Origin of the sequence: Flavobacterium sufflavum (assembly GCF_004016525.1) — a bacterium.
In the GTDB taxonomy this organism is placed as follows: Bacteria; Bacteroidota; Bacteroidia; order Flavobacteriales; family Flavobacteriaceae; genus Flavobacterium; species Flavobacterium sufflavum.
This window is the reverse complement of record NZ_SACJ01000003.1, coordinates 115344-230686: the sequence shown is the minus strand read 5'-3', so window position 1 is coordinate 230686 and position 115343 is coordinate 115344. Positions and strand designations below refer to the sequence as shown.

Here is a 115343-nt window from a genome sequence, read left to right as displayed (position 1 = left end):
GGTTATTCCTTCAGGATTAGATGAAAATAAACTAAAACAAGAAGCAATTGAAGCAGCTTCAAAAGCAGATATGGTGTTGTTTTTTGGCGGGTTAAATAAAAACCATCTTCAAGATTGTGAAGGTTCGGATAGAAAAGAGTATAAGTTGCCATTTGGACAAGATGAATTATTAAATGAGATTTTAAAAGTTAATCCAAATACAGGAGTTGTATTAATAAGTGGAAATGCTGTTGAAATGCCCTGGATCTCTAAGGTCAAAGCCTTAATGCAGGCTTGGTATCTGGGTAGTGTTGCCGGTGATGCGATTGCCGATGTGATTAGTGGAGATGTAAATCCTTCAGGAAAACTGCCTTTTTCATTTCCTAAAAAATTAAGTGACAATGCGGCACATTCTTTTGGAGAATTGAGCTATCCCGGAGACAGTATCAATCAATATTACAAAGAAGATATTTTGGTAGGTTACAGATGGTTTGACACCAAGAAAATCAAGCCCTTATTTGCTTTTGGAGAAGGAAAGTCTTACACAACCTTTGAACTTTCTAAATTGGATACAGACAAGAAAGAATATGCAAAAAACGAAGCGATTTTAATTTCAGGAAATGTTTCTAATACAGGAAACAGGGATGGTTCAGAAGTAGTACAAGTATATATTGGAAAACTCAATTCTAAAGTTAAAAGAGCTGAAAAAGAGTTGAAAGGTTTCCAAAAGATTGCAGTTAAAAAAGGTTCAACCGCTGCTGTTTCAATTTCGATTGATGTAAATAGTTTGAGTTTTTATGATGAATCCATTTCAAATTGGAATCTGGAAAAAGGTGATTATTTAATTTATGTAGGGAATTCATCAAATACTATTTCGAAAAAAATAAAAATAACAATCAAATAATTAAAGATAGCATATTGAATACTTATTTATTCCTTATGAATTTTTAAAAAGGGTAGCATGAATCACAGGCAAAATGCAAAACATTATGTGACGGTACATTAAAAATAAAATATAATATGAAAGCAACAATTTCCGTGCTGATTTTACTAGTTTCATTTAGTATATATTCTCAGCAGAAAGGCAAAATACAATCGAAGCCCTTTTCAACAAAAGACAAAACAGTTAGCGTTTATACTACGGCAGATAACACAAAATTAAGATTGACGCTCACAGATAAGTTAGTTCTCACAGCATCTAAGCAACCTTTAGAATACGAAGTCTCTGTTTTTGTTGAGCCTAAAAAAACCTTCCAAACCCTTTTGGGTATTGGAGGTGCAATCACCGATGCCAGTGCTGAGGTTTTTGCAAAATTGCCCAAAGACAAGCAACAAGAACTTTTGAATGCTTATTATGATAAAGAAAAAGGAATTGGTTATTCATTGTTAAGAACAACTATTCACAGTTCTGATTTTAGTAGCGAAAGCTATACTTATATCAAAGAGGGTGATGCTGCTTTGAAGACTTTCAATATTGATCATGACAGACAATATCGTGTTCCAATGATTAAAGAAGCCATAAGAACTGCTGACGAAAAATTAACAATTTATGCATCACCATGGAGTCCACCGGCTTTTATGAAAAGCAATAATAATATGCTAAAAGGAGGGACATTACTACCAGAGTATTACCAGTCCTGGGCAAATTATTATACAAAATTTATCAAAGCGTATGAAAAAGAAGGAATCCCAATTTGGGGGCTTACAGTTCAAAATGAACCTATGGCAGTTCAAACTTGGGAATCTTGTGTGTATACCGCTGAAGCTGAAAGAGATTTTCTGAAAAATTTTCTTGGACCAACAATGAATAAAGAAGGTTTGGCAGACAAGAAAATTATAGTTTGGGATCACAATCGTGATTTAATGAATCAGCGGGCAAATGTTATTTTTTCAGATCCGGAAGCTTCAAAATATGCTTGGGGAATGGGATTTCATTGGTATGAATCTTGGACAGGTGGAGCACCAATGTTTGAGAATGTTCGTAAAGTTAAGGAGGCTTATCCAACTAAAAATTTATTGTTCACTGAGGGGTGTGTTGAAAGTTTTGATGCCAAGAAATATCAATTTTGGGCAAACGGTGAACGATATGGTACTTCTATTATTAACGATTTCAATAATGGAACAGTAGGCTGGACCGATTGGAATATTCTTTTAGACCAAAACGGAGGGCCTAACCATGTGGGTAATTTTTGTTTTGCGCCAATTCATGCTGATTTGAATTCAGGAGAATTAATTTATACGCCTTCGTATTATTATATAGGTCATTTTTCGAAATTTATTCGTCCTGATGCCAAAAGAGTCAGTACAGCTGTGAGCAGAAGCAGTTTGTTAAGTACTTCATTCCTGAATACAGACGGAAAAATGGTTACTGTGGTAATGAATCAATCTGATAAAGAGATTACGTATAATTTGATTATAGCTTCAGAAAAAACAGTGGTCGTAATTCCTGCTCATGGGATTCAAACATTAGTTTATTAATTAATTTAGGGTTTCTTTGGTCGGGGATTAGTTTTGATGAAAAATAAAAACACAAATAAATTTGTTTTTTAAGCAGTTCTTTTGACTTGTAGTATATAATTTGGTGAAATAAACTAAATTAAAAGTGTTTAAAAATGCTAAATATAAATGGATATGTTTTTTTTAATGCTGCCGCTCCGACCAAAATTCTTTCTGTAAAAACAGAAGAGATTTTTTTATTGTAACATAGTAAAAACTGATTGTTGAAAATCAATAAATCCGCATTGTCATTTCTGTTACTGATTTTATGAAAAAATAAAGTGGTAAAAGATTTGACGCTGTTTGTAAATACCATTATAATATGATGAAAATTAATTTAAAAAATCCTAATAATCTAAGAACTGCTAAATTGATAGCTTTTAGCTTAATCATCAATCTTTGCGCTTTTACAGGTTTTGGACAGCCTTATGCCAATACATATGTAAAAAATAACTTAGTTGAGCAGAATCTTTATATAGGGATGACTAGCGACACCTCTTTACCTCCCGACTTTGTTGAAGCAAAGGAACGATTGCCGGAGCCTTTTTGGAGTGTTAGACCTGATGTAATAAAATGCTATTGGAGAACATGGAAAATAGCTTTTTCAAATCTTAAACAGGTCAATAAAAATAGTGGTTTTGTTTCACCCTTTATTGATCCTGCTTTTAATGGGAATATTTTTATGTGGGACTGTAGTTTTATGACCATGTATGGCAAATACGCCAAGCCTGTATTTAACTTCCAAAATACATTAAATAACTTTTATGCAAAGCAACATAGTGATGGATTTATATGTCGTGAAATAAGAGAGAGTGATGGTAGCGATTGTTTTGAACGATTTGACCCTTCCAGCACCGGTCCTAATATTATGCCATGGTCGGAATGGGAGTATTTTTTAAATTATAATGATACCAATAGATTAAAAAAAGTTTTTCCCGTACTCCTGGCTTATTATGAGTGGTTTCATACCTATCGTTCCTGGCCTGATGGAACCTATTATTCAAGTGGATGGGGTTGTGGAATGGATAACCAACACCGAATGGACAAAAACTTTAACGCAGCATGGAGTCACGGATTTTTGTCATGGATTGACACTTCATTTCAAGAAGTTTATTCGGCAAAAATACTTATCGAAATGGCCAAGGTACTGGGGCGTGAGAACGATGTTATTGAGATTAAAAATCAAACTGACAAACTCTCCAATCAAATAAATAATTATATGTGGGATGAAAAAGATAGATATTATTTTGACAGATTTAAAAATGGAGAGTTAAGTAAAACTAAAAGTATAGCATCATATTGGGGATTATTAGCGGGTGCAGTTCCGGAAAATAGAATTAATGATTTTGTTAAACATCTTCAGGATACTTCAATGTTTGCACGTAAGCATATGATTCCAACCCTATCAGCCGACGACGCAAATTTTGATCCCAGCGGAGGGTATTGGAATGGAGCCGTTTGGGCTCCTACCAATTATATGGTATTACGTGGTCTCACTAAATACGGCTTCGATTCATTGGCCTACCAGATAGCGATTAATCACCTGAATAATGTTGTGGAAGTATTTGATAAGACAGATACTCTTTGGGAAAATTATGCCCCAGACAAAGTGCAAGGGAATGACCATTCAAATTTTGTTGGCTGGACTGGTTTAGTCCCAATCAATGTATTATTTGAATACGTATTTGGCATACGTCCTAATGTACCAAATAATGAATTAATAATTGATGTGAACTTAACTGATGAATATGGGGTTAAGCATTATCCTTATGGTGAAAATGGAAACATTGACATACAATGCAAAAAACGAAAAAATACACTGGAGAAACCATCTATGATAATTACTTCAAATGTGCCACTTAAATTAATTGTAAAATGGTCGGGAGGGAAATTTGTTAAAGATATTAATGTGGGAAAAACAATTCTTAAATAATCTACAAACAAGTATCAGGGCATAATTACAGCACATAAAGCATCTCTGGTGTAACATTAATATTTATAACCAAATCAAAAAAAGCTTTCTCTCAAATAAGCTTTATTATTAACTTATAATAATCCAAATAAACTATGACATCCGAAAATTCACAAACCAAATGGGGACAATTTATTCCCTTGGCAACCGTATTCTTCTTTTGGGGATTTGTTGCTGCCAGTAACGATATTTTAATTCCCGTATTTAAAAAAGCATTTGATTTAACTCAGGGTCAAAGCCAGTTTGTATCCATCGCTTTTTATATTTCTTATACTGTAGGTTCTTTAATTTATATGGGGGTTTCTTTATTGATGAAACAAGATTTAGTTAACAAAATTGGCTATAAAAATGGACTGGCATTGGGGTTGGTAATTTCTGCTTTTGGAACATTGTTGTTTTATCCGGCTGCCAATATTGGTTCTTATCCTTTGATGCTTGCGGGTTTATTTACTGTTGGTTTGGGATTTTCTTTGCAACAGACAGTTGCTAATCCATTAGCTATTGCTTTAGGGCCTATAAAAACAGGTTCGCAGCGATTGACATTGGCAGGAGGTATCAATAATTTCGGAACCACCATTGGTCCCCTAATAGTAAGTTTTGCCATTTTTGGTTCTGCTGTATCCGGAAATACTGAATTGAGTGTAGAGAGTATTAGGATACCTTACTTAATATTGGGAATAGCTTTCCTGATAGTGGCAGTTTTGTTGAAATTTTCATCCTTGCCGGAACACCCGGAAACAATAGAAGAAGTGGTTGATGAAACTGTTTCCTCTAAAAAATCAGCTTTAAATTACCCACAACTGCTTTTAGGAATGCTAGGGATATTTTTATATGTTGGTGTTGAGGTATCTACAGCCAGTAATTTACCATCTTATATGGAGAGTAAATTGGGATTTGAAATAGGAGCTATTGCCCCTTACATTTCTTTGTATTGGGCGAGTTTAATGATAGGCCGTTGGACTGGAGCTGTAGAAGCTTTTACTGATGATATTAGTATTCAAAAAATTCTGCGGTTTGTTGCCCCCTATTTGGCGTTTGCAGTTTTCTTAGTCGTAAATGCGATTGCCAATCATGATTTAACTCCTTTCTACATTTACGGATTAATTATCCTTGTTTTGATTGCTGCCGATATGACTAGCAAAGGAAATCCTGCCCGAATGTTACTTATTTTTTCTGGTTTAGGAATTGTCGCTCTATTAACTGGAATGACAATAACTGGAATAGTAAGTGTGTATGCTTTCACGAGCGTAGGTTTATTTTGTAGTACCCTTTGGCCTTGCATTTTTACCTTGGCAGTAAGTGGATTAGGAAAACACACCAGTCAAGGAAGTAGTTTTCTTATTATGATGATTTGTGGTGGCGGAATTATTAGCTGGCTGCAAGGTTTTGTATCTGAAAATATTGGGATTCAAAATAGCTATATTGTTGGTGTTTTATGTTTCTCTTATTTGATTTTTTATGCATGGAAAGTAAGTGGCATTTTAAAGTGTCAAGGCATCGACTTTGACACCAAAATCAGTGGAGGTCATTAAGAATACTTCTTCGTTGTACTAAAAAAAACAGGCTAAAAAAAGCCTGTTTTTTATTTAGGATATTTGTCCCGTCTTGAAATAAAGATACACAAAAAAGAAATCTCTAAAAATCCATTTCAATTATATTAAACGCAATTGATTACAAAAAAGCTTGTAACGCTAACTTCGTTAATGATTAGAAATATTTATGCTAAGACTTATCAAGAAAAAAAAATCGCTTCTTTTATTGAAGAATCTAATTTGAATTTTGTGTGTCAAATTGATAAAATGAATTTTAAAAAACAGAAATAGTAAAATTAAACCAAGGCTCGGGTTTTGTATTTCTTATATTATCAGAGTTATAGTCTACTGTGTTTTGAAAAAATCCTCACTTGAGTTCCTCACTTAGTGAGGAATTAGTTGAATTTGATTTTCAATAAAAAACCCTTAAACAATTGATGTTTAAGGGTTTGTTTTTGTAGCGAAGACGGGAGTTGAACCCGTGACCTCAGGGTTATGAATCCTGCGCTCTAACCAACTGAGCTACCTCGCCAAATTTCAGGTTAATACTGTTCCTGATTGCGGGTGCAAAGATAGAAATAAAATTAAAAGTTGCAAGCATAAAATGAAGAAAAAAAATATTTTTAAAAACGTTTTTTTTTAGACATTATATTCTATATATTCGAAAAAAAATAAATCTGCCTCTATGGATGTTAAAGTACGTTACGAAATTGAGTTTCCTATAAATTCTTCGCCACAATTATTATATCAATATATTTCTACTCCCTCTGGTTTATCTGAATGGTTTGCTGATGATGTGAACTCAAGAGGAGAATTTTTTACTTTTATTTGGAATGATTCCGAGGAAAAAGCAAGATTAGCTTCTAAAAAATCTGGTGAAAAAGTAAAGTTTAAATGGATTGATACAGCGGGTAAGGATACTGATTATTTTTTTGAATTACATATATTAGAAGATGAGTTGACTAAAGATGTGTCTTTGATGATAATTGATTTTGCGGATGAAGACGAAGTTGATGAAGCAAAACAATTATGGGAAAATCAAATTTCCGATTTAAAACATCTGTTAGGTTCTGTATAGAAAATTCTATTTTTATGACTTATATTTGCCCTGAACAAAATTCAGGGCTTTTTTTATGGTTAATTTCAACGGAACTTTAGTAACACAAGATTCAAATATATTAGTACAAAATCGTGGTTTTTTATATGGAGATGCTGTTTTTGAAACAGTTAAAATTGTAAATTCTAAAGTGCTTTATTTAGAAGATCATTATTTTAGATTAATGGCTTCAATGCGTGTGGTGCGAATGGAGATTCCGATGAATTTTACCATGGAATATTTTGAGGAACAATTACTGACTCTAACCGATAAATTGTCTATTTCTGATTCAGCAAGAGCCAGGATTACTGTTTTTAGGAATGATGGTGGCTATTATTTGCCAATAGATAATACGGTTTCTTTTTTAGTTCATGCTTCGGCTATTGAAGTTGCATCTTATGTTTTTGGGGAGAAAGAATATGAAGTAGACTTGTTTAAGGATTTTTATATTACAAAACAGTTATTGTCTTCTATTAAAACTACAAATAGAATTTTAAATGTTACCGCAAGTATTTTTGCAAATGAGAATGCTTTGGATAATTGTTTATTGTTGAATGACAGCAAAAATGTTGTCGAAGCAATTCAGGGGAATTTCTTTATGCTGGTAGGGAATAAATTGATTACTCCCCCGGTTTCTGAGGGTTGCTTGAATGGGGTGATGCGTAAACAAATTTTGAAATTAGCTAAAACTATCTCAGAAATTGAAGTAGTGGAAGAGGTGATTTCTCCTTTTGAGCTTCAAAAAGCTGATGAATTGTTTATTACAAATGTTATAAAAGGGGTTCAGCCTATTACTAAGTATCGAAAAAAGACCTTTGGCGTGAATTTCTCTCAGCAAATAATTGAGAAATTAAATGAATTAGTCTTAGTTGCTTAATTCAGATACGGATTTTCGGGTGCATTAGACCAAATTAGGTAGTCTCCGCCTAATTCGATAATTTGTTGTTTCCAAAAATGAGCAGACGATTTTCCTATAATTTTGTTTTTATAGGTATTGGATACAATAATCCAGGAATTTGCATCCATCTCCGATTGTAGTTGACTTTCTGACCAGCCGGTGTAACCTAGAAAAAAGCGGATATTATTTTTATTTATTTGTCCGCTATTAAGAAGTTCTTTGGTAGATTCAAAATCACCGCCCCAGTAGATTCCGTTAGAGATTTCTATGCTATTAGGGATTAAATTTGGAACGTTGTGGATAAAATATAAATTGTCTTGTTCAACAGGACCGCCATTGTAAATTTTTAAACGGGAATTGATTTCAGGAATTAAATCATGTATAGTGTATTTCAAAGGTTTGTTGATGATAAAACCAACTGATCCGTCTTTGTCATGATCGGCTAATAAAATCACAGATCTATTAAATGATGAATCTCCAATGATAGAAGGCTCAGCAATAAGTAATTGTCCTTTTATTAATTTTTCTGAAATCATGATTGTTCAAGTTTTTATTAAATTTAAGAAAAAAAAATAAAAAACTCCAAACTTAATCGTTAAAAAGCATAAAAAAACCCTCAAATGAGGGTTTTTTATATTGATGGATTTTGAAACTTATTTCTTAGTTTACAGCTCCTTCTAATTCAGCTCCAGCTTTGAATTTTACAACATTTTTAGCCGCGATTTGAATTGTTTTTCCAGTTTGAGGATTTCTTCCGTCTCTAGCAGCTCTTGGAGAAACTGACCATGAACCGAAACCTACAAGAGATACTTTTCCTCCTTTTTTCAAGGTACCACCTACATTTCCTAAAAATGACTCTAAAGCTAATTTTGCAGCAGCTTTAGTAATTCCTGCGTCAGCAGCGATAGCATCGATTAATTCTGATTTGTTCATAATGATAGTTATTAATTGTTGGTTAAAAATAAATTGTCGATACACAAATTTAGCAGTAAATACAGACCTTGCAAGTGTTTTTGTTGATTTTACTGTCTTTTGTTAATAACTTGTGTTTTTTGTTCATAACACTATTGTTTTTTTGCTTGTTTTTGCTCTTACACCCTAATTTTATTGGGGTTATACAGCTTTTGCTCCTTCTGAAAATGAAATTCCATTGAGTAATTCGGCTGTAGCCATTTTCTTTTTACCTGGAAATTGTAAATTTAGTACTTGTATGAAGCCATCTTTTGTTGCGATTTTTAATTCTTTTTTGGTGCTAATAATTGTTCCAATATTAAAATTATGGCTTTCAGTGATTATTTTAGATTCGTAAATTTTTACATTCCATTCCTGGTCTTTATCGGTAAAGAGACACCATGAGGCAGGATAAGGACTTAAACCTCTGATAAGGTTGTTGATTTCTAATGAAGATTTGCTCCAGTCAATCTTGCAGTTTTCCTTATTGAGTTTATAGGCTGTTTTAATATCGTCATCTTCTGTTTGGATAGTAGTGGTGACATTGCCATTTTCTATTAAGTTCAAGGTTTTAATAACAGTGCTGCTTCCTAAGCTCATTAAACGATCGTGAAGTTGTCCTGCATTTTCATTTGGATCAATTTCAGTTTCTGAGCTCAGAATCATTGCGCCAGTATCTATTTTATCATCAATAAAGAATGTGGTAACTCCAGTTTTAGTTTCTCCGTTTATAATAGCCCAATTAATAGGAGCTGCGCCACGATAATTAGGAAGGAGTGAAGCATGAAGATTAAATGTTCCTAAACTAGGCATTTCCCAGACTACTTTTGGTAACATTCTAAAAGCAACTACAATTTGTAAATTAGCGTTAAGTGATTTTAATTCGGCTAAAAAGGATTCGTCTTTTAGGTTAGTTGGCTGTAATAAGTTTAAATTATTTGCCAAAGCATATTCTTTTACGGCTGAATACTTTATTTTCTGTCCGCGTCCTGCTGGTTTGTCGGCAGCGGTTATGACTCCTACAATGTCGTAATTGTTCTTTAATATTGTATCAAGGATTCCTACGGCAAAGTCAGGAGTACCCATAAATACGATTCGTAATTTTTCCATTATTATTTTAAGCTATATTTATTGTTTGATTTTATCAGAATGCTTTTGTTTTCTAATAATTCTTGAAGTGCAAAGATAACATCGTCTGAAGGATTATTTAGCTTGATTTGAATTTCTCTCGAATTTAAATCAGCCGTTTTTAGTAAACTTAGTATTTCGGCTGAAAGTGAAAGTTTGGTTTCTTTTTTCTTTTTTTGTGTAAGACAGTAGGAACAGATACCACAATTAGTGTCTTTTTTTTCGCCAAAATATTCCAATAACAATTTGCTTTTACAGACTTTATCTTTTTTTACATAATTCAAAACCGCTTCAAATTGTTCCTTTTTTAATTGGTTTTGGTTTTCCAGATATTTAGCAATTCGATTAATGGTTTTGTCGTCTTCTCTGATTTCGTTAAAAATTAAAGTAGTATCATTGTTTTTCGAATGATAATCGATAATGGCTTTTTCTTTTAGTTTTTCTAAAACCGTTTGAACCTCTGCTTCTGAATGATTCGATTTTCGTGCAATTAGCGGAAGGTTGAAGTTGGTTTGGATATCATAAATTCCGGGATAAGTACGCAGGATGGCCAGAATAATTTCTTCGTCATTAGGATTCAAACTCGTGTAACGAATGACTTCTTTAGAAGGGATAATAAATTGCAAACTTATTTTTTCTGAGAATTCCTGCGATAAACTAATGACTCCCTGTCTGTCTAAAAACTGAATGGCATTGTAGGTTTTTAAAACAGGGAATTTATATCGGGTGCAAAACTGATTTAGGTTGAAAGAATATTGTTCGTTAATACCTTCGCCATAGGCAATTTGAAAATAGTTACACATTTTGATGAAAACTTCTTTCAGGAAGTGTTTATCAGGAAATGTATAGATAAACTGATTTTCGGTTTGGGCAACATCCGATGGATTGGTTAGTAAAACTGCAAAGGCTTTTTCTTCATTTCTACCGGCACGACCAGCTTCCTGGTAATAATTTTCAAGATTTTCGGGCAGTTGAATATGGATTACTGTTTTTACATTGGCCTTGTCAATTCCCATTCCAAAAGCATTGGTAGCAACCATGACCAAAACTTCTTCATTCATCCAAAGTTGCATGTTTTTATTTTTGTCTTTGGTTGAAAGTCCGCCGTGATAATAGGTGGCTTTAAAACCTAAAGAGTTAAGTTGGGCGGCAGTATCAATACAGGCTCTTCTGTTTCTTACATATATAATAGAAGGTTGCGGGTTTTTACTTAGAATTTGTTTTATTCTAAAGAGCTTGTCTTCGATTTCAAAAACCATGTAAGCAATGTTTTTTCTTTCGAAAGATTTTTCAAAATATTTTGGATTTTCCAGGCCTAATTCCTTGAAGATGTCTTCTTTGACTTTTGGAGTTGCTGTTGCAGTCAAAGCAAGAAAAGGGATTTTAGGGAAAAGTGTTTTTAGCTTCGAAATTTTTAAATAGGCGGGACGAAAATCGTGTCCCCATTGCGAAACACAGTGGGCTTCGTCTATGGCTATTAGATTGATAGGGAGATTTTTTATTCTCTCTAAAATCCAATCCGATTGTAAACGTTCGGGAGATAAATAAAGGAATTTGTAATTTCCGTATTGACAATTGTCTAATAAGTCAATTATTTCGTCTGATTTGATGCCGCCGGTAAGAGCAATGGCTTTGATGTCACGCTTTTGTAAGTTGGCAACCTGATCTTTCATCAGGGCTACTAAAGGTGAAATCACCAAACAAATTCCTTTTTGCATCAATGCCGGGATTTGAAAACATACTGATTTTCCGCCTCCTGTGGGCATAAGAGCAAAGGTATCATGGCCGTTTAAAACCGCATCGATAATTTCTTCCTGAGGCAATCTAAAACTGTCGTGGTTCCAGTATTTTTTTAGAATTTGTAAAGTTTCAGACATGAAATTTAGAAAAAAGTTAATTCGTTTTTTATAATCAAAACGGCTGTTTTTGGTGTTAATTTTCTTTTTTTATCAGAAAAAAAAGCAGCATCAGCAACAAACTTACTCAAACTAATTTAGATTTTGAAAAATACAGGGAATCAAAATGACGATTTTACTAAAAATCATATTATAGAATTCATATTTTAGAATTGAAACTGTATATTTGCTTTTATTTTTAAAGACAAAATGGATAAGAAAACTGAGGAATTTTTCGATAGATTAAAAGCCGAATTAGAAAAAAGTAATACCTGGCCAGCGATATATTTATTTAAATTTATTGTGCCTACAGATGATGAAAAAATCAAACAAGTAGAGCAAGCCTTTAATTGTTTAGGTGCGGTTATAAAAACTACTCAGTCTAAAACAGGAAAGTTTACGAGTGTTTCGGTTGATGTTCAAATGGCAAGTCCTCAGGCTGTTATTGATAAGTATATCGAGGTTTCTACTATAGAAGGAATCATTTCATTGTAGTTTTTGCAAAAAGAGAAAAAGAAACAATCCAGTTGCGTTTTTTTGCAATAAAGCGCTAAATAAATCAAATATGAATCAGAAATATATTAAAGAAAATGCGAATGATGTAGTACATCATTTAGAATATAATGCCGAAAGATCGCATTTGATTATTCCTGAGTATGGACGCCATTTGCAAAAATTAATAGATCAGGCTACCGTTATTGAAGATGCTGAAACCAGAAATAAAGCTGCGAAATACATTATTCAGGTTATGGGAAGCCTGAATCCGCATTTAAGAGATGTACCTGATTTTCAACATAAATTATGGGATCAGCTTTTTATAATGTCTGATTTTAAATTAGATGTACAATCTCCTTATCCTATCCCTTCCAGAGAAGTATTGCAATTAAAGCCGGATGTTTTAAAATACCCTCAAAATTTTCCAAAATACCGTTATTATGGTAACAATATCAAATACATGATTGATGTTGCTAATAAATGGGAAGAGGGTGAAATGAAAAGTGCATTGGTAAAAGTAATTGCCAATCACATGAAAAAATCGTATTTGAGCTGGAACAAAGACACTGTAAAGGATGACGTGATTTTTGAACACCTTTATGAATTATCCGGAGGAAAATTGAATTTGTTACAAAGTTCTGAAGAGTTGATTAATACGACTGATTTATTGAGAACCAATAAAAGAATGTCCAATAAAACGTCTTCTTCAGGCCAACCTAAAATTCAAAGCAATAAAAACAATAAAGGGCAGGGAAAACAAAAGCCTTTTCAAAAAAATAATAATCAAAAATAGAAGTTGCTAAGTATTTAAGTGACTAAGTCTTTTTAAAGAAAAACTTAGAGCCTTAGAATCTCAGTAACTCAGAACCTTAAAAAAAGAATATGGGAATTTTTAAAATTGAAGGAGGAATCCGTTTAAAAGGAGAAATAACTCCACAAGGCGCAAAAAATGAAGCATTACAGATTTTATGTGCTGTACTTTTAACTTCTGAAAAAGTAACAATCAACAATATTCCCGATATTATTGATATTAATAAATTGATTACACTTTTAGGTAATCTAGGTGTGAAAATTGAAAAAACAGGATCAGGTTCTTATACTTTTCAGTCTGATGAAGTAAATGTAGATTATTTAGAAACTGAAGCTTTTAAGAAAGAAGGTGGTGCTTTAAGAGGTTCTATTATGATTGTTGGGCCGCTCTTGGCACGTTTTGGAAAAGGATATATTCCAAAACCTGGAGGGGATAAAATTGGAAGAAGAAGATTAGATACGCACTTTGAAGGATTCATCAATTTAGGAGCTAAATTCCGTTACAACAGAGAAGACCATTTTTATGGTGTAGAAGCTAAAGACGGTTTAACAGGAACTGATATGCTTCTTGATGAAGCTTCGGTTACCGGTACGGCTAATATTGTTATGGCTGCTGTTTTGGCTAAAGGAACTACAACTGTTTATAATGCTGCTTGTGAGCCATATTTGCAACAACTTTGTAAGATGTTGAACTCGATGGGGGCTAAAATTACTGGTGTTGGTTCAAATTTATTGACTATTGAAGGAGTTGAGCGTTTAGGTGGTTGTGAACACCGAATTCTTCCTGATATGATTGAAATTGGTAGCTGGATTGGTCTTGCTGCAATGACAAGAAGTGAAATTACAATAAAAAATGTAAGTTGGGACAATTTAGGATTGATTCCTAATACATTTAGAAAATTAGGAATTACTTTAGAACGTAGAGGAGATGATATTTATATTCCAACTCACGAAAATGGATACGAGGTAAAAACTGATATTGATGGTTCTATTTTGACTATTGCCGATGCACCTTGGCCAGGATTTACACCTGACTTGTTGAGTATTGTTTTAGTTGTGGCAACACAGGCAAAAGGAGATGTATTGATTCATCAAAAAATGTTCGAAAGTAGATTGTTCTTCGTGGATAAATTAATCGATATGGGGGCAAAAATTATGTTGTGTGATCCGCATAGAGCTGTGGTTATAGGACATGATTTTAAATCTACTTTAAAAGCAACTACAATGTCTTCGCCAGATATTCGTGCGGGAATCTCTTTATTGATTGCTGCGCTTTCTGCAAAAGGAACGAGTACTATTCAAAATATAGAACAAATTGATCGCGGATATGAGCGTATTGACGAAAGATTGAGAGCTATTGGAGCTAAGATAGTTCGTGTTGAATAAAAAAATATGAGTAAAGAACAGCAAGCCGTTCAGGCAACTTACTTTAGCATAATTGGAAATACCTGCTTAGCAATTATAAAAGGCTTAGCAGGTTTTTTTGGCAATTCTTATGCCCTGATTGCTGATGGAATAGAATCGACCACAGATATTTTTTCTTCTCTGTTAGTACTGTTTGGGATCAAATATTCGAATAGACCGGCAGATGAAAATCATCCTTATGGGCACGGCCGTGCAGAGCCTTTAATTACTTTTTTAGTGGTTGGTTTTTTGATTACTTCGGCTACTATTATTGCTTATGAAAGTATTGGGAACATACAAAAACCTCATGATTTACCTAAATTATGGACTTTATTTGTGTTGGCTCCTTTGATTATTTGGAAAGAATATTCTTTTCAACTGGTAATGAAAAGAAGTATAGAAACTAATAGTTCTTCTTTAAAAGCAGATGCCTGGCACCATCGAAGTGATGCGATTACATCTGTTGCGGCATTTATTGGAATTACAATTGCCTTAGTTTTAGGAAAAGGATACGAAGCGGCCGATGATTGGGCTGCGCTTTTTGCGTCCTGTTTTATATTTTATAATAGTTATTTGATTTTTAGACCTGCTCTTGGTGAAATCATGGACGAACATTTGTACGACGATTTAATTGAGCATATTAGAGTAGTTGCTTCTGAAGTTGAAGGAATTATCGATACCGAAAAATGTTTTATAAGAAAATCAGGAATGAAATACCATGTCGATTTGCATGCTATCGTAAGTGCCGAGATTTCGGTAAAAGAGGGGCATCAATTGGCTCATATTTTAAAAGATACTTTGCGAAAAGAGATTCCTGAATTAGGACATGTTTTGATACATATTGAACCTGATGATGAATGTTTATAACCTAATCAGATAAAAAAAAACGAGTCAAATTAATAAAATTGACTCATTTTTTTATGCTCTTAATCTACAGCTTATAGAAAAGATTGTATGGCTAAATCGTAGCTTTTTAGACCAAAGCCTAAAACAACTCCTTTTGCATTTCCTGAAATATAAGATTGGTGTCTGAAGCTTTCTCTCGAAAAAGTATTCGATATATGTACTTCAACTACCGGAGTGGTGATTCCTTTAACGGCATCTCCGATACCTACAGAGGTATGCGTGTATGCACCGGCATTAAGGATGATTCCATCATAAGAGAAACCAAATTCCTGGATTTTATCGATTAATTCACCTTCAATATTGCTTTGGTAGTAGTTGAATTCTATAGTTGGAAATTTTTTTTGAAGCTCTTCAAAATATTCTTCGAAGGTTAGACTTCCATAAATTTCAGGTTCGCGTTTTCCTAATAAGTTTAGGTTAGGACCGTTTATAATGCTAATTTTCATTTTTTATCTTTTTGTAAAAATAAAAAACCGTCCTGAATTATCGGGACGGTTTTTATTATATTTTCTAAGTTTTTTTAGAACATGATACCAGCTGACAACTGAATAGTTGAGTTTTTAATGTCGGCATCTTTAGAAGCTTCTGTTAATCCAAGTCCGTATCGAGCCTGAACAAATATGCTTTTTGTGATATTTAAACCAAGTCCTCCTACTACACCAAATTCAAAAGTTTCAGCGTCTTCAAGATTTACATTTTTTCTGTCACTCAATAAGAATGAAGCCTGAGGACCTAATTCCAGACTTAAACTTTTGCTTAAACCTATTTTTGCTACAACTGGAATAGAAAGATAGCCTAATTCGTTTTTAAATTCCTCAACGGCATTTTTATAAGTTGCTCCCTGTGTAGAATATAAAAGTTCTGGCTGGATGGCAAAACCGTCAAACAGTTTGACTTCAGCTACTAAACCAGCGTGATAGCTTGTGATTGATTCTTTACTTTCGAAAGCAGGGGGAGTATCACCATTTTGATTAGCAAAATTTGCTCCTGCTTTAATACCAAAACGTATTGATTGTGCTTGTAATGCTGTTGTAATGCTAAAAAGCATAACTGCAATTAAAATCGATTTTTTCATAATAATTTTTTTAGTTAAGATTTGAGACTGTAAATATAAAACAGTTTAGGGAATGATTTTATTGTATTCTTTAACAAATAGCCAATGTTTTTTTAATTTAGTTGATTTTTATGAAAGAAAAATCTTGTTTTTATATAAAAAGGGTGAGGTTTTTAAAAATCACGGAATTTGGTGAGGTGTTTGTTTTTGTGTTCTGTAAATGAGTTGCTTATGGTTTTGTTTTTAGTTGGATTTACTGCTTTTTAATTTTGGTTTTAACAAAACATTTGGTTTTTATGTAGTAAATGTTTTAGGTTTGTATTCGAATTTTAACATATATCAATAATGAAAAAAGTTATTTTATCAGTCTTGGCTGTATTTGCATTTGGATTTGCTAATGCTCAATTAAGAGAAAAAGGGGAAATTGAAATTGTTCCACAAATAGGAGTTATTTCAGCTAACTATTACGGTGGAGAATCTGGAGACGGAAACTCTGCAATAACATCTGCAAGTTTTGGTGTTGGGGCTAATTATTTTTTTAATGACAGATGGAGTTTACTTTCTGGTTTGATTTATCAACCAATGGGAACTGAATTTTCAGGATTTAAAGATGAATTAAAATATGTAACAATTCCTGTAAATGCAAGCTGGCATTTTGGAAGTACGAGAAAATGGAATTTGAATTTTGGTCCGAGTATTGGTTTTTTGACATCTGCAAAAACTAGTGATGGAGATGATTTTAAAGATGAGATGAATTCTACTCAAATTGGTTTAAATGTGGGTATTGGTTATAAAATTGAAATATCAGATAATTTTAGTCTTTTAATAGATTATCAAAGTTTAACTGGTTTAACTGATGCTGCAAAAGATTTTTCATTTAAAAATACAGCAGGAACATTTAATTTAGGAGCTGTTATAAAATTATAATTTTATATATTTTCTTTAAAAAGACTATTCGAAAGAATGGTCTTTTTTTTGCCAAAAACTATTCTTGTTAAAGAATTGTTAATAGTGTTGTTAATAAGTTTTTAGTAAGACTAAGCTTTTGTTTTTAATGATTCGATAATTTTATGTTAATAAATTACTAATTTAACAATGTAAAACCATGAAAAAAATCATTTTAACAGCAGCGGTGCTATTTGCTTTTGGATTTGCAAATGCGCAAAGTGGAGCTTTCAAACTTGGGGCTCATGTAGGTTTGCCTACAGGTGATATTAAAGATTTTAGTTCTGTGAACTTAGGAGCTGATGTGGCTTATACCTGGAGTGTAGCCGAAGGTTTTGATGCAGGAATAACGACTGGTTATACTAGTTATTTAGGGAAAGATGGAGCTGACGCAGTAGGTTTTATTCCTGTGGCTGCTACAGCACAATTTACTCTAACAAATAATTGGTTTATTGGTGCTGATTTAGGTTATGCGATTGGTGCTAGTACGGATAATGATGGAGGGTTTTTATACCAACCAAAGTTTGGTTATCAAATGGAAAAAACAGGTGTTTATGTAGCTTACAAAGGAATTTCTAAGGATGGAGCTACTGTTTCATCGGTTAATTTGGGTGTGAGTTTTAAATTATAAAAAAAAAGAATTTTTTTACAAGAACCTCTTCCGAAAGGAAGAGGTTTTTTTATGTTTATAAAAGTCGTTTATTTGTAATATGAACTGGAATTCCTATATAAAAAGTTATCAATCCTATCTTAAAATAGAACGCGGTTTGTCAAAGAATACTGTTGCTAATTATTCTTTTGATATTGAGCGTTTGTGTTTGTTTCTTGCTGAACACAAAATGGAAATTTCTCCATTGAAAATTGGAGAGGAAACCATTCAGCAGTTTATATATGCTATTTCCAGTCAGGTAAATGCGCGTTCTCAGGCGCGAATTATTTCGGGATTAAAAAGCTTTTTTAGTTATTTGATTTTTGAAGATTATCGGGTTGATAATCCGATGGAATTGATTGAAGCTCCTAAAACGGGCAGAAAATTACCGGATACCTTAGCGGTTGAAGAAATAGATGCTTTAATCGCTGCTATCGATTTGTCTTCGAATGAAGGCGAACGCAATCGAGCCATGTTGGAGACTTTGTACGGTTGTGGTCTTCGGGTTTCGGAGTTAGTATCGCTTAAAATATCCGATTTGTTTTTTGATGAGGGCTTTATTAAAATTACCGGAAAAGGAAATAAAGAACGCTTTGTGCCTATTGCTAATTCGACAAAAAGATATATTCTTATTTATAAGGATAATGTAAGGGGATCTGTTCCGGTAAAAAAAGAGTTTAGTGATACCTTGTTTTTAAATCGAAGAGGAGGGCAGTTATCCCGTGCTATGGTTTTTACCATTATAAGTAATTTAGCTTCTAAGATTGGTTTGACAAAAAAAATAAGTCCGCATACTTTTAGACATTCTTTTGCAACGCATCTTCTTGAAAATGGTGCCGATTTGCGGTCGATTCAATTAATGCTGGGGCATGAATCGATAACGACTACTGAGGTTTATTTACATTTAGATAGGAAATTTTTAACAGAAGTGCTTGAGAATTGCCATCCTCGAAAAAACATGTAATTAAATTCCAAATTCCAATGTTAGGAGATTAAATAAAAAATTCCAAATTCCAATTAATAATTATTGGAATTTGGAGTTTAATCCCGATAGCTATCGGGATTGGGATTTATAGTTTTATTTAGCAATATTTACTGCTCTTGTTTCTCTAATTACGGTAACTTTCACCTGACCAGGATAAGTCATTTCAGTTTGTATTTTTTGCGAAATTTCGAAAGATAAAGTCGCAGCATTATCATCAGAAACTTTTTCACTTTCAACAATTACACGTAATTCTCTACCGGCTTGAATTGCATAAGCATTTTTAACTCCGTTGAATCCGTAAGCAACTTCTTCAAGGTCTTTTAAACGTTGAATATAAGAATCTAGTACTTGTCTTCTTGCTCCAGGTCTAGCTCCGGAAATAGCATCGCAAACCTGAATAATAGGAGATAATAAAGATTTCATTTCAATCTCATCGTGGTGAGCTCCAATTGCGTTGCAAACTTCTTCTTTTTCACCATATTTCTCAGCCCATTGCATTCCTAATAATGCGTGAGGTAAATCACTTTCAGTATCCGGTACTTTTCCAATATCGTGTAATAAACCGGCTCTTTTAGCTAACTTAACGTTTAGTCCTAATTCGGCAGCCATCAAACCACAAAGTTTAGAAACTTCGCGAGAGTGTTGCAATAAGTTTTGTCCGTAAGAAGAACGGTATTTCATTCTACCTACAACTTTAATTAATTCAGGGTGTAAACCGTGAATTCCTAGGTCAATAACGGTACGTTTTCCAACTTCGACAATTTCATCGTCAATTTGTTTAGCTGTTTTAGCAACCACTTCTTCGATACGTGCAGGGTGAATACGTCCGTCAGTTACTAATTTGTGTAAAGACAAACGGGCAATTTCTCTTCTAACAGGATCAAAACAAGAAAGAATAATAGCTTCCGGTGTGTCATCAACAATAATTTCTACTCCTGTAGCAGCTTCTAAAGCTCTGATGTTTCTACCTTCACGACCAATGATTCTACCTTTTACATCATCGGATTCGATGTTAAATACAGAAACACAGTTCTCCACTGCTTCTTCAGTTCCAACACGTTGAATAGTGTTGATGATGATTTTTTTAGCTTCTTGTTGTGCTGTTAATTTAGCCTCTTCAATAGTGTCCTGGATATGAGACATCGCCTTAGTTTTGGCTTCAGCTTTTAAGCCTTCTACTAATTGTTCTTTAGCTTCTTCAGCAGATAAACCAGAAATTAATTCTAATTGTTGTAATTGGCTTTTGTGTAGTTTGTCTACTTCAGCTTGTTTTTTGTCTAAAACTTCAATTTTAGCTTCAAATTCGGCAGTTTTTTTCTCAAAATCATCGTTAACTTTTTTAGCTTTAGATAATTCGTTAGAAACTTGAGATTCTTTGTCTCTGATTCTTTTTTCTACTTCAGCGACTTTTTTATCACGAGCCAAAATGACTTGTTCGTGCTCTGATTTTAATTCGATAAACTTCTCTTTAGCTTGAAGAATTTTGTCTTTTTTTATGTTTTCAGCCTCAAAATTAGCATCTTTCAAGATTGAAGCTGCCTCTTTTTTTGCATTTTTGATAAGGTTAGAGATGTTGCTTTTTTCTATGAATTTAGCAATACCAAATCCAGCTGCAACACCTATGATTCCCGAAATAATAATCGTTAATATGTCCATGTTTGTTTTAAAATTAATATATAAAAAAAAAGCCTACATTAAGTTGTTTGTATAAACTCGAAAAGACAAGTTTTGAGCTAACTCGTTGTTCAAGCTTCCAAACTGAATTGGCTTGCTATAGTAACGATGATTTGCTCATTCTAAATTGTTAGTGTTGAGTTTATCAAATATGAACTAATGTAGGCAGTATCTTAGTTGTTTAAAAGAACGTCGTTTTTTTAAAGATTTTCGTCTAAAATGGCATTAATTTTTTGAATTCTATCGATGGTTTCGTCTCCATTAATAGCATTGTCAATCTGTTTTTGCTCTACCTGCGATGCAAATTGCAAGGCACACATGGCTAAAACGTCTTGTTTATCGCGAACAGCATAGTTTTCTTCAAATTGCTTTATCATACTATCAATTTTTTTAGAAGCACTTCTAAGTCCTTCTTCCTGAGATGGATCCACGGTTAGCGGATATACCCGGTCAGCAATTGATATTTTAATTTTAAGCTTTTCGTCCATTGTTTATACTAATCTGACAACTGTGCTATACAGTAATCAATTTCACGAATTAATGAATTTATTTTAAGCTTTGTATCTCTTTTGTTTTCGTCACTGCCTAATAATGAATTGGCAATTTTAAGTGTCTCATACTGCGCTTTTAAAGCTTCAATCTCTTGAGATTGATTTTGTATGATTTGGGCAGATTTCTTTAATTCGATAGTTAAATCTTGATTGTTTTTTTCTAAATTTTTTAGTTTTAGAATAAGCTTTCCAACTTTATTTTCAAGAGTATCAATTATTTCTGCAATTACACTCATTATAAATCCTATTCATTACTTAATATTACAAATTTAGTATTACTTTTTAGTATTGCAATATTTTATTGGTTTTTTTATTATAAAATAGTCAAAATGTTGTACTGTAATTGGTTACAAAAAAACTTTTTTTATAAAGCATTCCGAATTAGTTTTTTTATCTTAGCAAAAATGATACGCATGAGATTTTTCCTTTTTTTTCTATTGATTTCTAGAGCTGTTATCGCTCAAACCACTTATCCAAAAGATTATTTCCAGGCTCCTTTAGACATTCCGATGCAATTGGCAGGGAATTTTGGCGAATTAAGACCGAATCATTTTCATGCGGGTTTTGATTTTAAAACCTTACAAAAAGAAGGCTTAGAAGTGCATGCTGCTGCCGATGGTTATGTTTCGCGTATTAAAATTTCTCCTTTTGGAAACGGAAAAGCCATTTATATTAATCATCCTAACGGATTTACAACGGTTTATTGTCATTTACAAACAGCAACCGCTGCTATTGAAGAATATATCAAAAAAACGCATTATAAAGAGCAGGCTTTTGAGATTGAAATGTTTCCAAAAGCTAATGAATTAGTGGTGAAGAAAGGTGAAATTATTGCGCTTTCTGGAAATACAGGTTCTTCGGAAGGACCGCATTTGCATTTTGAATTCAGGGATACCAAAACTGAAAAAATTATTAATCCAATGTTATTTGGGTTTGATAAAAATTTACAAGACACTAAAAAACCGTTGTTATCGGCTGTTTATGTTTATCCGTTAGAGGGAACAACGGCTAATCAATCAAAGCGACCTTTGTTGTTGAATGTCAGTTTGCAAAAAGATGGCACTTATTTAGCCAATAAGGTTTTGGCTAATGGGAAAATTGGTTTTGGAATTACTGCTGATGATTATGATAATGTCTCTTTTAGTAAAAATGGGGTTTATAAAGTGGAGTCTTATTTGAATGGGAAAGCTGTTTTTGGTTACCAATTCGATACTTATTCTTTTGATGAAATGCGTTATGTGAATGCTTTTATTGATTATGCCCGTTATAAAAAAACGTCTCAAAGAGTTCAAAAACTGTTTATGACTACTCCTTTTAATTTTAGTATTATTAAAACGGATGCAGATAACGGAATTGTAAATGTAGTTCCTAATTTAAATTTAGTGTATCGAATTGAGATTGCTGATTTTTCAGGAAATACTACAATTGTCAATATTCCGATTGCTTTTGACACTTCTAGTCCAATTGTAGGGAAAGAAAGTATAACGTCTAATTATTTTGTTAAAGCCCAAAAAGATAATATTTTTTCAAAAGATAGTATGACTGCCAGTTTTCCGGTGGGCACTTTTTATGATGATTTTGCTATGAATTTTGCCGTAAACGGAAATGTTTTAACACTTCATGATGATACCGTTCCTGTACATTCCAGTTTTGAAATTGCTATAGAAAGTGATAAATATACCGAAGAGCAAAAAAGTAAAGTTTATATAGCGAGTTTGAGTTCCAGTGGAAGTTTAGGTTATAATGCTACAACGGCGAAAGGGAATCTTTACACAACTAAGGTGCGGACTTTAGGGAAGTATACATTGGCTATGGATAGCACTTCGCCTATAATTGCTATTGCAAAACCTATTGAAGGCCGCTGGTTGAGTGCTGAAAAAGCAATCCAACTTTCTATCAGGGATAGTGGTTCGGGTATAAAATCATACAACGGTTATTTGAATGGAAATTGGATTTTATTTGAATATGATGCTAAAACTAGAAAAATCACTCATAATTTTAGTGATGGAATTGTTGCCGAGGGAGCTAATGATTTAAAAGTTGTAGTGACAGACCAGGTGGGTAATGCAACTACATTTGAAACCCATTTTTTTAGAAGTCAAAAATAATATTGGATACTTTGAAAATCAGTAAAGCAGCTTTTGTTTTTGTTTTTGTTTTGTTTTGGATTAGTTTTTCTTCTTTGGCGCAATTAGCTAAAGTAAAGGGAACTCTGCTCGATGCTCAAAATAGGCCTTTAAGTAATGTTAATATTTCGTTTTTAGGACATACAACCCAATCTAATGCAAAAGGTTTTTATGCCATTAAAGTTCCTGTAAATAAAAAAATAAATCTTGTTTTTAGTCATTTGTCATTCAAAAAATCAACGGTTTCTTTATTATTGAAAAATTCGGAGGATTACGAATTGAATTTGGTAATGAATGAACATGAGGAACAAATGGGGGAAATCATCATTACAAAAGACAAAAAAAGCCAAATTCAGGGAATTACTACTATTACGCCTGATGTTATCAAGAAAACTCCAGGAGCTAATGCCGGAATCGAAAATGTATTGAAAACTTTAGCAGGAGTCAATTCCAACAATGAATTGAGTACCCAGTATTCTGTTAGGGGCGGAAATTATGATGAAAACTTGGTTTATGTTAACGAAATAGAAGTTTACCGTCCTTTTTTAATTCGTTCCGGGCAACAGGAAGGTTTGAGTTTTACGAATACTGATTTGGTTCAAAATGTCAATTTTTCGGCAGGAGGATTTCAGGCTAAGTATGGCGATAAGTTATCTTCTGTTTTGGATATTACGTATCGAAATCCTACTCAATTTGCAGCAGCTTTTGAAGCGAGTTTTCTTGGTGGAAGCCTTGCTGTAGATGCCGTTTCTAAAAATAAAAAATGGACTGCGGTTACGGGAGTTCGTTATCGAAATAATAGCTTGTTAGTGAATAGTCAGGATACAGAAACGAATTATACACCTTCCTTTGTTGATGTACAAACCAATGTCAATTACCAGGCATCTGCAAAATGGCAATGGAGTTTTCTAGGGAATATATCTCAGAATAAGTATGATTATGAGCCTTTATTAAGAAAGACAAAATTTGGGACGGCTGATAAACCGATGCTATTGACGGTATTTTATGATGGGCAGGAAAAAGATAAGTATCAGACTTATTTTGCTGCTTTGAAAACTACGTTTAAGGCTTCTGATCGGCTTATATTTAAGTTTATTGGTTCTGTTTATCACACTTTGGAACAGGAACATTTTGATATTTTGGCACAATATCGTTTAGGGGAGAATGATACGACTATTGGAACAGAAACTTATGATGATGTATCTTATACCAGTGGAATCGGAACCCAGTTGAATCATGCTCGCAATGATTTAGATGCTTTGATTTTGAATTCTGAAGTCAAAGGTTTTTATGATTGGGCAAAAAGTAATTTAGAATTTGGAGTAAAATACACCCGTGAATCTATTCGGGATCGGATAATGGAGTGGGAAGTTGTTGATTCGGCGGGATTTTCTATTAATCCACCAATAATCAATTTTGCTCAAAAAGACGAACCCTATACTTCTTTTACAGGACCTTTGGCTCCGTATCAAAGTGTATTTGCAACTAATTTTAATACCATCAATCGATTTTCGGCTTTTGTGCAATGGAATGCTAAAAGTAATTTGGAAAATGCACAGCTTTGGTACACAGCAGGTGTTAGAATGCAAAATTGGGGAGTATCAGGAACGAATGCTCCGGCTAATTCGCAAACGGTTTTTAGCCCCAGAGCACAATTGGCTTTAAAGCCCAATTGGGAAAAAGAGATGATTTTTAGGATTTCTGGAGGATATTATTACCAACCGCCTTTTTATAGAGAGCTCAGAGATGCCAGTGGGGCGGTTCAGCCAAACGTGAAAGCTCAGCAATCAGTCCAAGTGGTTCTTGGAAATGAATATAGTTTCCAAATGTGGAAACGTCCTTTTAAATTGGTTTCGGAGTTGTATTATAAATCGCTTACGGATGTTAATAATTATACTATTGATAATGTTAGAATTCGTTATGCAGCAAATAATGATGCAAAAGCTTATGCGCAAGGATTGGATTTTAGATTGAATGGTGAATTTGTTCCCGGAACTGAATCATGGTTTAGTTTTGGTTATCTTAAAACGGAAGAAAATTCGAATAATAAGGGGTATATTGCCCGACCAACAGATCAACGACTGAAATTTGGCGTTTTGTTTCAAGATTATATGCCAAATATTCCAAGTATGAAATTGTATCTGAATTTGGTATACAATACCGGATTGCCTGGAGGTTCTCCTTCTTATTCTGATCCTTATGTGTACCAAAACCGATTGAATGATTATCGTCGAGTTGATATTGGTTTTTCTAAAATTTTAATTGATGCCGCTTCGACAAAAGTCAGAAAGAATTGGTTGGGGAATTTTAAAGAATTATCCATAGGCTTAGAAATATTCAATTTGTTTAATAATCAAAATGCAATTACCAATACTTGGGTGCGTGATGTGTATTCTAAAAACGAATATGCCATACCTAATTATATGACAACAAGAATATTCAATGTAAAATTGAATGCTAAATTGTAATAAAGTTTTAGTTTTTGGAGTTTTCTTATATCATAAATTAAGTTTAAATTTAAAAAGCATTTTTAAAAATCATTACATTTGAAAATATTTTAATACCGTATCCCAATGAAAATAGTACCTGTAGTCTTGATAAATATTGCAATTTTACTTTTAGGAAGTTGCAAAAAAGAAGTAGAAAAACCCAAAGTGATTTATGATACTGCTAATAAGGGAAAACAGCTTACTAAAGTTGATTCGACTCAGGTTTCTATTGCCGATTTACCAATTCAGATGGAAGGGACAAACTATTTAATTCATCCTGTTGGTGATTTAAGAGTGTATGAGAAAGGGACAAAAGTGAAGTATGGTTCTTCCAGTGTAATCGATTTGAGTTTTACTGTCTCTAATTTGGGTGATGATGAAATTACAGGTTTTTTACAAAATTTAAAGTTCCAGAAAATTGATTCTGATTCGATAAAATCCTTAACTGATAAGCCTGCTTTGATTTTGACGGTTACTTATTTAAAGGCAATTGCCGAAAAAACCAATAAACAAATTTTAGTGTACACCATGTATGATGTCGATACAAATAAAGATGGAAAATTAGATACGAGTGATATTAAATCCTTGTATTTAAGTGAAATCAGTGGTGAGCATTTTACTAAAATTTCGGCTGATTTTCAGGAGTTAATCGATTGGAATTTAATCGAATCTAAAAATCGTTTGTATTTTAGAACCGTTGAGGATACCAATAAAAATGGTCAATTTGATAAAAATGATGTGGTGCAATATGGTTACATCAATTTATTGGCTAAAGATTGGGAAGTTGTAAATTACGAACCTATTTAATGTTTTTTGTTTAAATCAGAATGTCACTTTCTAAGTCTGATTTTTCAATCGTGAAATCAAATCCTAATTGTTTTACCAATTCGATGACCAGGTTTTTATACCAGTTTTCCGATTTAGGATGAATGTAGATTTTTTCAATCAATTGATTGATGTCTACATTGATTTTTAAGCCATCATTCAGTTTTATTTTGCTGTCAGTAACGTCAGTTATAATTCGGACTTCACGTTCGTATTGAAAACTTTTTCGTTTAAATAGAAAAGGGAAGAATAAATCATCAAAAGGAATGTATTCTTTCTTGTAGTCGATATAGTTTACCTCGCCAATATATTGTTTAAAATGATTCTCAGGATTCAAGGATTTTTGTAATCTTCCAATGGTAGATTGAATGGCAAGACCTTCACTGTTTTGGGTAAAAATTTGCCACATCGCAAAAGATTCGTATTCATTAATATGCCAGCTACTGATGGCTACTTTTTCCCGATGTGTTTTGTAATAATTGATAAAATCAGGATTGTCAATAGCTAGTTTCTTGATTTCTTCATAGGTAGGCTCGCTAAAAGTGCCTTCGTATTGATCTTCAAATTTGTCCGAACGGGACATGAATAATTTTTGCGAAAGCAATAAATCTAAAAACTTTGATAAATCTAAATATTTCCAAACTACAGTTTCGGTATCTTCCGGAAGTTTGATATTTAGATTGTTGTGATACATTGCTTTTAGATTTAAAGTTGCATAAAGATATTATTCGTTTTTTGAATCTAAAATAAAGCGATATTAAATTATAATTATTTATTCTAAAGATTGCATGGAAACTAATTTGTTATAAGTGCCATTTAAAGCAATCAATTCTTCATGTGTGCCTTGTTCTACAATTTTTCCTTTTTTCATAACGATAATCGTATCTGCTTTTTGAATGGTAGAAAGACGGTGAGCTATAACAATTGAGGTTCTGTTTTGCATCATGTTTTCCAATGCCACTTGTACAAATTTTTCGCTTTCAGTATCCAAAGCAGATGTTGCTTCGTCCAGAATCATAATTGGAGGGTTTTTCAATACGGCGCGAGCAATTGACAAACGTTGTTTTTGACCACCCGATAGTTTATTTCCGCTATCGCCAATGTTAGTGTAAATTCCGTTTGGCAAGTCTTTTACAAATTCGTAGGCATTGGCAATTTTTAAAGCTTCGATAATTTCTTCGTCAGAAGCATTTGGTTTTCCTAAAGAAATATTTGCTTTTATGGTGTCGTTAAATAAAATGCTGTCTTGAGTAACTAATCCCATCAATCCGCGCAAAGATTGTAAGTTCATGTCTTTGATGTTTACTCCGTCAATAGCAATGCTACCTTCGTTAACATCATAAAAACGAGTCAGTAAATTGGCAATGGTACTTTTTCCACTTCCCGATTGACCAACTAAAGCAATAGTTTGTCCCTTTTTGACTTCAAGAGAAAAGTCTTTTAAAACATTTTCATCTTCATATTTAAAGTGAATGTTTTTGAGAGTTATTTCAGAATCAAAAGTGTTTTTGTCAGTGGTTTTTTCTTTTGAAGTAATTTCGTTTTCAACTTCTAAAACTTCAAAAACACGTTCTGCAGCAGCTAATCCATTTTTTACAGCATAAGAAGCTTTAGAGATTGCTTTAGCAGGTGTAAGAATGTTGAAAGCTAAAGTAAGATAAACAATAAAAGAAGATCCATCTAATGTTTTGTCTATTAAAACTAAATTACCACCATAAAAAAGTAAAATGGCTATGGTTGTTACTCCCAGAAATTCACTTAATGGTGTAGCCAGGTTATTTTTAGTACCAATGCTATTTGATAAATTTAGTAATCTCATCACAGAATCATTGAATCTGTTTTTGAAATTTGGCTCGGCGTTGTAGCTTTTAATTACTTTTAATCCACCTAAAGTTTCATCTACAATAGAAATTAGAAATCCGCTTTCTTTTTGAGCTTCTAATGATTTAGCTCTTAGACTTTTTGCTACTTTTGAAATAATCCAGCCTGATATAGGCATGAAAATCAAAACAAATAAAGTAAGTTTTGTACTTATGAAAAACATCGTAGCTAAGGCAAAAATGATAGTTAGCGGTTCTTTTACAACGAGTTCTAAGATTGAAAAAAATGAATTTTGTACTTCGTTGACATCTCCCAGCATACGGGCCATAATATCTCCTTTTCTTTTCTCCGAATAGTAAGATATTGGTAATTCAATAATTTTATCATACATGGATTTTCTTAAATCTTTAAGAACTCCATTTTTAAGGTGCATGATATGGAATGATGCTAAATAGTTAAAGAGATTTTTTAATAAAAAAGTAGTAATTATCATTAATACAACAAACAACAAAGCAACTTGAATACTGTTGCCTTGTGTTAATGTTGAAATTTGATAATACATGTATTCTGTGCCATACTGTTTTATATTTCCAATCCCTGTGTAGGTAGGTTTTGTAAATACTTCTTTTGCCTTTCCAAAAAGAACATCAAGCACAGGAAGTAATGTTAGCATCGAAATGGTGCTAAAAAAAGCATATAAAATATTATAAATCACATTCCATATAATGTGAGAATTGTAAGGTTTTAAGTAAGGAAATAATTTTAATAAGCTTTTGTCCATTAGTTCAATTGCATTGCAGTAATGATATTTTTTATTTTGTCGTCTAAGATGTTTTCTACTTCATTGAAATTTTCAACAGCATCAAGTTCAGTATTTACACTGATGTAGAATTTGATTTTAGGCTCGGTTCCACTAGGTCTGGCGCAAATTTTTGAACCATCTTCAGTATAATAAATCAACACGTTTGATTTTGGCATGTCCATAACCGATTCTTCACCGTCAAGTAAATTTTTAGCAATAGAAGAATCGTAATCTTCGACCATTACCACACGTTGTCCGTTGATTTCTTTTAATGGATTTTCTCTCAGGTCAATCATCATCTGGTTGATTTCCTGTAAGCCTTCCATTCCTTTTTTAGTCAATGAAACTAAATATTCTTTGAAGAATCCGTGATCTACGTATAATTTCAATAATTCTTTGTAAACCGTACTTCCGTTAGCTTTGGCTTGAGCTGCCACTTCGCAAATTAATAAGGTTGCAGCAACTGCATCTTTATCACGAACGGCATCACCTACCATATATCCGAAACTTTCTTCTCCACCGCCGATGAATTGTAATTCAGGGAAATCCTTAATCATTTTGGCAATCCATTTGAAACCGGTCAAACCTACTTTGAAATTAACACCATAAGCCGAAGCCAATTCCATAATCATAGGAGTAGAAACGATAGTAGAGCCTACAAATTGTTTTCCGTTAATTTTGCCTGCTTTTTTCCATTTTTCCAGTAAAAAGGCAGTCATTAAAATCATCGTTTGGTTTCCGTTCAACAAGGTCATTTCGCCTTCGTTATTTCGAACAGCAATTCCTAGACGGTCACAATCAGGGTCGGTACCAATAACGATATCAGCATTTGTTTTATCCGCAAGAGCCAATGCTAAAGTCAAAGCTTCCGGTTCTTCAGGATTTGGAGATTTTACCGTAGGGAAATCACCATTAGGAACCGATTGCTCTTCAACCAGATGTACGTTTTTGTAACCCGCTTGAGCAAAAGTTTCAGGAACTACAGTAATGGAAGTCCCATGCAATGAAGTGAAAACAATGTTTAAATTGTCTTTTGCTTCAGCAGGTGTATCAAAACTGGCATTTTCAATAGTTGATTTGATAAAGGCCTGGTCAACTTCTTTGTCGATATATTGAATCAAATCTTCGTTAGCATCAAATTTGATTTCGTCGTAATTTAATTTTTCGATGGCATTGATGATTGCTTCATCTTCAGGAGGTACAATTTGTCCTCCATCCTGCCAGTATACTTTGTAACCGTTATATTCAGGTGGGTTGTGAGAAGCGGTCAAAACGATTCCGCATTGACAACCTAAATGTCTAAGTGCAAAAGATAATTCGGGTGTTGGTCTTAGATCTGAAAAAAGATATACCTGAATTCCATTGGCAGAGAAAACATCAGCGACAACCTTAGCTAAAGATTTACTGTTATGACGACAATCAAAAGCAATAACCGCTTTTATAGGTTGGTTAGGAAAAACAGATTTCAGGTAATTAGAAAGTCCTTGAGTGCTTTTTCCCAATGTGTATTTGTTAATTCGGTTGTTTCCCACGCCCATAATACCTCGCATTCCTCCAGTTCCAAATTCTAAGTTTTTGTAAAAACTTTCTTCAAGTTCTTTTGGGGCATTTTTTATCAGTTCGTTAAGTGCTTCTTGGGTTGCGGTGTCAAATGTAGGGCTTTGCCATTCATTAACTGCATCTAAAATGTGTTGTTTAGTTTCCATTTCTGTCGCGTTTTACGGTTCTCGTTTTTATATTGGGTTGTTTTTAGTTTTTGTAATGCATTGTTTTTAACAACGACTATTTTATTCGGAATATAAGAAATAAATAGATTTGTATTGTGTTGATAATGAGTTTTAACTATAAAAAATTAATCTCTTTTGAAATTTTATAGCGTTCTTCATTGTTTTTAGTACGTAAAATAATTTCGCCTAAAAAACCTGCTAAAAATAATTGCGTCCCTAATACCATTGTGGTTAATGCTATGTAAAACCAAGGATTGTTAGTCACTAAGCTGTAACGCATATTGTTGTACATGTGATATAATTTAGAAAAACCAATATATCCTGCCAGTAAAAAACCGATGATGAACATAAGAGAACCAATGGCTCCAAATAAGTGCATCGGTCTTTTTCCAAATCGGGATAGGAACCAAATGGTGATTAAGTCTAAGAAACCGTTAATGAAACGTTCCATTCCAAATTTAGTTTCACCGTATTTCCTGGCCTGATGTTGCACTACTTTTTCGCCAATTTTTCCAAATCCGGCATTTTTTGCCAGAACCGGAATGTATCTGTGCATTTCGCCTGAAACTTCGATGTTTTTTACCACCACATTTCGGTAAGCTTTTAATCCGCAATTGAAATCATTCAATTCGACTCCCGAAGTTTTTCGGGCTGCCCAATTGAATAATTTTGAAGGAAGATTTTTAGCCACAACCGAGTCGTAACGTTTCTTTTTCCATCCTGAAACCAAGTCAAAATTTTGTTTGGTAATCATTTCATACAGTCCTGGGATTTCCTCCGGGCTGTCTTGCAAATCAGCATCCATGGTGATGATAACATCTCCTTGAGCTTTAGCAAAACCGGCGTGCAGAGCCTGTGATTTACCAAAGTTTTTCATGAATCGGATTCCTTTTACATGCGTGTTTTCGATAGCGAAACCTTGGATGATAGACCAGGATTTGTCAGAACTTCCGTCATCAAGAAATATGATTTCATAGGAATAACGGTTTTCCTGCATTACTTTGATAATCCAAGTGTAAAGTTCTTGAAGTGATTCTTCTTCGTTAAGAAGTGGTATTAATATAGATAAATTCATCGATTTTTATTCTTGTGATGAGGGTTTGCTTTTAAAGAAAGCGGCCAAAATTAAACCAAAAATGGTGCAGAAAACAATATTAGACAAAGAACCTTTTAAGAGTCCTATAACTGAGAATTGATCGTTTTCTTTTAAATCCTTAATTGCTTTGTTGATTCCTTCTGCCGGAGCATTGAATTTCTCCATTGCAGAAATCATGAATTTTATGGTTAATTCTTTGATGGTATCTTTGGCAGCAGGATCAATAAGGTTAAATAGTATAATGTTGAAAACAACAGATATTAGAATTCCAATTAAAGCAGAAATAAAATAAGTGGTGAAAGCGTCTTTAAAAGTAAAAGTATCTTTGAATTCTTTTTTAGTCTTTATAAGTAGCACAATTGCGATGATAAAATACAAGGCTAAATTAGAAAAACCAATCCACGGTGAAGTGAACAAATTTAAATCGATAGAATATATTAAAGTGGTGATTAAAACAGAAGTTAATCCAGTTATAATTCCAAAAGTAATTCCGTTTTTTTTAATGGTTTCGTGAATCATTGTGCGTTACTTTCAATTAAGCAACAAATATAGTAATTCCCTGTATATTGAAGAGTAAAAAACTGTTTTTAGCTCTTTATATAAAAAAAAGAAATAAAGATTTGTTTATTGAAAAATAATTGTATTTTTGCATCCTCAAAATAATATTAAAATAAAAAGTTATAATTCCTTTATACCTTTTCTGTTAAAAGAGAAGCTTCAAAATGAGTTATAGCCAAACAAATAAAAAAGATTCAAGATGAAAAAAGGTGTACACCCAGAAAATTACAGATTAGTTGCTTTTAAAGACATGTCAAATGATGATGTTTTTATTACTAAATCTACAGCAGATACTAAAGAGACAATTACAGTTGATGGTGTTGAATACCCAGTTGTAAAAATGGAGATCTCTAGAACTTCTCACCCTTTTTACACAGGTAAATCTAAACTTATCGATACTGCAGGACGTATTGATAAATTCAAAACTAAATACGCTAAACACATTAAATAATTTTAATTTGTTTTTAAATAACAGAGCCTTCCTTTTGGGAGGCTTTTTTATTTTTATCTATTTGAAAACTTTGTAACTTTGGCTCGGGTTTTAAGAAAAAACTCAATTAATAAATTTGACTACTTTATGAATTATATACTTTTTGACGGACCAGCCCGTAATGCTTTATTACCATTTACTTTTACTCGTCCGGTAGCTGATATTCTTATAGGAATCCTAACGATTCGTCAAAAATGGGAGAAATATTTGGGTTCGACCATTACCACTTTGACTGAGGAATATTTGTCTGATAAATATCCGATGGTAGAATTAGAAGAGAACGTGATGATTAATGCTTCGTTTCTTCCAAATGAAGTTCTGGCTGAAATGGTTTCGAACTTAGAGCCTAATCAGGCCATTTTTAAAGGAGAAGAAGTAATTGCTTTCTATGCTAATGATACTCAGGAAGAGGTTGATTTTGATTCTTATGAAATCATAGAATTTGATGAGGAATGTTTAACGGTAATGAATACCTGGGATATTTTTTCTAAAAATGATGCGGCTATACGCGAAGATTTTGAGTTTTTAACCGAAGATAGAAAATCGCAGTCTATTCCAGCAAGTGTTAATGTAATTGCTCCGGAGAATATTTTTATTGAAGAAGGTGCGAAGTTGGAATTTGTAACCTTAAACGCTTCTACAGGACCTATATATATAGGTAAAGATACTTTAATAATGGAAGGTACTACTATTCGTGGGCCTTTTGCTTTGTGTGAAGGAGCTGTGGTTAAGATGGGGGCTAAGGTTTATGGTGCTACAACGGTAGGAACGTATTCTAAAATTGGAGGAGAAATTAATAATTCGGTCTTATTTGCTTATTCTAATAAAGGACATGAAGGGTTTTTAGGAAATTCGGTTTTAGGAGAATGGTGTAACATTGGTGCTGATACTAATAATTCGAATCTTAAGAATAATTATGAAGAGGTGAAATTGTGGAGCTATGAAACCGAGGGTTTTACTAAAACAGGATTGCAGTTTTGTGGTTTGATGATGGGAGATCATAGTAAATGCGGTATCAATACGATGTTTAACACAGGAACAGTTGTTGGAGTGAGCTCGAATATTTTTGGTAGCGGATTCCCTCGCAATTTTGTTCCAAGTTTTTCCTGGGGTGGAGCGGCAGGTTTTACGACTTATATAACTAAAAAAGCTTTTGAAACAGCCAGATTGGTGATGGGTAGGAGAAATATAGAGTTTGACGAAAAAGAAGAGGCTATTTTAGAGCATGTTTTTGAGGAAACTAAAAAGTGGCGAAAGGAATAGTTCGATAATAAAAAATGAAAATAATTTAACCGCAAATTCGCAGATTTTTTAAATTGGCGAATTTGCGGTTTTTTAGTTTTGGATAGAAAATTAACAATTGTCTAATTGCTTAATTAATCTATCTTTGCACCTTCAAAAAATCGATTTTCTAATAATTTTAAAATCGAAAAATCTAATTACCTAATAAAAATGATTACAATTAACGATATATCGGTTCAGTTTGGTGGAACGACTCTTTTTAGTGATGTTTCTTTTGCTATTAATGAGAATGATAAAATTGCCCTTATGGGTAAAAATGGTGCGGGAAAATCAACTTTACTAAAAATTATTGCAGGAAACAGCAAGCCTTCAACGGGAAATGTTTCGGCTCCTAAAGATGCGGTGGTGGCTTATTTGCCGCAACATTTATTGACTACTGATGGGGCAACGGTGATGGAAGAAGCGTCTAAAGCTTTTTCGGAATATTTTGCTATGAAATCAGAGATTGATGAAATCAATGAGCAATTAACTGTTCGTACCGATTATGAAAGTGATGAGTACATGAAATTAATCGAAAGAGTTTCGGATTTAAGCGAGAAATTTTATGCTATCGAAGAGGTTAATTACGAAGCAGAAGTAGAAAAAATCTTGAAAGGATTGGGGTTTGTTAGTGAGGATTTTTCACGTCAAACATCTGAGTTTTCCGGAGGATGGAGAATGCGAATCGAATTGGCTAAAATCTTATTGCGTAAACCAGATTTGATTTTGCTGGATGAGCCTACAAACCACATGGATATTGAAAGTATTCAATGGTTAGAGGATTTCTTGATTAATTCGGCTAAGGCGGTTGTTGTAATTTCTCACGATAGAGCTTTTGTTGATAATATTACCAATCGTACTATTGAGGTTACGATGGGAAGAATTTACGATTATAAAGCCAAATATTCTCATTATTTAGAATTGCGTAAAGACCGTAGGGTTCACCAGCAAAAAGCATACGATGAACAACAAAAGATGATTGCTGATAATCGTGCTTTTATAGATCGTTTTAAAGGGACTTTTTCTAAAACGGATGCGGTTCAGTCGCGTGTGAAGATGTTAGAGAAGTTGGTTATTGTTCAGGTTGATGAAGTTGATAATTCGGCTTTGAAGTTGAAATTTCCACCAGCTGCCCGTTCGGGGCAATATCCGGTTGTGGTTAAGGATTTGGAAAAAGCTTACGGAGATCATGTGGTTTTTAAAGATGCTAATATTGTTATCGAAAGAGGTCAAAAAGTAGCTTTTGTGGGTAAGAATGGTGAAGGTAAATCAACTATGATTAAAGCCATCATGAAAGAAATTGGAATTGATGGTGGAAGCGTGGAAATTGGTCATAATGCTCAAATTGGGTATTTTGCTCAAAATCAAGCGTCATTATTAGATGAAAATGCTACAATTTTTGAAACCATTGATGCTATTGCTGTGGGTGATATCAGAACGCAAATCAAGAATATTTTGGGGGCATTCATGTTTCAGGGTGATGATATTACTAAAAAAGTAAAAGTGCTTTCAGGAGGAGAAAAAACGCGTTTGGCAATGATTAAGTTATTGTTGGAACCGGTGAATTTGTTGATTCTGGATGAGCCTTCGAATCACCTGGATATGAAAACTAAAGATATCATTAAAGATGCGTTGCGTGATTTTGATGGAACTTTAATCTTGGTTTCTCATGATCGTGATTTCTTGGATGGTTTAGCAACTAAGGTTTTTGAATTTGGAAACAAAAGAGTAGTGGAGCATTTTGAAGATATTACCGGTTTCTTGGTGCACAAGAAAATGGATAGTATGAAAGAAATAGAAAAATAATTTTTTGAAATAAGTTTATAAAGGCATGAGTTGATTCTCGTGCCTTTTTTGTTGGGTATTATCTGGAAATTAAATTCTTATTCCGGGAGGAAGTAATTCTTTATAAGAAGGATTTTTTTTGAAAAACTGAACTATTCTTGGGTAGGTAGGGACTATTTTGAGTCGTTGTTCGATGGCGTTATCCAAGATAGTTTTGATTAGGTTATCGATAAATTCTTCGTTTTTGGATTCTTCGGGAGTATTTATTCTGGTTAGGAATATTTTTCTTTCCTGGAGAGAATATTCAATGGTAATAAGTCCTTCTGCTGTTGTGGTTTCAAATTGTCTTGCAAAACTGTTGTCTTTGACTTCTATTGTTGTAATTGGTTCCATAACTTTTATTTTTAAATTTAGGCTAAAAGGATTAGGCTTGGGTATTTTTTTAGGAATACTCAATTTTTATAAACGAACCATTTGGTAGTGATTTTTAGAATAGATTTTGGGAGTGCAAAGTTAGGTATTTGATAATCAAAATCAAATTGTTTTGGTGTTTCATTTTGTTGCTAAATGAAGAAGCAGTAGTTTTCTTGTTTGTAAAATTAGGTGTGCTGTATAAAAAACTTTAAATTAGTTTTTTAAGCAATATGAAATTATGAGTAAGATTCCAGTTTATTTTATGCCCGGATTAGCGGCAAATCCTTTGATTTTTGAAAGGATTAAGCTTGATGATACTCTTTTTGAAGTTCATTATTTAGAATGGGAAATTCCCAGACCCAAAGAATCTTTAGAGGATTATGCCAGGCGAATGACATTACATATAAAAAATGAAAATCCGGTTTTAATAGGAGTTTCTTTTGGGGGGATTGTGGTTCAGGAAATGGCGAAGCATATTGCTGTTAGGAAGCTGATTATTATTTCGAGTGTGAAAACTAATCAGGAGTTTCCTGGACGAATCAGGTTTGCAAGAAAAACATTGGTGTATAAGTTGATTCCAATGCGTTTGATATTGCATTTTGGGAAGTTGGCACAATTTGTATTTGGAGAGAAATTCTCGCATAGGATGAAATTGTATGATACTTTTTTATCGGTTCGGGATATTGGGTATTTGAATTGGGCGGTTGAGAAAGTGGTACATTGGAATCGTTCGGTGGCCGATGAGCGCGTGATTCACATTCACGGTGATAGAGACTGGATGTTTCCTATTAAGAATATAGAAAAATGTATTGTGTTAAAAGGAGGGACTCATGTGATGATTTTTACTAAGCACAGGTGGTTTAATGCTAATTTGGCTGATATTATTCTGGGAGAGTAATTTTAAAAATTCCAATAACAAAATTCCAAATTCCAAATTTTTAAAGGAGATAATTGAATTGCCTTTTCTTGCAATAAAAAAAATCCCAGATTCCAATCCCGAAAGCTTTCAGGAGGAATTTGGGATTTTAATCCCGATAGTTATCGGGATGGAATTTAAAAATCGTTAGATTTTCTTCATTTGTTCTTTCATCATTGTGATTTGATCTTTCAGCATATTTTGCTTGTCAAGCTTTTTAACTTCGCTAATCAAATTAGTTGCTTCTAGTTTTCTACGGCGAGACAAAGCAATTCCTGCTAAATTTAATTTGGCTACAGCCAAATCCATATCCATAGATAATCCCAGTTCGATAGCTTTCTTGAAATATTTCTCAGATTGATTGATATTTGTTTGTGAAAGCATAATTCCGTGAAGGTAATTAAAGTAACCTTGTTGTTTTCTTATTAAGGCTGATTCCGGGTTTTTAATGTACGAAAGCCATTTTTGAGCACCCTCAAAATCTTGTTTTCTTAGTTTTAAGAAAGCCAATAAGATAAATTCGTTTCTATAATAAAGAAAAATAGGAATTGCAGTAAGTAATAGTAAGAAGATTCCGTTTCCAATATTGTTCTCTGTAAATTGCCAAATGCTAGTAATTACGATAAGTCCAGCGATAATAAGTTTGATATTCTTGTTTAACATGATGGGTATATAATTTGTGCTTGCAAAGATAGTAAAAGGAATTAAAAATATTTTTATAAAACTTCTTGCTAGAAAAAAAAGTCTTTGTATATTTGCACTCGGTTTTAGAATAACCATTATTCGAAAAATAAAAGATACATATAAATAAGTTTTAAAGATACAAAGCAATGAGCAAAAGAACGTTTCAACCATCGAAAAGAAAAAGAAGAAATAAACACGGATTTATGGACAGAATGGCTTCTGCTAATGGAAGAAAAGTTCTTGCGCGTAGAAGAGCTAAAGGAAGACATAAATTAACTGTTTCTAGCGAGCCTAGACACAAAAAATAATGTTTGTATAAGCATACATAAGGGCGTTACTTTTTTTAGTACCGCCTTTTTTTATATCTTGTCGTTAAAATGACATCAAACTTAAGATTTATAATGAGTTGCATCATTTTTAATCTTAAAAATTGAATAAAAGAGATTACTTCAATAAAACAATAATTACAATATAATGCCAAAAGACACTTCCATAAAATCAGTTTTAATTATAGGTTCAGGTCCTATTGTTATTGGTCAAGCTTGCGAATTTGATTACGCAGGATCACAATCAGCACGATCTATTCGTGAAGAAGGAATCGAGGTTATTCTTATCAATTCGAACCCTGCTACAATTATGACCGACCCTTCTATGGCGGATCATATTTATTTGAAGCCTTTAACAACAAAATCGATTATCGAAATCTTAAAAGAGCATCCACAAATTGATGCTGTGTTGCCTACAATGGGAGGACAAACAGCTTTGAACTTGTGTTTAGAGGCAGAAGAAAAAGGAATTTGGGATGATTTTGGAGTACGATTGATAGGGGTTGATGTTAATGCAATTAATATTACTGAAGACAGAGATCAATTTAAAGACTTACTTAAAAGAATAAATGTACCAACGGCTCCTGCTGAAATTTGTACTTCTTATTTAAGAGGAAAAGAAATTGCTCAGGAATTTGGTTTCCCATTAGTAATTCGTCCATCGTTTACACTGGGAGGAACCGGAGCAGCTATAGTTTACAAACCGGAAGATTTTGATAAATTATTAACTGCTGGTCTTGAAGCTTCTCCAATTCACGAAGTTTTGATTGATAAAGCTTTGATGGGATGGAAAGAATACGAATTAGAACTTTTAAGAGATAAGAATGATAATGTTGTTATTATCTGTTCTATCGAAAATATGGACCCAATGGGAATCCACACTGGAGATTCGATTACAGTGGCTCCGGCTATGACGTTATCGGATACTACTTTCCAGAAATTACGTGATTACGCTATCCTGATGATGCGTAGTATTGGTAATTTTGCCGGAGGATGTAACGTACAGTTTGCGGTTTCACCAGATGAAAAAGAAGATATCGTTGCCATTGAAATTAATCCTCGTGTATCCCGTTCTTCTGCATTGGCATCTAAAGCTACAGGTTATCCAATTGCTAAAATTGCTTCAAAATTAGCTTTAGGATACAACTTGGATGAATTACAAAATCAAATTACAAAATCAACTTCGGCTCTTTTTGAACCGACTTTAGATTATGTAATCGTTAAAATTCCTCGTTGGAACTTTGATAAATTTGAAGGTGCTGACAGAACTTTAGGTCTTCAAATGAAATCAGTAGGTGAAGTAATGGGAATTGGTCGTTCGTTCCAGGAAGCCTTACACAAAGCCACTCAGTCATTAGAAATCAAACGTAATGGTCTTGGTGCTGACGGTAAAGGATATACTAATTACGAGCAAATTATCGAGAAATTAACATATGCAAGTTGGGATCGTGTGTTTGTAATTTATGATGCGATTGCTATGGGAATTCCATTGAGCCGTATCCACGAAATTACAAAAATCGACATGTGGTTCTTGAAACAATACGAAGAATTACATACACTTGAGAAAGAAATCTCTAAATATACTGTAGATACTTTACCTAAAGAGTTCTTGTTAGAGGCTAAACAAAAAGGTTTTGCCGACAGACAAATTGCTCACATGATGGGTTGTATGGAAAGCCAGGTTCATGCTTTGCGTATGGAAATGAATATTAACCGTGTGTTTAAATTGGTTGATACTTGTGCGGCTGAGTTTAAAGCTAAAACACCATATTACTATTCAACTTTCGAAGCAGAAATTGAAAAAGCTGATGGAACACGTTATGTAGACAACGAAAGTATTGTTACTGAGAAAAAGAAAATCATTGTTTTAGGTTCAGGACCAAACAGAATTGGACAAGGAATCGAGTTTGATTATTCTTGTGTACACGGAGTTTTGGCTTCTAAAGAATGTGGTTACGAAACTATCATGATTAACTGTAATCCTGAAACGGTTTCTACCGATTTTGATACAGCTGATAAATTATACTTCGAACCAGTATTCTGGGAACATATTTATGATATTATCCAACATGAAAAACCGGAAGGTGTTATCGTTCAGTTAGGTGGTCAAACAGCTCTTAAATTAGCAGAGAAACTATCTAAATACGGAGTGAAAATCATCGGAACTAGTTTTGATGCACTGGATCTAGCCGAAGACAGAGGTCGTTTCTCTGATTTATTGACTGAATTGAAGATTCCTTTCCCTAAATTCGGAATTGCTGAAACAGCTGACGAAGCTTCAGCTTTAGCAGATCAATTGGATTTCCCATTATTGATTCGTCCTTCTTATGTATTAGGAGGTCAGGGGATGAAAATTGTAATCAACAAGCAGGAATTAGAAGAGCATGTTGTGAACTTGTTGAAAACAATCCCAGGAAACAAATTACTGTTAGACCACTATCTTGATGGTGCGATTGAAGCAGAGGCAGATGCTATTTGTGATGCTGATGGTAATGTATATATCATCGGAATTATGGAGCATATTGAGCCATGTGGAGTGCACTCTGGAGATTCTAATGCTACATTGCCTCCTTTTAACTTAGGAGAGTTTGTAATGCAACAAATTAAAGATCATACACAAAAAATTGCTGTAGCTTTGAAAACAGTTGGTTTAATCAACATTCAATTTGCTATCAAAGACGATACAGTTTATATTATTGAGGCGAATCCAAGAGCTTCGCGTACGGTTCCGTTTATTGCAAAAGCATACGGTGAGCCTTATGTAAACTATGCTACTAAAGTAATGTTAGGACACAATAAAGTAACTGATTTTGATTTCAATCCTCAATTGAACGGATTTGCAATTAAACAACCAGTTTTCTCTTTCAGTAAGTTCCCTAACGTAAACAAAGCTTTAGGACCTGAAATGAAATCAACAGGAGAAAGCATCTTGTTTGTTGATGACTTAAAAGACGATCAATTCTACGAATTATACTCAAGAAGAAAAATGTATTTGAGTAAATAATCTCAGATTCTGAATATAAAAATAGGCTGTCCTACAAAAGACAGCCTATTTTTTTTGTTTTAAATTTTTGGAGCAGACATTCAATCTATTTAAGAAACTAAGTTCCTGCTGTTCGCTATATCTTGTGTCGCCATAAAGCCTGCCTCCACAAGGATGCCGCTTCCATCAGGGCTAGATAGTGCGATTGTTTTTCATAGTAAAATCGCAGTCAATTTTGTCATTGCGAGGAACGAAGCAATCTCATTCAGTAACTTGGTAAAATTACAAATCCGTGTTATAAGGAATGTTTTAGTGTGATTGCGTCGCTATCGCTCGCAATGACTTAAACCGCCTGGTATGTCATTGCTTCATTCCGATAACTATCGGAACGAAGTGTTTTTAAAATCTCCTATATTACAAACCTAAATTAGGCAAAACAAAAGATTTAGTATTGGGATGTAATCGTATCCATAATCCTGGATTTGTGTTTAATTGCAGTACTGCTTCCTCTTTATTTGAACTCAGCTGGGTGTTAAGTACGTTTGCGTAAGTTTTAATTTTAGCAGGAGCTGAATCGGCATCTACTACTGATTGAACAATCTTTTTGGCTTGTAATATCGCAGCTGGTCCTAAGGTGAGAATGTACTCAGCAGATCTACATTCCTTTTCATCACTTTCATTCACAAGGCTTCCACCAGCTTTAAATTTGCTAATATGGTGCTCTAAAATAGTGCTGGATATTGGGATGATCCCTGCAATATGATGGCTTTGTGCTCCGGAGAAAGGTTTAATATAAGCCAGGTGTGATGCCTCATTTTCTTCCGGGCCGTGACCAATAAAAAAGATATCCAAACCTCCTAATTCTTCCAATTTTGTCAAATACGCTATAAGTGCCGACTCTATATCTTTGGTATCTGTTCGCATTGGTGTAAAGCTTTTTATTTTTTTGAAAAAAGCATCACCTAAAATACGTTCAAAATCCCTGACAAAACTAAAACTGTTATCCATGCTCAAAGGCGCAAGCGCATCCTGGGTAAAAACATTTAATCTGGCAAGCAGCTCGTCCTGTTGTGATGACTTAGCTAACTCTCCCAGCAAACGATGTAATTCCTGAGCACCTCTACCTCCAAGAAGGGCAATATTAATATCACCTTCTTTTGATTTTGCAGTGCTGTAAAGCTCATTTAGCATTGCCTGACCAATTTCAGCTTCACTACTAAGAACATTAGGAGTGATGCCATGATCAGTAAAATTAAATTCCTGTTCGCCATTCTTAGACAACCATATATTATTGTTGTCTTCGTATCTCGTAAATTTTGAGTTGATTGTCATTGTATTATTATTTATTCTGATTTTTTATTTTCAAGTGCTTTTTTAATTTCCCTCTGGTAGAATGGGGGCTGTTATGTAGCGTTTTTTATCTCAATCTTGTTTGTTTCACTATCATAAGTCATTGTCAAATGTCTGTCCCAATTTACGAATTCATCGCACGTAAATTCAAGCTTTGATTTCTGCCAATTTTTAAACTCAATCATATCCATTTGTATTGAACTTTCAATTGAAATTTTCTGTTTTATGTTTGTCGTAACTTTTTCAAAGTTGTAATAGTCCGCGAGAATAAAATCTCCATTTGGTGCTACTGTCAAATTTTGATATTGAGGTTGGTCTTCCAATTCTGTTAAGTTTCCTGTTTCTATGTCAAGTTGATATAAATAGTCAGAAGTCAAGACTAGAACAATCTTTTTAGGTGTCGAGATAGCAACTTGTTTAGGAAAACCACGAAATTGTCCGCACCACTCATAATAATCTTCCTCGACAAACTTTATAAAAGCCCAACTCTGAGAATTCCACGCGCTTTCGTTATCGTAAATTCTTTCGGTATATTCTCCGGAATATGGTTGACTTATTATTTCTGCTTGAATTATCATTGGTGGTGTCAGTCTTTAAAATGCCATATAATGTTCTGGTACTACAGCGGGTTTGGGACTAATTAAACCCTATTTTCGGATTTGCAAAATCATTTCAAATAAAATTATCTTTCCATTAAGTCTATTACCCAAATCCGTTGTAGAGCTGTTATGTGTAGCCTTTTTATTGTTTTAATTGTCTTTGTAATAATAGAACCAATTACTTTGGTAGTTCTTATCAAAATTTTCTTTGCTGTCAAGTTTAATAGAAAAGGTTGAGTCGTTTATATAATCAAATTCGTCACATTCTTTTATTAGTTTTAAATACTCACTTTTAAACTTGTTTTTAGTCTCATTATTGTCGTTTTTTTCAAGTTGTTCGTTGGTAAAGAAAAAGAAAATTCCTGTTGAGAAATTTCTTTTGATTTCCCAAATTTGTTGTTCTTTTAAGTTTTCTTTTAGCTTGTATAGCTTTTGATTATTTATTTTTCCATTTGCTTCTTCTTTCGCAATTGGCTCAAATGAACTGAAAATAACATATAAATTGTCTGCAGTAAATTCACTATGGTTATGAATCAAATCTCTAAATGCATTTTGAATCATTAGTTGCCTATCAGGGTTTTGGAATAAACTGTTTTCTGTTTTAAATGATATATTGTCTTTGTACTTTTCAAAAATTACTTGAAGTCTAGGTTGTTTATTATGTTCAAGAATGTCATAAACAATATTTAATGGCTTCACTCCAAAATTATCATTTATCCAATTGGCAAGGTCAGAAAATGGAGAGTCTAATTTTTTAAGACCTTTCTTGATAGCTTTTGATTCTATATATTCCTTGTCACTATATGATACCATTTTTTGTTAGGATTTGTCTTTTAAGGTTACACATAACTCTTTTATATCCGAAGCAAAGCTTCGTATATACATCCAAAATCGGGTAGATTGGCGAAGTTTTATTTCGTTTTATTCTTTTTTCAAATATAGAAATTAAATCTTACAAGCCACAATTTTAATCTTTTTGCTTATTGTAGCTGTTTTTACGTTATGTCCGGTAAAATAAGGAGTCCGAAGCAAAAATAATATTTTACGAATCTGCCAAAGTCAGATAAAAATTTGTGCAATTTATTTTAGAATTAATATTTGTGTTATACCAATTGGAAATATAAATCAGTCCTATTGTCAGTTCGAGCGTAGTCGAGAACTATTGCAGCATCTCGACTGCGCTCGATGTGACAAAAAAACTATCGGACTAAACAATAATTCTAAATGGTATTATTTCGTGTAATTGCTTCGCCTATTCTCTATCACTCGGGTCGTGGCAAAAATAAAACTCGTGCGACCCTGTTACAAAAAGGATTTTTGATGTCTTTTAATTTTATTTGTATTTTGAAAAAATTCCGGAATCGGTGGCTGTCCATAAACAGCATTTTTGACCACAAGCTTTTAAAGCGCTATTAGTCCAGCTATTGCAGGTTTTTATCATGCTGTAACTTCCGTTTGCCTCATAAAAAGCATCGGTTTTGCCATAATTAGCGTTGGTTATTATTGGAATAAAATTACCCTCAGTATCTTTTTGGAAACTATCGGTAATGTAAGTAATTAAGCGCTGGTATTGTTCTTTGCTAATTAGCATTGATTTACAGTCTTTGCCCAATTTCATTTGCTTGTAATAAGTAGCATGGATAGCGCTTGTGCCTAATCCGGAAGCGGCCTTAAGTGCAACCGAAGCTTTTAGGTCAGACCATTCAGGAGTTTCTAAATAAAATCCTTTATCTCCCCAACCCAAAGCAATATACTTATAAGTAGAATCGGCAGCTATGGTGTTTTTAAATTGAATTTGTTTGCTCCAATCTATTTGATCGCTTATTGTATGCATTACAATATCGGTATGGACGCCATTTGTCAGGATGTATATTTCAACTTCTGGTTTTGTGTCAGCTTCTTTTTCAATTGTTATTATTGAAAGTAAATAGGCAATTATTACGTACAGTAAAATGAATCCCAAAAGAAATAAGACTAATTTTAGAAGAATTTTAAATGCGGTTTTCAAGTTGTTTTTGATTGAAATTTTACCAAATTTAATTAAATAAAGTTCATTTTAAACGTTAATAGAGAGGATTGGCAAGTAAAATTTTTTTGAAATTTTATATTGAAACATCCGCAAAGTTGTGGTTTGTCCAAGTATTTATCTTACGAATCAATTCCTCTTTTTGTATTGGTTTTGATACATAATCATTGACTCCTGAATCTATTATTTCCTTTATGTTTTCTTCAAAAGCGTAGGCAGATAATGCTATGATGGGAGTATTAGCCAATTTAGGATTCGCTTTTATGATTTTTGTAGCTTCAATTCCGTCCATTTCCGGCATTTGAATGTCCATCAATATAATGTTGTAGCTTTCGTTTTCAAGTTCGGCTAATAGCTCTTTGCCATTATACACTTTTTTGACGTCCCAGTTTTGGGATTTCAGTATTTTTTCGACTAACAGTTGATTGATTTCTACATCTTCAGCCGATATTATTTTTAGCTGTTTATTGTTGTGCTGTTGAATAATTTCTATTGGTTTGCTTTTGTGATTTTTAACCTTGTCCGAAATCTTATAAGGTATAGAGATGATAAATTCTGTTCCCTTTTCTTCTTTGGTTTTTACGCTGATTTCACCGTGAAGCAAATCAACAGATTTTTTTATAATTGGTAAGCCTAAACCTGTTCCTCCGTATTTTTTAGACAAGGAATTATCGCCTTGATAAAAGGGGGCAAATATTCTGCTTTTTTTGTTTTTGTTGATTCCTATGCCGGTGTCAGTAACTTTAATCTCGATTTTATTTTTGACGAGTGTGTTGATTTGCAATTTCACATATCCTTTGTCAGTAAATTTTATGGCATTCGAAAGTAAATTATTCAAAATTTGGGACAGTATTTTTTCATCGGAAATAATTTCTTTTTCAGTACAATTTTCGCAATCAAGAATAAAATCGATACCCTTAATTTTAGCCTGTTCTTTGAAACTTTTAGAAGATTTTTCGATAAAATCGGTGATGTTTATCCGGTTTTCAACGATGGTGTGTTTTCCGGATTCTATTTTTGAAAGATCTAAAATATCGTTTATGATGCCTAGTAAATTCAAGGATGATATTTTTAGAATGTCTAAATAGTTTCTTTTTTCCTGATCAGTTTCTTTTTCATCAAGAATATCAATGAAGCCAAGGATTCCGTTTATAGGAGTTCTTATTTCGTGACTCATATTCGACAAAAATGTTGATTTTAGTTTATTGGCTGTTTCGGCTTCTTCTTTAGCAATTATCAAATCTTTGGTTCTTTCTTGGATTGTTACATTGAGATTATTAGAAAGTTCTTTTAGATTCCTGTTTTTCTTTTTTAGCTCATTGTTGTAGTAAGTCAGTTCATTGATTAGTGAAAAAATATACGATAGCGGCAAGGCAATACTGATGATAAATATGAATAAATTAATAAATGAAATATATTGTTTGCTTTCGTAAAAAGGCCCAATTCCGATTGATGTTGCATAAATAGTGCAGGCACTAAAAATGATGATACCAATAGAGTAGCCTATGGTTTTGAATCGGATAATGAATAAAGTTAAAATTGGAATCGAAATATAAATCAGAAGAGGGTAGTAGCTCAGACTGTAATATAGATTCAATAACAATAATAGGTTGAAGGAAAGAAAGAGTAAAAAATCTTTGGTATTGACCGGTTTTATTTTTTTTAGAGCATAAAATAAAGGAACAACTAATATGATTCCTAAAATATCGGAAAGAGTAATCAGACCAATTTTTATTAATAATTCAGAAGTTGTAGCCTGAAAATATCCCATAAGGTAAGGAGATAGCACCATTATCCAGGTGGTGAGAATTGGCGGAAGCAAAACCATATAAAGGTAATATTTCAGGACATTTTTAGTTTTCCAGAAAATGGGAGATTTGATTATTCTGGTATAAGCTACATATCCTAAGACCGATTGTAATGTGTCTATTGACGCAATCCAGGTTCCTAAGGTTACTCCTTTAAAGGTGTGCCATAAATCGTTTTGAATTATAAAAAAAGGTATGTTTGAAAAGAATGACGCCAAAAAAATTGCCGGAATTACTTTGCGGCCAAATTTCATCAGACTTCCTAACGCAATTCCTGCTGGTAACCATATTACAGTTAAATTCCCCGGTGGAAGATTGATGAATTTCATTCCTAAAATAGCGAATATGTAATAAAGCAAAAACGTTATTACATTTGCTGTTACTGTTTCTTTTAGTTTGTCTCTCAACTTAAATACGGATAATTTTAAACGTTTTTTTATGTCTTTTTTGAAATAAAATCTAAAAGTGCTGTGCTTACTCTGCTTTCCACTTCTTAAGATTTTTCAAACTGTGTATTTTCCTAATGATAAAATGAAAATCCTTTTAGCATTGTGGAATTATAGATTCCTACTATATCTTCGCTCCAATTTTTGGAAAGATGTATGCTAAACAATAAGGATTTTTCTCTGTTCAAATATATAGTATTTATTATTACAAATTATCGAATAAATAGCTGTCTGAACAATTAAAAATGACTGAAGCTATAAACAAAAAATCCGTCTGCTTAATATTTAAACGAGACGGATTTTGATATATAAATTGAAGCTTAATTACTCTTTTAAAAATTTTAAATTTGTATTTCTCTTGCTTCTAAACGAGTTAAGTCAATGTTTTCAGGGGTATGAAGTATCATTGGGAATTTTTCTATTTTCACAGAACTACTATCCAATCCAAAAGCACTTTCCTCGGATAAGCTCATTTTTTTGATAAAGAAATACGAGTTCATAATAATATTTTCATGCCATTTTAATTCGTTGTCATTTGATAAAAATTTCTCAGACAGCACAAATTTAAAGTCGCCAATGATGTTGTTTTTGTTTAATGATTCATAACGGCTTCTAATATCTACTTCGCCATTTTTAACCATGTCTTTGATTACTTCCTTAAACATCAGGTTAATTTTTGTAGGCTCTCTAAAACCCAGATTGAAATCAACGCGATATAGATCGTCTTTAAGAATTTCGGTTACTCTATATTCGGTTTTATAAGGTTCAGTTAAGATGTTTACGTGTACAAACCAATAGATGTCAGCTCTTTTTGGCCTTTTTTGCAGGATAGAATACATTACTTTTTCTTCTATTTCGTCAACTCGTCCTGCATTGGTCATATATACTAAATGGGTAGCATATTTAGGGATACTCAAGTCAACACTTAGTTCGCTAAGTACTTTTATATAATCTTGAACTTTTACAATTTTAGTATAGCTTTTGGTAATTTTTTTCGCTGTAAACCAAATAGACATTACACAAATTAAAATGGTAGCAATAATTAAAGTTACATAACCTCCATCGGCAAATTTGGTGATATTAGCTGCCAGAAAGCTTAACTCAATCAATAGGTAAATAGTAATTAACGGAACCATGAAATACAATTTTACTCTTTTCATAATCAAATAAAAATTAAGTAAAATGGTGGTCATTATCATGCATAAAATGATGGCTAAACCATAAGCATGTTCCATATTGCTGGATTCTTCAAAGTGCAGAACGATTCCCACACAGCCAAAGAACAACAACCAGTTTATAGATGGAATATACAATTGACCTTGTAATTCGGTAGGGTATTTAATTTTTGCTTTTGGCCAAAAATTCAATCGCATGGCCTCATTGATAAGAGTGAAAGACCCACTGATTAATGCCTGAGAAGCAATAACAGCCGCTAAAGTAGCGATAACAATTCCGAATGGCTGAAACCAATGATCCATAATTAGGTAGAACGGATTTCCGTTTTTTCCACCTAAACTTTGCAATGTTTGTCCTTCGTTATGAATTAAATAAGCTCCTTGTCCAAAATAGTTAAGTACTAAAGTTGCTTTAACAAAAATCCAACTGATTCTGATATTCTTTCTTCCGCAATGTCCCATGTCTGAATATAATGCTTCAGCTCCCGTAGTACATAAAAAGACAAATCCAAGAACGAAAAATCCATCCGGATGAATTGTTAGTAAATGATAAGCATAATAAGGATTAAAAGCTTTAAAAACTTCAGGGTGTTTTGCTATTTGGATTGCACCTAATATTCCAAGCATACTGAACCATATAAACATCATTGGAGCAAAGAATTTACCAACCAGTTTTGTTCCAAATTGCTGTATGGTGAAGAGAACAAACAAAATCCCAATAACAATAGGGACGGTATTTATTTCAGGATAATAAGTTCTAATTCCTTCTACGGCTGAAGATACCGAAACGGGAGGGGTAATAATTCCGTCAGCTAATAAGGCACTACCTCCGATAATAGCGGGAACAATGAGCCATCTAATCTTTGTTTTTTTTACTAAAGCATATAGAGCAAAAATTCCACCCTCACCGTGGTTGTCAGCATTTAAGGTGATGACTACATATTTAAGGGTTGTTTGTAAAGTCAAAGTCCAAAATACAGCAGATATTCCTCCTAAAACTACATCGGCATTAATGGTGTGATCTCCTAATATGGCTTTCATTACGTATAATGGAGAGGTTCCGATATCACCATATATAATCCCTAATGTAATTAATAAACCTCCTAATGTAAATTTACTGTGTAAATGTCTATGTGATGCGCTCATGAATAATTTTGTAAAGGCACCAAATTTACTCATTTTTAGCAAATCAAAAGTTATTTGCTTTTAAAAAAACAAAAAAACACGACCATTTGATCGTGTTTTAATAATAGCTTTTTATTTTGTTATATTCTTCGGTTGTTATTTCTGGAAGAATTGTTGTTTTCGCCTCTGTTGTCGTTATTTCTATTAGATTCAGCTCTTTGTGCCGGAGCGCCAGATCCTGGCATATTTCCTCTGTTTTGATAATTTTCTCTGTTGTTTTGTTCTCTTTGAGGACTATTTTCTTGTCGAGGTGTATAGGATCTTGTTATTGGACTTTGTTGTGTTTGATTTTGTCTGTTGTTTTCTGCGTTATTTTGATTGTACGCTCTATTAGATTCTCTTTGGGTGCTGTTTTCTCTTGAGTTATTAGCAGTATTGTTTGGATTGTATTCTCTGCTTGGAGCTGTTTGAGTTGTATTTCCACCTCTTGAGCCGTAAGCATTGTTTTGATTATTTTCTCTGCCTGGAGCTGCTTGAGTTACATTTCCTCCTCTTGAGTTGTAAGCATTATTTTGATTGTTTTCTCTGCCTGGTGCTCTTTCAATATTGTTTTCTCGGGAACTGCTTCCATTGTTTTGATTGTAGTTTCTTGATGGTGCGTTTTGTCTGTCAGCTGCCGATCTGTTTTCAGAATAGTCTCTTGCTGTATTTTGTCTGGAGGTAGAATTATTAGCTCTGTTTTGAGAATAGTCTCTTTGTGTTTCTCTTCTTTGAGGAGCATTGTATTGTCTACCGGTTGTGTTTCTACCAGTTGGGTTGCTATATCTAGAAGAACCTCTTCTTTGATCTAAATCGTAACGATTAGAGTAATTACTGTATCTTCTTGTAAATGCATAATTTGGATAACGTCTTTCATAAGCATTAGAACGTCTGGTGTTGTATAGGGAAATAGCCAGATTACTTCTTCTGTAGCTTACATAATTGTAGCTGTTATGAAAATTTAAGCACAAACTAATGTTGCTTCTGTATCTGAACACTGGATATGGATTCCATGCATAGTAGTAAGATGGATAATAATTCCAGTACCAGCTTGAAACATAAGGGCGGTAATTAGAAACCCAAAAAGAAGCATAGATTAATGGTGTAGAATAATATACCGGTTCGTATATGTAATTAGGACCATACATATATTCATTACCTACAAATTGTACTTGCACTCTGTTGTAGTTGTCTCTTACGATATCGATGGTTGCCACATCTTGGTATACATCACGACCTAAAACAGCTTGGATAATAACTACGTGGGTATTGTATTCTGCAGTTTCTATTACGCGTAAATAATCTACTTCGTCGTCATTATTTAAGTCTAAATTAGAAATCTGAAGTTCAGGGTCATTCAAACGTCTTTCAAAATCTTCCAGATTTCTAGAGTCTCCAAAAATTGATGCAACAGCTCTCAAATCGAGATTGTCGCTAATTTCGTTACTCATGGCGTTTACCGTTGTTCTATTTTGAGCTTCTGTTTGTGTGATAAAAAAAGAAGCTATGATGCTTAAAAATATTATTTTAGTTTTCATGGTGACTGTTTTTTTATATTATAATTTGCGATATCCAATTACTGTGCCAATTAATTAAAGAGGCTTTTTGGAGTTGTGATATGCAGTTTAAAAACGTATAAAAACAGCTTATAGTATAATGAAAAAAGCCGTTTCATTAAAAAATGAAACGGCTCTGTTTACTGTTGTATTATTTATCTCTTCTTTTACCTCTGTCTCCATATTGTTGGAGTAATTTTCGATTAAAATCATCTTCAGCTTTTTTTAATTTGATGATTTTTATTGCCGGTAAAATGCTTCTCAAACTTTTACTGAATTTTTTTCGCAATAAAAATAATTCTTCTTCAGAGGCTTCCATTTGCGAAAGTAACATAGCAGCATCTCTTTCGTTCATTTTGCTAAGTGCATCATCACTGAATTTACTTTTATAGGCTTTCATTTTTTCATGTCTTATTTCAAATTGTTTATTGTCATAAGCATTGTAAAGTGGCCAGAATTTTTCAGATTCCTGAGAGCTCAAATCAAGTTCGGTGGTTAAAAAAGCTACTTTTAAAGCTCTGATTTGCTCTTTTTTATCGTTTATGTTTTCTTGAGCATGAAAGCTACAAGTAAATAATAGTAGTAGTAAGGCTAGGATTTTTCTAAAATTCATCTTCCGTTTTTTTATATTATTCTATGATGTAATGTTCTAAATTGTTGTTGCTGATTAAAATATCCTCGATAGTTTTGTCTTCTAAAGCGATATTAGTAGTACTGCTGATGTCGTTAATATCCTCTTCGTCCAGTACATTTATTAAATCATATTGATTCATATTAGACTGATAACTTAAGTAATTTTCTAAAGTTACCGGATCTAATTCGTTTGAACGGCTCGCATTATTAATTATAGAAGGGATAAGTAAAGCCAGAACAAAAATAGCGGCAACCATCATAATGATTGCTTTCTTTTTCTGGAATAGCGAAATTGTTTTTGGTTCGTTTTTAGGCAATTGTTCTATTAGATTCGCTGAAAACTTTTCAAAAAAATCGTCTTCGGGAGTTTTGAATCCAGATTCAATTTTAGGGATTGTATTTAATTTAAATTCTTTCATGATATCTATTAGACTAAATGAAATGTAAAAGGTTTAATTTGTTGTTAAAAGTGCTTCTATTTTTTTTACTGCATGATGATAAGAGGCTTTCAGCGCACCAACTGATGTCCCTAGAATCTCTGAGATTTCTTCATATTTTAATTCTTCAAAATATTTCATTTTAAATACTAATTGTTGTTTTTCAGGAAGTGTTGCAATGGCTTTGTGTAATGCAATTTGAATATCGTTTCCATCAAAATAAACATCAGCTTTAAGATTGTCTATTGCTTTACTTTGTAAGGTTTCGGATGAAATTCCGCTTTTTTTTGCTTTTTGATTTAAAAAAGTCAGGGCTTCATTAGTGGCAATGCGGTACATCCAGGAAAATAATTTGCTTTCGCCTTTAAAATTTTTAAGATTTTGAAAAACTTTGATAAAGGTATTTTGTAAAACATCGGCAGTATCATCATGATCCAAAACAATGTTTCGAATGTGATTATACAGCGGCTTTTGATAGGTATGCAACAGCTTTTGAAAAGCATCGTTTTGCGTTTTCGGATTTAATAACTGTTGTATGAATTCCTTTTCGTCCAGCAAAGTCTTTTATTGAATTAGATGTAAAAGTTGTGATATGGTTTAATGGACGAAAAGAAATTTTTTAAAATTCTGATTCTTCCTCTGCTTTTGGTTTGGATTCTTCAGTAGGATTGTTTTTCTCTACTGCTGTTGCCGGATAGTATGTTTTTTCTTGGGGAACTACTTTTGGTACAATAGGAATATAAACTTCCGTAACCCATTTAGATGTATTTTTAATTTCATTTTTACCTGAAGTATAAATTTCTAAATGTGAAAAAATAGGATTTGGAGTTAGTTTATTTTGATTTAAATAAGCGACAGTTTTAGCGTAAGCTGTTTTTAGGTGCGAATAGTCTCCGGTCAATGTTGTTTTGGCACCTTCAAAGGCTTCCAGTTTTCCTGATATAATTTCGCTTCCTGCACTAAAAAAGATAGCATCTCTAATGGCAATACCTATAGTGATTTTAGCAAGTCCCTTTGCGGTATCATAAGTGTGGTAAATGATAAAAGGTTTTCCGCTAATTACAATATTATTTTTTTTGCAAAAAGTAGTCAGTTTAGGAATTACAATTTTGAAGTTTTTATTGACTTTGACTAACTCACTGGTGAAAGTTTGCCCTATATAATTCATAACGGGTTTTTGAACTGTCCCATTATTAACAGTCGAAAAGGTGTTTATTTCATAGTCTAACGCTTTGTCAAGGTTAACCAAGCTTTTTTCGTAAATAGTTCCAATTACTTTATCGACACCACCATTTAAAGCGGAATAAATTTTAAAGAAAAAGCCCATTTTTCCTTTGGTTTTCCAGCTTACTTTGGTTCCGCCAACAGTATCTTTAAAATGCCAAAAAACAGTAGAGTCAGTTCCTTCAAATTCCATTGATTGTACAATACTATCGTTTTCTATGACTCTGATAGTATGCATTTCGCCACTGCCGTCTTTTCCTTCCCAGGAATACGAAGCTCCTTTGCCAATAGTGTTTTGTGCGTAGTTCACTTTTATTTCAGGATCTTCAGTTGTCCATGAACCAAAATCACTCCAGTTTCTGTAATCATTGATATAATTATAAACCGAAGATCGGGGAGAATTAATAATCTTACTTCTTTCTACAAGGTAATCCCCTTTTTGTGTAGCAACGAATATAGATAATGCGACTAAGCTAAGTAAAAATAAAAGAAAGATATATTTTAAAATTCTCATAGTAAATTGATTATTTTCTGTTGTAAAGTTAGAAATTTTATCAATATTCGAAGCTATGAGCGCAAAAATTATAAAATGAGGTGTTTTATTGTCGAAATAGAAAAGAATTCTTCAATATTTCTAAATTAAAGCTTGTAATTAATTAAAGAAAAAAATAATAGTAAAAACGGTTGTTTTTAAAATTAACTGATTGTTTTTGTGGGTATTGTGTTTTTGGTTAATCGTGTTGTAGTTTGTTTTTTTTGAGTCCCAAAGCATTTTAATTAATGTTTGAAAAATATTTTTATCAGGAATAAAATTGCAATAAAAATAAAGAACCCAATTAAGATTTTATAATTTCCTTTGTAAAATATCTTGTGTGTTTTGATGTCTTTTCTGTAAGAAATAATCATGACGATCACAAAAGCTATAATAAAACATAGTGCAAATAATAATTGTCCTTGGCTAAACATAATTTTAAAAATTTATTGCAAAAATAGTCAAATGTTTAGGATTAGTTACTAATTTGCGTTTCATTTAATCAATAATAATTTATGCAAAAGCAAATCAATTCTGTTAAGGAATTTCATAGAGCATTTGGCATAGGACATAGTGAAAATCCTATTGCCGACTTAGGAGAGACAAAAAACACACTTCGTTATCATTTAATGAAAGAAGAAAACGAAGAATATCTGGAAGCAGTTAAGAATAATGATTTGGTTGAAATTGCTGATGCTTTGGGAGACATGATGTATATTTTGTGCGGAACAATCATTGAGCACGGACTTCAGGACAAAATTGAAGCTGTTTTTGATGAAATTCAAAGAAGCAATATGAGTAAGCTGGGTGAAGATGGAAAACCTATTTACCGTGAAGATGGAAAAGTGATGAAAGGGCCTAATTATTTTAAACCTGATTTCTCAAAAATATTAGATAATTTCTAATAGAAATAAGCAGTACTAAAAAAGGCGATTTTCAATTTGAAAATCGCCTTTTTCTTTATTCTTAAAATAAGGAAATTATATTTTTACAGTCCAACCAAAAGTGTCTTCTGCTAATTTGTGTTGAATGTTTGTCAATTTTTCTTTCAATTGTAATGCAATAGAATCTTCTATTTTAGGTAATTCATAATATTCGTCTTTGTATGCAAATCCTTTTATAGGACTAACTACAGCAGCAGTTCCTGCACCAAAAATTTCTTTTAAGCTACCATTTTTAATTCCTTCAATCAATTCAGAAACAAGAACCGGACGCTCTTCAATAGCGATTCCTTCTCTTTTAGCCATGTCAATAAGACTTTTTCTGGTAACACCGTCTAAAATTCTTTCACTTGTAGGAGCAGTTACTAAAGTATCATTGATTCTAAAGAATACATTCATTGTTCCTGCTTCTTCTAGCTTAGTATGCGTTGCATCGTCAGTCCAGATGATTTGTTGGAAACCTTCTTTGTTAGCCAAGCTAGTAGGGTAGAATTGTCCGGCATAATTTCCGGCTGTTTTAGCAGCTCCAATACCACCATTGGCAGCTCTACTGTAATGCTCAGCAATAAGTACCTTAACTTCTCCTGAATAATATGCTTTAGCAGGTGATAGGATAATCATGAATTTATATTCGTCAGAAGGATTAGCTACAACTCCAAAACCAGTTGCAATCATAAAAGGACGTATATACAAAGTGTTTCCTAGACCTTTTTTAATCCAGGCTTCGTCTAATTTTAATAATTGGTTAAGTCCTTCTGTGAATAATGCCTCAGGAACTTCAGGCATTGCCATTCTAACAGCTGAGCTGTTAAAACGTTTTATATTTTCATCAGGTCTAAAAAGCCAGATGTCGTCATTATCATCTTTATAAGCCTTCATTCCTTCAAAAATGGCTTGGCCATAGTGAAAAACTCTTGATGATGGATCCATCATAAAAGGAGCATAAGGCTTGATTGTTGGGTTTTGCCATTCTCCATTTTTAAAATCACATTCAAATAAATGATCAGTAAAAACAGAACCAAAATTTATGTTGTCAAAATCTACTTCGTTAATTTTCGTTTTAGGTGCTTTTATAATTTCAATTTTGTTGGCTTGAGTTGTACTCATAATAATATGTTTTTTATTTTTTTGAATGTATAAATGAAGCTTAAGTATAAAATTTCACTTTATGATGAACTAAACTTTGATTCCTGCAAAATTAAATAAAAAAGGACAAAAAACTTGCTAAAACTTTAATAATTGTTACTATTGAATAGGATTTTCTCATATTCAAAAAAAAATAAAAAAAAATACAATCTTTTATATGAAATATGCAATAAATCAAAGTTTTTTGAAATTTTGTATGCCTCTTTTTGAGTAAATTTGGTCACTGTTTAATGCAGATTCAAAAAATAGTAAAGAAAATTGAAAAGAGAAATAATACAGACTAAGGACGGTTCTACAACAATTCATTTGGAAGAATGGAATGAGAGTTATCATTCAAAACACGGAGCTATTCAAGAAGCCAAACATGTTTTTATCAAGAATGGACTTTCGTTATTTAAAGATAAAACCCTTTCTATTTTAGAAATTGGTTTTGGTACAGGACTTAATGCTTTTATTAGTTTTTTAGAAGCTCAAACAATGGGGCAAACCATTAATTATGTTGGAGTAGAGGCTTATCCGGTTGCAGCCGAGGAAATTTTGTCTATGAATTATGTAGATGAATTAAATGCTCAAAGTCAATTGGAAATATTTGAAAAAATGCACAAATTCAATTGGAATGAAAAAATGATGTTAAGTGATTCTTTTTCGTTAACCAAAAGACAACAGTTTTTTCAAGATATTGATGATGTGGCACAATTTGATTTGATTTATTTTGATGCTTTTGGTTACAGAGTTCAGCCCGAGTTGTGGAGTACAGAAATTTTTAAAAAAATGTACGACGCTCTAAAAGAAAACGGAGTTTTAGTAACTTATGCAGCCCGAGGAGTAGTAAAACGAAGTATGATTGAGGTAGGATTTAGAGTTGAAAAACTGGAAGGTCCTCCTGGAAAAAGAGAAATGTTTAGAGCTTTTAAGTAAAAAATTAGAAAAGCATTATTTTTTAGTCCGTAAATAATAATAATTGAAAAATAACGTTAAAGTGTAAAATGTGTTTTTAAAATTATTACTTTTATAAAGCGCTAAGAAAAAGATGTTTAACCTTAAAAACTATTGATCCATTATGTCAAAAATTATGTTTGATTATACCAAATCGATATTAGAAAGAGTTAGTTTTGATCCTGTTCTTTTCTGTAAAGAACTTGAAAAAGCCATAAAAGCACTCTTACCTTATGAATTACAGCAGTTAAAAGAGTGGTTGACATCTTTTATAATAGAAAAACCAGAGTTAAAACCTTCGTTGTTAATTGTAAATATCTAAAGAAAAGGAATCTAAAAATAGATTCCTTTTTTTATGCGGTAAACATTTTTTCTATTATAAAAGAGAGATTTTACAATACATCAATTTTGTAAGTTAAATTTTTTAATTTTATTTAAGAAATGTATTTAATCCGATTTTATGTGTTTTTTAACGGTTTTTGAGTTGTAAGTTAAAATTTATTTTTTGTAAATTACACTACTTTATTTAGAATAACTTTTAAAATTATTAGATATGCCAAGAATGATATATGATTACACAAAGTCAATACTGGAAAGAGTTAGTTTTGCTCCTGATTTATTTGTAAAAGAACTTAAAAAAGCAGTTAGGAATCTATTGCCTCACGAAATAGAGCATCTTCGAAACTGGCTTTTATTTTTTACAAAAGAAAAACCCGAATTGCAAAAAAGTCTTTTTATAGTGGAAAGAAATTAATCTTAAAAATAGAGTCAGGAAATTTAGAAAATCCTGACTCTATTTTTTTTGCAGCGGACTTATGATTTCTACATTTTGAAAAACAATAGCTCCTTTTACTACACCGGCTATGGTGCTTCTTAATGCTTCTATAATCTGTATTTTTAATTCACTTTTTGGAAAAATAAGACTCACTTCACGGGCTGGTTTTGGTTCTGTAAAATGGCGCAATTTAATTTTGTCAGATTCTTTTAAATCTAAAGTGTGTAAATAAGGCAAAAGCGTGGTTCCTAAACCTTCATCGGCAAGTTTTATTAATGTTTCAAAACTACCACTTTCTATTTGAAAATGATTGCCTTCGTGTCTTGTGTTGTTTTTACAAAGATTTAAAATTCCATCTCTAAAACAATGTCCGTCTTGTAGTAATAGAATTTCATCAATGTTTAAGTCGGCTACTTCAATCTCCTTTTTTTGAAAGTTTTGGTGGCTTTCAGGGATGTAAGCTACAAATGGTTCAAAGTATAAAACAATTTCCTTGATTTTTTCTTCCATCAACGGCGTGGCAGCAATTGCGGCATCTAAATGACCATTGTTCAGTTTGGTGATAATCTCTTCGGTATTTAACTCTTCGATAATGAGTTTTACTTTAGGATGTTTTTTGATGAAATTATTTAAAAACATCGGTAATAAAGTAGGCATGATAGTTGGGATGATACCAAGTCTAAATTCGCCACCAATGAATCCTTTCTGTTGTTCGACAATATCTTGAATTCTATCGGCTTCGTTGACAATATTTTTGGCCTGGTTAACTATTTTTTGACCAATATCAGTCAGTTGAATGGGTTTTTTAGTTCTATCGAAGATTTGAATATTAAGTTCTTCTTCAATTTTTTGAATTTGCATACTCAAAGTAGGCTGTGTTACAAAACATTTTTCGGCAGCGAGAGTAAAGTTTTTGTGTTCGGCTACTGCCAATACATATTTAAGTTGGGTGATTGTCATGAAATAGAGAATTTTGATACAAATATAAAAACAATCAATTTAATTTATGGTTAAAAATTGAAAGAATTAAAAGTAATAGAGGGTTTTTTTAAGAGATTACTGTTTTGTTTTTATGCAAAATTTTGAAAAAAAATGCTAATAACTTACGTTTAATTTGCTTTTTTAAGTTTAATTTTGTCCTTATGAAATTAATAGCGCGCTTTTTTTTATTTCTTTTCATAGCTTTTTTATCAACTCCTACAATTATAAAGTTGATAGAGAAGTCTACTGATACGTCTATGTTTTATAGTATGTCAGAGGAAGAGCTTGCTAAAAAAGAAGTGAAACATATACTTTATATTGCTGCTTCCACTTCTACTTTCGAATTAAAAACTACTGTGCTTAGAAGTTTGATTCTATCTGAGAACTTGTCGAAACATGATAATGTTTCAAGAACTATTTTTACCCCGCCTCCCGATAGAGCATAATACATTCAATTAGACTTTTTAGAAATTTTTGACCGCATTTATAGATTATACGGTCAGGAGTTACATGTAATTTATTGTAGTATTATGACAAAAAAAATTAATCTTTTTGCCAACCTTAAATCTGATTTTGCATCTGGTTTAGTGGTTTTCTTGGTGGCGTTACCATTGTGTTTAGGTATAGCAATGGCTTCTGGCGCACCACTTTTTTCGGGTATTATTGCTGGTGTTGTAGGAGGGATAGTGGTAGGTTATTTAAGCCAGTCTCACATCAGTGTTTCAGGGCCAGCGGCTGGTTTGACAGCAATTGTTCTTACAGCAATAACTGATTTGGGAGCTTTTGATATCTTTTTATCGGCAGTTTTTATTGCGGGTTTGATTCAATTAGCATTAGGTTTTATTAAAGCGGGAAGCATTTCGAATTATTTTCCAACAAATGTTATCGAAGGAATGCTTGCAGGAATTGGAATTATAATTATTCTAAAACAACTTCCACATGCGTTTGGATATGATGCTGATTTTGAAGGAGATCAGGCTTTTTCTCAAGTTGATGGTGATAATACATTATCATCATTGTTTCAGGTATTCAATCATTTTCAATTAGGGGCAATAATTATAACCTTAGTTTCCTTGGCAATACTTATTTCCTGGGATAAAGTTGCTTTTTTTAAGAAATTCAAATTAGTTCCGGGAGCTTTAATCGCTGTTATTTTTGGGATTGTTTTAAATGAAATTTTCATTAGTACAGGGAGTTCTCTGGCTATTGCTGACGAGCATTTGGTTTCTTTACCGGTCCCTACATCAATTGATGAGTTTAAAACAATTATTGTAGTGCCTAATTTTGCAGGACTTGCAAATCCTCAGGTTTGGACTGTAGGAATCACAATTGCTATTGTTGCCTCTATCGAAACATTATTGTGTATTGAAGCTTCGGACAGATTAGATCCGCAAAAAAGATATACTAATACTAATGTGGAATTAAAAGCACAGGGAATAGGGAATATTGTGAGCTCGCTTTTAGGTGGTTTACCAATGACTTCTGTGGTAGTTCGTTCTTCTGCAAACTGTAATGCAGGAGCTAAGTCTAAGATGTCAACCATTATTCATGGAGTTTTATTGTTGTTGAGCGTATTAATTATTCCGGTGGTTTTAAACAAGATTCCATTGGCAACTTTAGCAACGATTCTGATTTTAGTAGGTTACAAATTAGCAAAACCATCAACAATTAAACATTTCTGGGAAAAAGGAAAGTATCAGTTTGTTCCTTTTATAGCCACTATGGTTGCTGTTGTTGCAACTGATTTACTAAAAGGAGTTATGTTAGGGATTGTTATCAGTGTCATTTTTGTTTTGAAAGGAAATCTAAAAAGAGCTTATACTTTCAAGAAAGATGAATATGCTGATGGAGATATTATTCACATTGATTTGGCGCAAGAAGTTTCTTTTTTGAATAAGGCTGCAATTAAGAGTACATTGAATTCTATTCCTGAAAATTCTAATGTGGTTATTACAGCCCATGATACGGTATATATTGCTCATGATATCTTAGATTTAATCAAAGAATTTAAGTCAACAAGAGCAGTAGATGAAAACATTAAGGTGAAATTGAAAGGCTTTAAAAAGGCATATCAGTTAGAGAACTCTGACGAAGTACCTAATCACGTAACGATTGAGCATTATTATGATGTTGCCAAACGAGTAATGGTAAAAAAAGAGGTTTTTTAAAAACCATAGTAAAAAAATAAAGTTAAACAGAATAAAATTAAATTGAGATGGTTGATTTTTATAAAAAAATATTAGATAATAACAAAGAATGGGTAGAAAGATCATTAGAAAAAGACCCTAATTATTTTGCAGATTTAGCCAAAGGACAAACACCACCATTGTTGTGGATAGGATGTTCAGATAGTCGTGTTCCAGCAAATGAAATAATTGGTGCTAAGCCAGGTGAGGTTTTTGTACACAGAAATATTGCTAATATGGTAGTACATTCTGATATGAATATGCTAAGTGTTTTGGATTATGCTGTTAATGTTTTAAAAGTAAAACACGTAATTGTTTGCGGACATTATGGTTGTGGTGGTGTAAAAGCGGCAATGGGGAATCAGTCTATAGGTATTATTGATAACTGGATTAGACACATTAAAGATGTGTACCGTTTACACAATATTTACTTAGATTCTATCCAAGACGAAACGGAACGTTTTAATACTTTTGTTGAAATTAATGTTAAAGAGCAGGTTTTTGATTTAGCTAAAACATCGATTGTTCAAGCTGCTTGGAAAAACGGACAGGATTTAACCTTACACGGTTGGGTTTACGGTTTGAATTCAGGATTTGTAACCGATTTAGAGGTAAATATGAGTTCCAACTTAGAGTTGGACGAAGTATATCAATTGAGTTTATAAAAAAAAGAAAATCGCCCTTGAGGCGATTTTTTTATTCGTTATCCAGATTTTCATTGAAAGCAGATGGAAGCAGGGTAGGGATAAATTTAATTAAAATAGGAAGTAATAAACTTCCTCCCGGAAGTAAAAAAATAGTTAGAGAAGGGATTGTTTTACAAATGTCCAATAACTGTTTTTTTACTTTCTTTTTTTCTTTTTCATCCAAATCTCTTCGGGTGGAATAAGCCAATAAAATCATTAATTCCTTACTTTGGATGATTTCCTTAAGTAGTCTGTTTTTATTTCGGGTAATCAATGTAATAACACTTTGTGTGGTTTGATCGTAAAAATGTTTTACAGGATTTGAATAATTAAAATACGGAATTTCTTTTTGATATTTAGTTATAAAATCATCCGTATTTTTAATACTTTCCGTTACAAAATCAGTAGGTATTTTAAGGTTTTGAGCTAATTTATGTAAAAAGTAAATTTCTTCATTTTCAATTTCCCCATCACTCCACAATGCCATTCCGGCCATATCAATCAAATAGTATTTTTCTAAATTAGAACTGAAGTAGTCCAAATTGAGTTCGTCTATATTTTGAGTGTTAATTTTAGAAAATTTACTGTAACGTACCGAAGCTTCAAAGAGTTTGATTAATAAATCGTCATAATTAGATTTATTGGTCTTAATTTTTAAGGCTAAAGTAACTACGCTAATTACAGCTTCTTCAATTTTTTTTAGATATTTCTCGGGAATTTTTCCATTGATTAAATATTGTCTAAAGGCTAAAATGTCTATAAAAAGCAAGGCATTAGTAACAATATGGGAAAAGTTTTTATTGATAATGTCTACATTGGTTTGAACTCTGGTATCAATAATTTTTTCCAGATTTAAAGAAGGAGCGCCATTTGGCAATACTTTTTTAAACAAATTAAAGCCTTGTGGATGCATATCATCATAAAAATCAAGGCACTTTTTAATAAAAGCATTGGGATCAACGTCATGAGTTATTGATCCATAAATACCATACAAGGTATTTAATAAAGAAACTTTAGGGATTTCATTTTGAACCCAGCCTTTGGTATCGATAAATGCCGGAGTTTCAAACGAAATAATATGACCGTAGATAAAACCAGTGGCTCTGATTTTTTTGTAAAATAAATCAGCATCCATGAAAACATGCTGTTTCGTGAATTCCTGCTTGATAAAAAATTTATCAATCCAACCAGATGCAGAAGGGTTAATCATAGTCTTATTTTGATGCTACAAAGCTATGTATTTTTATGGTTTTGTTTAAAAAGTTATCTTTAATTAATTAATCAATTTAAGTTAATTTCGTGATTTTATGTTTTTCTCGCAAAATTGGATTATTTCTACAATTCGATTATTCCTGGTTTCTTCACGTTTTGCCTGGCTTAACCAGTATAAATAGTTTTTCCTATAAGAAGGACTGAAATTTTTGTAGTTTTCAAAAGCCAGTTTGTTTTTTTGAAATGCAATTTCTAAATCGGGAGGAATAACTAATTCCTCAACATGGTCTAAACTGCTCCATGAACCATTTTTCTTTGCGATTTCAATTTTTGCCAAACCACTTTCGTGCATTAGTTTTTCACCAATGAGTTTTTCAATATAAGTTTTATTGAGTTTACTCCATGCACTTTTATCCTTTCTGGGTGAGAAAGATTGTTTTCTTTTGTTAGCATCAATTTTCCTTACAGTAGAGTCTATCCAGCCATAACACAAGGCTACCTGAACAGCTTCTTCCCAACGCATGCTTTCAAAAGGGCTGTCTATTTTATAAAAAATTAAATAAACCCCTTTTGAAGTTGCATGATTTTCATGAAGCCAATTTCTCCATTCAGTAGCATTTTTAAAATAATGATGCTCTTTATTTTCCAAAACGGGATAGATTTCTTTGAAATAATTATTTTATGATTGCTGTACAGGCTACTCTTGCACCGGCATTTCCTGCTGGTTGCGTAGTAAAATCATCCGTTCCGTCATGAACAATCAATCCTTTGCCTAAGATGTCTTTGGTTTGATCTCCACAACCAATACACCATTCGTCAGTGGTCATTTTAATGGAACCATTTCCTTTTCCGTCAGCTGTGAAATTACCAATATCACCTTTGTGATATTCGCCAATTCCCCATTTTCCATGTTTTTTAAAGGTTGGATTCCAATGTCCTCCAGCTGAACTTCCATCAGCAGCTGAACAATCTGATTTTTCATGGATATGGATAGCGTGAACTCCCGATTTTAATCCGGATAGTTTAGCCTCGAATGTTACTTTTCCATTTTTTTCAATAAAAGTAGCTGTTCCTGCAACGCTGCTGTTACTTTTGGATTCGAATGCAATATTTAACTTTTTAGTATCGGCTGATTTATTTTGAGGTTTACATCCGATAAAAAGAGTTGTTATACCTAGGGTAAGAAGAATAAATTTTTTCATGATTTTGTAGAATAGGTTTAAAGCTATAAAAATAACACAAAAAGTGCGAAAATCATATTAGTATTTCTATTTTGATTTTTCCCCAACAAAATGATTGGTTGGTGATTTGAATAGAATATTAAAAGAAGTCAAACTACCGTAAATTCGGGTGATGTATTGTTGCAATTCTATTTTTTCAATTTCTTCTATTTTACTTGAGTTTATTTTTTGTTCCATCACGCGTAAACGGTCTCTGACCATCACTATTTTATGAAAAAAAGTGTCAATCGGAATTTCTTTCGAAGCTAAACCGGCCTGACCTGGTTCCAGAATCATTTTCCCACCTTTCCATTTGTCGCCTATGGGAACAATTTCGGAAACATCTGCCCATTTTTTTAGAAGATTACGTAAAGTTGTTTTTACTTCAGAGAAACTTACTGTATCCACTTCGTTTTCAGCGGCTTCAATGATTTCGAAAGTATCATCTAATGCTATTGTTTCTAATCCGTTTTCTATAAAAGTAACCCAATAGTCCGTTGATGAAACATTGGTAATTACTCCTTTCCCGTATTCAGGATGTGCTATTCGGGATCCTATTCCTAATATTTTCATATGTTGATATTTATTGTTTTTTTTATTGGTCATATGTAATTTGCATCTTGCTATTGGTGCTTGCGACCAATTTTTGGATATGCTCATTTCATATGATTTTGTTTTTATCTAAAATAGGAACAATTTTTGTGATTTCAAAAGAAGAAACTTCGTTTAATTGAAGCGTTCTTATTTAGGGAATAGTTTTATATTTATAGAAGTTTATGTTTTGTAAATCAGTACTTATCGTATAAAATAAATAAAATTAGAAATCATGAAAACACATAAAATAGTTGTTTTGCTTTTACTTTGTTGTTCTTTTTTTATAGGTTTTTCCCAAGAAAAAACTAAAAAACAACTCAGAGCCGAAAAAAGATTAGAAAAGGAACGAGAAATAGAAAAATTGATTAATGCTAAAGAATTTGAATTTGTTGCCCAAAATTCAAATTCACAAACTTTTAGATTTGTCGATTTGACCACAAATCCAAACTTTATAAAGTTTAAACCTGATTTTATTAAAAGTGATATGCCTTTTTTTGGTAGGGGATATAGTGGATTAGCTTATGGAGGCAGTGATGCAGGATTGAAATTTGAAGGCAAACCTGAAAAGTTTACTGTGAAAAAAGAAAAGAAAGGGTATATAATTGATGTTGCTATCAAGGGACAACAGGATTATTTTAATATGACACTTTCTGTCTCTTTTGAAGGTAGTACAACATTATCGGTTATTAGTAATAATAGAGCTCCAATTAATTATTTTGGGGAAATAATGCCAATAAAAGAAGAAAAAAAGGAGTAATTGTAATTAGAACTAAAAAACGTCCCATCCCGATAGCTATCGGGATGGGACGTTTTTTTATGCTGAATTTGGAATAGATTTTCTAAAAACAATATTTGTTTTCGGCAATAATTTTAGCACTAATAGTTCTTCTAATTTCGACAATGTTTGGCATATTAGTGTATTTGGTATAACGTCTCAATCCCATTAACATCATGCGTTGTTCATCGCCTTCGGCAAAAGAAATAATGCTTTCTTTTCCTTTTTGGGTAACGATATCAACTGCTTTATACAGATACAACTTTGCCATCGCAATTTGTTCTTTGATATTGGCTTCTCCTAACTTTTTGGCTAATTTTTCGGTTCTCAGAATACAAGATTCAGCCATGTAAATTTCGATTAGAATATCAGCAGAAGCAATCAATAATTGTTGGTGTTCGTCTAAATCAGGACCGTATTTTTGGACAGCACCACCGGCAACCATTAAGAAGGCTTTTTTCAATTTGCTGATCATTTCTTTTTCTTCAGAAAATAATTCAGAATAGTCAGGAGTGTCAAAAGACGGAATGCCCATTAAGTCTTCCTGTACTTTTGAAGCAGGACCTAATAAATCGACATGACCTTTCATGGCTTTTTTTATCAACATTCCTACTGAAAGCATTCGGTTGATTTCGTTTGTTCCTTCATAGATTCGGGTAATTCTCGCATCGCGCCAGGCACTTTCCATTGGCGTGTCTTCTGAGAATCCCATTCCGCCAAATATTTGAATTCCTTCGTCAGAACAATTCTGGATGTCTTCGGAAACGGCTACTTTCAGAATAGCACATTCTATGGCAAATTCTTCCACGCCTTTTAATTCGGCTTCCTGATGTGGAGCGCCTTCGCTTTCGCGAATGGAAATTCGTTCTTCTATGCTTTTGGCAGCTCTGTAAACAGCACTTTCGCCAGCGTAACAGCTGGTTGCCATCTCGGCTAATTTGTATCTAATAGCTCCAAATTTCGAAATAGGAACATTAAATTGGATTCTTTCATTGGAATACTTAGTTGCTCCCGAAATGATTCTTCGTTGTGAATCCAAACAGGCTGCAGCCAATTTAATACGCCCAACATTCAATGCGTTCATCGCAATTTTGAAACCATTTCCTCTTTCAGAAAGCATGTTTTCTACAGGAACTTTAGTTTCGTTAAAAAACACCTGTCTAGTTGATGAAGCACGGATTCCTAATTTATGCTCTTCTTCATTGGTGGAAATACCGTTTTCAGGATTGTTTTCTACAATGAAACCTGTAATGTTTTTATCGTCTTCAATTCGGGCAAAAACAATAAAAAGCGAACAAAATCCGGCATTGGTAATCCACATTTTTTGCCCTGTAATTTTATAATGTGTTCCGTCTTCAGATAAAACAGCTTTGGTTTTTCCTGAATTAGCATCACTTCCAGCTCCGGGTTCAGTAAGACAATAAGCACCAAACCATTCGCCGGAAGCTAATTTTGGAACGTATTTTTGTTTTTGTTCTTCTGTTCCGTATAAGGTGATTGGCAAGGTTCCAATTCCGGTATGCGCACCAAAAGCACTTGAAAAGGATCCTGTTGCTCCTGAAATGTAGTCGCAAACCAAAACCGTATCGACAAATCCCATTCCCATTCCGCCATAGGCTTCCGGAACAGAAATGCTCAAAAGTCCGAGTTCAGCGGCTTTGTGCATGCATTCAACAGTAAATGCAAAGTCTCTTTTTTCAAAACGGTCTTTGTTGGGCCAAAGCTCTTTATCAACAAATTCTTTGACCATATCGCGCATCATTCTTTGTTCTTCAGAGAAATCTTCTGGAATAAAAATATCTTCGCATTTTGTTTCTTTAACTAAAAACTGACCACCACGAGTCACGTTTTTTTCGATTGTATCTGCCATGGCTTATATTTTTTGTATGTTTTAATTTATGATTATTCTAAATCTTGTTATTTGGATGAAGGAAAGAATACTTTTGTCTATAATATTTCGTAAATCCCCGCTGCTCCTTGTCCAGTTCCTACACACATGGTTACCATGCCGTATTTACTGCCGCGTCGTTTCATTTCGTCAAATAATTGAACGGATAATTTTGCTCCCGTACAGCCAAGAGGATGACCTAAAGCAATTGCACCTCCGTTTACATTTACAATATCAGGATTCAAATCCAATTCTCTAATTACAGCTAAAGACTGTGAAGCAAAGGCTTCGTTTAACTCAATCAAATCAATATCTTTCAATTGTAATCCTGCTTGTTTTAAAGCTTTTGGAATGGCTTTTACAGGTCCAATTCCCATAATTCTTGGTTCTACTCCTGCAGAAGCATAATTTACTAATCTGGCTATAGGTGTTAAGTTTAATTCTTTTACCAATTCTTCGCTCATGATTAAAACAAAGGCAGCACCATCACTCATTTGAGATGAAGTTCCAGCAGTAACTGTCCCGTCAGCAGCAAAAACAGGTCTTAATTTGGCTAAGGCTTCTAGCGAAGTATCGGCTCTTGGGCCTTCGTCTTTATTGACAGTGTAAGATTTTGTTTCTTTTTTACCATTAGCGTTGATAAAAGTCTGTTCGATGTCAATTGGAACAATTTGACTTTCAAATTTGCCTTCAGCTTGCGCTTTTAATGCTTTTTGATGCGAATGATAAGCAAATAAATCCTGGTCTTCTCTGGAGATATTGAATTGTTTCGCAACGGCTTCGGCTGTTAATCCCATTCCCCAGTAATAATCTTCGTGACCCGCTTTGGCCACGGCATAATCTGGAGTGGGTCTGTAACCTCCCATAGGAATAAAACTCATGCTTTCGGCACCACCGGCAATAATACAATCCGCCATTCCCGATTGGATTCGGGCAGTTGCCATTCCGATGGTTTCTATTCCTGAGGCACAATATCGGTTTACGGTAACCCCAGCAACATCATTTATTTCTAATCCCATTAATGAAATGAGGCGTCCAAAATTCAATCCTTGTTCCGCTTCCGGCATTGCATTTCCTACCATAACATCATCAATGCGTTTTTTGTCGAAATCAGGCAATTCATTCATCATATGTTGAATGGTTTCTGCTGCCAATTCATCAGGACGTTTGAAACGGAATACACCTTTTGGGGCTTTTCCAACTGCTGTTCTGTATGCTTTTACGATATAGGCTGTTTTCATTTGTTTTTATGATTTTGAGATTATAGAAAATAGAATATAGACTGTTATAAAGTCTTAAATCTATATTCTGTTTTCTTTATTCTAATTTCTAAGAGGTTTCCCCGCTTTTAACATATATTGAATGCGTTCTAGAGTTTTACGTTCAGTACAAAGAGACAGGAAAGCTTCTCTTTCTAAATCTAATAGATACTGTTCGGATACCAATGTCGGTTCGGATAAATCACCACCAGCCATAACGTAAGCCAGTTTGTTTGCAATTTTTTTATCGTGTTCAGAAATGTAACTTCCGGCAACCATTTGGTCGGTTCCTACTAAGAACATTCCTAATGCTTGTTTTCCTAATACTTTAATATCATTTCTTCTGATTGGTTGGGTATAACCAGCTTCAGCCATTAATAACGCATGTTTTTTAGCTTCAGCAATTTGGCGGTCTTTGTTCACCACAATAATATCTTTTCCGTGTTGTAATAAACCGGTATCAAAGGCTTCATAAGCAGAAGTCGAAACTTTTGCCATGGCAATGGTCAAGAAATATTCTTGTAAAGTATTTAGTTCCACATCATTTTTTCGAAATAAATCGGAGGCACGTAAAGTCATTTCTTTTGAACCACCACCGCCGGGAATGACACCAACACCAAATTCCACTAATCCCATATAAGTCTCAGCAGCTGCAACTATTTTATCGGCATGTAAGCTCATTTCACAGCCACCTCCAAAAGTCATTCCGTGTGGAGCTACAACAACTGGAATCGAAGAGTATCTTACACGCATCATAGTGTCTTGGAAAAATTTAACAGCAAAATTCAATTCGTCATATTCCTGTTCTACCGCCATCATGAAAATCATTCCGATATTGGCGCCAACGGAGAAATTAGCGGCTTGATTCCCAATAACCAATCCTGAATATTCTTTTTCGGCTAAATCAATCCCTTTGTTTATGGCTTGTAATACATCACTGCCAATAGTGTTCATTTTCGTTTTGAATTCGATATTTAAAATTCCATCACCTAAATCTTCGATGATAGCACCACTATTACTCCATACTTTTTTGCTTTCGCGAATGTTGTTCAGGATGATAAAGGCATCTTGTCCCGGAACTTTTTCCTGTGATTTTTTTGAAATATCATAAAAATAGGTAGCGCCTTCTTTTACGGTATAAAAACTGTTGTTTCCTGAAGCCAGCATTTCGTTTACCCAAGGAGCAGGGGTATGTCCTTCGGCTTTTATTAGTTCGAATCCTTTTAAAACACCTATGGAATCCCAGATTTCGAATGGACCATTTTCCCAGCCAAAACCGGCTTTCATCGCATCGTCAATTTTGTATAGTTCGTCTGAGATTTCAGGAACTCTATTGGAAACATAGGCAAATAAGGCAGCGAAACTTTTTCTGTAAAATTCACCTGCTTTGTCTTGACCTTTTATTAAAATTTTAAAACGATCAATAGGTTTATCGATAGTTTTTGTAAGTTCTAAAGTGGCAAACGAAGCTTTTTTGGCAGCGCGATATTCTAAAGTGTTTAAGTCTAATGAAAGAATGTCTTTGTCTACTTTTTTATAAAAACCTTGTCCTGTTTTACTTCCAAACCATTTATTCTCGACCATTTTAGTGATGAATTCTGGGAGTTTAAATAACTCATGGGCTTCGTCCTCAGGGCAGTTTTCATAAATTCCGTTGGCAACATGTACCAAAGTGTCTAAACCAACTACATCAACCGTTCTAAAAGTAGCCGATTTTGGCCGTCCAATTACAGGGCCTGTTAATTTATCAACTTCTTCAATGGTCAGATTTATTTCTTTCACCAAATGAAACAAACTTTGGATTCCGAAAACTCCAATACGGTTTCCGATGAAAGCAGGAGTATCTTTGGCTACAACCGAAGTTTTTCCCAAGAATTTTTCTCCGTAATTATTCAAAAAGTCCAATACTTCAGTTGAAGTTTTTGGTCCAGGAATAATTTCGAATAATTTTAAGTAACGTGCAGGGTTAAAAAAGTGCGTTCCGCAGAAGTGTTTTTGGAAATCTTCGCTTCGTCCTTCACTCATAAAATGGATTGGAATTCCAGAAGTGTTAGAAGTCACTAAGGTACCCGCTGTTCTGTATTGGTCAATTTGTTCGAAAACCAATTTTTTGATGTCCAAACGTTCCACCACAACCTCGATAATCCAATCTACATTGGCAATTTGCGCCATGTCATCGGTTGTGTTACCGGTGGTGATTCTACTGGCAAATTTTGCGCTGTAAATAGGTGAGGGTTTCGATTTTAGCGAATTGCTCAAATGCTCATTTACAATTCGGTTTCTAACGGCTTTACTGTCCAGAGTGAGTCCCTTTTTGCTTTCCGCTTCGGTAAGCTCTTTTGGGACAATATCCAAAAGTAAAACTTCGACACCAATGTTGGCAAAATGACAAGCAATTCCTGAACCCATGATTCCAGAACCAATTACGGCAACTTTTTTAATTGTGCGTTTCATACGTTGTTACTATTTATTTTTATCTGAATATGTTTTCGCCTTTATTTCTTGTCTTTTTGAATCGTGGCGATTTCATTTTCGGTGTTTTCAGATTGGTTAAATATTTCTTTATCGTGTATTAATTTGTTGATGGTTTCGGCAACTTCTATGAAGTTTTCCCATTTTTCATCTGAGATATGTTTTTTAATACTTTCATTAAATTGGATAACGGTACTTTTAGACAAGGCTCTTTTTTCTTTGCCATAGTCAGTAAGGTAAATTAATACACCCCGACCATCATTTGGGTTTTTCTTTTTAACGATTAATCCTTTTTCTTCCATCGATTTCAATGTGCGGGTCAGGCTCGTGGGTTCCATTCCCATTTTAGGCCCCAAAGCCGTCGATGGCGTTCCTTTTTCTTTGTCGATACTTAATAATGCAAATCCTGTTGCCATTGTGGCGCCATACTTGGTAGCCTCTTCATTATACATTCTGGAAATAGCTTGCCAAGTTGCTCTTAAGATGTAATCTATCGTTTTGTTTTTCATGTGGCATGCTGATTAAGTTTCTTTCAAATAGAAAATTATTTTTTTATCATAATCATTTTATTTTAATCTAAAAATTATGATATTAGCATTGTTGTTATTTCAAATATAAGAAATAATAGTATGCGTGCATAATAAAAAACATCTATTTTTTTGTTAAAAAATGCTTTTGCTGTAAATAAAAAGGGATTGTTTCACACTGAATGAAACAATCCCTTTTTATTAGGTGAAAATACTATTTAGAAGCTATATATCTTCTTATATAAATCCTGATATTTTTCAAGAATATTTTTACGCTTCAATTTGAGTGTTGGAGTTAATTCGCCGCCATCAATAGACCAAACATCAGGAGTGAGTTCAAAACGTTTTATTTGTTCCCAATGACCGAATTTTGAATTAATAGTATCAATTTCCTGTTGGATACGGGCAATAACATTTTCGTTAGTGATTAAAGCTTGTTTTGTATTGTCAATCTCAATGTTATTCTTTTTAGCCCATTCGGTTACAAAATCAAAATTAGGCTGGATGAATGCAGCAGGCATTTTTTGGCCTTCGCCAATAACCATAATCTGTTCTATAAAGCGGGATTGCTTCATGGTGTTTTCAATAAGCTGAGGCGCAATGTATTTTCCTCCCGAAGTTTTAAACATTTCTTTTTTGCGGTCGGTGATTTTCAAGAAACCATCTGAATCCATATTTCCAATGTCTCCCGTATGGAAATAACCATCGGTGATTACTTCATTAGTAAGTGTTTCGTTTTTGTAATAGCCTATCATTACATTAGGTCCTTTACAAAGAATTTCTCCGTCTTCGGCAATTTTTACTTCTACATTATCGATTACTTTTCCAACAGTTCCAATTCGGAAACCAAAATTTCTCATATCGTTTACAGCAATTACAGGCGAAGTTTCGGTTAAACCATAGCCTTCCATAACAGGAATTCCTGCGGCTGCAAAAATTCGTGACAATCGGGTTTGTAAAGCGGCACTACCGGAAACCATCACTTCAAGCCTGCCGCCAAGGCCTTCCTGCCATTTGCTAAAAATGAGTTTTCTAGCAATTTTAAGTTGGAATTCGTACCAAAATCCATTCGCTCCATAAGGTTCGTATCGCAATCCTAAATCGATGGCCCAGAAAAATAATTTTCTTTTAATTCCAGTTAGTTCGGCTCCTTTAGCATAAATTTTGTCATATACTTTTTCGATTAATCTAGGAACAGCTGTAATTACGGTAGGTTGTACTTCTTTAATGTTTTCGCCAATTTTTTCTATGGATTCTCCAAAATAGATCGATACACCATAATATTGGTATAAATACAAAACCATTCTTTCGAAAATATGGCAAATCGGTAAAAAGCTCAATGCGCGACTCGCTCCGGCTTTAAAAGGAATTCTAGGTGCGCTACCTAAAACATTCGATACAATATTTTGGTGCGAAAGCATTACTCCTTTAGGATTTCCAGTTGTCCCAGAGGTGTAAATAATAGTGGCTAAATCTTCGGTTTTGATACTGTTTTTTCTAGTTTTTACTTCTTCTTGATTGCTTTCGTCTTCGCCAAGTACTGTTAATTCATTCCAATTTTTGCAATTGACAATAGTATTGAAACTATAGATTTCTTTAAGATGAAGTAATTTGTCTTTGATTAAGTTTATTTTTCTTAATACTTCTTCGTCAGAAACAAAACAATAGCTGGCTTCACAATGATTGAGAATGTATTCGTAATCAGATTCAGAAATAGTAGGATAGATAGGAACTGTTTGTGCCCCGGTTTGCAAAACACCTATATCAACAATATGCCATTCGGGTCTGTTGTTAGAAGAAATAATAGCAATTTTATCGTCTTTTTTTATTCCCATGTACAAAAGTGCTCTGGAAATGCTATTGGCTTTAGCAATATATTCTTGTGTAGATATTTTTACCCATACACCATTTTGCTTTGAAGCTAAAGCATCTGGAATTGTAGTAAACTCATCTTGTTGATGATACGGAAAATCAAAAATTCGGGTAATAGAAGTCATACTTACAGTTTTGGAATCCTATGCAAATTATAAAAAAATAACTGAATTTTCTTTTTTTTAGCAGTTAAATAAAGTAAAAAGAACAGCTAATTAGGGTTTGGGAAAATGACTTGTTTATTCGTTATCCACGTATTCTTTACTTCTTTCTCCCAAGATGAACATTTTCTTTTTTTCGAAGTGGATTGAAAAGTGCACACTTATCCAGTTTTCAGTATTATCGGTTGTTGTATTTGCTTCTTTGTTTTTGTACCAAAGCGTGTAAACTGCATAATTGAACCCTTTTTTATACATGGGTACTCCGTTTTCAAAACATTCAATTCCCCAATTGATGTTTACTTTAGATAAATCATGTTGTTGAAAAATTCCCAAGCCATTAGGATTTAACAGTACAATTGGTTCTTTGTCTCCTTCGAATAAATATGTTCCTGAAATAGGATAATCTATAGAGGTAGTGATATAATGTTCACCGTTTTGAGTAGTGATTTTTTCTGATTTATTTTGGGAATAAATAGTTGTTGCTAAGAATAAGAATGCGATTGAAAGAAATGGAGAAGGTTTCATTTTAATTTTTTGCCTGCAATCTAAAACAATTGAGTTTAAAATTATAAAGTTTCATCGTTTTTATATTTAAAAAGTAGTCAGTTGTTTTTGTTATAATCTGCTTAGTTAAGAAAAAGGAAACACAGCTATTATTTTAAAACTATATTTGCAGCCTTGGTATATTATAGCCAAACAATAAGAAACGTTTTTTTATGATGATGAAGGAAGAAATAGAGGTTATGAGTGCAATAACTCCGGAAGAAATAGACAGATGCATTGCTATATTATCCCAATTGAACACAGATACAGACCAAATTTTTGAAATTCCAAAAGAGCAAAGAACGGCTTTAATCAAAGCTGCAGGAATGTTCTCCAGACCAGACAGAGATGAGCTTTCCCGTAGAAAAAAAGATGGGAAATTAGCAGCTAAACGCAAAATGGAAAAGCGTGATCGAACTGCCCGAAAGGAAACAGGAATTCGTCATGCCCGTGAAGCGAGTATTTTTGTTGCACCAAAATTATTGGCTTTTAATGATTTGGCTCACAAAGAACAATTAGAACTGGAAACACCCAGAAATTGTTATGTGTGTAAAACAGAATTTACTAAAATGCATCACTTTTACGATACAATGTGTCCTGACTGTGGGGATTTTAATTATGCCAAACGTTTTCAGACTGCTGATGTCAAAGGTCAAATTGCCGTGATTACAGGTTCCCGATTAAAAATAGGGTACCATATTACATTGATGTTATTGAGAGGAGGAGCCACTGTTGTTGCTACAACTCGTTTTCCAGTTGATTCGGCTTTGCGTTTTGCAAAGGAAGATGATTTTATGGATTGGGGACATCGCTTAAAAATTCACGGATTGGATTTGCGACATATTCCTAGCGTAGAGATTTTTTGCAATTTTATTGAGCAAAAATACGGTCGATTGGATATTCTTATCAATAATGCAGCACAAACAATAAGGCGTCCTGCCGGGTTTTATACTCATTTAATGGAAAATGAAGAACGTTCCATAACTTCTTTACCTAAGCAAGCCCAGGAATTATTATTAGATCATATTAATTGTTTGGACGAGTTGAAAGTGTTGACATCAGCTGCTTCTTCTAATCAAAATATGCCGGTAACTTGGCATGGACCTGAACCTGGGATTGGTTTGCGGGCTTCCGCCAAATTATCTCAGATTCCATATAGTTTTGACAATACACTGGTGGCCAATGAAGTTTTTCCGGAAGGAGAACTAGATGCCGATTTACAACAAGTAGATTTAAGAAAAACAAATAGCTGGCGTTTGAAATTAGGACAAATTGAAACTACTGAAATGATTGAAGTGCAACTCGTTAATTCTGTTGCGCCTTTTGTGTTGTGTAATCGCCTTTCGGAAGTAATGAAAAAAGATAACACAGGCAAAAAACATATTATTAACGTTTCGGCAATGGAAGGAAAGTTTTACCGTGATTTCAAGGAAGACCGTCATCCGCATACTAATATGGCTAAAGCTGCTTTAAATATGCTTACACATACGGCTGCAGGAACTTTAGCTAAAGACGGAATTTTCATGAATGCTGTGGATACCGGTTGGGTAACCGATGAAGATCCCGCAGAATTAGCAAAAAAGAAACAGGAATTAGAAGATTTTCAACCGCCTCTGGATATTGTTGATGGTGCGGCAAGAGTAATGGATCCTTTGTTTGATGGAATCAACATTGGGAAACATTGGTGTGGAAAATTCTTGAAAGACTATAATCCTATTCCTTGGTAAACGTTTTTTAAATCAAATAATTAAGTGTAAAGCAATAGAATTGCAAACCACAATAGAATTAAATTTTTATTGTGGTTTTTTTATTTTTCATTGTAAGAAATATCTAAGAAACTATAGTTTTTATCTATTTCAAAAATATTTTTGATAGTAAAATTTGCGTAAATTAGCAATGCAACTTTTAAAAAATATAAAAAATTAGATATTATGGAAAATACAAACAATTCAAACGGTGGGGGGAAATGTCCATTTTCAAGTGGTATTGTTAAACAAAGTGCGGGTTCAGGTGCGACCAATAATGATTGGTGGCCGAATCAGTTAAAGTTGAATGTTTTGCGTCAGCATGCTAATTTTTCTAATCCAATGGGAGCCGATTTTAATTATGCTGAGGAATTTAAATCGCTTGATTTAGCTGCTGTTAAAAAGGATATTTTTGATTTGATGACTTCGTCTCAGGACTGGTGGCCTGCTGATTATGGACATTATGGCCCATTTTTTATTCGAATGGCATGGCATAGTGCAGGGACTTATCGTATAGCTGATGGTAGAGGAGGAGGAGGTTCAGGTTCACAGCGTTTTGCTCCGTTGAATAGCTGGCCTGATAATGTGAATTTAGATAAGGCCCGATTGCTTTTGTGGCCAGTTAAAAAGAAATATGGTAAGAAAATCTCATGGGCTGATTTAATGATATTGGCAGGGAATTGTGCTTTAGAATCCATGGGATTGAAAACTTTTGGTTTTGGAGGTGGACGTGAAGATATTTGGGAAACCGAACAGGATATTTATTGGGGAGCAGAAGGGAAATGGTTAGATGATAAACGTTACAATGGAGATCGTGAATTAGAAAACCCTTTAGCTGCGGTTCAAATGGGATTGATCTATGTAAATCCGGAAGGGCCAAACGGAAATCCAGATCCTGTGGCTTCGGCAAGGGATATTCGTGAAACTTTTGGTCGAATGGCAATGAATGATGAGGAAACAGTAGCCTTAGTTGCAGGAGGTCATACTTTTGGAAAAACTCATGGTGCTGCCGATCCTAGTCAGTATGTAGGTGTTGAACCTGAAGCAGCTAGTATTGAACAACAAGGTTTAGGATGGAGAAACACTTTTGGGAAAGGACATGGAGAAGATACGATTTCAAGTGGTTTAGAAGGAGCCTGGACTACTACGCCAACAAAATGGAGTAATAATTATTTTGAAAATCTTTTTGGTTTCGAATGGGAATTGAGCAAAAGTCCAGCTGGTGCACACCAATGGAAACCTAAAAATGGTGCGGGATTAGGAACTGTTCCCGATGCACATAATCCATCAAAAAGTCATGCACCAACGATGCTTACTGCCGATTTAGCTTTGCGATTTGATCCAATTTATGAAAAGATTGCGAGAAATTTTTATGAAAACCCAGACCAGTTTGCCGATGCTTTTGCGCGAGCCTGGTATAAATTGACGCATCGTGATATGGGACCAATTGCCCGTTATCTGGGGCCAGAAGTGCCAAGTGAAGAATTAATTTGGCAAGACCCAATTCCGGCTGTAAGTCATAAATTAATTGATGCCACTGATGTTTCTTCACTTAAAGCAAAAATCTTAGATTCAGGATTGTCTGGGTCTGAGTTGGTTTCTACCGCCTGGGCTTCGGCATCTACTTTTAGAGGTTCAGACAAACGAGGTGGTGCCAATGGTGCCCGCATTCGATTAGCTCCTCAAAAAGATTGGGAAGTCAATAATCCAGCGCAATTAGCAAAAGTAATTTCAAAATTAGAAGCAATTCAAGCGACATTTAACGCTGCACAATCAGACGGAAAGAAAGTTTCTCTTGCGGATTTAATTGTGTTAGGAGGAGGTGCAGCCATTGAAAAAGCAGCTAGTAATGCCGGTTCTAAAATTGAAGTTCCTTTCGCTGCAGGAAGAACTGATGCAACGCAAGAACAAACTGATGTAGAATCTTTTGCTGTTTTAGAGCCTATTGCTGATGGATTCCGTAATTATTTGAAAACAAAATATGCTGTATCAGCTGAAGAATTATTTGTTGATAAAGCCCAATTGCTGACGCTTTCTGTTCCAGAGTTGACTGTGTTAATAGGCGGAATGCGTGTGTTGAATACTAATTTTGATCAATCAAATCATGGAGTATTTACCGCTAGTCCAGAAGTATTGACTAATGATTTCTTTGTGAATTTATTGGATTTTGATACAACATGGAAAGCTACTTCAGATTCTCAGGATGTTTTTGAAGGTCGCGACCGTAAATCAGGTACAGTGAAATGGAAAGCAAGTCGTGTGGATCTTATTTTTGGTTCTAATTCTGAATTGAGAGCTATCGCTGAGGTTTATGGATGTACCGATTCTAAAGAGAAATTCGTGAAAGATTTTGTAGCAGCTTGGAATAAAGTCATGAATTTAGATCGTTTTGATTTGGTTTAGTTTTTATGTTTAAAATAAAAACCCGACAGCTTTTAGAAAGTTGTCGGGTTTAATTTATAAGTTTTTCAGAATCGGGTTATACGATTTTGTAAATTTTGGTAATATCTTTTAAGATTTCCTCAAAGTCAATTTTCAAGTCGATTAATTCTCCGGAGTGAATGTCAAAAACCCAACCGTAAACTTTTAGATTTCGTTCGCTGTTTGCTTTTTGAACTTCGGCAGTTTTAATCACATTGATACATTGTTCCTGTACGTTTAATTCAACAAGTCTTTTGTATTTTTCTCCTTCATCAGTAATAGAATCCAGTTCTTCCCTGTGAATTCTATATACGTCTCTAATGTTTCTCAACCAAGGGTTTAGAATTCCTAAGTCAGATTGTTGCATAGCAGCAAGAACCCCACCACAACCATAATGACCACAAATTACAATATGATTTACTTTTAGACTTCCAACAGCATAATTAATAACTGACATAGAATTCAAGTCGGTATTAGGAACCATATTAGCAATGTTTCTGTGAACAAAAACTTCACCAGGTTGTAAACCCATCACTTCTTCGGCAGTAACACGACTATCAGAACAACCAATATAAAGGATTTCAGGTGATTGTCCAGCGCCTAATTTGTCAAAATAAGCAGGGTCGCCTTGCAGTTGTTTAGCGATCCACTTTTTGTTGTTTTCAAAAATTTGTTTGATGTCCATGTTTTGTATTTTTTTTCAAATATAAGGGGTAATTGCAATGTAAAAAAAGAAGACTCTTGTAATCTCACAAAAAAGTCCCATCTTTTTATATTGCTGTATGAAAAGTTGGGACTTTAGTATTAGGTAGCAACAATTATGATTGAATTAAAGTATATTCAGTATAAATTAGCTTTTTGTATTCTAAAAACAGCATTATAGTTTGAGCTTTCAGGATATATTTTACAATCTTTGAACTCAAAAAAAAGCTATATGAGTAAGACAAAAGTAATAATCAATAATAATGGTTCAATAAAAATTGAGGGTGATTTCGAAATTATGGACTGTGATGGAAATGTTTACGGATTAGAAGGAAGAACAGCTTTAGGACTTTGCCGTTGTGGATTATCTTCTAATAAACCTTTTTGTGATGGTTCTCACCGTAATAATTTTGCACATGAACCTAAGGCATTTGATTTGCCACCAATGAAAAAATAAAATTTCACATTAAACAAAAAAGCTGCATTTCATAATGCAGCTTTTTTGTTTCTCTTTTAAGACTAGTAAAGAGTTTTATCCTTCAATTTTAGCAGAAAGCTCAAACCAGCGTTCTTCTTTGGTTTCCATCTTATTGATGATGTTTTCCAGTTCTTTTGCTTTTTTCTCGATGTCTGCATCAGCTATTTTTCCTTCTGAAAATAATTGTTCGATTTTAGTTTTTTCAATTTCTAAATCTTTGATTTCGCGTTCGATTTTTTGATATTCTTTTTGCTCGTTAAAAGTTAGATTTCCTGTTGGATTTTTTTGTTTCCAATCTTTCTTTTCGGCTTTGTTTTCTTCTTTTTGTGCTACATCGGCACTGTCTTCATACGCTCTAAAATCAGAATAGTTTCCAGGGAAATTTTCGACAACACCCTGACCTCTAAAGATAAATAAGTGGTCTACAATTTTATCCATAAAATAACGGTCGTGAGAAACTACCAATAAACAACCTGGATAATCTAAAAGGAAACTTTCTAATACATTTAAAGTCACGATATCCAAATCGTTTGTAGGCTCATCCAGAATCAAGAAGTTTGGATTCTGAATCAAAACAGTACATAAATACAAACGTTTCAATTCGCCACCACTTAATTTGTCTACAAAATCATATTGTTTTTTAGCATCAAAAAGAAAACGTTCTAACAATTGGGAAGCCGAAATGATTCTTCCTTTTGCCAACGGAATAAATTCTCCGTATTCCTTGATAATATCAATAACGCGTTGTCCCGCTTTTGGGTTGATACCACTTTGAGTATAATATCCTATTTTGATGGTATCACCTTTAACTACTCTTCCTGAATCTAAAGGTAAAGTTCCTGTCAATAAATTCAAGAAAGTCGATTTTCCAGTTCCGTTTTTACCAATGATTCCAATGCGTTCACCACGTTGAAAATCAAAACTGAAATTGTCTAAAATAACACGGTCTTTGAATTTCTTCGAAATTTTGTGAAGCTCGATAATCTTACTTCCCATGCGTTCCATGTTGATTTCGAGTTCTACTTTGTTCTCTTTACGGCGACTTTGTGCTTTTTCTTTGATGATGTAAAAATCATCCTGACGCGATTTAGACTTGGTTGTTCTCGCCTTTGGCTGACGGCGCATCCATTCTAATTCTTTAACGAATAAATTTTGGGCTTTATCCACACTGGCGTTTTCAGAAGCAATTCGTTCTTCTTTTTTCTCTAAATAGTAAGAGTAATTTCCTTTGTACTGGTATAGTTTTCCGTTGTCTAATTCTAAAATTTCATTACAAACACGTTCTAAGAAAAAACGGTCGTGCGTAACCATAAACAAAGTGATATTTTCTTTAGCAAAATACGATTCTAACCATTCAATCATTTCCAAATCCAGGTGATTCGTAGGTTCGTCAAGAATCAATAAATCTGGACGATTAATCAAAATGATAGCTAGGGAAAGACGCTTTTTTTGTCCTCCGGAAAGATTTTTTACTTTTAATTTAAAATCTTCCAGTTTTAATTTGAACAAAATTTGTTTGTATTGGGTTTCAAAATCCCAGGCATTGTGCTGATCCATACCGTCAAAAGCTTTTTGATAAGCTTCTTCGTCTTCTGGATTTTCTAATGCTTTTTCGTATTGCTCAATTACTTTTAAGGTTTCATTGTCAGAGGCGAAAATGCTTTCTTCAATGGTTAATTCGTCTTGTAAATTATTGTCCTGCGAAAGAAATGCCATTCTGATTCCTTTTCTTAAAACCACTTGTCCTGTATCAGGTTCGTCTAAACCATTGATAATGCTCATGATTGTGGTTTTTCCAGAGCCGTTTTTGGCTATAAAGGCAATTTTTTGGTCTTTGTTGATTCCAAAAGAAATGTTTTCAAAAAGGGTTCTTTCTCCAAAAGATTTGGATATATTTTCGACAGATAAATAATTCACAGTTGTAATTTTTTTGGCAAAAGTAAACTATTTCATTGATTTGCTACTAGTTTATTGTTTTAGGCTGCGGCTTTTGATTTTGAAGAAATGAATTCAAAAAAGGACTTAAATTGATTTCATGCAGTTTTTGAGGAACGTTTAGGATTGGTTTTAGCTGTAAATGCTCGTTAGTCAGATAATAATGAATGCCATCAAATGTAGCGATGCCTTCTATTTGATGAAAGGGGATTTTTAAATTTATTTTTCGTTTGTTTCCAGATAAAAAATCCGAATCCTTAAAATCATATAAAAGATATAGAAAAGGTTTTCCGTTTTTGGAATAACCACAAAGAACAATGGTTTTTTGCGAGGGCATAAATGTAGCACCGCTTACAAGTCCTTCGGTATTAAGCGAAGCTTTTACTTTTGCTACGTGATTTCCAGTAGAATTAGGTAAGGAATAAATTGTGGTTTGTTGTGTTTTCCATTCTTTGGTAAACAGATAAATGCTGTCCTGATAAACTAAAAATGCCTCACAGTCAAAATTAGTTGCATTACTGGCTTGTGGACTAAAATCGGTTTGGTTTTCATATACAAAAGTAATGGTGTCGCATTTTGGGTTTTGGTCATAAATAGTGCTTTTATTGGTTTTTAAGATGTGGAGGTTTGTCCGGTTGCCTTGGTAGTTGTTGCCGAAATCTCCAATATAAATGTAATTTTCGTCTTGCGTGATTTCTTCCCAGTCCTGATTAATTACGTTAGAAAGCGTGATTTTTTTCCTGATTTTCCCTGATACATCCATGCCGTAAAGTGTGGTGTCGTGGTCGTCGTTGTGTGTCCACAACAGAGAATCGAATGCAATAAGACCAGAAGTTTCAGGAATAGAATCTGAAATAATACTTGAAAAATCAGGTTTTAATTTGGTTTTTGAATAAGAGCAGCTGCCGTCATTTATTGTTGCATTTGGATTGAAATTTTTAGCCATAGCATCGGTGCAGCCACTTATTTGGGAATAAGTGAAGTTACAGATAAGGCAAAAAATCAGAAAATGGATTTTCATAAAGGACATTAACTTTGGCTGCATCAAAAATAAGCCAATACTTTTAGATTATGTAATTGTGTTTCGAATACTATTTGGGTAAGTGTAAGCTAGAATTGGTTTTAAAAATTGGAAAAAAATCGGTATTTTAGAGGTAGTAATAGAAGAAATAACGGTTTTACGGCTGTTGTTGTGTTAACTCAGGTTAATTTATTGTAAAAAAATAAGCTGTTGAAAGGCTTGTTTTTTTGTCGAATTAGTAAAAAATGATGTATTTAGTATTTGATTTTTATTAATAAGTAGATTATTATTTTGAAAATGAGTTGCTTGCTATAATTAATATAGGAAAGCTGCATTTAATATAATTTATGTTTTAAGAATTTAGTAATTTCGCAAACAGAAATTAAAAAACTACCTTTTAGGTTAACAATATGGCAAGATTCGAATTAAAGCTTCCGAGAATGGGAGAAAGTGTCGCAGAAGCAACCATTACAAACTGGTTGAAACAAGTAGGCGATAAAATTGAAGCCGATGAGGCAGTGCTAGAAGTTGCTACCGATAAAGTAGATAGTGAAGTACCTAGCGAAGTTTCGGGTGTTTTAGTAGAACAATTGTTTTCAAAAGATGATTTGGTTGAGGTAGGACAAACTATTGCAATCATTGAGACAGAAGGGGAGGATGAAGATGCGGTGGTTGAGGTTGAAGAAACAATAGCACCAGAGATAATAGAAGAAGTAACAAAAACGATAGAAATAGCAAAAGAAACGGTTGCTGTTCCAGCAATAACAAATAGCAATTCTGAAAAATTCTTTTCGCCATTAGTGAAAAACATTGCAGCTGCCGAAGGAATTGGTATCGAAGAATTGGAAAAAATTCCAGGTACAGGAAGCGAAGGCAGAGTGACTAAGAATGATATTTTAGAATATCTGAAAAACAGAACAAATGCGCCTCAGGTTGAAGCTGTAAAAGAAGTTGTTGAGGTTGTTGAGGCAGTTTCTTCAAAATCAGTTGCACCGGTTTCTGTGAGTGGTGGCGACGAAATTGTCGAAATGGATAGAATGCGCAAGTTGATTGCGGGTTATATGATTTCTTCTCAACAAACATCTGCTCATGTTTATTCTTTTATAGAAGTTGATATGACCAATATTGTAAAATGGCGTGAAAAGCATAAAAATGAATTTGAGAAAAGAGAAGGTGAAAAGCTGACTTTTACCCCTATTTTTATGGAAGCTGTTGCTAAGGCATTGAAAGATTTTCCTGGAATGAATATTTCAGTTGATGGTGATTATATCATTAAAAAGAAAAATATCAATCTGGGTATGGCTGCTGCTTTACCAAACGGTAATTTGATTGTTCCTGTAATTAAAAATGCAGATCAACTCAATTTGGTAGGTATGGCAAAAGCTGTAAACGATTTAGGAAATCGAGCAAAATTAGGAAAGCTGAAACCAGATGAAACTAAAGGAGGAACTTATACAGTGACGAATGTTGGTTCCTTTGGAAGTGTTTTTGGTACACCAATTATCAATCAGCCGGAAGTGGGGATTTTAGCCCTAGGTGCTATTAGAAAAGTACCGGCGGTAATTGAAACTCCAGAAGGAGATTTTATAGGAATTCGTCAAAAGATGTTTTTAACTCATGGTTATGATCATCGTATTATTGATGGCGCTTTAGGCGGAATGTTTGTGAAACGAGTTGCCGAATATTTAGAGAATTTTGATATTACAAGAACTATTTAGTTTTGAAATTTATATCAGCAAACCCGTGTCGTTTTTAAAACGAGACGGGTTTTCTTTTTTAAACTCTTGTTTAAATCAAACTCAAAACTTTATATTTGTAGCTATATATTATAAAGATGGAATTAAAACTCAATAGACCTATCTGCTTTTTTGATCTTGAAACTACAGGAATTGATATTGGAAAAGACAGAATTGTGGAAATCTCAATATTTAAAGTTTTTCCAAACGGAAATAAAGAAAGCAAAACATGGCTGGTGAATCCTACGATTCCAATTCCACCACAAACTACCGCTGTTCACGGAATTACCGATGAAAAAGTAGCTAATGAACCTACTTTTAGTGAACTGGCTTCTCAGGTTTACAATATGATAAAAGACAGTGATTTGGCTGGATTTAATTCAGATCGATTTGATATTCCGCTTTTGGCAGAAGAATTGCTTCGTGCGGGAGTAGATTTTGATATGAAAAACAGAGTTTCTGTCGATGTTCAAACTATTTTTCATAAGATGGAAGAGCGTACTTTGAGTGCTGCTTTAAAGTTTTATTGTGGTAAAAGTTTAGAAAATGCCCATTCGGCAGAAGCGGATACAATAGCTACTTATGAAATCCTGAAAGCACAATTAGAACGTTATCCTGATTTAGAAAACGATATGAAATCGCTTTCGGAATTTACAACCAGAAAAAAAATAGCCGATTTTGCCGGAATGATTTCTTTTGATAAAGATGGCGATGAAATATTTACTTTTGGAAAACACAAAGGAGTAAAAGTGGATGTTATTTTAGAAAAAGAACCAGGCTATTTTAGTTGGGTTCAAAATGCTGATTTCCCTTTGTATACTAAAAAGGTATTGACCGCAATTAAATTAAGAAAGTTAAATACGAAATAGATTTCAGTTAGCAGTTTTCAGATGGCAGTCTGAAATCTGAAATTTGAAGTCTGAAATCTGAAAAAAAATGAAGATAATTTGTATTGGTCGCAATTATGCCAGTCATATTGAAGAATTACAAAATGAACGCCCAACTGAGCCGGTAATTTTTATCAAGCCGGATTCGGCTATATTGTTAAAGCAACATCCTTTTGTGATTCCTGAATTTTCAGAAGATGTGCAGCATGAAGTTGAGGTTATTGTAAAGATTAATAAGGTAGGGAAGTATATTGAACCTAAATTTGCTCATAAATATTATGATGAGATAAGTGTAGGGATTGATTTTACAGCCCGTGATTTGCAAAATGATTTAAAATCTAAAGGTTTGCCTTGGGAAAAAGCAAAAGCTTTTGATGGTTCGGCTGTGATTGGCGATTTTTTACCCAAAGAGCAATTTAGTTCGTTAGAAAATCTTACTTTTGAATTGAAAAATAATAATCAAACCGTTCAGGAAGGTAATGTTAATATGATGTTGTGGAAAATAGATGAGTTAATTGCTTATGTTTCACAATATTTTACTTTAAAAATAGGAGATATTATTTTTACGGGAACTCCTAAAGGTGTTGCAAAGGTAAATCCCAACGACGTTTTGGAAGGATATTTAGAAGGACAAAAACTATTTAGAATACAAATAAAATAATGGCTTTAAACTATAACTTAGCAAAAGTGTATGCAATCTCAGATAATGATCAAGAGTTTGTAAACGAAATTCTAACCTTGTTTGTAAATGATGTTCCAGAAGATTTGGCACAAATAAAAGAGGGGATTAAGAAGAAAGATCATAAGCATGCCTATGCTTATGCACATAAAATCAAGCCAACTTTAGATTTGTTGGGGATGACAGTAGCTTTTGAAGAAATTCTTCAGGTAGAAGCCTGGACTAAAGAAGAGGGCAAAAGAAAAGATATTGAACATACTTTTGATAGTATAAAAACTCAGGTAAAAGAAGCAATTAAGGAGATTAAGAAAGACTTTGACTTATAATTTTTAGGTCTCCATTTTTTAAATAAAAAAACAACAAGAATCAACATTCAATTTTTTTGAATGTTGATTTTATTTTATAAGGATTTTAAATTATCAGATTAATAGATGAAAGCAACCATTGTTACTATAGGAGATGAGATTTTAATAGGGCAAATTATTGATACCAATTCGGGGTTTATTGCAAAATCCCTGGATAAAATAGGAGTAGAGATTCATGAGATGATTTCTATTAGTGATGATAAGCAACACATTCTGGATACTTTTGTAAAATTGCAAAATAAAGTCGATTTGGTAATTATTACAGGAGGTTTAGGGCCTACTAAGGATGATGTCACTAAAAAAACATTCTGCGATTATTTTGAGGATGAATTGATTGTCGATCAGGCGGTTTTAAAGCATGTTACCCAATTAATTGAAGGTTTTTATAAACGAACCATTACCCAAATCAATAAAGATCAGGCGTTGGTTCCATCGCGTTGCACGGTACTTCATAATCAGGTGGGGACAGCTCCAGGAATGTGGATGAAAAAAGAAAATACGGTTTTTGTTTCGCTGCCGGGAGTGCCATTCGAAATGAAATATTTGGTAGAGAATGAGATAATTCCAAAGGTTGTCAAAGAATATGACCGACCTTATATTATCCATAAAACGATTCTTACGTATGGACAAGGTGAAAGTATGGTGGCGGAGCGAATTGAAGATTGGGAAAACAGCTTGCCTGAATTTGTTAAATTGGCTTACTTGCCAGCTCCGGGAAGAGTGCGTTTGCGTCTTTCGGCCAGAGGAAAGGATAAAGAAGAATTAGAAAAAACAATTGATTCTTACGTGGTTTCTTTAGATGCGATTATCAATGATATTATTGTTGGTTTTGAAGAAGATGAAACGATTGAGGTTTTAGTGGGTAAAATGCTGAAAAAACAGCAAAAAACTATTGCTACGGCCGAAAGTTGTACGGGAGGTCAAATAGCGGCAAGTTTGTCATCGGTAGCGGGAGCTTCGGCTTATTTTAAAGGAAGTGTAGTTTCTTATGCAACTGAAACAAAGGTAGCTGTGTTGGGGATTCCTGCAGATTTGATAGAAGGGCATTCGGTTGTAAGTGCTGAGGTGGCTAAAGCTATGGCTTTGAATGTTAAGAAGCTGATGAATACCGATTATGCACTTGCTACAACTGGAAATGCCGGACCAACAAAAGGAGATGAAAAAGCCGAATTAGGAAGTGTTTTTATAGCTTTGGCTACTCCAAATGAGGTAATCGTAGAAGAGTTTAATTTTGGTCAACCACGTGAAAAAGTGATAGATAGAGCGTTGATTAAAAGTTTAGAAATGCTAAAGAAAGAAATTTTTAAAAATGTCTTGTAATTTTTTTGTTTGAACCGTTTATTTTTCTTTTCTTTGCACCCTGATTTTGAATAACGATATAAAAGATAAGTATAATGTCAAGAGTTTGTGACCTTACAGGTAAAAGAGCGATGGTAGGAAATAACGTTTCTCACGCTATGAACAAAACTAAGAGAAAGTTTTCTGTAAACTTAGTTAAAAAGCGTTTTTATCTTCCAGAAGAAGATAGATGGATTACTCTTAGAGTAGCAGCATCTACGATAAAAACAATTAATAAAAATGGAATTTCTGCTGTTTTGAAAAAAGCACAGTCAGAAGGATTTATAAAATAATCTTTTCCTAAATAAATATATAGCAAGATGGCAAAGAAAGGTAATAGAATCCAGGTAATTTTAGAATGTACTGAGCACAAAGCTTCAGGTGTTGCTGGTACTTCAAGATACATAACAACTAAGAACAAAAAGAATACTCCAGACAGATTGGAAATTAAAAAATTCAACCCTGTATTGAAGAGAGTAACTGTTCACAAAGAAATTAAGTAATAATTAGAAATTTTAATCCAAAATCTCAAAATGCTTACATTTAAGAGGTTTATTAAAATTCAAAATAACATTTAAATCATGGCAAAGAAAACCGTAGCATCGTTACAAACTTCTTCTAAGAGATTATCAAAAGCCATTAAAATGGTTAAATCTCCAAAAACTGGCGCATATACTTTCGTAGAAACTATCGTTGCACCTGAATTAGTTGATGAATTCTTGAAAAAGAAATAATTCATAAAAGCATATATAGAAAAGCTACTTTCTTCAGGAAGTAGCTTTTTTATTTTCTATATTTACTCTTTGAAAGTGGTATTAGTATTTATTTGCTAATACTCTTGTTATTAATACTGTATATACGATGAGTTTTTTTAAAAGAATATTTTCTACAGAGAAAAAGGAAACCTTAGATAAAGGTCTGGAAAAAACAAAAACTACTTTCTTTTCTAAATTAAGTAAAGCGATAGTAGGGAAGTCTAAGGTTGATGATGATGTTTTGGATAACCTGGAAGAAATTCTGGTTTCTTCGGATGTAGGTGTTGATACTACTTTAAAAATAATAACCCGTATAGAAAAACGTGTTTCTGAAGACAAATATTTAGGTACTTCAGAGCTGAATCAAATTCTACAAGAAGAAATTGCAGCTTTACTTTCAGAAACTAATACCGGTGAAGCAACCGAATTTGTAATTCCTGTTAATGTAAAACCTTATGTTTTAATGGTTGTTGGAGTTAACGGAGTGGGTAAAACTACTACTATCGGGAAACTGGCTTATCAGTTTAAAAAGCAAGGCTACAAGGTGGTTCTTGGGGCGGCTGATACTTTTAGAGCTGCTGCTATTGATCAATTACAAATTTGGGCTGACAGAGTTGATGTGCCAATAGTAAGACAAAATATGGGTTCTGATCCGGCTTCTGTAGCTTTTGATACACTACAATCAGCTGTGGCTCAAGATGCCGATATTGTAATTATTGATACAGCGGGACGTTTGCACAACAAGATTAATTTGATGAACGAATTGTCGAAAGTAAAACGTGTGATGCAAAAAGTAGTTGCCGATGCACCTCATGATGTATTGTTAGTTCTTGATGGTTCTACTGGTCAAAATGCTTTCGAACAAGCCAAGCAATTTACTGCTGCAACCGAAGTAACTTCATTAGCTGTAACTAAACTTGATGGTACTGCTAAAGGCGGTGTTGTCATTGGAATTTCAGATCAATTTCAAATTCCTGTAAAATACATAGGAGTAGGTGAAGGTATTGAAGATTTACAAGTCTTTAATAAATTTGAATTTATCGATAGTTTCTTTAAATAAAAAATAAATATGTTTTCTTCATTTAAAAATATAACGCCTGTAGCTTTCTATTTCGCAAGTGTTATCAGTTTTGTTTTAGCCAATGTTTTAAAAGATAAAAGTTTGACTTTTTATTATATTTTGTTGGTTTTGGGTATAGGATTCTTTTTTATGGGAATGTTAAAAAGGATTCGTACTAAACGATAATTACTGATATAAAGCATTTATTTTTTGCCAAAGTGTATTATCAAAATCAGACAAGGCTAAATTAACATTATCTGCTGCGTCTCCCATTCTAATTACCACCATTTTTTTACTTGGAATGACATAAATTTTTTGGTCATTTTTGCCCAATGCCATGAACATATCATTTGGTCCATTTGGAATGATACTTCCTGATAATTGTAGCTGACTTTGTGGTAAATGGTAACTTGATTTTCCGTTTAACCACCATAAATAACCGTAAGAAAGATTAATGTTTTGGGAAGTTGTAGTCGCTGAATTGAAAAAAGCTTCATTTAAAATAGTGTTATTTTCCCATTTTCCTTTGTTTAACATCAATAAACCAAAACGGGCCATGCTTCTGGTGGTACTGAAATAGACAATATTGTTGTCTAGAGTTAACCAACTTCCATTCATTCCAATTTTATCTCGAAGTCTTGTGTTAAAATAATTCGCCCAAGTTTGTCCTGTAGCCTGAGCAATAAGATCTTGCAGTTTTACATATACATTATGATATGCCCAGCGCGTACCTGCATCGGCTTTGTAGGTTAGGCTCGATGGAGAAACATCATCGCCATTGGCAATATCTTCGATTCCCGAAGTCATACTGAGTAAGTTCTTGCAAGTAATCAGGTTTTCTTTTGCTAAAGTTTCAGATGTCCATCCCGCACCAATATAATCAGAGACTTTATTGTTGCTGTTGATAAAACCTTCCTGTTCTGCAATTCCGGTAAGTGTTGATGTCAATGTTTTTCCGGCACTTGCCCAATACCAATTAGTGGTTGCTGAATGTCCATTGAAATAATTTTCCATGACAATGCGTCCGTTAACTAAAATCATAAAAGATTTAGAATGTTTAAGTTCTAAATAATCTAATAAGGGTTGGACCGCTTCCTGTTTCCATCCTAAATCAGCAATAGATTTGGTTTCCCAACTTGTTCCTGTTAGTGGAGGAAAATATAGGTTTTCTGTAGTAGTTGAAGGAGAACTGTTTTCAGAAGTACAGTTCACAAATAGGCAAAGACTAAGGAAACTAAGGAGTATTTTTGACATGATTTTATGGTATTGGTTCTAACTACTTTAAGACCAAAAATATATAAAATAGTTTAAGTTGGCTTTGATTTTTTAGCTAAGTTAATTATAATACACTTAACTTTGTCGGAGTAATCACAGTAGGTAATTAAAAGTATTTATGATGAAAAACAGTTTAAAAATTCTTTTTGTATGCTTGTTTTTAGTGTCTTGTCAACAAAAAATCACTCCAGAAGATATTAGTAAATTGAATGGATATTGGGAAATTGAGAAGGTGAGTTTTAAAGAAGGTGAGGATAAGGAATACAAGATGAATGAGAATTTTGATTTTTTTAAAATAGCCAATAATAAAGGGATTCGAAGAAAGGTAAGACCACAATTTGATGGGACTTTTTTATTTAATGACGATTATGAGAATGTAAAAGTACGATTTACAGAAGATCATGTTTATTTAGATTATACAACGGCTTATGCCAAGTGGAGCGAAGAATTAGTGAGTATCTCAGATGATGAAATGCTGATTAAAAATGATCAGAATAAAGAATACCAATATAAAAAAGCAGGACCAATAAATTTACTAGGAGATGGCGAAAAGACTAAATAATCAAAGTACTGTAGGCGATGTTTTGAAGCAAATTATTCAGGTAAATAAGTTGCAGTCAGGAATGGACGGAATCAACGTAAAGGAGGCCTGGCAAAATTTAATGGGAAACGGCGTGAACAGTTACACCCGTAATGTGGTTTTAAAAGGCAGTACTTTGTATGTGGAATTAACATCATCGGTATTAAGAGAAGAACTAAGCCACGGAAAATCTAAGATTGTTGCGATGATTAATGAAGAATTACGTCGTGATGTGGTGAAAGAGGTGGTTTTGAGATAGTTTATTTAAAAATGTAAATCAAAAATAGTGTCTGTAAAATCTAAATTTAAATTCTTGCCAATTTTTATAGTAACTTGGTTCTCGATATCTCCGTTATTAGTGATTTATCTTTCTTTTAAATCTCCTGTGGCCAGTATTTTTTTGCCAATTTTATTTTTATTTTTCGTGATTTTTTTCTGGTTGAAAGTTTTTAGAACTAGAGCTTTCCAAGTAGAAATTGATGAATCTGTAATAATTGTTAAAGGTTGTTTTGGAATAGGAAAATCTAAAATTTATCGTTTTAATGAATTAGATGGTTTTGATACCTTGTTTGAATCTGGAAAACTCGGATTGGCTGAATTTCTTTTTATTCTTAAAAATGGAAAAAGAATAGGAGGTATTTCTAGTTTTTACCATGTTAATTATGATAAAATGAAATTGCTGTTGCAAAAGGATTTAGTTGATTTAGGAGAAAGAAAATAAAACAAAAAAGGAATCTTGATAGCTTTTCAATAATTATACAAAAAAAAAAATCCAGTTTCAAAATTTTGAAACTGGATTTTCTGTTTTTATGTGTGACGGACAAATATGTGACTGAACACTAAAATTTGATTACTGAATACTAAAATTGTTCTCTTCCTGCAAAATGAAAAGCACTTTCTATAGCTGCATTTTCATCACTGTCTGAACCGTGAACTGCGTTTTCACCCATAGAAGTAGCGTATAATTTACGGATAGTTCCTTCGGCAGCATCTGCTGGATTTGTAGCACCAATAAGTGTTCTGAAATCTAAAACTGCGTTTTCTTTTTCTAAAATGGCAGCAACAATAGGTCCACTAGACATGAATTCTACTAATTCTCCGTAGAAAGGTCTTGCTGCGTGTACAGCATAAAAAGCTTGAGCATCGGCTACTGTAAGTTGGGTTAGCTTTAGTGATACAATTTTAAAGCCGTTATTGTTGATCATTGCAAGTATGTTTCCAATGTGTCCATTAGCGACAGCATCGGGCTTAATCATGGTAAAAGTTCTGTTAGTTGTCATTGTGAATTTCTTTTTTTATAAAAGTAGTTTTTTTTAAACGTTTACGGTATTATTTGGTAATAAATACTTCATGAATACAGCTTCTTTTGTTAAATTTTATAGTCTGATGATATCAAATCGCTGTTCCAGAGGTTGAAGACGTTCGATAAGTTTAGTTATTAAATGCTCGCCACTTTCTATATAGAATTCAGAGAAATTGGCTTGGCGTTCCTGTAAACTTTGATTAGGAAATAATTCGTTTTGCAAATCAGTGATGCGTGTTAAGGTGTCTTTTAATTTTATCTTTTCAGCTTTAAGCAAACGTTTTTCCAGTTTTTCCAGACCTTTAATTTGTTTTATCTCCTGCGCTTTTACTGCTCCGGCAAAAGAAGGATCTGTTTTTGTTGTAATCTCATTCAGGATATCGAATTGCTTTTGTAATTGCGCTTTTAAAAGTGATAAATCAATATCGATTTCCGATAGTATTAAAACTTTATTTTTTACTAAATCGACTTGTTTTGAGAATAAGTCACTCCAGCTAAGATTTAATTTATCGGCTTTTTTAAGTTGTTTTTCGCTAGCCAAAAGAACCGAATTACGGACTAAAAGTATTGGAAAACTAATTTTTACTGCATCAAAAAAAGATTTTAATTCGAGCCAATAAGCTATTTCTCCACCTCCGCCAATGTAGCAAAGATTTGGCAGGATGACTTCCTGATACAAAGGACGCATAATCACATTAGGGCTAAATTTTTCTGGATTGCTTTCTGCTAATGCTAAAATTTCAGTTTCAGAAAACTCAATTTTAGTATTGTTTACAGTATATTTTCCGTCCCGATGGCTATCGGGATCATAAACAATGCGTTCTCGTAAATTATCTTCGATATAAAACAGATTGATTTCACGGGGATTTACCTGAATAAAGTAATCTTTTAGATTTTCGTTGGTTTCTAATACTTTTTTGTGAGCTGTTTGTTGCAATAATTCTTCCTTGATATAAGGAATGAAGTTTCTTTTCAAATCAGCATCATCGGCATCAATAATTACTAATCCATGCGAGCCGAATAAGGCATTCGCTAAATAACGGGTAGCATCGGCAAGATTATCATGATTTAAATAAGTATCCTGAAATAGTTTTTTTAATTTTTCGGCATTGGTGCTTGAACCTAATTCTTGTTGGTATATTTCGAAAAAATCAGCTAATCCTTCAGTTGAAAGTCTGCCAACAGGTCCAGTGCTTTCTGCATTCCAACGGAATTTTTTTCCTTTGAAATTAAAGTAATTGATTTCTTCAAAATCATGGTCTTCGGTTGCCATCCAATAAACGGGTACAAAATTATAAGCAGGATATTTTACTTTTAATTCGGTCGTTAAATTGATGACAGAAATAATTTTGTATAGAAAATACAAAGGACCGGAAAACAGGTTTAATTGATGTCCAGTAGTTATTGTAAAAGTGTTGTTGACTTTTAAAGATTCTATATTTTGCTGGGTTAAATGCGAAATTTCGATGCCGGCATATTGCTTTTGCAGAGCTGAAACTAAGCTCGTTCTATGACTATTATTGAAATTAGTTTGTTTTTCGGCTATTTGTGCTTCGAAATTTTCAAGTGTTGGAAACCGATTATATAAAGATTGTAGTTTTGGATTTTGGTCTAAATAATCATTCATCAAAGGAGAGAAATATCCTGATTTTTGATAGCTGATACAGTCGTTGGGCATGTTTGAATTTGTTTTGAGTAAAATTACCAAAAAATATTGGAACTAAATATTTGTAGCTTTCAAAAATAAGGAGGATTTTTGCAGGATTTTAAACCTAATTTCTTGATGATGAAAGAACAGTCAGCTAAAATAAATTCTTTAAAACACGTGCTTTTTGGTAGTTTGATTGGAACAACCATTGAGTTTTTTGACTTTTATATCTATGCCAATGCTGCGGTATTGGTATTTCCGCAGTTGTTTTTTCCAGGGGAGGATAAAACAATTTCTACTTTAGAGTCTTTGGCTACTTTTTCCATTGCTTTTCTTGCTCGACCTTTAGGTTCGGCTGTTTTTGGGCATTATGGAGACAAAATAGGACGAAAAGTAACGCTTGTTGTTGCTTTGTTGACTATGGGAATCTCTACGGTGAGTATTGGTTTTTTGCCTAGTTATGCGAGTATTGGTGTTTTGGCTCCTATTTTATTAATGCTTTGTCGTTTTGGACAGGGTGTAGGATTAGGAGGCGAATGGGGAGGTGCTGTTTTATTAGCAATCGAAAATGCACCACCACATAAACGTGCCTGGTATGGAATGTTCCCACAGTTAGGCGCACCAATAGGATTGTTGCTTTCGGGTGGTACTTTTTTATTATTAACTGATAGTATGAGTCCCGAAGCTTTTATAGATTATGGATGGAGAATTCCTTTTATTGCTAGTTCGCTTTTAGTAATAGTAGGTTTTTATATCCGATTAAAAATTACCGAAACTCCAGCTTTTGAAAATTCTAAAATAGAACAAGAAGAGGTTAAGGTTCCTTTTGTAACGGTTTTTAAATTGTACAAAAACCAGTTGATTTTTGGAACTTTGGCAGCGGTAACGACCTTCTTAGTGTTTTATCTGATGACGGTTTTTATGTTAAAATGGAATACGGACAATTTAGGTTTTTCTAAAAAAGAAGGGCTTTTGATTCAGTTGTTTTCAGTGTTATTCTTTGCGATTTTTATTCCAATTTCAGCCTTAGCAGCCGATAAAATTGGTCGTAGAAAAATGCTGATTTATACGACTATTGCCATTGCGATTTTTGGATTTTTCTTTTCATCGTTTTTAACATCGGGTAATATGGTATTAGTTACTGTATTTGTTTGTTTAGGAATGTCACTTATGGGATTCATTTATGGACCGGTAGGTACTTTTTTATCTGAATTATTCCCAACAACTGTTCGTTATACAGGAGCTTCATTGACTTTTAATTTGGCTGGGATTTTAGGCGCTGCTTTTGCACCAATGGTAGCCATCAAATTGGCAGATAAATTCGGAATTGCTTCTGTGGGAATGTATCTTACGGTTGCGGCTTGTATTTCCTTAATATCCTTATTGGTAATTAGTAAAGAAGAGCATAAGTTTTAAGTACTGCAAAGTTTTCAAAGATTTATATAAAGGGCGGAAAGTTTATTAAACTTTGCGCCCTTTCTTTTTATGTTTATCGTTTTAAACTAAAATGCCCTTTGTATTCTTTACCATCGGCTCTGGTTACTATAAACCAGTAATCACTAGCTGGAAGTTCCTGATTGTTGAATTGACCATTCCAGGATGCGTCAGGTAGTAATTGTTTTAATAGTTTTCCGTAGCGGTCAAATATTTTTATGGTTATATTTTTTTCTGAATCAGAGAATTTAATCTTCCAGTTATCATTGTAGCCATCTCCATTTGGGGTGAAAAATTTAGGATACATCAATAAGTAAACTTCTTCGGTAGCGGTTCCACAGCCGTTTTTGTCTCTTACTTGAACGGTATATTGTCCGGTAATTACATTCGAAAATTCATTATTATCCTGAAAATGAATTCCGTCGATAGAGTATTCAAAATCTCCTTCCCTTGAAACGAATACCTTGATAATATTTTGATTATCGGTCCAATCCTTTGTTTCTATAGTATTAATAGTTGCAATAGTTGATTTTTTTACTGTAAAATTTTTGGTACTTGAACAGGAAATCAAATCATAGGTATTGGTTACAGTTACAGAATAATCTCCAGGATTTTGAATTGTAATTGTTGGTGAAGTTTCCCCGGTTGACCAAAGGTAATTGTCGTATCCTGCTCCAGCATTAACAGTAATAGAACCGCCTTCGCAAATAGGTGTAATATCATTAATTGGAATTATTGGTTTGCTATATAAATTTAAACCTAATTCAACAACTTGATGGCAACCATTAGGAGAATCGATTCGGACAAATACAGTATAAGAACCTTTAGGCAAAACATAATTATTGATATTGTTAATTCTGTTATTTGCTATTTGGTTTTCAGCAGCTGTAAGTGTTGTATAGTACGAAAAACTATTGTCCGATGGATTGACAATCAAATTTGGATTAAATTCGGATAGATTAATAGTTTCTTTTCCATCATTATTTTCATCGCAAAATTCTACTTTATAATTATTAGCGTTTAAAGTATTGATTAAAGTTGTGTTTATTGCCAGTTTATTGATGCTTTCACAATTGTTTATGGTTTGTGTAGCATAATAAGTTGCATTGTTACCAATAAGAGTTGTATTGGGTAAAGCTATATTGGAGCTGTTGTACCATTTTATATTTGTCCCGGTAATTTCAATGTTATTTAATGTTGCATTTTGGGTGCTGCAAAAACTTTGATTTGTATCTCCTGTTGGAGCAGGGGTGTTTTGAATGTTTATTAAAACAGCGATTCTTTCACTTTCACATCCATTTGTAGTTTGCGAAGCATAATAGATTTTGCCATTTTGTAACGAAGTTGTATTGGAAAGTAGATTTCCATTGGTCAAAGCATCAAACCATTTTATGTTTTGGCCTGTAATTGTGATGTTGTTAATTGTTGCATTTTGTTGGATGCAGAAGGTTTGGGGAGTATTAACAATAGGAAGTGGCTGTCTTGCAATTGTAACTGTTTGGTTTTGATTAATAGAATTTCCATTTCCATCGTTATAATTCCAAATAATAGTATAGGTTCCTGGTGAATTATATAATAGCGGACTAGTAGTAGTTCCTGTGATTACTCCAGCACAAACATCAGTCGCAGTTGGGATTGTTGTAATTTGGGTGTGACAATCTCCTGTTATCGTTGGTAGTGTGGTAAGGTTAGGAATTGGAGCTTGGATGTCTCCAATAACGACATCAACTTTTTTTGTGTCATAACAACCTCCGGTTCCAGTAATTAAGCAGCTGTATTGACCACTATTTAATACTGTTGCGTTGAGGATTATTGGATTTTGGTCGGTAGATGTAAATCCGTTAGGACCTGTCCAAGAATAATTGGTTCCTCCTGATGCTTTAAGTTCTAATGTGTTGCCAATGCAGATTGGGGAGTTTGAAGAAACTTCAGGGGATAAAAGACACTCTTGAAATTTATTTAGATAAGATTCGTGTTCACCATTTGAGAATTCTTGAAATGAATTTGTAGTAGTTAAACCGTGATTAATGTTTCGAGTTGACCAACAAGTACCTGAAACATAAAAAATATCGCTAGTTACACATTTAACATATGGATTATTTATAAATCCGGAGTTTCCTAGATATGTTCCCCAAATTATTTGACAATTATTATTTATTTTGCGTATGTAACTTATAAATCCATTACTGTTGGGATTAAAAGCATTTGGTGTCGCAATATTGGCAGAGTATGAACTGTTACCAACTAAATATATTTCCTCATTTTGATTAATGTCGAAATCAGTAATTATTGGAGCACTATAACTTAGCCAAATTTTTTGTTGATTTTGAATGTTAAATTTTGAGATAAAACTTGTAGAACTTTGAGCTATTGTTTCAAAAGCATTTGGAGTTGAAAGATCTAAGCTATTACTTGTACCACTAATATAAAGTACATTATTAAAGTTTTTAACCCTTAAAATTTTGTCATTTTCGGAACTTCCAAAATAAGTTCCCCAATTGAGGTTACCCGTATTTGTAAAACTAGTAATAAAACCATCGTAATTTAGGTTTGAAGGAAGAGTACTTTTATTTAAATATTGTTGAAAAGAATTTGGGGTTGAAATGCCAGAAGTGCTGTTAGTGTATCCAACGGCAATTATATTGTTATTTGAATCTATGGTTAAATCTTCAATAAAATCTTCTTTTCCTCCTCCAAAATATGCCCCCCAAATTTGTTGTCCATTTATTGAAAATTTTGAAATAAATCCGTTGAAATCATAAGATGACGTTGGAGGAGAACCTATATTTGCAATATAATTTATTGAGCTTGTTGTTCCTCCAATATAAAGAAAATTATTAGAATCAAAAACAATTGTATTCATAAAGTTCCTTCCAGAGTCATCTCCAAAATAGGATGCCCACAACCGTACTCCACTTGAATTTAAAGTCCCAAAAAACATTTCACCATAAGATCCAGATTTAAAATCTTTGAATGTACCAGTGGTAGAAATATTATTATTACTCCAGCTATTGCCACAAAAGCCTATTGTTCCATTCCCTGAAACAGCTAAGTCTTTTATATCATCGTCTAGATTACCTCCATAGAATGTACTCCATAATCGAGTCCCATTTTTATCAAATTTTGATATGAAACCATCTGTTATATATAAGTGAGGCCCATAATAAATTGAGGAACCAAATGTGTTTTGATGCGCATCACTTGTTGCAATAAAGTTTATACTTGAAGTAGTACCGCAAATATAAGCATTACCTAAAACGTCTTTCTCTAGGCAAAGTGTATATTCCTCTTTTTCTCCACCATAATAAGTTCCCCACAATCTAATAGGCACAGGATCAATAATCACCGTTTTTCCATTTACAGAATTCGATGTATTAAAACCATAAACATTGTTTTTAATTTTTTTATACCCGACATCAATTGACTTTTTAATCATTCCATCTTCTATCCAACTTGCAGGTAAAGTTTCTTCCATTTTACCAAAACGAACATTCATCCGTATTTTGTTATCAACTAGTTCATTTTTGGCTCCGTTAAATTTCAATTGGATGTCTGAAATTTTTCCTTTTGGATGTACAACAAAGTTGTATTCAACTGCTTTTAAGCTGTCTTTTGGGATTGAAAAAACAACATCAATATTAGGGTAAATATTTTTGTATGTAATTTGTTTGTATTGATGAACGCCAACAATTCCCTCAGGATGGTTTGGAATGTTGTAATAATTGTCATAGTCTTGAGATTTTTCACTAGAAATTAATTCAGCATTGGGATTTGAATTTACAAAGTCAATATCAATTCGATGAAAAACGTATTCTAAAGTATAATCGGCTGTTTTTTTGTCGTTTTTTGTTATTGATGAAAAAGTATTGTTCTCCTCAATCCGTTGTTTTATGGGGATTTTTTTAGTTTCATAGATGTCATAAGAAAAACCATTTTGCTTTAATTGTACATTTAATCCATTGGTATTCAAAAGGTATTTTACGGAATTATTTGGATTACCATTTTGATCGATAATTTGTCCTTTGTTTTCCTTAAATCCTATAGAATGATTATTGTTTTGGGAAAACAGTGGGATGAAAATTAATAAAAACAAAAAAAGTAAAATTCGCTTCATAAATAGGATTTTGTATGTTGCAAATGTAATTAAATATCTACAAAATAAAGTTGAAAGTAGAAATGTAAAAAGAGAATGAAGGTCTTAAATATCTTTATACCTCAAAAATCTCTAAATATCCCCTATTTTTGCACAAAACTTTTTTCTCTTGAAACCGAAACTTTTCCTCATCACGCCGCCTTTTACCCAACTGAATACACCGTATCCGGCAACCGCTTATATCAAAGGGTTTCTGAATACAAAAGGAATTGAGTCTGTTCAGGCAGATTTAGGGATTGAGGTGATTTTGAAACTGTTTTCGAAAGAAGGTTTGGGGGAATTGTTTGAGTTTGCTGGCAAAAATCTTGAGGGAGCTTCAGATAATTCAAAACGTATTTTTGCATTACAGGAAGAATACGTTAAAACTATTGATTCGGTGATTGCTTTTTTGCAGGGAAAAAATCCAACCTTGGCTTTGCAGATTTGTCAGGAAGATTATTTACCGGAAGCATCCCGTTTTGCTCAGTTGGAAGAATTGGATTGGGCTTTTGGAAGTATGGGGACGCAGGATAAGGCCAAGCATTTGGCAACTTTGTATCTCGAAGATATCTCCGATTTTATTGTAGAATGTGTCGATGCTAATTTTGGTTTCAGTCGTTATGCAGAGCGTTTGGGGCGAAGTGCGAATTCGTTTGATGAATTGTACGAAGCCTTACAGCAGGAACCTACTTATATTGATACAATTCTGCTTTCGATTCTGAAAGAACGAATAGCAACCGTCCAACCCAGTTTATTTTTGATTTCAGTCCCTTTTCCTGGGAATTTATATTCGGCTTTTCGATGTGCGCAATGGGTAAAACAATATCATCCTGAAATCAAAGTTTCTATGGGCGGTGGTTTTCCTAACACCGAATTGCGTTCGCTTTCGGATGCCCGTGTTTTTGAGTTTTTTGATTTTATTACTTTGGATGATGGCGAAGTTCCAATTGAAGAACTTATAAATGCTGTCACTTCGAGTGTCTCATCCCGAGCAGAGTCGAGGGACGAGAAGTATTATAAAAGAACTTTTTTATTAGAGAATGGAGAAGTTATTTATAAAAACAATTCCACTAAAGCTGATTACAAACAATCTCAAGTGGGGACACCGGATTATTCTGATTTGTTATTGGATAAGTATATTTCGGTAATCGAAATTGTGAATCCCATGCACCGCATGTGGAGTGATGGTCGCTGGAATAAACTCACGATGGCGCACGGTTGTTATTGGGGGAAATGTACGTTTTGTGATATTTCTTTGGATTATATTAAAGTATACGAACCTGTTGCTGCCAGTTTGCTTTGTGATAGGATGGAAGAGATGATTGCGCAAACAGGTGAAAATGGATTCCATTTTGTAGATGAAGCAGCGCCACCAGCCTTGATGCGCGCTTTGGCTCTCGAAATCCTCAGAAGAAAATTATCTGTAACCTGGTGGACTAACATTCGATTCGAAAAAAGTTTTTCACAGGATTTATGCTTGCTCTTAAAAGCTTCTGGTTGTATTGCTGTTTCGGGTGGACTTGAAGTTGCTTCGGATCGTTTATTAAAACTGATTGATAAAGGTGTAACGGTGGAACAGGTGGCACGTGTAACGCGCAATTTTACCGAAGCCGGAATTATGGTTCATGCTTATTTGATGTATGGTTATCCTACCCAAACGGTTCAGGAAACAGTGGATAGTCTTGAAATGGTGCGTCAATTATTTGAAGCGGGAATTTTGCAATCGGGATTTTGGCATCAATTTGCCATGACAGCTCATAGTCCTGTGGGTATGTATCCGGAGAAATTTGGAGCAGTAAAGGAGAATGAAACCATTGGTACTTTTGCCAATAATGATATTAATTATAAAGACAAGACAGGGATAGATCACGATAAATTTAGTTTCGGACTCAAGAAATCTTTATTCAATTTCATGCACGGCATCTGCTTTGACTACGAATTACAAGAGTGGTTTGATTTTAAAATTCCGAAGACCAAAATAGCTCCCGATTTTATTTTTGATGCTTTACTAGACGATGGCAGTTTAAATGTGAAGCCAACAGCCAAAATAGTCTGGCTGGGAGGAAAGCCATCTGTTGAACATTTTACCAAAACCAAGAAAGGCAATTCCTGGGAAATGATGAGTTTGACTTTTCATGATAAAAAGGAAAGTTTTACTATTCAAACCAATAAACAAGAAGGAGAGTGGTTAGTAACAATGCTACAAAAGATTGCTGTTGCGAATACTAAAACCTATTCTTTTCAAGAACTAAAAGCTGATTTTGAATTGAATTTTGAAGATTTTGAATTGTTTTGGTATTCTAAACCTATAAATACCTTGCGTGGATTTGGACTTTTAGTTTTGTAATTCCCTTTGTTTTTAGATAATATAGTCCTGTTGTTTGTTTTTTTAATCTGAGTTGAAAAAAGTAAAGTATTATAGCTTCTTTATTTTATTAGAGTTGATATATGTGTTTTTTATAATAGAAGCCTCCTTTGGGAGGTTTTTTTGTTTATTGTTGTTTTAGGGGGAGGTGTATTTTTTATTTTTATTTGCACCCCTGTTTTTTAGGGGGTGTTTTTGTTTTAATGTGTGTTTTTATGTGTTTTTTGGTGTTTTTTGTGTTTTTTTTGATTTTAGGTGTGTTTTTGTAGGGTGTTGTTGTTTTTGATGTGAGAATAATTTTGTTTTTGACGTTGAAAACTAAAAAAAATGTATTTTTTTTTAATTTATTTCTGTTTTTTGATAATTCGGTGTCAAAAAAGGGAAAAAGTTATATTTTTTTGTTTTTCTAAAACTAAAAGTTGATACATTTGCCTCAAGAAAGAAGTTAAAAATGTATTAAATATTGAGAATAATATGTTAATATCGTCTTTTAGGTAAAAATAGTTTAAATAACCAAAACAAATTAAACATGAAAAAAGTAATTTTTATTTTAGCTTTAGCGCTGACAGGAAGCATCACATTTGCACAAGACACTCCGTTAGAAATTTCAGGTTCTGCTGATGTTTACTACAAATATGATTTTTCAAAAACGGCAAATATTCCAACTAGTTTTGCAACAGATCAGAATTCAGTGTCTTTGGGGATGATTGATATTGCTTTGAAGAAAACAACGGGGAAAACTTCTTTCGTGGGTGAGGTATCTTTTGGACCAAGAGGGCAAAAACAGTCTATTCCAGATGTAGACGGACAATCATTCCACATCCAAAATTTGTATGCTACTTATAAGGCTACAGATAAATTAAGTTTTACCGCTGGTTACATGGGAACTTTTATTGGATATGAAGTGATTTCGCCATTGGCAAATTTCCATTATTCAACTTCTTATATGTTTACTAATGGACCTTTCCAAAATGCAGGGGTAAAAGCAAATTATGCTATTTCTGACAAAGTAGGGATTATGGTAGGTGCTTTCAATGATTCTTGGAATACTTATACAGCAGACTCATTTAAAGGTTTGAATGCTGTTGGAGCGCAATTGTCTTTTATGCCAACCGATAAAATAAGTGCGTATCTTAATTTTATGGATGGTTCAGTAAGTGGTACTATTGTAGATTTGACAGCTACTTTTCAATTGACCGATAAATTTAAATTAGGTTTGAACTCTGCTGATTTTTCTAATGAAGGAGATGTAGGTTATACAGGTGTTGCTTTGTATCCTTCGGTAGCAGTAACAGATAACTTTGGTTTAGGATTACGCGGAGAGTACTTTAAATTTAAAGAAGGTTCTGGTGATACTTCAGTAACTGCTTTTACATTATCAGCTAACTTAAAATCTGGCGGATTGACTGTTATCCCTGAATTTAGATTAGATTCTGGTAAAGATAAAGTATTTGTAGATTCTGATTTAGCTCCAACAAAATCTGCTTCTCAAGTTTCAGTAGCTTTAGTTTATGGATTCTAAGAATTGTCAAAATTCGAAATATAATAAGTGATAATTTTTTTTTTGCTGCCAAGGTACTTCATGTATTTTGGCAGTTTTTTTTATGGTATATATTGGGTTTGAATTTTAGATGATGATGTTTTGGTGTGTTTTATTTGTGTTCTAGAGTTTTTTAAGTGATTATACAAATTGATACGGTTTGATTTGTAATATCGTTTGAGTTTATAGTAAAATATAAAGAAGAATCAACTGTGTTGCTAGTTTCCTTTATTAATTAAATTAAAGACGGAAGTTTGTAGTGGTTTGGTTTTATTTAGGCATAAAAAAAGTTCTTTGATATTATTCAAAGAACTTTCTAATTTTTAAACTACTTTCCATTATTGTTTTAGATAAATAGAATAAATAGTGTTGATGGTATTTTGATCTAGGATAGCATTTGCTTCTTCGGGAATATAATGCAGTTTAAAAGCAGTAATTGCAGCGCTTAAATTTTTAGTGTTGTAGCCAATAATTTGTAAGGCTAATTCAGGATTGAAGTCAAATGGAGCTAAAGGAAGTACATCGTCTTTCCAAATTCCAAATCCATTTTCGGCTAAAGTTTTCCAAGGGAATAAAGCACTAGGATCTTTTTTTCGGCTAGGAGCAATGTCTGAATGTCCAATGATATTTTGAGTAGGAATATTGTAGTCTTTTTTTAGCTTACTTAATAAAGCCATCAAACTGGTGATTTGAGCTTCAGAAAAAGGTTCGCTGCCATTATTGTCTAATTCGATTCCTATAGAAGAAGAATTAATATCGGTGTTTTTGCCCCATGAACTCGCGCCTGCATGCCAGGCACGTAAATAATCGTTTAGCATTTGTACCACATGACCATCGTCGGCAATTACATAATGAGAACTTACTTGTGCACTTACTTTTGTAAAAGTTTTAATTGTTTGCTGAATGGAATCTTGTGCAGTATGGTGTATAATAATGAAATTAGGTTTGCGAAGATTAAAGTTTACAGTACTTATCCATTCGGTCTGAATTCCATTGTTTAATTGGGTTGAACCTATTTTAAAAATAGTATCTTTAAAAGTGTATAATTGTTTGTTGTAAACACTATCAATGTTTATGATTGTCTTTTTTACAATAGGTAATGGTTCTGGTTCTTTTATCGAAATTTGCTCCTTGAAAGACTTTAGTTTTGAGTCGTATGCTTTTTCACTCTTTTTGTAAGGGTTAGTGGAGCATGATGTAATAATGATTGCTGCAGGAATTAAATAACTAAGATATTTTTTCATTGTAAATTTATTTTATTAAAAAAGGAAAACTGTTAGTCTTCCTTTTTTGATTTTTTCTTTTTCTCTTTTTTGTTATTCCCGCGCTCTTCTTTGAGTGCTTTGTATTTTTGCTTTTGCTCTTCGTTTAAATATTCATTTACCTTTCTTTCATTAACTTCAAAAAGCGCTTTTATTTCGTTTGATTTTTCTTCCTGACTCAGTTTTTCGTCTTTCATTATGGCTGTTTGCGATTTGATAATGTCAGTATATACATTTCCAATGGCAATAGTTTGCAATTCGTCAAGATTTAATTCTGGTTTTAGCTTCTCCATTATTTTTCCCACGGTTACTTCTACAGGGATTTCTTTGGGTTTTGAAGCAGTTTGATCCATCTGGCTCATGCTGTTTCTGCTCATTCCCATACCGCCACCGCCATAACCGTTGCCATATCCATTTCCGTAACCATATTGAGCAAAAGCAGTGTTAAAAGATATTGTTATAAACGCTAATACGAAGAAAAATAGTGTCTTGTTCATGTTTATTTTTTTTAAATAGCTAAAATTAGTTTTTATGCAGGTTCTCCATAAAGGTCAAATTCTGTTGCTTCTATGATTTTAATCATAGCAAAATCGCCTGTTTTTAAGTAGTATTTAGAAGCGTCAATCAGAACTTCGTTGTCTACATCCGGGCTGTCAAACTCGGTACGACCTACAAAGTGTTCCCCTTCTTTTCTATCAATAATACATTTAAATACTTGTCCTACTTTTTCCTGATTCAAATCCCATGAAATTTGCGATTGTAATTCCATTATTTCATTGGCACGAGCTTGTTTTATATCGTCCGGAACATCGTCTTCCAGTAAATAAGCATGTGTGTTTTCTTCGTGAGAATAGGCAAAACATCCCATTCGGTCAAATTTCATTTCCTGAACAAAGTCTTTCAAAATTTCGAAATCCTCCTGAGTTTCTCCCGGATAACCTACAATTAACGTAGTACGAATTGCCATTCCGGGTACAGCTGCCCTAAAATCTTTTAATAGTTGAGTTGTTTTTGCCTGAGTTGTTCCACGACGCATTGATTTCAAAATAGAATCAGAAATATGTTGCAACGGAATATCGATATAGTTGCAAATTTTAGGCTCGCGTTTCATTAATTCTAAAACATCCATTGGAAAACCAGTAGGGAAGGCGTAGTGCAAACGAATCCATTCTATTTCTTCTACTTTTGTTAAAGCTTCCAGTAACTCGGCAAGATTTCGTTTTTTATAAATATCAAGACCATAATAAGTTAAATCCTGAGCAATCAAAATTAATTCCTTTACACCGTCTCTGGCCAAACCTTCGGCTTCTTTTACTAATTTTTCAATAGGTTGCGAAACGTGTTTTCCACGCATAATAGGAATAGCACAAAAACTACAAGGTCTGTCACATCCTTCGGCAATTTTTAAATAGGCATAATTTTTAGGAGTTGTTGTTAAACGTTCACCTAATAATTCATGTTTATAATCGGCTCCTAAAGCTTTTAGTAATTGCGGTAATTCGGTAGTTCCAAAAAATTGATCCACATTAGGGATTTCTTTTTCTAAATCAGGTCTGTATCGTTCTGACAAGCATCCGGTTACAAAAACCTTGTCAACCAAACCTTTTTCTTTTTTGTCAGCATATTCCAAAATCATATTTACTGATTCTGCCTTGGCATTATCAACAAATCCACAAGTATTGATGACAATAATATTCCCTTCTCTCTCAACAGGAGCTTCGTGTTCCACCTCTTTTCCATTGGCACGAAGTTGCCCCATTAATACCTCACTATCGTATATGTTTTTTGAACAACCTAGGGTAATTACGTTTATTTTATTCTTTTTTAAGGACTTGGTTCTCATATTTTTGTAAATTGGATGGCAAAATTACGTTTTTTTATTCAAATTGTCCCGATAGCTATCGGGATTGTTTCGATTTAGTTATTTTTTTATAGAGCTTCTTGATAGTTATTGAGACTGTTGTTTTGTCCTTTTTTACTAAAGAAGCAAGAAAATGCATGTCGCTTCCATCACGGCTAAAAAAATAACCGTCATGTTTTTTGAAAAGACAAGACGGTTATTTTTTAAAAGTTTTCGAGTAATTATAATTCAAATAACAGTGTTAAGGAAACTGTGTTGTTGATAGAGTTGATATTGGCTCCGTCAGTTAAACCCTGGCTAAAGAATCCTTGGTGCGAATTTCTTTTTGCGTAAGCGTAAGAAACATCTAGTTTTGTACCTCCAAAATTGTAACCTAAACCTCCCGAATAACCATTCAAGTCACCTATAGTTGTTTTGTTTTTATAAGGACTTTGTTCAAAACGATAACCGGCTCTTAGGCTCAATCTTTCAATTTTGTATTCTCCACCTATTCTTACTTCGGAAGCTCCTTTTAAAGTATTGGATATATCTGAATTGATAAAATCGTTTCTGCTGTCTTCTTCTATTGAATATTTGATTTTGCTATAGTTTTTGTAACCGTAGTCTAAACTGATTAATCCTCTTTTGCTAAATACATAAGCTAAGCTACCTGTTGTTTTTCCAGGAGTTCTTAATTTATAGGTTTGGTAAATAATACTATTGTTTGAATCAATATCTGTAACTGTTAAGCTTGGGTTTGGAGGGTTTCCAAAGTTGTATCCGGTTGAGTAAAGATATTGCCTTAATTCATCATTCAATTTGTTCCAGGTTGGAGATTGGTAAGAAAGTCCTACACGTACTTCATTGCTTAATTTGGCGATAGCTCCTAGTTGGAATGAAAATCCGGAACCATAGGTGTAGATTTCGTTTTCAAAAGAGGTGCTTACTACGTTGATAGGGTTTTTATTAGTGCTGTTATTTACTTCGGTGAAAAGAGTGTTTTGTCTAAAATCAGTGAAATGGGAATTTAATGTTAGTCCTAAATAAAGTTGGTCTTTGTAAGAAGTTGCTGCGTTAAAGGATAATTTGCCGTTATAGCCATTTGATGATATGTTGTTGGTTTGAATGTAATTACCTCCGACAGGAATATTGGAAGTGTAAACTCTATTTTCGGCAGTTTCTGTTTCGGGATTGATTAAATAACCTTCGTAACCTAAAAACGCTTGTTGATCAGCGTAGTTTAATTGGTAATAATCGTAATTTTTAATAGTGCTTAATGGAATACCTGTTTGACGATTATTAGCATTGGCGTAGCTTAAAAAATAATTAGCAACGGAATTGGTTGAATTGGTACCGGTTGAATAGATAGAATTGTTGAAATTATTGGTTTTTTCGTAATTCAATGCTAAAGAGATTTTTGTCCAATCGCTATTTGGGTTGTGATTATCGAATACAAATACAACTCCTGCTTGATTTAGGTCAAAAGAACTGTCTTTTCCGGTTGTATGGCCGTCAAAATAATTAGAGCTATTTTTAATAGACTTGTTTTTAATATCAAAATTACTTAGGGTAAATTCAAGTTGGTTATTGATGAAAACGGCACTACCCGCAGGGTTTGTGTTTAAAGAAGATAAGTCACCACCCAAAGCTCCAAAAGCACCGCTCATGGCTCTAAAACGTGCGGTACCGTTTACGTCTTCCTGAGCGAAGCGTAAACCGCTGGCGATTTCCTGAGATTGTGCAGCGTTAAAAGCAAGTCCTGATAAAATTAAAAATAGATATTTTTTCATTGTAATGAGTTTTTTTTAAATGGTTAGTTATCTTCTGCTTCCGCCTGATGATCTGTAGCTTCCGCCGCCTCCGCTACTACTAGTACCACCTCCTCCTCCATAAGATCTGCCGCTACTTTCTCCTCCGTAAGAAGGACTGCTGTAGGATCTTGAAGGAGTGTAACTTTCGCTTCGAGAGTAAGTTCTGCTTGGTTGTGTATTGTTGTAGCTGTTGTTTTGATATTGACTTGTTCCTCTTCTTCCGGTTGTTGTTTGAGGTGTGTAACTGTTGTTGGGGTTATTGTATGTTCTGGGATTTGTAAAAGTGGTATTTCGACTAGTTCCAATTCTGTTTGTAGAATAGGTTCTGTCTGTAGAGTAACTTCTGGAAGAATAATTTCGACTAGTAGAATATGTTGAGTTAGCTATACTAGTGCCTCTTCTGCTTGGTGCATAAGAATAATATCTAGTGTTGTTAGGGCGAGTTCCATAATAGTAATAATTATTATAATCATAATAAGGGGAGTTCCATCCATAGTTGTATGGATAGTAGTTATAACCCCAGTTGTTCCATCCGAATCCATAGCCATAATAAGGAGAATTCCACCCAAATCCATAATAAGGGTATCCCCATCCTGAATATCCAAAACCGTAATTTAATCCCCAGTAATTTGGATATATATTGATGTCAGCTTTGGTGTAGTTATTTCCCCAATCGGCATAGTTTGAGTAAGTACTGTTGTTATTTACAGAGTCGTAATCGTTGTAGCTGTCAATATCTGTAAAAACCTCAGGAGTTTGATTGTCATTTTGTAGTGAGTTGAAATAATCTTTGTAATAATTTCCTGAAGATGTATTTCTTTCTACATTTCTGTTGTTTGAAGCTCCATAAATCCCATCATTTTCATAATAGGAACTATTTTGATAAGAACCACAAGAAACCATAAAAAGGCTTAGTAATCCAATGTAAAGATAATTTTGCACTTTTCGGAATGAAAAAATATTAGTTTTCATATCTATTGGGTTTTTTATTGTTGCACATTACAAAAATAGTTAGTTTTGCCAAACTATTTAGTTAAATAAAACAAAACAAAATTTGTGCCAAACTATTCAATATGAGTAAGAACCTTACTACAAGATCAGAAGATTATTCAAAATGGTATAATGAGCTGGTTGTAAAGGCTGATTTAGCCGAAAATTCAGGAGTTAGAGGCTGTATGGTTATTAAACCTTATGGTTATGCTATTTGGGAAAAAATGCAAGCCGAGTTAGATAGAATGTTTAAGGAAACAGGACATCAAAATGCTTATTTTCCTCTGTTTGTTCCTAAAAGCATGTTTGAAGCCGAGGAGAAAAATGCCGAAGGTTTTGCGAAAGAATGTGCTGTGGTAACACATTATAGATTAAAAAATGATCCCGATAAACCAGGGAAGTTAATTGTAGATCCAAATGCTAAGCTGGAAGAAGAGCTTATTGTTCGTCCTACTAGTGAAGCGATTATTTGGTCTACTTATAAAGGATGGGTGCAATCTTATAGAGATTTACCTTTGTTAATCAATCAATGGGCTAATGTGGTTCGATGGGAAATGCGTACGCGTTTGTTCTTAAGGACAGCTGAGTTTTTATGGCAAGAAGGACACACGGCCCATGCTACAAGAAAGGAAGCGATTGAGGAATCAGAGAAAATGATGAATGTGTATGCTGATTTTGTGCAAAATTTCATGGCAATTCCTGTTGTAAAAGGATTGAAAACCGAAACGGAGCGTTTTGCAGGTGCTGAAGAAACCTATTGTATCGAGGCCTTGATGCAAGATGGGAAGGCACTTCAGGCGGGAACTTCTCACTTTTTAGGACAAAATTTTGCTGAAGCTTTTGATGTGAAGTTTGCTAATGCCGAAGGAAAACAGGAATATGTATGGGGAACTTCCTGGGGAGTTTCAACCCGATTAATGGGGGCTTTGGTAATGACGCATTCAGATGATCAGGGATTGGTGTTGCCTCCTAATTTGGCTCCAATACAGGTAGTGATTGTTCCTATATATAAAACAGAGGAGCAATTAAGTCAGATAACGGAAGAAGTAAATAAGCTGATTGCTGATTTAAGAAAACTTCGTATTTCGGTTAAGTTTGATGACAGGACTACGCAAAAACCAGGATTTAAATTTGCTGAATGGGAATTGAAAGGGGTTCCGGTGCGAATTGCTGTTGGTCCAAAAGATCTTGAGAATGGTACTTATGAAGTAGCAAGAAGAGATACTTTGGCTAAAGAAGTGAAGTCTAAAGAAGGAATTGCTGCTTTTGTAAGCGATTTGTTAGAACAAATTCAGGCTGATTTATTCAATAAGGCATTAAATTACAGAGAAACTCATATTACTGAGGTTAATAGTTTTGAAGAGTTTAAAGAGGTGTTAGAGAACAAAGGAGGTTTTGTATCAGCACATTGGGATGGATCTGCAGCTACAGAAGAGAAGATTAAGGAGCTGACTAAAGCAACCATAAGATGTATTCCTTTAGATGGGGTAGAAGAGGCGGGAAGCTGTGTGTTTTCTGGGAATCCGTCTGGAAGAAGAGTGTTTTTTGCTAAGGCATATTAAAAAAAATATTTTTTTTTATGTTAGCTATTGCGCAATTAAAAAACAGTTGTATCTTTGCAACCGCAATACAGAAATGCTAAGCATAATGTGAAGCACGGTCCGTTCGTCTATCGGTTAGGACGCCAGGTTTTCATCCTGGTAAGGGGGGTTCGATTCCCCCACGGACTACAAATGAAATATTGAAATACAGTTCCTGAACTTAAAAAATAAGGAATATTGGTCCGTTCGTCTATCGGTTAGGACGCCAGGTTTTCATCCTGGTAAGGGGGGTTCGATTCCCCCACGGACTACAAGTCAATCTAGAATTGCTTAACTAACTTAGAGGAATATTGGTCCGTTCGTCTAGGGGTTAGGACGCCAGGTTTTCATCCTGGTAACAGGGGTTCGATTCCCCTACGGACTACAAGATTAGTTGTGAAATAGTTTTATGAAATAAATGTTAAGTGTCTCTAGTGTTTATTTTATTAGTTAAAACCAAAGTGATTACTGTTATTTTAACGTGATTGTGGGAGGTTTTTCTTTTTTTACTAATAGTTTAAAATAATTATTACAATTAAAAAAAAGGTAAAATGGCAAATCATAAGTCAGCTTTAAAAAGAATTAGAAGCAACGAGAAAAAAAGAGTATTAAATAGATACCAACACAAAACTACGCGTAACGCTATCAAAGCTTTGCGTTTAGCAACTGATAAAGTAGATGCTACTGCTAAATTGTCGAATGTTATTTCTATGATTGATAAATTAGCTAAAAAGAATATTATCCATGATAATAAAGCTTCTAACTTAAAATCTAAGTTAACTAAGTTTGTAAGTAAATTGTAATCATACGATTTTAATATATTAGAAAGCCTCGAAGAAATTCGAGGCTTTTTTTATGCGTTGAATTTTGATGAAGTTTGAAGTTTTTAGATTAGATCTAAAAGTAGGGAGATGTTCGGATCAAGTATAAAAATTGGGGATTAGCCAAAAAGATTAGATAATCTTAATAATAAGAAAAAATCAATTTTTCTAACTCCTTTAATTGATTTTTAAAAGCTTTTGTTTAGTGTTAAAAGCTTTGCTGAAGCAAATATGGGTTAAAAGGATGTGGGTTTTTAGAGCCTTGTAAAGGCTAGTTCTTTTGTTTTTGTATCGGTAAAATTATTTGTTCTAGTATCTAGTTTTTCTTGGTTTGTTTAAATTTTAGATTCTAAATACGTCAGCATATTTGTCGTGATTGGTTTTGAAAGAAAATCAATGACCATTGGGTATTTTTTTGATTTTTCATGGTCTTCAGGGTCTATTGTAGATGATAGAACTACAATTTTGGTAGTATTTACTTTTGAGTATTTATTGGAGCTAAAGTTGTCCAGGAATTCCCAGCCATCCATAACAGGCATGTTTAGGTCTAGAAATATTAATTGAGGAAGTTGAGTGTCCTCTTTTTTGTTTATGATTGAATCAAAGTATTCTAGTGCTTCTTCTCCATTTTTAGCCGTGACAATGGTATTGGAAAAAGAAGTTTTGGTGATTACTTTTTTACACAACATGAGGGTTATTGGGTCATCATCGACACATAGAATTAAATCTAACATGTTTTTATTTGTTTTTAAATGTTAATGTAAGTGTAGTGCCTTTATTTACTTTACTTTCTATATTTATGGTTCCTTTCATCGCTTCGACTTGAGATTTTACCAGGTATAATCCTAGTCCTTTACTGTCGGCGTAGTCATGGAATCTTTGGTAAAGACCAAAAATTTTGTCTTTATTTCTGTCTAAATCAATTCCTATACCGTTATCTTTAAAAACGAGTTCTACGGTATTTCCGGTTTGATGTGCTGTTATGGTTATTTTTAATATTCTTTTGTCAGATCTGTATTTCAATGAATTTGTTAGTAAATTCAATAGGATACTTTCCATGTAAGCTTTATTGGTGTTTAAAACGCTTACATTTTCAAGGTTTAATTTTAAGATGGGTTTGGCTATTTCAATTTGATTTGTTAATTGGCTAAAAACGTTTTCAAAAACATCTTTTATCGAAATATTTTCTTTTTCAATTGAGGTGTTGTCTTTGATAATCATGACTTTTGTTAGGTCTTCGATGGTTTCGTTTAGTAAATGCGTCGATTTGCTGAAGCCATTAATGATCTCATTCAATTCAGGATCCTCGATTGTGATGTCTTCTATTAGATTGAGTAGTCCTGTTAAGTTAGACATCGGGGCTCTTAAATTATGAGAGGTAATATAAGAGAATTGCTTTAAATCTTTATTGTTTTGTGTCAGTTCTTTTATCAGTTGCTCTTTTTCTTTTTCCTGATTTTTTTCTTCTGTTACGTCTCTTTGTATCGAAACCCAATGTGATAATTCGTTTTCAGAATTGTAAATAGGTATCAATGTAAAACGCAACCAGAATTCAGTCTTGTCTTTTTTATAACACTTAATTTCAAGTAAACCTTCTTCTTTATTTCGTATTATTTGTATGATTTTCTTAATAACACTTAATTCAGTATTAGGTCCTTTTAAGGTGTCCAGGGAGTTGTTGATGATTTCCTCCGATGCATATCCTGTCATATTGGTAAATGCAGGGTTTGTGTAAATTATTTTAGGTAAAAGATTTTTGTTAAAGGTAGCTTCGGTAATTACTATCGATTCTTTTGTTTGTAAAATTACTGTTTCGAGTAATTTTAATCGAAGTTCTTCTTCTTTTTGTTTGGTAATGTCTTGAAGTGCCCCTATCATTCGGATGGCTTTTCCGTTTTCGTCTTTTAAAAGAAAACCTCTGTCCAGAACATATTTATAGGTGTCGTCAGCGCATTTAAAACGATATTCGTCTTGCCATTTTTCGGTTTTTTGTTCGATAAATGAATATAGTTTTATAGACATTTTTATACTGTCCTCAGGATGAATGTTACCAAACCACCAGCTGGAGCTGTCTCCAACCTGATCTTCTTCGTATCCAAAAACCGATTTTATTCCTTTGCTCCAGTTAAGTTTGTCTTCCTGAATTTTCCAGTCCCAGATAGTATCACTTGTAGCTTTGGCAACAATATCATATTTTTCGTTCGATTCTTTGATTTCGTTGTTAGTATTTTCTAATCTTTCAAAAATAGTTTTGTTTCTGGTTTCGTTTTTAGACAAAACATATCTAAAAGCTGCTCCGGTTAAAAGAATTAAAAAGAAATCTTTAAGTAAGTTGAAAATGAGGTAATACTCTTGTTTTAAGTGTAAAGAAGTAATTTTATAAAGGAAAACCGCCAAAATTGAGGCAATAAGTATATAAATTGTTGTTATTTGACTGGTTTTACTTTTCATTAATCAAATATAATTAATAATTATTAATAGCAAAATTTCTGAGAAAACTTATTTTCATTAGGAAATGATTAGGCTTGGGTGTTAAACATTTGTAAATTGTAAAGAATTTGAGAAATATTTTTTATATCAAAATAAAGTGTACCTTTGCAGCCATTAAAAATCACAGATGGAAGCTATTAGAAACATTGCAATTATTGCCCACGTCGATCACGGTAAAACCACTTTGGTTGATAAAATTATGTATCATTGTCAGTTATTTCGTGACAACGAAAATACTGGAGATTTGATCCTTGATAACAACGACTTAGAGCGAGAAAGAGGT

The 115343-nt window shown here is 33.5% G+C and carries 104 protein-coding genes and 4 tRNA genes (2 of these 108 cut by a window edge); 54 read left to right on the top strand and 54 right to left on the bottom strand.

Annotated features, from left to right (window positions below; translation table 11 throughout):
* The 4 genes from EOD40_RS06725 to EOD40_RS06710 all read left to right on the top strand — a co-directional run.
* Positions 1-883, top strand: the end of a protein-coding gene (locus tag EOD40_RS06725) for a beta-glucosidase family protein (RefSeq protein ID WP_196781421.1). It extends 1313 nt beyond the left edge of the window; the window shows 883 of its 2196 coding nt (coding positions 1314-2196); its start codon lies off the left edge, out of view; it ends in the stop codon at positions 881-883.
* A gap of 116 nt (positions 884-999) precedes the next feature.
* Complete coding sequence (locus EOD40_RS06720; RefSeq protein WP_128194125.1) at positions 1000-2457, top strand: glycoside hydrolase family 30 protein; 1458 nt, start codon at positions 1000-1002, stop codon at positions 2455-2457.
* A gap of 340 nt (positions 2458-2797) precedes the next feature.
* Positions 2798-4408 (top strand): MGH1-like glycoside hydrolase domain-containing protein, encoded by a 1611-nt coding sequence (locus EOD40_RS06715; RefSeq protein WP_128194124.1) that lies wholly within the window; start codon positions 2798-2800, stop codon positions 4406-4408.
* 134 nt (positions 4409-4542) lie between these two features.
* Entirely contained in the window at positions 4543-5979 is a 1437-nt protein-coding gene (locus tag EOD40_RS06710; RefSeq protein ID WP_128194123.1) for an MFS transporter, read from the top strand.
* 458 nt (positions 5980-6437) lie between these two features.
* Here the strand turns inward: EOD40_RS06710 and EOD40_RS06705 are convergent.
* Positions 6438-6511 (bottom strand) — tRNA-Met (locus EOD40_RS06705).
* Between the two features lie 153 nt (positions 6512-6664).
* Between EOD40_RS06705 and EOD40_RS06700 the strand changes: the two genes are divergently transcribed.
* On the top strand, positions 6665-7057 hold the full coding sequence (locus tag EOD40_RS06700) for an START-like domain-containing protein (RefSeq protein ID WP_128194122.1): 393 nt from the start codon (positions 6665-6667) through the stop codon (positions 7055-7057).
* Positions 7058-7112: 55 nt separating this feature from the next.
* On the top strand, positions 7113-7952 hold the full coding sequence (locus EOD40_RS06695) for an aminotransferase class IV (RefSeq protein ID WP_128194121.1): 840 nt from the start codon (positions 7113-7115) through the stop codon (positions 7950-7952).
* On the opposite strand, the gene EOD40_RS06690 is transcribed toward EOD40_RS06695, so the two are convergent.
* From EOD40_RS06690 to EOD40_RS06675, 4 genes are all read right to left on the bottom strand, one after another.
* Positions 7949-8509: a YqgE/AlgH family protein gene (locus tag EOD40_RS06690; protein WP_128194120.1), complete on the bottom strand. Its 561-nt coding sequence runs from the start codon at positions 8507-8509 to the stop codon at positions 7949-7951. The genes EOD40_RS06695 and EOD40_RS06690 overlap by 4 nt on opposite strands.
* A 124-nt stretch (positions 8510-8633) precedes the next feature.
* Positions 8634-8906: an HU family DNA-binding protein gene (locus tag EOD40_RS06685; RefSeq protein WP_071183513.1), complete on the bottom strand. Its 273-nt coding sequence runs from the start codon at positions 8904-8906 to the stop codon at positions 8634-8636.
* A 180-nt stretch (positions 8907-9086) separates the two neighbouring features.
* Positions 9087-10034, bottom strand: coding sequence for a methionyl-tRNA formyltransferase (gene fmt / locus EOD40_RS06680; RefSeq protein ID WP_128194119.1), 948 nt, complete (start codon positions 10032-10034; stop codon positions 9087-9089).
* A gap of 2 nt (positions 10035-10036) precedes the next feature.
* Entirely contained in the window at positions 10037-11929 is a 1893-nt protein-coding gene (locus tag EOD40_RS06675) for a RecQ family ATP-dependent DNA helicase (protein ID WP_128194118.1), read from the bottom strand.
* A gap of 228 nt (positions 11930-12157) precedes the next feature.
* Here EOD40_RS06675 and EOD40_RS06670 point away from each other — a divergent pair, with 228 nt between their 5' ends.
* The 4 genes from EOD40_RS06670 (at position 12158) to EOD40_RS06655 (ending at position 15523) form a co-directional block, all read left to right on the top strand.
* The gene (locus EOD40_RS06670; protein ID WP_128194117.1) at positions 12158-12442 is read left to right on the top strand and encodes a DUF493 family protein; all 285 of its coding nucleotides are present in this window, start codon (positions 12158-12160) and stop codon (positions 12440-12442) included.
* Between the two features lie 70 nt (positions 12443-12512).
* The gene (locus EOD40_RS06665; RefSeq protein ID WP_128194116.1) at positions 12513-13235 is read left to right on the top strand and encodes a DUF4290 domain-containing protein; all 723 of its coding nucleotides are present in this window, start codon (positions 12513-12515) and stop codon (positions 13233-13235) included.
* Positions 13236-13324: 89 nt separating this feature from the next.
* A complete protein-coding gene (murA, locus tag EOD40_RS06660; RefSeq protein WP_128194115.1) occupies positions 13325-14638 on the top strand; it encodes a UDP-N-acetylglucosamine 1-carboxyvinyltransferase in 1314 nt (437 codons plus the stop codon).
* A gap of 6 nt (positions 14639-14644) precedes the next feature.
* Positions 14645-15523 carry a cation diffusion facilitator family transporter gene (locus EOD40_RS06655; RefSeq protein ID WP_128194114.1) on the top strand — a complete coding sequence of 293 codons (879 nt, stop codon included), beginning with the start codon at positions 14645-14647 and terminating at the stop codon, positions 15521-15523.
* A gap of 71 nt (positions 15524-15594) precedes the next feature.
* On the opposite strand, the gene aroQ is transcribed toward EOD40_RS06655, so the two are convergent.
* Entirely contained in the window at positions 15595-16008 is a 414-nt protein-coding gene (gene aroQ / locus EOD40_RS06650) for a type II 3-dehydroquinate dehydratase (protein WP_128194113.1), read from the bottom strand.
* A gap of 74 nt (positions 16009-16082) precedes the next feature.
* Complete coding sequence (locus tag EOD40_RS06645) at positions 16083-16637, bottom strand: porin family protein (protein WP_128194112.1); 555 nt, start codon at positions 16635-16637, stop codon at positions 16083-16085.
* Between the two features lie 324 nt (positions 16638-16961).
* Here EOD40_RS06645 and EOD40_RS06640 point away from each other — a divergent pair, with 324 nt between their 5' ends.
* The 3 genes from EOD40_RS06640 to xerA all read left to right on the top strand — a co-directional run bounded on the left by EOD40_RS06640 (position 16962) and on the right by xerA (position 19174).
* The gene (locus EOD40_RS06640; protein ID WP_128194111.1) at positions 16962-17543 is read left to right on the top strand and encodes an outer membrane beta-barrel protein; all 582 of its coding nucleotides are present in this window, start codon (positions 16962-16964) and stop codon (positions 17541-17543) included.
* A gap of 178 nt (positions 17544-17721) precedes the next feature.
* Positions 17722-18192, top strand: a complete 471-nt coding sequence (locus EOD40_RS06635) for a hypothetical protein (protein WP_128194110.1) — start codon at positions 17722-17724, stop codon at positions 18190-18192.
* A gap of 79 nt (positions 18193-18271) precedes the next feature.
* Positions 18272-19174 carry a site-specific tyrosine recombinase/integron integrase gene (xerA, locus tag EOD40_RS06630; RefSeq protein ID WP_128194109.1) on the top strand — a complete coding sequence of 301 codons (903 nt, stop codon included), beginning with the start codon at positions 18272-18274 and terminating at the stop codon, positions 19172-19174.
* 114 nt (positions 19175-19288) lie between these two features.
* Here the strand turns inward: xerA and rny are convergent, their stop codons facing one another.
* The 3 genes from rny to EOD40_RS06610 form a co-directional block, all read right to left on the bottom strand.
* The gene (gene rny / locus EOD40_RS06625; protein ID WP_128194108.1) at positions 19289-20851 is read right to left on the bottom strand and encodes a ribonuclease Y; all 1563 of its coding nucleotides are present in this window, start codon (positions 20849-20851) and stop codon (positions 19289-19291) included.
* A 218-nt stretch (positions 20852-21069) separates the two neighbouring features.
* Complete coding sequence (locus EOD40_RS06615; protein ID WP_128194107.1) at positions 21070-21357, bottom strand: cell division protein ZapA; 288 nt, start codon at positions 21355-21357, stop codon at positions 21070-21072.
* Between the two features lie 8 nt (positions 21358-21365).
* Positions 21366-21656, bottom strand: coding sequence for a hypothetical protein (locus EOD40_RS06610; RefSeq protein WP_128194106.1), 291 nt, complete (start codon positions 21654-21656; stop codon positions 21366-21368).
* Positions 21657-21833: 177 nt separating this feature from the next.
* Between EOD40_RS06610 and EOD40_RS06605 the strand changes: the two genes are divergently transcribed.
* From EOD40_RS06605 to EOD40_RS06595, 3 genes are all read left to right on the top strand, one after another.
* Positions 21834-23528 carry a M23 family metallopeptidase gene (locus EOD40_RS06605; RefSeq protein WP_128194105.1) on the top strand — a complete coding sequence of 565 codons (1695 nt, stop codon included), beginning with the start codon at positions 21834-21836 and terminating at the stop codon, positions 23526-23528.
* A 17-nt stretch (positions 23529-23545) separates the two neighbouring features.
* A complete protein-coding gene (locus tag EOD40_RS06600) occupies positions 23546-26014 on the top strand; it encodes a TonB-dependent receptor (protein WP_164905461.1) in 2469 nt (822 codons plus the stop codon).
* A 105-nt stretch (positions 26015-26119) separates the two neighbouring features.
* A complete protein-coding gene (locus tag EOD40_RS06595) occupies positions 26120-26842 on the top strand; it encodes a CREC-EF hand family protein (RefSeq protein ID WP_128194104.1) in 723 nt (240 codons plus the stop codon).
* 10 nt (positions 26843-26852) lie between these two features.
* Here the strand turns inward: EOD40_RS06595 and EOD40_RS06590 are convergent, their stop codons facing one another.
* The 5 genes from EOD40_RS06590 to EOD40_RS06570 all read right to left on the bottom strand — a co-directional run bounded on the left by EOD40_RS06590 (position 26853) and on the right by EOD40_RS06570 (position 32825).
* The gene (locus EOD40_RS06590) at positions 26853-27554 is read right to left on the bottom strand and encodes a DUF2971 domain-containing protein (protein WP_128194103.1); all 702 of its coding nucleotides are present in this window, start codon (positions 27552-27554) and stop codon (positions 26853-26855) included.
* Between the two features lie 78 nt (positions 27555-27632).
* Complete coding sequence (locus EOD40_RS06585; RefSeq protein WP_128194102.1) at positions 27633-29462, bottom strand: ABC transporter ATP-binding protein; 1830 nt, start codon at positions 29460-29462, stop codon at positions 27633-27635.
* On the bottom strand, positions 29462-31189 hold the full coding sequence (locus EOD40_RS06580; protein ID WP_128194101.1) for a phospho-sugar mutase: 1728 nt from the start codon (positions 31187-31189) through the stop codon (positions 29462-29464). Before EOD40_RS06580 ends, EOD40_RS06585 begins: the two co-directional genes overlap by 1 nt.
* A gap of 136 nt (positions 31190-31325) precedes the next feature.
* Positions 31326-32285, bottom strand: coding sequence for a glycosyltransferase family 2 protein (locus tag EOD40_RS06575; RefSeq protein WP_128194100.1), 960 nt, complete (start codon positions 32283-32285; stop codon positions 31326-31328).
* 6 nt (positions 32286-32291) lie between these two features.
* Positions 32292-32825 (bottom strand): DUF4199 domain-containing protein, encoded by a 534-nt coding sequence (locus EOD40_RS06570; RefSeq protein WP_128194099.1) that lies wholly within the window; start codon positions 32823-32825, stop codon positions 32292-32294.
* Between the two features lie 238 nt (positions 32826-33063).
* Here EOD40_RS06570 and EOD40_RS06565 point away from each other — a divergent pair, with 238 nt between their 5' ends.
* The 3 genes from EOD40_RS06565 to EOD40_RS06555 all read left to right on the top strand — a co-directional run bounded on the left by EOD40_RS06565 (position 33064) and on the right by EOD40_RS06555 (position 36441).
* Positions 33064-33315 (top strand): type B 50S ribosomal protein L31, encoded by a 252-nt coding sequence (locus EOD40_RS06565; RefSeq protein WP_035662670.1) that lies wholly within the window; start codon positions 33064-33066, stop codon positions 33313-33315.
* A 126-nt stretch (positions 33316-33441) separates the two neighbouring features.
* On the top strand, positions 33442-34617 hold the full coding sequence (locus tag EOD40_RS06560; protein WP_128194098.1) for a GlmU family protein: 1176 nt from the start codon (positions 33442-33444) through the stop codon (positions 34615-34617).
* A 189-nt stretch (positions 34618-34806) separates the two neighbouring features.
* A complete protein-coding gene (locus tag EOD40_RS06555) occupies positions 34807-36441 on the top strand; it encodes an ABC-F family ATP-binding cassette domain-containing protein (RefSeq protein ID WP_128194097.1) in 1635 nt (544 codons plus the stop codon).
* Positions 36442-36510: 69 nt separating this feature from the next.
* Here EOD40_RS06555 and EOD40_RS06550 read toward each other — a convergent pair whose 3' ends face one another.
* Complete coding sequence (locus EOD40_RS06550; protein ID WP_231129589.1) at positions 36511-36813, bottom strand: GNAT family N-acetyltransferase; 303 nt, start codon at positions 36811-36813, stop codon at positions 36511-36513.
* Positions 36814-37072: 259 nt separating this feature from the next.
* Between EOD40_RS06550 and EOD40_RS06545 the strand changes: the two genes are divergently transcribed.
* Entirely contained in the window at positions 37073-37732 is a 660-nt protein-coding gene (locus EOD40_RS06545; protein ID WP_128194096.1) for an alpha/beta hydrolase family protein, read from the top strand.
* A 165-nt stretch (positions 37733-37897) separates the two neighbouring features.
* Here EOD40_RS06545 and EOD40_RS06540 read toward each other — a convergent pair whose 3' ends face one another.
* Positions 37898-38413: a DUF2892 domain-containing protein gene (locus tag EOD40_RS06540; RefSeq protein WP_128194095.1), complete on the bottom strand. Its 516-nt coding sequence runs from the start codon at positions 38411-38413 to the stop codon at positions 37898-37900.
* Between the two features lie 167 nt (positions 38414-38580).
* Between EOD40_RS06540 and rpmH the strand changes: the two genes are divergently transcribed.
* A complete protein-coding gene (gene rpmH, locus EOD40_RS06535) occupies positions 38581-38742 on the top strand; it encodes a 50S ribosomal protein L34 (RefSeq protein ID WP_008464848.1) in 162 nt (53 codons plus the stop codon).
* 166 nt (positions 38743-38908) lie between these two features.
* On the top strand, positions 38909-41764 hold the full coding sequence (gene carB / locus EOD40_RS06530; RefSeq protein ID WP_128194094.1) for a carbamoyl-phosphate synthase large subunit: 2856 nt from the start codon (positions 38909-38911) through the stop codon (positions 41762-41764).
* A gap of 393 nt (positions 41765-42157) precedes the next feature.
* On the opposite strand, the gene EOD40_RS06525 is transcribed toward carB, so the two are convergent.
* The 11 genes from EOD40_RS06525 to EOD40_RS06475 form a co-directional block, all read right to left on the bottom strand.
* Positions 42158-43075: a sugar phosphate isomerase family gene (locus EOD40_RS06525; protein ID WP_128194093.1), complete on the bottom strand. Its 918-nt coding sequence runs from the start codon at positions 43073-43075 to the stop codon at positions 42158-42160.
* Between the two features lie 71 nt (positions 43076-43146).
* The gene (locus EOD40_RS06520) at positions 43147-43671 is read right to left on the bottom strand and encodes a hypothetical protein (RefSeq protein WP_128194092.1); all 525 of its coding nucleotides are present in this window, start codon (positions 43669-43671) and stop codon (positions 43147-43149) included.
* A gap of 171 nt (positions 43672-43842) precedes the next feature.
* The gene (locus EOD40_RS06515) at positions 43843-44505 is read right to left on the bottom strand and encodes a hypothetical protein (protein ID WP_128194091.1); all 663 of its coding nucleotides are present in this window, start codon (positions 44503-44505) and stop codon (positions 43843-43845) included.
* A gap of 520 nt (positions 44506-45025) precedes the next feature.
* The gene (locus EOD40_RS06510; protein ID WP_128194090.1) at positions 45026-45700 is read right to left on the bottom strand and encodes a TIGR02117 family protein; all 675 of its coding nucleotides are present in this window, start codon (positions 45698-45700) and stop codon (positions 45026-45028) included.
* Between the two features lie 94 nt (positions 45701-45794).
* On the bottom strand, positions 45795-47933 hold the full coding sequence (locus EOD40_RS06505) for an ATP-binding protein (protein WP_128194089.1): 2139 nt from the start codon (positions 47931-47933) through the stop codon (positions 45795-45797).
* A 380-nt stretch (positions 47934-48313) separates the two neighbouring features.
* Complete coding sequence (locus EOD40_RS06500) at positions 48314-50293, bottom strand: KUP/HAK/KT family potassium transporter (protein ID WP_128194367.1); 1980 nt, start codon at positions 50291-50293, stop codon at positions 48314-48316.
* A gap of 119 nt (positions 50294-50412) precedes the next feature.
* A complete protein-coding gene (locus tag EOD40_RS06495) occupies positions 50413-51849 on the bottom strand; it encodes a hypothetical protein (protein WP_128194088.1) in 1437 nt (478 codons plus the stop codon).
* Between the two features lie 169 nt (positions 51850-52018).
* Positions 52019-52480, bottom strand: coding sequence for a sensor of ECF-type sigma factor (locus EOD40_RS06490; RefSeq protein WP_128194087.1), 462 nt, complete (start codon positions 52478-52480; stop codon positions 52019-52021).
* Between the two features lie 16 nt (positions 52481-52496).
* Positions 52497-52919 carry a hypothetical protein gene (locus EOD40_RS06485; RefSeq protein WP_128194086.1) on the bottom strand — a complete coding sequence of 141 codons (423 nt, stop codon included), beginning with the start codon at positions 52917-52919 and terminating at the stop codon, positions 52497-52499.
* Between the two features lie 33 nt (positions 52920-52952).
* On the bottom strand, positions 52953-53495 hold the full coding sequence (locus tag EOD40_RS06480; RefSeq protein ID WP_128194085.1) for an RNA polymerase sigma factor: 543 nt from the start codon (positions 53493-53495) through the stop codon (positions 52953-52955).
* 61 nt (positions 53496-53556) lie between these two features.
* Positions 53557-54675, bottom strand: a complete 1119-nt coding sequence (locus EOD40_RS06475) for an SRPBCC family protein (RefSeq protein WP_128194084.1) — start codon at positions 54673-54675, stop codon at positions 53557-53559.
* Between the two features lie 533 nt (positions 54676-55208).
* Between EOD40_RS06475 and EOD40_RS06465 the strand changes: the two genes are divergently transcribed.
* Positions 55209-55598, top strand: coding sequence for a pyrophosphohydrolase domain-containing protein (locus tag EOD40_RS06465; protein ID WP_128194082.1), 390 nt, complete (start codon positions 55209-55211; stop codon positions 55596-55598).
* Between the two features lie 75 nt (positions 55599-55673).
* Here the strand turns inward: EOD40_RS06465 and EOD40_RS06460 are convergent, their stop codons facing one another.
* The gene (locus EOD40_RS06460; RefSeq protein WP_128194081.1) at positions 55674-56741 is read right to left on the bottom strand and encodes a branched-chain amino acid aminotransferase; all 1068 of its coding nucleotides are present in this window, start codon (positions 56739-56741) and stop codon (positions 55674-55676) included.
* A 297-nt stretch (positions 56742-57038) separates the two neighbouring features.
* Between EOD40_RS06460 and mnmD the strand changes: the two genes are divergently transcribed.
* From mnmD to EOD40_RS06445, 3 genes are all read left to right on the top strand, one after another.
* Complete coding sequence (gene mnmD / locus EOD40_RS06455) at positions 57039-57698, top strand: tRNA (5-methylaminomethyl-2-thiouridine)(34)-methyltransferase MnmD (RefSeq protein WP_128194080.1); 660 nt, start codon at positions 57039-57041, stop codon at positions 57696-57698.
* Between the two features lie 142 nt (positions 57699-57840).
* A complete protein-coding gene (locus tag EOD40_RS06450; protein WP_128194079.1) occupies positions 57841-58038 on the top strand; it encodes a hypothetical protein in 198 nt (65 codons plus the stop codon).
* Positions 58039-58269: 231 nt separating this feature from the next.
* Positions 58270-58470: a hypothetical protein gene (locus tag EOD40_RS06445; RefSeq protein WP_128194078.1), complete on the top strand. Its 201-nt coding sequence runs from the start codon at positions 58270-58272 to the stop codon at positions 58468-58470.
* Between the two features lie 39 nt (positions 58471-58509).
* Here the strand turns inward: EOD40_RS06445 and EOD40_RS06440 are convergent, their stop codons facing one another.
* A complete protein-coding gene (locus EOD40_RS06440) occupies positions 58510-59451 on the bottom strand; it encodes a LysR substrate-binding domain-containing protein (RefSeq protein ID WP_128194077.1) in 942 nt (313 codons plus the stop codon).
* A 182-nt stretch (positions 59452-59633) separates the two neighbouring features.
* On the opposite strand from EOD40_RS06440, the gene EOD40_RS06435 reads away from it, so the two are divergent.
* From EOD40_RS06435 to can, 3 genes are all read left to right on the top strand, one after another.
* Positions 59634-59918 (top strand): hypothetical protein, encoded by a 285-nt coding sequence (locus EOD40_RS06435; protein ID WP_128194076.1) that lies wholly within the window; start codon positions 59634-59636, stop codon positions 59916-59918.
* A gap of 84 nt (positions 59919-60002) precedes the next feature.
* Positions 60003-61640 (top strand): SulP family inorganic anion transporter, encoded by a 1638-nt coding sequence (locus EOD40_RS06430; RefSeq protein WP_128194075.1) that lies wholly within the window; start codon positions 60003-60005, stop codon positions 61638-61640.
* Positions 61641-61687: 47 nt separating this feature from the next.
* Positions 61688-62323, top strand: a complete 636-nt coding sequence (gene can / locus EOD40_RS06425; protein WP_128194074.1) for a carbonate dehydratase — start codon at positions 61688-61690, stop codon at positions 62321-62323.
* A gap of 31 nt (positions 62324-62354) precedes the next feature.
* On the opposite strand, the gene EOD40_RS06420 is transcribed toward can, so the two are convergent.
* The 4 genes from EOD40_RS06420 to EOD40_RS06405 form a co-directional block, all read right to left on the bottom strand.
* On the bottom strand, positions 62355-63554 hold the full coding sequence (locus EOD40_RS06420) for an LETM1-related biofilm-associated protein (RefSeq protein ID WP_128194073.1): 1200 nt from the start codon (positions 63552-63554) through the stop codon (positions 62355-62357).
* Between the two features lie 81 nt (positions 63555-63635).
* The gene (locus EOD40_RS06415; RefSeq protein ID WP_128194072.1) at positions 63636-64205 is read right to left on the bottom strand and encodes a YdeI/OmpD-associated family protein; all 570 of its coding nucleotides are present in this window, start codon (positions 64203-64205) and stop codon (positions 63636-63638) included.
* Between the two features lie 25 nt (positions 64206-64230).
* Positions 64231-64758 (bottom strand): superoxide dismutase family protein, encoded by a 528-nt coding sequence (locus EOD40_RS06410; RefSeq protein WP_128194071.1) that lies wholly within the window; start codon positions 64756-64758, stop codon positions 64231-64233.
* A 66-nt stretch (positions 64759-64824) separates the two neighbouring features.
* Positions 64825-65349 (bottom strand): hypothetical protein, encoded by a 525-nt coding sequence (locus tag EOD40_RS06405; RefSeq protein ID WP_128194366.1) that lies wholly within the window; start codon positions 65347-65349, stop codon positions 64825-64827.
* A gap of 253 nt (positions 65350-65602) precedes the next feature.
* Here EOD40_RS06405 and EOD40_RS06400 point away from each other — a divergent pair, with 253 nt between their 5' ends.
* The gene (locus EOD40_RS06400; RefSeq protein ID WP_128194070.1) at positions 65603-66127 is read left to right on the top strand and encodes a DUF4251 domain-containing protein; all 525 of its coding nucleotides are present in this window, start codon (positions 65603-65605) and stop codon (positions 66125-66127) included.
* 82 nt (positions 66128-66209) lie between these two features.
* Here EOD40_RS06400 and EOD40_RS06395 read toward each other — a convergent pair whose 3' ends face one another.
* The 6 genes from EOD40_RS06395 to EOD40_RS06370 all read right to left on the bottom strand — a co-directional run bounded on the left by EOD40_RS06395 (position 66210) and on the right by EOD40_RS06370 (position 74849).
* A complete protein-coding gene (locus EOD40_RS06395; protein WP_128194069.1) occupies positions 66210-68015 on the bottom strand; it encodes an acyl-CoA dehydrogenase family protein in 1806 nt (601 codons plus the stop codon).
* Positions 68016-68092: 77 nt separating this feature from the next.
* A complete protein-coding gene (locus EOD40_RS06390; RefSeq protein WP_128194068.1) occupies positions 68093-69274 on the bottom strand; it encodes an acetyl-CoA C-acyltransferase in 1182 nt (393 codons plus the stop codon).
* Between the two features lie 81 nt (positions 69275-69355).
* On the bottom strand, positions 69356-71746 hold the full coding sequence (locus EOD40_RS06385) for a 3-hydroxyacyl-CoA dehydrogenase/enoyl-CoA hydratase family protein (protein WP_128194067.1): 2391 nt from the start codon (positions 71744-71746) through the stop codon (positions 69356-69358).
* A 41-nt stretch (positions 71747-71787) separates the two neighbouring features.
* Entirely contained in the window at positions 71788-72273 is a 486-nt protein-coding gene (locus EOD40_RS06380; protein WP_128194066.1) for a MarR family winged helix-turn-helix transcriptional regulator, read from the bottom strand.
* 236 nt (positions 72274-72509) lie between these two features.
* A complete protein-coding gene (locus EOD40_RS06375; protein WP_128194065.1) occupies positions 72510-74288 on the bottom strand; it encodes an AMP-dependent synthetase/ligase in 1779 nt (592 codons plus the stop codon).
* Between the two features lie 114 nt (positions 74289-74402).
* Complete coding sequence (locus EOD40_RS06370; protein WP_128194064.1) at positions 74403-74849, bottom strand: hypothetical protein; 447 nt, start codon at positions 74847-74849, stop codon at positions 74403-74405.
* Positions 74850-75043: 194 nt separating this feature from the next.
* Here EOD40_RS06370 and EOD40_RS06365 point away from each other — a divergent pair, with 194 nt between their 5' ends.
* Together EOD40_RS06365 and katG are read left to right on the top strand one after the other, a co-directional pair.
* The gene (locus EOD40_RS06365) at positions 75044-76594 is read left to right on the top strand and encodes an SDR family NAD(P)-dependent oxidoreductase (RefSeq protein WP_128194365.1); all 1551 of its coding nucleotides are present in this window, start codon (positions 75044-75046) and stop codon (positions 76592-76594) included.
* Positions 76595-76798: 204 nt separating this feature from the next.
* Positions 76799-79015 carry a catalase/peroxidase HPI gene (gene katG, locus EOD40_RS06360; RefSeq protein ID WP_164905459.1) on the top strand — a complete coding sequence of 739 codons (2217 nt, stop codon included), beginning with the start codon at positions 76799-76801 and terminating at the stop codon, positions 79013-79015.
* Positions 79016-79091: 76 nt separating this feature from the next.
* On the opposite strand, the gene EOD40_RS06355 is transcribed toward katG, so the two are convergent.
* Entirely contained in the window at positions 79092-79718 is a 627-nt protein-coding gene (locus EOD40_RS06355; RefSeq protein ID WP_128194062.1) for a carbonic anhydrase, read from the bottom strand.
* Positions 79719-79967: 249 nt separating this feature from the next.
* Between EOD40_RS06355 and EOD40_RS06350 the strand changes: the two genes are divergently transcribed.
* Positions 79968-80192, top strand: coding sequence for a CDGSH iron-sulfur domain-containing protein (locus tag EOD40_RS06350; RefSeq protein ID WP_128194061.1), 225 nt, complete (start codon positions 79968-79970; stop codon positions 80190-80192).
* A 75-nt stretch (positions 80193-80267) separates the two neighbouring features.
* Here EOD40_RS06350 and EOD40_RS06345 read toward each other — a convergent pair whose 3' ends face one another.
* Both EOD40_RS06345 and EOD40_RS06340 read right to left on the bottom strand, forming a co-directional pair.
* A complete protein-coding gene (locus EOD40_RS06345) occupies positions 80268-82130 on the bottom strand; it encodes an ABC-F family ATP-binding cassette domain-containing protein (RefSeq protein WP_128194060.1) in 1863 nt (620 codons plus the stop codon).
* Positions 82131-82176: 46 nt separating this feature from the next.
* Positions 82177-83169, bottom strand: a complete 993-nt coding sequence (locus EOD40_RS06340; RefSeq protein ID WP_128194059.1) for a T9SS C-terminal target domain-containing protein — start codon at positions 83167-83169, stop codon at positions 82177-82179.
* Between the two features lie 410 nt (positions 83170-83579).
* Here EOD40_RS06340 and EOD40_RS06335 point away from each other — a divergent pair, with 410 nt between their 5' ends.
* The 9 genes from EOD40_RS06335 to ftsY all read left to right on the top strand — a co-directional run bounded on the left by EOD40_RS06335 (position 83580) and on the right by ftsY (position 89989).
* Positions 83580-84887, top strand: a complete 1308-nt coding sequence (locus EOD40_RS06335) for a dihydrolipoamide acetyltransferase family protein (protein WP_128194058.1) — start codon at positions 83580-83582, stop codon at positions 84885-84887.
* A gap of 116 nt (positions 84888-85003) precedes the next feature.
* The gene (locus EOD40_RS06330) at positions 85004-85774 is read left to right on the top strand and encodes a 3'-5' exonuclease (RefSeq protein ID WP_128194057.1); all 771 of its coding nucleotides are present in this window, start codon (positions 85004-85006) and stop codon (positions 85772-85774) included.
* Between the two features lie 67 nt (positions 85775-85841).
* The gene (locus EOD40_RS06325; protein WP_128194056.1) at positions 85842-86453 is read left to right on the top strand and encodes a fumarylacetoacetate hydrolase family protein; all 612 of its coding nucleotides are present in this window, start codon (positions 85842-85844) and stop codon (positions 86451-86453) included.
* Positions 86453-86797, top strand: a complete 345-nt coding sequence (locus EOD40_RS06320; RefSeq protein ID WP_128194055.1) for an Hpt domain-containing protein — start codon at positions 86453-86455, stop codon at positions 86795-86797. Before EOD40_RS06325 ends, EOD40_RS06320 begins: the two co-directional genes overlap by 1 nt.
* 105 nt (positions 86798-86902) lie before the next feature.
* Positions 86903-88156, top strand: coding sequence for a CinA family nicotinamide mononucleotide deamidase-related protein (locus EOD40_RS06315; RefSeq protein WP_128194054.1), 1254 nt, complete (start codon positions 86903-86905; stop codon positions 88154-88156).
* 74 nt (positions 88157-88230) lie between these two features.
* On the top strand, positions 88231-88467 hold the full coding sequence (rpmB, locus tag EOD40_RS06310; RefSeq protein ID WP_007805815.1) for a 50S ribosomal protein L28: 237 nt from the start codon (positions 88231-88233) through the stop codon (positions 88465-88467).
* Between the two features lie 27 nt (positions 88468-88494).
* On the top strand, positions 88495-88677 hold the full coding sequence (gene rpmG / locus EOD40_RS06305) for a 50S ribosomal protein L33 (protein ID WP_011963553.1): 183 nt from the start codon (positions 88495-88497) through the stop codon (positions 88675-88677).
* Between the two features lie 78 nt (positions 88678-88755).
* A complete protein-coding gene (locus EOD40_RS06300) occupies positions 88756-88908 on the top strand; it encodes a DUF4295 domain-containing protein (RefSeq protein ID WP_081824680.1) in 153 nt (50 codons plus the stop codon).
* 127 nt (positions 88909-89035) lie between these two features.
* Positions 89036-89989, top strand: coding sequence for a signal recognition particle-docking protein FtsY (ftsY, locus tag EOD40_RS06295; protein WP_128194053.1), 954 nt, complete (start codon positions 89036-89038; stop codon positions 89987-89989).
* Between the two features lie 186 nt (positions 89990-90175).
* Here ftsY and EOD40_RS06290 read toward each other — a convergent pair whose 3' ends face one another.
* Positions 90176-91243, bottom strand: a complete 1068-nt coding sequence (locus EOD40_RS06290; protein ID WP_128194052.1) for a serine hydrolase domain-containing protein — start codon at positions 91241-91243, stop codon at positions 90176-90178.
* A 139-nt stretch (positions 91244-91382) separates the two neighbouring features.
* Here EOD40_RS06290 and EOD40_RS06285 point away from each other — a divergent pair, with 139 nt between their 5' ends.
* Genes EOD40_RS06285 through EOD40_RS06275 form a run of 3 tightly spaced genes read left to right on the top strand, consistent with a single transcriptional unit; the run spans position 91383 to position 92565 of the window.
* A complete protein-coding gene (locus EOD40_RS06285; RefSeq protein ID WP_231129588.1) occupies positions 91383-91826 on the top strand; it encodes a hypothetical protein in 444 nt (147 codons plus the stop codon).
* Positions 91807-92103 carry a DUF721 domain-containing protein gene (locus EOD40_RS06280; protein WP_128194051.1) on the top strand — a complete coding sequence of 99 codons (297 nt, stop codon included), beginning with the start codon at positions 91807-91809 and terminating at the stop codon, positions 92101-92103. Before EOD40_RS06285 ends, EOD40_RS06280 begins: the two co-directional genes overlap by 20 nt.
* A 54-nt stretch (positions 92104-92157) precedes the next feature.
* Positions 92158-92565: a hypothetical protein gene (locus EOD40_RS06275; RefSeq protein ID WP_128194050.1), complete on the top strand. Its 408-nt coding sequence runs from the start codon at positions 92158-92160 to the stop codon at positions 92563-92565.
* A 139-nt stretch (positions 92566-92704) separates the two neighbouring features.
* On the opposite strand, the gene EOD40_RS06270 is transcribed toward EOD40_RS06275, so the two are convergent.
* Together EOD40_RS06270 and bshC are read right to left on the bottom strand one after the other, a co-directional pair.
* Complete coding sequence (locus EOD40_RS06270) at positions 92705-93124, bottom strand: nucleoside-diphosphate kinase (protein WP_128194049.1); 420 nt, start codon at positions 93122-93124, stop codon at positions 92705-92707.
* A 96-nt stretch (positions 93125-93220) separates the two neighbouring features.
* Positions 93221-94825 carry a bacillithiol biosynthesis cysteine-adding enzyme BshC gene (gene bshC, locus EOD40_RS06265; protein WP_128194048.1) on the bottom strand — a complete coding sequence of 535 codons (1605 nt, stop codon included), beginning with the start codon at positions 94823-94825 and terminating at the stop codon, positions 93221-93223.
* A 105-nt stretch (positions 94826-94930) separates the two neighbouring features.
* Between bshC and EOD40_RS06260 the strand changes: the two genes are divergently transcribed.
* A complete protein-coding gene (locus EOD40_RS06260; RefSeq protein WP_231129587.1) occupies positions 94931-96211 on the top strand; it encodes an MFS transporter in 1281 nt (426 codons plus the stop codon).
* A 73-nt stretch (positions 96212-96284) separates the two neighbouring features.
* Here EOD40_RS06260 and EOD40_RS06255 read toward each other — a convergent pair whose 3' ends face one another.
* Entirely contained in the window at positions 96285-100343 is a 4059-nt protein-coding gene (locus EOD40_RS06255; protein ID WP_128194047.1) for a DUF7948 domain-containing protein, read from the bottom strand.
* Positions 100344-100491: 148 nt separating this feature from the next.
* Between EOD40_RS06255 and EOD40_RS06250 the strand changes: the two genes are divergently transcribed.
* Together EOD40_RS06250 and EOD40_RS06245 are read left to right on the top strand one after the other, a co-directional pair.
* Positions 100492-102708 (top strand): B12-binding domain-containing radical SAM protein, encoded by a 2217-nt coding sequence (locus EOD40_RS06250; RefSeq protein ID WP_128194046.1) that lies wholly within the window; start codon positions 100492-100494, stop codon positions 102706-102708.
* A 547-nt stretch (positions 102709-103255) separates the two neighbouring features.
* Positions 103256-104248, top strand: a complete 993-nt coding sequence (locus EOD40_RS06245) for an outer membrane beta-barrel protein (protein ID WP_128194045.1) — start codon at positions 103256-103258, stop codon at positions 104246-104248.
* Positions 104249-104604: 356 nt separating this feature from the next.
* Here the strand turns inward: EOD40_RS06245 and EOD40_RS06240 are convergent, their stop codons facing one another.
* From EOD40_RS06240 to EOD40_RS06220, 5 genes are all read right to left on the bottom strand, one after another.
* Positions 104605-105510: an N-acetylmuramoyl-L-alanine amidase gene (locus EOD40_RS06240; RefSeq protein ID WP_128194044.1), complete on the bottom strand. Its 906-nt coding sequence runs from the start codon at positions 105508-105510 to the stop codon at positions 104605-104607.
* 32 nt (positions 105511-105542) lie between these two features.
* Complete coding sequence (locus EOD40_RS06235) at positions 105543-106025, bottom strand: hypothetical protein (protein WP_128194043.1); 483 nt, start codon at positions 106023-106025, stop codon at positions 105543-105545.
* A 32-nt stretch (positions 106026-106057) separates the two neighbouring features.
* Complete coding sequence (rimO, locus tag EOD40_RS06230; RefSeq protein WP_128194042.1) at positions 106058-107371, bottom strand: 30S ribosomal protein S12 methylthiotransferase RimO; 1314 nt, start codon at positions 107369-107371, stop codon at positions 106058-106060.
* A 239-nt stretch (positions 107372-107610) separates the two neighbouring features.
* Complete coding sequence (locus EOD40_RS06225; RefSeq protein WP_128194041.1) at positions 107611-109158, bottom strand: OmpP1/FadL family transporter; 1548 nt, start codon at positions 109156-109158, stop codon at positions 107611-107613.
* Positions 109159-109185: 27 nt separating this feature from the next.
* Positions 109186-110151 carry a hypothetical protein gene (locus tag EOD40_RS06220; protein ID WP_128194040.1) on the bottom strand — a complete coding sequence of 322 codons (966 nt, stop codon included), beginning with the start codon at positions 110149-110151 and terminating at the stop codon, positions 109186-109188.
* A gap of 101 nt (positions 110152-110252) precedes the next feature.
* Between EOD40_RS06220 and proS the strand changes: the two genes are divergently transcribed.
* The 5 genes from proS (at position 110253) to rpsT (ending at position 112552) form a co-directional block, all read left to right on the top strand.
* Positions 110253-111731 (top strand): proline--tRNA ligase, encoded by a 1479-nt coding sequence (gene proS / locus EOD40_RS06215; protein ID WP_128194039.1) that lies wholly within the window; start codon positions 110253-110255, stop codon positions 111729-111731.
* 96 nt (positions 111732-111827) lie between these two features.
* A tRNA-Glu gene (locus tag EOD40_RS06210) sits at positions 111828-111899 on the top strand.
* Positions 111900-111949: 50 nt separating this feature from the next.
* Positions 111950-112021: transfer RNA gene (locus EOD40_RS06205), tRNA-Glu, on the top strand.
* Between the two features lie 41 nt (positions 112022-112062).
* Positions 112063-112134, top strand: a tRNA-Glu gene (locus tag EOD40_RS06200).
* A gap of 166 nt (positions 112135-112300) precedes the next feature.
* Entirely contained in the window at positions 112301-112552 is a 252-nt protein-coding gene (gene rpsT / locus EOD40_RS06195) for a 30S ribosomal protein S20 (protein WP_128194038.1), read from the top strand.
* A gap of 353 nt (positions 112553-112905) precedes the next feature.
* Here rpsT and EOD40_RS06190 read toward each other — a convergent pair whose 3' ends face one another.
* Positions 112906-113304, bottom strand: a complete 399-nt coding sequence (locus tag EOD40_RS06190; RefSeq protein WP_128194037.1) for a response regulator — start codon at positions 113302-113304, stop codon at positions 112906-112908.
* Between the two features lie 4 nt (positions 113305-113308).
* Entirely contained in the window at positions 113309-115021 is a 1713-nt protein-coding gene (locus tag EOD40_RS06185; RefSeq protein WP_128194036.1) for a sensor histidine kinase, read from the bottom strand.
* 166 nt (positions 115022-115187) lie between these two features.
* On the opposite strand from EOD40_RS06185, the gene typA reads away from it, so the two are divergent.
* A protein-coding gene (gene typA, locus EOD40_RS06180; RefSeq protein WP_128194035.1) for a translational GTPase TypA crosses the window boundary here: on the top strand, positions 115188-115343 show its 5' end (the start). It continues 1641 nt past the right edge of the window; the window shows 156 of its 1797 coding nt (coding positions 1-156); its start codon is at positions 115188-115190; its stop codon lies off the right edge, out of view.

What these genes read in the sequence shown, in the direction of transcription:
- EOD40_RS06720 (WP_128194125.1), top strand. Translation starts at nt 1,000, where the DNA reads ATGAAAGCAACAATTTCCGTGCTGATTTTACTAGTTTCATTTAGTATA.
- EOD40_RS06715 (WP_128194124.1), top strand. Translation starts at nt 2,798, where the DNA reads ATGATGAAAATTAATTTAAAAAATCCTAATAATCTAAGAACTGCTAAA.
- EOD40_RS06710 (WP_128194123.1), top strand. Translation starts at nt 4,543, where the DNA reads ATGACATCCGAAAATTCACAAACCAAATGGGGACAATTTATTCCCTTG.
- EOD40_RS06700 (WP_128194122.1), top strand. Translation starts at nt 6,665, where the DNA reads ATGGATGTTAAAGTACGTTACGAAATTGAGTTTCCTATAAATTCTTCG.
- EOD40_RS06695 (WP_128194121.1), top strand. Translation starts at nt 7,113, where the DNA reads ATGGTTAATTTCAACGGAACTTTAGTAACACAAGATTCAAATATATTA.
- EOD40_RS06690 (WP_128194120.1), bottom strand. Translation starts at nt 8,509, where the DNA reads ATGATTTCAGAAAAATTAATAAAAGGACAATTACTTATTGCTGAGCCT.
- EOD40_RS06685 (WP_071183513.1), bottom strand. Translation starts at nt 8,906, where the DNA reads ATGAACAAATCAGAATTAATCGATGCTATCGCTGCTGACGCAGGAATT.
- fmt (WP_128194119.1), bottom strand. Translation starts at nt 10,034, where the DNA reads ATGGAAAAATTACGAATCGTATTTATGGGTACTCCTGACTTTGCCGTA.
- EOD40_RS06675 (WP_128194118.1), bottom strand. Translation starts at nt 11,929, where the DNA reads ATGTCTGAAACTTTACAAATTCTAAAAAAATACTGGAACCACGACAGT.
- EOD40_RS06670 (WP_128194117.1), top strand. Translation starts at nt 12,158, where the DNA reads ATGGATAAGAAAACTGAGGAATTTTTCGATAGATTAAAAGCCGAATTA.
- EOD40_RS06665 (WP_128194116.1), top strand. Translation starts at nt 12,513, where the DNA reads ATGAATCAGAAATATATTAAAGAAAATGCGAATGATGTAGTACATCAT.
- murA (WP_128194115.1), top strand. Translation starts at nt 13,325, where the DNA reads ATGGGAATTTTTAAAATTGAAGGAGGAATCCGTTTAAAAGGAGAAATA.
- EOD40_RS06655 (WP_128194114.1), top strand. Translation starts at nt 14,645, where the DNA reads ATGAGTAAAGAACAGCAAGCCGTTCAGGCAACTTACTTTAGCATAATT.
- aroQ (WP_128194113.1), bottom strand. Translation starts at nt 16,008, where the DNA reads ATGAAAATTAGCATTATAAACGGTCCTAACCTAAACTTATTAGGAAAA.
- EOD40_RS06645 (WP_128194112.1), bottom strand. Translation starts at nt 16,637, where the DNA reads ATGAAAAAATCGATTTTAATTGCAGTTATGCTTTTTAGCATTACAACA.
- EOD40_RS06640 (WP_128194111.1), top strand. Translation starts at nt 16,962, where the DNA reads ATGAAAAAAGTTATTTTATCAGTCTTGGCTGTATTTGCATTTGGATTT.
- EOD40_RS06635 (WP_128194110.1), top strand. Translation starts at nt 17,722, where the DNA reads ATGAAAAAAATCATTTTAACAGCAGCGGTGCTATTTGCTTTTGGATTT.
- xerA (WP_128194109.1), top strand. Translation starts at nt 18,272, where the DNA reads ATGAACTGGAATTCCTATATAAAAAGTTATCAATCCTATCTTAAAATA.
- rny (WP_128194108.1), bottom strand. Translation starts at nt 20,851, where the DNA reads ATGGACATATTAACGATTATTATTTCGGGAATCATAGGTGTTGCAGCT.
- EOD40_RS06615 (WP_128194107.1), bottom strand. Translation starts at nt 21,357, where the DNA reads ATGGACGAAAAGCTTAAAATTAAAATATCAATTGCTGACCGGGTATAT.
- EOD40_RS06610 (WP_128194106.1), bottom strand. Translation starts at nt 21,656, where the DNA reads ATGAGTGTAATTGCAGAAATAATTGATACTCTTGAAAATAAAGTTGGA.
- EOD40_RS06605 (WP_128194105.1), top strand. Translation starts at nt 21,834, where the DNA reads ATGAGATTTTTCCTTTTTTTTCTATTGATTTCTAGAGCTGTTATCGCT.
- EOD40_RS06595 (WP_128194104.1), top strand. Translation starts at nt 26,120, where the DNA reads ATGAAAATAGTACCTGTAGTCTTGATAAATATTGCAATTTTACTTTTA.
- EOD40_RS06590 (WP_128194103.1), bottom strand. Translation starts at nt 27,554, where the DNA reads ATGTATCACAACAATCTAAATATCAAACTTCCGGAAGATACCGAAACT.
- EOD40_RS06585 (WP_128194102.1), bottom strand. Translation starts at nt 29,462, where the DNA reads ATGGACAAAAGCTTATTAAAATTATTTCCTTACTTAAAACCTTACAAT.
- EOD40_RS06580 (WP_128194101.1), bottom strand. Translation starts at nt 31,189, where the DNA reads ATGGAAACTAAACAACACATTTTAGATGCAGTTAATGAATGGCAAAGC.
- EOD40_RS06575 (WP_128194100.1), bottom strand. Translation starts at nt 32,285, where the DNA reads ATGAATTTATCTATATTAATACCACTTCTTAACGAAGAAGAATCACTT.
- EOD40_RS06570 (WP_128194099.1), bottom strand. Translation starts at nt 32,825, where the DNA reads ATGATTCACGAAACCATTAAAAAAAACGGAATTACTTTTGGAATTATA.
- EOD40_RS06565 (WP_035662670.1), top strand. Translation starts at nt 33,064, where the DNA reads ATGAAAAAAGGTGTACACCCAGAAAATTACAGATTAGTTGCTTTTAAA.
- EOD40_RS06560 (WP_128194098.1), top strand. Translation starts at nt 33,442, where the DNA reads ATGAATTATATACTTTTTGACGGACCAGCCCGTAATGCTTTATTACCA.
- EOD40_RS06555 (WP_128194097.1), top strand. Translation starts at nt 34,807, where the DNA reads ATGATTACAATTAACGATATATCGGTTCAGTTTGGTGGAACGACTCTT.
- EOD40_RS06550 (WP_231129589.1), bottom strand. Translation starts at nt 36,813, where the DNA reads ATGGAACCAATTACAACAATAGAAGTCAAAGACAACAGTTTTGCAAGA.
- EOD40_RS06545 (WP_128194096.1), top strand. Translation starts at nt 37,073, where the DNA reads ATGAGTAAGATTCCAGTTTATTTTATGCCCGGATTAGCGGCAAATCCT.
- EOD40_RS06540 (WP_128194095.1), bottom strand. Translation starts at nt 38,413, where the DNA reads ATGTTAAACAAGAATATCAAACTTATTATCGCTGGACTTATCGTAATT.
- rpmH (WP_008464848.1), top strand. Translation starts at nt 38,581, where the DNA reads ATGAGCAAAAGAACGTTTCAACCATCGAAAAGAAAAAGAAGAAATAAA.
- carB (WP_128194094.1), top strand. Translation starts at nt 38,909, where the DNA reads ATGCCAAAAGACACTTCCATAAAATCAGTTTTAATTATAGGTTCAGGT.
- EOD40_RS06525 (WP_128194093.1), bottom strand. Translation starts at nt 43,075, where the DNA reads ATGACAATCAACTCAAAATTTACGAGATACGAAGACAACAATAATATA.
- EOD40_RS06520 (WP_128194092.1), bottom strand. Translation starts at nt 43,671, where the DNA reads ATGATAATTCAAGCAGAAATAATAAGTCAACCATATTCCGGAGAATAT.
- EOD40_RS06515 (WP_128194091.1), bottom strand. Translation starts at nt 44,505, where the DNA reads ATGGTATCATATAGTGACAAGGAATATATAGAATCAAAAGCTATCAAG.
- EOD40_RS06500 (WP_128194367.1), bottom strand. Translation starts at nt 50,293, where the DNA reads ATGAGCGCATCACATAGACATTTACACAGTAAATTTACATTAGGAGGT.
- EOD40_RS06495 (WP_128194088.1), bottom strand. Translation starts at nt 51,849, where the DNA reads ATGAAAACTAAAATAATATTTTTAAGCATCATAGCTTCTTTTTTTATC.
- EOD40_RS06490 (WP_128194087.1), bottom strand. Translation starts at nt 52,480, where the DNA reads ATGAATTTTAGAAAAATCCTAGCCTTACTACTACTATTATTTACTTGT.
- EOD40_RS06485 (WP_128194086.1), bottom strand. Translation starts at nt 52,919, where the DNA reads ATGAAAGAATTTAAATTAAATACAATCCCTAAAATTGAATCTGGATTC.
- EOD40_RS06475 (WP_128194084.1), bottom strand. Translation starts at nt 54,675, where the DNA reads ATGAGAATTTTAAAATATATCTTTCTTTTATTTTTACTTAGCTTAGTC.
- EOD40_RS06465 (WP_128194082.1), top strand. Translation starts at nt 55,209, where the DNA reads ATGCAAAAGCAAATCAATTCTGTTAAGGAATTTCATAGAGCATTTGGC.
- EOD40_RS06460 (WP_128194081.1), bottom strand. Translation starts at nt 56,741, where the DNA reads ATGAGTACAACTCAAGCCAACAAAATTGAAATTATAAAAGCACCTAAA.
- EOD40_RS06450 (WP_128194079.1), top strand. Translation starts at nt 57,841, where the DNA reads ATGTCAAAAATTATGTTTGATTATACCAAATCGATATTAGAAAGAGTT.
- EOD40_RS06445 (WP_128194078.1), top strand. Translation starts at nt 58,270, where the DNA reads ATGCCAAGAATGATATATGATTACACAAAGTCAATACTGGAAAGAGTT.
- EOD40_RS06440 (WP_128194077.1), bottom strand. Translation starts at nt 59,451, where the DNA reads ATGACAATCACCCAACTTAAATATGTATTGGCAGTAGCCGAACACAAA.
- EOD40_RS06435 (WP_128194076.1), top strand. Translation starts at nt 59,634, where the DNA reads ATGAAATTAATAGCGCGCTTTTTTTTATTTCTTTTCATAGCTTTTTTA.
- EOD40_RS06430 (WP_128194075.1), top strand. Translation starts at nt 60,003, where the DNA reads ATGACAAAAAAAATTAATCTTTTTGCCAACCTTAAATCTGATTTTGCA.
- can (WP_128194074.1), top strand. Translation starts at nt 61,688, where the DNA reads ATGGTTGATTTTTATAAAAAAATATTAGATAATAACAAAGAATGGGTA.
- EOD40_RS06420 (WP_128194073.1), bottom strand. Translation starts at nt 63,554, where the DNA reads ATGATTAACCCTTCTGCATCTGGTTGGATTGATAAATTTTTTATCAAG.
- EOD40_RS06410 (WP_128194071.1), bottom strand. Translation starts at nt 64,758, where the DNA reads ATGAAAAAATTTATTCTTCTTACCCTAGGTATAACAACTCTTTTTATC.
- EOD40_RS06405 (WP_128194366.1), bottom strand. Translation starts at nt 65,349, where the DNA reads ATGAAAATATTAGGAATAGGATCCCGAATAGCACATCCTGAATACGGG.
- EOD40_RS06400 (WP_128194070.1), top strand. Translation starts at nt 65,603, where the DNA reads ATGAAAACACATAAAATAGTTGTTTTGCTTTTACTTTGTTGTTCTTTT.
- EOD40_RS06395 (WP_128194069.1), bottom strand. Translation starts at nt 68,015, where the DNA reads ATGGCAGATACAATCGAAAAAAACGTGACTCGTGGTGGTCAGTTTTTA.
- EOD40_RS06390 (WP_128194068.1), bottom strand. Translation starts at nt 69,274, where the DNA reads ATGAAAACAGCCTATATCGTAAAAGCATACAGAACAGCAGTTGGAAAA.
- EOD40_RS06385 (WP_128194067.1), bottom strand. Translation starts at nt 71,746, where the DNA reads ATGAAACGCACAATTAAAAAAGTTGCCGTAATTGGTTCTGGAATCATG.
- EOD40_RS06380 (WP_128194066.1), bottom strand. Translation starts at nt 72,273, where the DNA reads ATGAAAAACAAAACGATAGATTACATCTTAAGAGCAACTTGGCAAGCT.
- EOD40_RS06375 (WP_128194065.1), bottom strand. Translation starts at nt 74,288, where the DNA reads ATGACTTCTATTACCCGAATTTTTGATTTTCCGTATCATCAACAAGAT.
- EOD40_RS06370 (WP_128194064.1), bottom strand. Translation starts at nt 74,849, where the DNA reads ATGAAACCTTCTCCATTTCTTTCAATCGCATTCTTATTCTTAGCAACA.
- EOD40_RS06365 (WP_128194365.1), top strand. Translation starts at nt 75,044, where the DNA reads ATGATGAAGGAAGAAATAGAGGTTATGAGTGCAATAACTCCGGAAGAA.
- katG (WP_164905459.1), top strand. Translation starts at nt 76,799, where the DNA reads ATGGAAAATACAAACAATTCAAACGGTGGGGGGAAATGTCCATTTTCA.
- EOD40_RS06355 (WP_128194062.1), bottom strand. Translation starts at nt 79,718, where the DNA reads ATGGACATCAAACAAATTTTTGAAAACAACAAAAAGTGGATCGCTAAA.
- EOD40_RS06350 (WP_128194061.1), top strand. Translation starts at nt 79,968, where the DNA reads ATGAGTAAGACAAAAGTAATAATCAATAATAATGGTTCAATAAAAATT.
- EOD40_RS06340 (WP_128194059.1), bottom strand. Translation starts at nt 83,169, where the DNA reads ATGAAAATCCATTTTCTGATTTTTTGCCTTATCTGTAACTTCACTTAT.
- EOD40_RS06335 (WP_128194058.1), top strand. Translation starts at nt 83,580, where the DNA reads ATGGCAAGATTCGAATTAAAGCTTCCGAGAATGGGAGAAAGTGTCGCA.
- EOD40_RS06330 (WP_128194057.1), top strand. Translation starts at nt 85,004, where the DNA reads ATGGAATTAAAACTCAATAGACCTATCTGCTTTTTTGATCTTGAAACT.
- EOD40_RS06325 (WP_128194056.1), top strand. Translation starts at nt 85,842, where the DNA reads ATGAAGATAATTTGTATTGGTCGCAATTATGCCAGTCATATTGAAGAA.
- EOD40_RS06320 (WP_128194055.1), top strand. Translation starts at nt 86,453, where the DNA reads ATGGCTTTAAACTATAACTTAGCAAAAGTGTATGCAATCTCAGATAAT.
- EOD40_RS06315 (WP_128194054.1), top strand. Translation starts at nt 86,903, where the DNA reads ATGAAAGCAACCATTGTTACTATAGGAGATGAGATTTTAATAGGGCAA.
- rpmB (WP_007805815.1), top strand. Translation starts at nt 88,231, where the DNA reads ATGTCAAGAGTTTGTGACCTTACAGGTAAAAGAGCGATGGTAGGAAAT.
- rpmG (WP_011963553.1), top strand. Translation starts at nt 88,495, where the DNA reads ATGGCAAAGAAAGGTAATAGAATCCAGGTAATTTTAGAATGTACTGAG.
- EOD40_RS06300 (WP_081824680.1), top strand. Translation starts at nt 88,756, where the DNA reads ATGGCAAAGAAAACCGTAGCATCGTTACAAACTTCTTCTAAGAGATTA.
- ftsY (WP_128194053.1), top strand. Translation starts at nt 89,036, where the DNA reads ATGAGTTTTTTTAAAAGAATATTTTCTACAGAGAAAAAGGAAACCTTA.
- EOD40_RS06290 (WP_128194052.1), bottom strand. Translation starts at nt 91,243, where the DNA reads ATGTCAAAAATACTCCTTAGTTTCCTTAGTCTTTGCCTATTTGTGAAC.
- EOD40_RS06285 (WP_231129588.1), top strand. Translation starts at nt 91,383, where the DNA reads ATGATGAAAAACAGTTTAAAAATTCTTTTTGTATGCTTGTTTTTAGTG.
- EOD40_RS06280 (WP_128194051.1), top strand. Translation starts at nt 91,807, where the DNA reads ATGGCGAAAAGACTAAATAATCAAAGTACTGTAGGCGATGTTTTGAAG.
- EOD40_RS06270 (WP_128194049.1), bottom strand. Translation starts at nt 93,124, where the DNA reads ATGACAACTAACAGAACTTTTACCATGATTAAGCCCGATGCTGTCGCT.
- bshC (WP_128194048.1), bottom strand. Translation starts at nt 94,825, where the DNA reads ATGCCCAACGACTGTATCAGCTATCAAAAATCAGGATATTTCTCTCCT.
- EOD40_RS06260 (WP_231129587.1), top strand. Translation starts at nt 94,931, where the DNA reads ATGATGAAAGAACAGTCAGCTAAAATAAATTCTTTAAAACACGTGCTT.
- EOD40_RS06255 (WP_128194047.1), bottom strand. Translation starts at nt 100,343, where the DNA reads ATGAAGCGAATTTTACTTTTTTTGTTTTTATTAATTTTCATCCCACTG.
- EOD40_RS06245 (WP_128194045.1), top strand. Translation starts at nt 103,256, where the DNA reads ATGAAAAAAGTAATTTTTATTTTAGCTTTAGCGCTGACAGGAAGCATC.
- EOD40_RS06240 (WP_128194044.1), bottom strand. Translation starts at nt 105,510, where the DNA reads ATGAAAAAATATCTTAGTTATTTAATTCCTGCAGCAATCATTATTACA.
- EOD40_RS06235 (WP_128194043.1), bottom strand. Translation starts at nt 106,025, where the DNA reads ATGAACAAGACACTATTTTTCTTCGTATTAGCGTTTATAACAATATCT.
- rimO (WP_128194042.1), bottom strand. Translation starts at nt 107,371, where the DNA reads ATGAGAACCAAGTCCTTAAAAAAGAATAAAATAAACGTAATTACCCTA.
- EOD40_RS06225 (WP_128194041.1), bottom strand. Translation starts at nt 109,158, where the DNA reads ATGAAAAAATATCTATTTTTAATTTTATCAGGACTTGCTTTTAACGCT.
- EOD40_RS06220 (WP_128194040.1), bottom strand. Translation starts at nt 110,151, where the DNA reads ATGAAAACTAATATTTTTTCATTCCGAAAAGTGCAAAATTATCTTTAC.
- proS (WP_128194039.1), top strand. Translation starts at nt 110,253, where the DNA reads ATGAGTAAGAACCTTACTACAAGATCAGAAGATTATTCAAAATGGTAT.
- rpsT (WP_128194038.1), top strand. Translation starts at nt 112,301, where the DNA reads ATGGCAAATCATAAGTCAGCTTTAAAAAGAATTAGAAGCAACGAGAAA.
- EOD40_RS06190 (WP_128194037.1), bottom strand. Translation starts at nt 113,304, where the DNA reads ATGTTAGATTTAATTCTATGTGTCGATGATGACCCAATAACCCTCATG.
- EOD40_RS06185 (WP_128194036.1), bottom strand. Translation starts at nt 115,021, where the DNA reads ATGAAAAGTAAAACCAGTCAAATAACAACAATTTATATACTTATTGCC.